Source organism: Streptomyces sp. NPDC029044 (genome assembly GCF_040637495.1).
Taxonomy (GTDB): Bacteria; Actinomycetota; Actinomycetes; order Streptomycetales; family Streptomycetaceae; genus Streptomyces.
This window is the reverse complement of record NZ_JBEZWN010000030.1, coordinates 1-89,557: the sequence shown is the minus strand read 5'-3', so window position 1 is coordinate 89,557 and position 89,557 is coordinate 1. Positions and strand designations below refer to the sequence as shown.

The following is an 89,557-nucleotide window of genomic DNA, read 5'->3' as shown; positions in this document are numbered from 1 at the left end:
TTGGGACAGCGATTGAAAGAACGGATGGGTGCCGAGCGTGCTGTGGGTGATCTGCGGCGCTACTTCGGTGTAGGTCTGCCGACTGGAGTGGCCGGCGAGACGGCCGCGGCCCCGGCCGAGGCCGACGGCCCGGAGCCTGCCGTCGTGGCCGAGGGCACCGCCGAAGGTGCCGAGGCCGCTGAAGAGGCTGCTCCGCGCCGGACTCGCCGGCGTGCCTCGCGGCGGGCGTCCGCGCCCGCCGGGGCGCCTTCCGCCGCGGACGCGGTGGAGGGCAATGCCGAGGAGGCGAAGGCACCCGTGACCGAGAACCCCGCCGCCGAGCCCGCCCGCGCGTCCGAGGCCACCGCCTCCGAGACCGCTGCCGCCGAGCCCGCCCCCGCCGCCGAGGCCCCCGCCGAATCCGTCGCCGACACCGGCGAGTCCGCCGAGGAGACCGGTCCGCGGCGCCGCCGCCGGGTCGTGCGCCGGGCCGCCGGCGGCTTCGCCGAGCCCGCCCAGCCCGCCAGGGGCGCACGAGCCTCGAAGGCCACCCGGGGATCCACGGACGCGGCCGACAGCGAGAACGAGCCGGCCTCGCGCCCGAGGCGGCCCGCCGTCGCGCTGTTCCAGGCGCCCGTCTTCACCGAGCCCCAGTTCCAGACGCCGGAGCGGGCCGCCGCCGCTGCCGCCGCCGAAGCGGCCGGGGCGGCGGAGCCCGAGGAGACCGAGGAGTCCGCGCCGGCCGAGGCCCCGCGCGAGGAGCCGGCCGGCGGTTCGCGCCGCCGGCGCCGGCGCCGGGGTGCCGGCGACGACACCGAGGCCCAGGCCCCCGAGACCACCGCCGTCGACACCACCGCCGACGAGGCGGAGGAGGCCGACGAGTCCGCCGAGGACCAGGCCGACGGTGACGACCAGGAGGAGTCCGAGGGCAGCGGCTCGCGCCGTCGCCGTCGCCGGGGCGGCCGCCGCCGCAGGCGCGGTGAGTCCGCCGACTCCGAGGGCGAGGGCGGCGAGGACACCGAGTCCGAGCAGAGCACCGCGCAGGACACCGAGGACGGCGCCGAGGAGGACGACGAGGACTCCGAGGACGCCACCGACCGCGACGAGTCCGGCTCAGGCGGCTCCAGCAGCAGCCGCCGGCGCCGTCGCCGCCGTCGCCGTGCCGGTGACTCGGGCACCGAGGCCGAGCCCTCCGAGGACGACCCCGAGCGCACGGTCGTCAAGGTCCGTGAGCCCCGCCCCAAGGCCGAGCCGTCCGACGAGGTGCAGTCCATCAAGGGCTCGACCCGTCTGGAGGCCAAGAAGCAGCGCCGCCGCGAAGGCCGTGAGCAGGGCCGTCGCCGGGTGCCGATCATCACCGAGGCCGAGTTCCTGGCCCGCCGCGAGGCCGTCGAGCGCGTGATGGTCGTCCGCCAGCACGGCGACCGCACGCAGATCGGCGTCCTCGAGGACGACGTGCTCGTCGAGCACTACGTCAACAAGGAGCAGTCGACCTCGTACGTCGGCAACGTCTACCTCGGCAAGGTGCAGAACGTGCTGCCGTCGATGGAGGCCGCCTTCATCGACATCGGCAAGGGCCGCAACGCCGTGTTGTACGCCGGTGAGGTCAACTTCGAGGCGCTGGGCATGGCCCACGGGCCGCGGCGCATCGAGTCCGCCCTGAAGTCCGGCCAGTCGGTGCTCGTCCAGGTGACGAAGGACCCCATCGGCCACAAGGGCGCCCGTCTGACCAGCCAGGTCTCCCTCCCGGGCCGCTACCTCGTGTACGTGCCCGAGGGCTCCATGACCGGTATCAGCCGCAAGCTGCCCGACACCGAGCGGTCGCGGCTGAAGACGATCCTCAAGAAGATCGTCCCCGAGGACGCGGGCGTCATCGTGCGCACCGCCGCCGAGGGCGCGAGCGAGGACGAGCTGCGCCGGGACGTCGAGCGTCTCCAGCAGCAGTGGGAGGACATCCAGAAGAAGGCCAAGAACGGCAACGCGCCGACGCTGCTGTACGGCGAGCCGGACATGACCGTCCGGGTCGTGCGCGACATCTTCAACGAGGACTTCTCCAAGGTCGTCGTCAGCGGCGACGAGGCGTGGTCGACCATCCACGGCTACGTCTCGCACGTCGCGCCGGACCTCGCCGAGCGGCTGTCGAAGTGGACCTCCGAGGTCGACGTCTTCGCCACGTACCGGATCGACGAGCAGCTCGCCAAGGCCCTCGACCGCAAGGTCTGGCTGCCCAGCGGTGGTTCGCTGGTGATCGACCGGACCGAGGCGATGGTCGTCGTCGACGTCAACACCGGCAAGTTCACCGGCCAGGGCGGCAACCTGGAAGAGACCGTCACCAGGAACAACCTGGAGGCGGCCGAGGAGATCGTGCGCCAGCTGCGGCTGCGCGACCTCGGCGGCATCATCGTCATCGACTTCATCGACATGGTGCTGGAGTCCAACCGGGATCTGGTGCTGCGGCGGCTGCTGGAGTGCCTGGGCCGGGACCGTACGAAGCACCAGGTCGCGGAAGTGACCTCGCTGGGGCTCGTGCAGATGACCCGCAAGCGGGTCGGGCAGGGCCTGCTGGAGTCCTTCTCCGAGACCTGCGTCCACTGCAACGGCCGCGGTGTCATCGTGCACATGGAGCAGCCGACGGCCCCCGGGGGCGGCGGCAAGCGCAAGAAGCGCGCGCGTGCCGGTGCTGCCGAGCAGCCGCACGTGCACGAGGCCGCCGTCGAGACCGCCGAGCAGGAGGCGGAGACCGAGGCGGAGGTCGTCGCCGAGGTCGCCGAGCCGGTCGCGCTGCCCGAGCCGTCCTTCGAGCCCGACGAGGAGCTGTACAGCAGCGCCGCCGAGGCGGAGGCGGCGGCCGGCCGTGGCCGGTCGCGACGCCGGGCGAGCCGACGGGTGTCGGCTCCGGCGGGCGCCCCGCGGGGCGAGGCGGCGGAGCCGCAGGCCGAGCAGGGCAGGGACAGGACCCGGCGCGGCCGGGGCCGGGCCGAGCAGGCCGAGGCCGAGGTGCCGACGGCGCAGGACGTGACCGCCGAGCAGGAGGTGGCCCGTCCGGTGCAGCCGGAGCCGGCCGCCGAGGCGCAGGCCGAGCCGATGGCCGTCGAGGACCCGGTGGTCGAGGCCGCCCAGGCCGCTCCGGCGGCTCCGGCCGAGGAGGCCGCGCCCAAGGGCCGTACCCGGCGTCGGGCCACCCGCAAGGTGTCCGCTCCTGCCGGTTCTCCGGCGGGGGCCGAGGCGGCCGTGGTGACGGTCGCCGAGACCGCGCCGGCGGTGTCCGAGGCCGAGGTCGCCGAGACCGCCGAGGTGCCCGAGCCGGCCGGACAGCCCGAGGCGCCCGCCGAGAGCGCCGCTCCGGCGCGTCCGCGGCGCCGTGCCGTGCGCAAGCCGACGGTGTCCACGGCGTCCGAGGAGACGGCCGTCGTGGTCGTCCCGTCGGCCGCGTCCGAGGAGGTCGTGTCCGAGGAGCCCCCCTCCGCGGAGGCCCCGCAGGCGCCCGTGTCCGACGGTGCCGTCACGGAGGAGGCCGCCGAGGAGTCGGCCCCCGCCAAGAAGACGGCCCGCAAGACGGCCAAGAAGGCCACGGCGAAGAAGGCCGCGACCACCAAGAAGACGGCCGCGAAGAAGACAGCGGCCAAGAAGACGACGGCCAAGAAGGCGGCGAAGACCACCAAGACGGCCGCCAAGAAGACCGCGTCGAAGAAGACCGTGGCGGCGGAGCAGACGGCGTCGTCCGCGTCCTCCGTCTCGGCCTCCACCGACGAGGGCTGACCCATCCACTGCCTGTGCGACCGGCGTGACCGGTCGCACAGGTGGCGGGCCCGGCTCGGTTTGACCCCTTCGGCCGCGGCCCCGTAACCTTGACCGTCGGCGTGTCGACTGACACGTCACATCCCCGTAAACCTCATCCTCCGGGCGCCGGGCGCCAGGAGAGGCTGCTCGCTGAGTCGGGCGGCTGGCCTGCGGGGGTGCCGTTTCCCGAGCTAGAGAGTGAGTTCCGCGTGTACGCCATCGTGCGCAGCGGTGGTCGCCAGCACAAGGTTGCTGTCGGTGACATCGTTGAGGTTGACAAGATTTCCACTGCCAAGGTTGGCGACTCGGTCGAGCTCTCGACCCTGCTCGTTGTCGACGGCGACGCCGTGACCAGCGACCCGTGGGTGCTGGCCGGCATCAAGGTCCAGGCCGAGGTCGTGGACCACCACAAGGGCCAGAAGATCGACATTCTGCGCTACAAGAACAAGACGGGTTACCGCCGTCGCCAGGGCCACCGCCAGCAGTACACGGCGATCAAGGTCACTGAGATCCCCACGGCTGCGAAGTAAGGGACTGAGGAGAAATGGCACACAAGAAGGGCGCATCGTCCACCCGGAACGGTCGCGACTCCAATGCCCAGCGGCTCGGCGTGAAGCGCTTCGGCGGTCAGGTCGTCAACGCGGGTGAGATCCTGGTCCGTCAGCGTGGCACCCACTTCCACCCGGGCTCCGGCGTCGGCCGTGGTGGCGACGACACGCTGTTCGCCCTCGAGGCCGGTTCGGTGCAGTTCGGCACCCACCGTGGCCGCAAGGTCGTGAACATCGTTCCGGTCGCCTGATCGGAAACTTTCGCGAGGCGGACCTCACTTCCCTCACGGGAAGCGGGTCCGCCTTTCGCGTGTTACCCCGAAGACATTCCCGCAGTAACTGGAGGCACATCCCATGACCACCTTCGTGGACCGCGTCGAGCTGCACGTCGCCGCGGGTAGCGGAGGCCACGGCTGTGCCTCCGTCCACCGTGAGAAGTTCAAGCCGCTCGGCGGACCGGACGGCGGCAACGGCGGCCGCGGCGGGGACGTGATCCTCACCGTCGACCAGTCGATCACCACCCTCCTCGACTACCACCACTCGCCGCACCGCAAGGCCACCAACGGCAAGCCCGGCGAGGGCGGCAACCGCTTCGGCAAGGACGGGCAGGACCTCGTCCTGCCGGTGCCGGACGGCACGGTGGTGCTGGACAAGGCGGGCAACGTCCTCGCCGACCTGGTCGGGCACGGCACGTCGTACGTCGCCGCGCAGGGCGGCCGGGGCGGGCTCGGCAACGCGGCGCTGGCCTCCGCGCGGCGCAAGGCGCCCGGCTTCGCGCTGCTCGGCGAGCCCGGGGACCTGCGGGACGTCGTCCTGGAGCTGAAGACGGTCGCCGACGTGGCGCTCGTCGGGTACCCGAGCGCCGGCAAGTCGTCGCTGATCTCGGTACTGAGCGCGGCCAAGCCGAAGATCGCCGACTACCCCTTCACCACGCTTGTGCCCAACCTCGGTGTCGTCACCGCCGGTTCGACGGTCTACACGATCGCCGACGTGCCCGGGCTGATCCCCGGCGCCAGCCAGGGCAAGGGCCTGGGCCTGGAGTTCCTGCGGCACGTGGAGCGGTGCAGTGTGCTCGTGCACGTCCTGGACACCGCGACGCTGGAGTCGGACCGCGACCCGGTCTCCGACCTCGACATCATCGAGGAGGAGCTGCGGCAGTACGGCGGGCTGGACAGGCGGCCGCGGGTCGTCGTCCTGAACAAGATCGACGTACCGGACGGCAAGGACCTGGCCGAGATGGTGCGGCCCGACCTGGAGGCGCGCGGCTACCGCGTGTTCGAGGTGTCGGCGGTGGCGCACATGGGCCTGAAGGAGCTGTCGTACGCGCTCGCGGACTTCGTGGCGAAGGCGCGGGCCGCGAAGCCGAAGGAGGAGGCCACCCGGATCGTGATCCGGCCCAAGGCCGTGGACGACACCGGTTTCACGGTGACGCGCGAGGCCGACGGCCTGTTCCGGGTGCGCGGCGAGAAGCCCGAACGCTGGGTGCGCCAGACCGACTTCAACAACGACGAGGCCGTCGGCTACCTCGCCGACCGGCTCAACCGGCTCGGTGTCGAGCAGGAGCTGGTGAAGGCGGGTGCCCGGGGTGGTGACGGCGTCGCCATCGGCCCCGAGGACAACGCGGTCGTCTTCGACTGGGAGCCGTCCATGACGGCCGGGGCCGAGATGCTCGGCCGGCGCGGCGAGGACCACCGGTTCGAGGGGGAGCGCCCGGCCGCGCAGCGCCGCAAGGACCGGCAGGCCGAACGGGACGAAGCACAGCAGGAGTTCGACGACTTCGAGCCGTTCTAGCCGACAAGAGAGCCGTTCTGGCCAACAAAAGGCACATGCAGAACGGACTTCGGTGCAACCAAGCCGTTCTCCGGTGAGTCGTACAGGGCGGTGCGGTGCGGATCTTGTTCCTCGCCGCACCACAACTGCCCAGCGGATCAACGGAGTCGACGTGCCACAGTCCATCAGCAAGCGCAGGGTCGGCCGGGCGGTCGCGGTAGCTGTCGCCGTCGTCGCGACCGTGACCACCCCGGTGGCCGCGCACGCCGCCCCCGCCGCTCCGTCCGCCGCCGAGAAGAAGCTCCGGGACGACTTCAACGGCGACGGTTACCAGGACCTGGCCGTCGCCGCGCCGCGCGGCAAGGTCGACGGCCAGGCCCAGGCCGGGTACGTCGCCGTCGTGTACGGCTCGGCCAAGGGCCTCGACCTGACCCACAAACAGGTCATCAGCCAGAACACCCCGGGCATACCCGGTGCCGCGGAGACCAACGACGACTACGGCGACGGTCTCGCCGCCGGCGACCTGGACGGCGACGGCTACGCCGACCTGGTCGTGGGCGCCCCGGGTGAGAGCGTCGGGGACGTCACCCGCGCCGGCACGCTCGCCGTGCTGTGGGGCGGGAAGCAGGGCCTGTCGGGCGGTACGGCCGTGGCCACCGGCACCGAGGAGGACCGGGTCGACCCCGAGACCCCGGCGCTCGGCGACTTCGACGGCGACGGCCGGCTGGATCTCGCCACCGGCAACCGCCTGCTGTCCGGGCCGTTCGACCGCACCACGGGTGCCGCGAAGAGCCGGACCCTGGCCATCGAGCCCGCGTACGTCACGGACGACGTGGCGGCCGGGGACGTCGACCACGACGGCATCACGGACCTGGTCGCGCTCATCCACGACGTCAGCGACGACGACATGCACGACCCCGACTACAGGCACCGGCGCGCGGTCTTCCTGCGGGGCACCCACGACGGCCTGAGCGCTCCCGCCCCGGTGAACAACCCCGACGGCACGCGCATGCGCGGGGGCGAGAGCCTCGGCGTCGGCGACGTGGACAAGGACGGGTACGCCGACCTCGTCATCGGCCGCCCGAACGACGGCTTCGGCGAAGCCGACCTCGACGACCCGCTGCTGAAGGGCGGCCAGATCGGCGTGGTGCACGGCTCGGCCGACGGCCCCGACACCTCCCGTACGACGATCATCACGCAGGAAACCCCGGGTGTGCCCGGAAGCTCGGAGTGGTCCGACGGCTTCGGCGGGGGCATCTCCGTCGGTGACGTCAACGCCGACGGCTACGCGGACGTCTCCACCGGCAGCGCGAGCGAGGACCTCGGCGAGGTGTACGCGGCCGGCCAGGTCACCGTCCTGCGCGGCGGCAGGAAGGGGCTCACCGGGGAGGGCGCCTACAGCATGAACCAGAACACCAAGAACGTCCCGGGCACGGCGGAGCGGAACGACTTCTTCGGTGCCGACACCAACCTGCTCGACGTCAACGGCGACGGCCGGGCCGAGCTGTTCGCCGGCGCCACCGGCGAGAACCGGGACGGCGGAGTCTGGGCGTTCCCCAATCCCGTGAACACGCCCACCGCGACCGGCTCGGTCAGCTTCGGCGCGGGCACCCTCGGCACGGTCGAGAGCGGCTCCTCCCTCGGCAGGGGTTTCGCTCGCTGACCCGTTACTGATTACCTGTCAGACTCGCCCCGGCAACGGCTTGTTCCGATGCTGGCGGCGAGTCTCTCTTTGTCTGCTTAGTTGTCATGTACGTGAACCCCGGCGTTCAGCGGGCGGACCGCCCGCGAGCGTGAAGCTTCCCAGTGTCCAAGTGGCCAGCGAGGTAAGGGAGTCAGCCGATGACAGCAGGATCGCCCGACCGACGCCGCTTTCTGACCGCCGGCGCCGCGGTGCTCGGCGCCGCCGCCTCCGCCCAGCTGTGGCTTCCGGCCGCCGCCCGCGCGGCCGAGACGCCGCTGCCCGACGGTGTGTTCAGCCTCGGCGTCTCCTCGGGTGACCCGCTGCCTGACGGCATCGTGCTGTGGACCAGGCTGGCCCCCGATCCGCTGAACGGCGGCGGGATGCCCGACCGGGTCGTGCCGGTCGAGTGGCAGCTCGCGGAGGACCACCGGTTCAGAAAGCTCGTCCGGCGGGGCACCGCCCAGGCCCGGCCCGAGTACGGGCACAGCGTTCACGTGGACGTACGCGGACTGCGCGCGGACCGTACCTACTGGTACCGCTTCCGCACCAGCGGGCAGCTCTCGCCCGTGGGCCGCACCCGCACCGCGCCCCACCCGTACAGCTCCGGTGGCTCCCTGCGCATGGCCCTCGCCTCCTGCCAGAACTGGCAGCACGGCTACTTCACGCCATACGCGGACATGCTCGACCAGGACCCGGACGTCGTGGTGTTCGTCGGCGACTACATCTACGAGTCCACGCCCTCGGCGACGGCCCTGCGGCGGCACGAGGGCACCGGCGAGCCGTTCAGTCTCGTGCAGTACCGCAACCGGTACGCCCAGTACCGGACGGACCCCGACCTCGCGGCGATGCACGCGAACGCGCCCTTCGTGGTGACCTTCGACGACCACGAGGTGGACAACGACTTCGCCGGCGAGATCCCGCAGGACCCCGACAAGCAGCCGCACGACGCGTTCGTGGCCCGGCTCACCGCCGCCTACCAGGCGTTCTACGAGCACATGCCGGTCCGTGCCACCGCCGTCCCGGACGGCCCGCACATCCGGATGTACCGCCGCCTGGAGTTCGGCCGCCTGGCCCGGCTCAACGTCCTGGACACCCGTCAGTACCGCAGCGACCAGGCCACCAGCCAGGAAGGCGCCCAGGATCCGTCGCTGACCATGCTGGGCGCGCGGCAGAAGGGGTGGCTGCTGAACGGGCTCAAGAACTCGCCCGCCCGCTGGAACCTCATCGCCTCCCAGATCATGATGGCCGAGACGGACCTCAAGGTCGGTGAGGGCAAGCTCTGGTTCTACGACGCCTGGGACGGCTACCAGGCCGAACGCAACCGGTTCCTCCAGGAGTTCAAGCAGGTCCGCAACCCGGTCGTACTCTCCGGCGACCGGCACCTGACGATGATCAGCGACCTCAAGGCGGACTACGCCGACCGGGACCCGGACGTCGTGGGAGCCGAGTTCGTCGGCACCTCCATCTCCAGCAACGGCGACCAGGACCAGGCCGCCTTCCGCAGGGAGTGGGACCCGCGGCGCCCGGACAACCCGCACTGGAAGCTGCTCGACGCGCACCGCGGCTACCACCTCTTCGACGTCCACCGCGACCGGATCGACGCCCAGGTCCGGGTGGTCGACACGGTCCGGCAGGCCACGGCGACCCCGAGCACGCTGGCCCGGCTGCGGGTGCGGGCGGGACGCCCGGGCGTCGAGGTCGTCTGAACCGCACCGCGTGGCGCATGAGCCCGGGACTCCTCGGAGTCCCGGGCTCACGGCGTATCGCTCCGGCCGAGACCGAAATGCTGCGGAATCTTGACCAGGAATTCCGCGGGCGCCGCCGTCGCTGTGGCGCCGGGCACACCCGCAAAGCGCGTACCGTGCACCGGACATCGTCCAAGGAACTCGGACAGGTCCTCGGTCGCCGCCGGCGCAAGCGGCTTCGGCGCCGCTGCGCTCCTGTGGAGTTACTCACAGCAATTCCCGGGGTGCCTGCATCGCCGGCGGAACCGTCTCGCCAATCACCGGCGTCACCAGGTGAATGAGGGGTTGCGCGCACATATGCGGTGGAGGTCGCTCACCTTGCATTGCGGTAACCACAAGTGGGACCATTTCCAAGTTCCCTGTCGCCCCAAGGTAGGTCACCTGTGTCCCAGCACATAGCCAAGCCCCGTACCACCGCAGTGATCCTGGCCGGTGGCACCGGCCAGCGCGTGGGTCTGTCGATCCCCAAGCAGCTGCTGAAGATCGCCGGCAAGGCAGTCATCGAGCACACGCTGACCACCTTCGAGAACGCCGACTCCATCGACGACATCATCGTGCTGATGGCTCCGGGTTATGTGCCCGACATCGAGAAGATCGTCGCGAAGGCCGGATTCAAGAAGGTCTCGAAGGTCATCGAGGGCGGCTCCACACGGAACGAGACCACCGAGCGCGCCATCGCCGCGCTGGGCGAGGGCCTGGCCGAGGGCGAGGACGCCAACGTCCTCTTCCACGACGCCGTGCGCCCCCTGCTCTCGCAGCGCGTCATCGACGACTGCGTCGTCGCCCTGGAGCGCTACCAGGCCGTCGACGTGGCGATCCCGTCCGCGGACACCATCATCGTCACGCGCACGCACGGCGAGGACGGCGAGTTCATCACCGAGATCCCGGACCGCTCCCGGCTGCGCCGCGGCCAGACGCCGCAGGCCTTCAAGCTGTCCACGATCAAGCGGGCCTACGAGGTCGCCGCCGGCGACCCCAACTTCCAGGCGACCGACGACTGCTCCGTCGTGCTCAAGTACCTGCCGGACGTGCCGATCCACGTCGTCGCGGGTGACGAGTACAACATGAAGGTCACCCAGCCCGTCGACGTCTTCATCGCCGACAAGCTCTTCCAGCTCGCCTCCACGGCCGCGCCCGAGCAGGTCTCCGAGGAGGCCTACCGCGAACTGCTGACCGGCAAGACCATGGTCGTCTTCGGCGGCAGCTACGGCATCGGCAAGGACATCGCCGAGCTCGCCGAGTCCTACGGCGCCAAGGTCTACGCGCTGGGCCGCTCCACCACCGGCACCCACGTGGAGAACCCGGAGGAGGTCGACGACGCCCTGTCCAAGGCCTACGCCGAGACGGGCCGCATCGACTACGTGGTCAACACCGCCGGTGTGCTGCGCATAGGCAAGCTCGCCGAGACCGACAACGCCACCATCGAGGAGGCGCTGAAGGTCAACTACCTGGCCCCGGTGCAGATCGCCCGGTCCTCGTACAAGTACCTGTCCGAGACCAAGGGCCAGTTGCTGCTCTACACCTCCAGCAGCTACACCCGCGGCCGCGCCGAGTACAGCCTGTACTCCTCCACCAAGGCCGCCATGGTGAACCTCACCCAGGCGCTGTCCGACGAGTGGGCCGGCGACGGCGTCCGCGTCAACTGCATCAACCCCGAGCGCACCGCCACCCCCATGCGCACCAAGGCGTTCGGCCAGGAGCCCTCGGGCTCCCTGCTGTCCTCCGAGGCCGTGGCCCGCACCTCCCTCGACGTGCTGCTCTCCGAGCTCACCGGCCACGTCATCGACGTCCGCCAGCAGGACCCGACGGCCGGCGCGGCCCGGGCCTCCGGCTTCGAGCAGGCACTGGCCACGGTGCTGGACCGGCAGGACGGCGTGTAATAATTGGCGCCAAATAGACTTCAGTAATTCAGGCCTCTGCGCCCTCCTGTTAACGGGTTTTCGTCGACAGGAGTGTTCGCAGGGGCCTGAATCCATACAGTCTCGCGAATATTCACAGACCAGCCGCATTCTCGAACCAAGACCGGCACACCCCTCCCAAGAGCAGGTTTCTCCGTGATATCCACCGCTATTCGCGTCGCCCGGGTGGGCAGCGCGGCCGAGCTGGCCGCGGCGGTCCTCATGGTGGCGGGCTTCCCCGCCCTCATGCTGGCCGCGCTCGTCCCGAGCGTTCCCGCCTTCGCGGCAGCGGCCGCCGTGACGTACCTGGCGGACCACTATCTGCACCGCAAGGGCAGCTACCTGATCAACCGCCTCGGCAAGGTGCGGGCCGGCCTGTCGATCCGCTTCCTGATAAGGCAGCTGCTGCTCGTCCTGCTGCTGGCCCGGCTGTCCCTCGCGGACAACCTGATCTACTACGGGGCGATCGCCTGCTTCATCGCCTTCTACGGTCTTCAGGCCCCGCACGGCGCGCTGGTCCAGCTGATACGCAACCGCCGCCGCATGCCGGTCGCCACCCGCAACGTCGACCTGGCCTCCCGCATCCGCATCCCGGACGCCCCGCCCCGCAGGCTGCTGCACCGCTCCGCCGAGAAGATGCTGCACCTCGACCTCGCGGCGGTCGTCGGCATCCTGCTCGCCGCCCAGGTGAAGTCGGCCCTGATCGGCTTCATCGGCATCGGCATCACCGTGGCCGTGGCCACCCTGTACGTCCTGGCGCTCGTGCCCTTCGTGCGCGGCCGGAAGATCCCGCCGAACGCCGAGAAGGTCCTGGCCGCCGTCGACGACTGGCTGGGCGAGTACAAGCCGGAGACGGTCCTGTACTTCTCCGGTTCGAAGGACTCCGCCTACCAGGTCAACATGTGGCTCGACACCATGGAGAAGCTGGATTCCAAGCCGCTGATCATCCTGCGTGAGCGGGCCCTCCTGAACAATCTGGCGCCCACCACGGTCCCCGTCATCTGCGTGCCCGGAGGGGTGCACCTGATGAACATGGACCTGTCCACGGTGCGCGTCGCGCTCTACGCGGCCAACGTCGGCAAGAACATCCACATGCTGCGCGTGCCCACCATCAAGCACGTCTTCATCGGCCACGGCGACAGCGACAAGCTCGCCAGCGTCAACCCGTACAGCAAGGTCTACGACGAGGTGTGGACGGCCGGCCGCGCGGGCCGCGACCGCTACGCCATCGCCGACGTCGGTGTCCGCGACGACGACATCGTCGAGGTCGGCCGCCCGCAGCTCGCCCCGATCCAGACCTGGCAGGGCGTGCCCGAGGGTCGTATCCCGACGGTGCTGTACGCCCCCACCTGGGAGGGCTGGGACGGCAACCCGGGCAACACCTCGGTCGTGCTGGCCGGCGAGAACATCGTGAAGCAGCTCGTGCAGGCCGACCCGCCGGTCCGCGTCCTGTACAAGCCGCACCCCTTCACCGGCAACGTCAGCAAGGAAGCGGGCGCCGCGCACCGGCGGATCACCGCCCTGGTGCAGAAGGCCGCCGCGGAGCGGGCCATCAACACGCGGTTCGTCGCCGACACCGCCGCCCAGGCCCGGGCCAAGGCCGAGCTGGACCGCATCGAGGCCCGGCTCGCGCAGCTGTCCGGCTCCGGCGGCGACCGCGGCGACGAGGCCGTGGCCACCCGTGACGGGCTGATCGACGTCGCCCGGCACGAGGAGGCGGCCCGGCTGCGCGCCGAGTGGAACGACGCCTACTGGCGTTCCTTCCCGTCCTGGGAGCACCGCGTCATCACGGGCGCCGAGCCGCGCCTGTACGACTGCTTCAACGTCTCCGACGCGATGGTCTCCGACATCTCCAGCGTGGTCTCCGACTTCATCGCGAGCGGCAAGCCGTACGCGGTCACGGACTCCGCCGCGGTGGGCGTGGAGGAGTTCAAGCGGAACAACACGGCGGTGCGGGCCGCGGTGATCCTGTCCAACAGTGCGTCCGAGCTGGGCGAGCTGCTCGGCGCGGTGCGTGCCCCGGACGCCGACCCGCTGGCCGAGGACCGCAAGGAGCTCAAGCGGTACCTGCTGGGCCCGGACGAGCCGACCTCGCTGGAGCAGTTCAACACCGCCGTCGCGGACCTCGCCCTCAAGGCCGAGACGCGCAACGTCGGCCAGCAGTCACGGGACGCCGCCGCCCTCGCGGAGAGCGAGGCCGAGCTGGCGAACGCCGTGCCCGGGCAGCGGGTGCCCACGGCCGGTGACACGGACGGGGTCGGCACGGCCTGAACTTCCGCCGCTGACTGAAGAGTTCGGCCCCGAGGAGCTTCTCCTCGGGGCCGAACTCTTTCTGTTTCCCGGGTCCTGTCCGCTCAATGTGTGACCTGTCCCACTAACACCCGTGTGCGAGGCAACCGCTTGCCTCGATCACCCGTCTACCAAGTAGCGAATGAGGCGATACGGGGGGAATATCCCATTGACTAGGGGGAAACGTGACCGTGGCGCAGCCTGATGTGAGTGTGATCATCGGGGCGTACGAAGCGATGCCGTATCTGATCGAGTGCCTCTCGTCCGTCGAGGCGCAGACCATCGATCCGACACGCGTCGAGGTCATCGCAGTGGACGACGGTTCGACGGACGGAACGGGGGAGTACCTGGAGGAGTTCGCCGAGCGGGCCCCCATGCACGTCCTGGTGATCCGTCAGGAGAACTCCGGCGGCCCCAGTGGCCCGCGCAACGTCGGCCTGGGCAAGGCCACCGGGCGCTACGTCTTCTTTCTCGACGCGGACGACCGGCTGGGCCCCGAGGCCCTGGAGCGCATGGTCGGCATGGCCGACCGGGCGGGCACGGACGTGGTGCTCGGCAAGGTCGAGGGCGTCAACCGCTCGGCGCCGAAGTCCATGTGGGGCAAGACGGTGGAGCGGACGGACGTCTTCTCCTCCAACATCAAGTTCACGCTCAGCGCGCAGAAGCTGTTCCGCCGCGAACTGCTGGACCGGCACGGCATGCGCTTCGACGAATCGCTGTTCACCGGCGAGGACGCGCTGTTCACCATGGAGGCGTATCTGCGGGCGGACGGCGTCTCCGTGGTCGCCGACCACACCTGCTACTACCTGGTCGGCCGCGACGACGGCAAGCACGTGACGAAGAGCGGCAGTTACACGCTGCGCTTCGATTCCGCGCGGGCCCTGATGGAGCTCATCGCCGAACTCGTCCCCGCGGGCGGCCGGCGCGACCAGCTGATGGTCCGGCCCTTCCTCGTCACGCTGTTGCCGCAGTTCGGGCCCAAGTACCTGACGGACAGCGAGGAGGTACGCCGGCACAAGTTCGAGCTGGCCAAGCCGCTGATGGACGCCCACTGGACCGAGGGCGTCGCCCACCGGCTCAAGGTCCACGAGCGGCTGCGGCTGCACCTGGTCGCCGAGCAGCGCCCCGAACTGCTGCCGGAGGTCGTGAAGTTCGTCAAGGCCAAGAAGCAGGCGGCGGCCCTCCTGGAGAGGAAGGGCCGCCGGGTGTACCTGGCCTACCCGCACTTCCGGGACCGCGCCGCGGGCGTCCCCGACTCCGTCTACCTCGCCGAGCCCCGGGAGGCCCGGGCCTTCCCCGGCTACCGCGAGGGCGGCGTCGACACGTTCATGCGCCGGGCGGTGCGCAAGGCGCGGCGGGTCATCAGCTCACGGGAGGTGAGGCACGCGGCCTGACCGCGCCTGCCGACGCTCAGCGCGGTGCGGTCCTGCCGCGGCTCAGCGCGGCGCGGTCGGCACCTCCGCCGCCGTGCGCTGACCGGGCACCGCGGCCAGCCGCTCCGCCACCCGGGCCCGGTGGTCCCGGGCCTCCCCGCACAACGCCCGGACGGCGTCGTTGAAGCGCTCCTGCGACGACGGCTCCGCCGGGCCCAGCAGGCGCAGCTTCAACTCCGCGCGCGCCTCGGCCAGTTCGTCGTTCTCCGGGTGCCGGACCGTCTCCAGCAGGCCCGGCACCCCGGCGGCGTCGGGGGTCAGCACCGTCGCCGCCACCACCGTCGGGAACGCCGTACGGAAGGCGTCCTCGGGCAGACCGCTGGTGTTGGCCACCGCGTACGGCTTCTCGCTCGCCAGGAAGTCGCTGATCACGCTCGACACATCACTGATCAGCAGGTCGGCCACGTTGAAGCAGGAGTACAGCGTGGGCCGGGCGTCCGTGATGATCTGGTGCTCGCCCTCCGGCAGCGAGGCCCAGTACGCCTCCTCCCACGCTGCCGTCGCGCGCGCCACCGCCGCCGCCCGGCCCGGCTCCGGCGCGGACTGCACCAGCATCCGCTCCACGGTGTCGGCCCCGGCCCGGAAGACCGACGTCGTGAGCCGGTCCAGCTCGGCGGCGCAGCGGGCGAGTCCCGTGGTGTCCGAGGGGCTCGTCGCCACCTGCTCCCGGTTGGCCGCCCGGATCAGCTCCCGGATCCGCAGATCGGCCGCGCCCGCGCGCGGGTCCACCGAGCCCGTCAGCGGATGCGGCTTGTACAGCAGCCGTACGCCCGGGTCCGCGAGCAGCGCCCGCACCAGGTTCTCGCCGGCCGCGATCACCGACGTGTTGCCGGGGTTGCCGTCCCAGCCCTCCCAGGTCGGCGCGTACAGCACGGTCGTGCGCGTCCCGGCCGGCGGCCCCGCGTACGGCAGCACGCCGTCCAGCTGGGGGCGGCCCGTCTCCACCACGTCCTTGTCCTCGACCCCGACCTCGGCCAGGGCGTACCGCTCGCGTGCGGCGGGACCGGCCACCCACACCTCGTCGTACGCCTTCGCGTAGGGGTTGCAGGAGGAGAGCTTGTCGCTCTCGCCGTGGTTGACGAAGGTGTGCTTGATCGTGGGGATGCGCAGTACCTGGGAGGTCTTGCCGGAGTTCGACGGGTGGATGAGGACCTGGAGCGTGGAGTGCTCCAGGCGCATCAGCGTCGACACCTTCGGCAGGCACACGATCGGGATGTCCGTCGCGGCGATCTTCTGCACCATGAACCGCTCGCGCAGCACGATGACCGGCCTGCCTTCAAGACCGGCGAGCGGCTCCAGCCACATGTTCGCCTGGTAGGCCGAGGAGGCACCGCCGGAGAAGTACAGCCCGACGGTCGGCCGGTAGGAGGCCAGCCACCCGTCGAACCAGTCGAGCACCTCCTGCTCGCCGGCCGGACGACGGCCCGGCAGCAGCCGCAGGAGCAGCACGCCGAGGCCCGCCAGCCCGAGGGCGAGGGACAGGGCGATGCCTGCGGCCGCGTACACCGGCCGGTCGCCCGGCGCGCTGGCCAGCAGTCCGGCCGTGGCCGGCAGGCCGAACACCAGCAGCCGGTGCCCGGGGCGGCGCAGCAGCACGGACGGGGCGGGGGACAGCCGCAGCGCCGAGGCGTCGATGTTCCGGGTGACCACCGGCAGGGTGCGGGTGCGGCGCACCAGCACGGAGACGGCCTGGATCGCGCAGTGCAGCACGTAGAAGACGAGCAGCCCGGCCACCAGCGGGGCGTACACCGTCTCCCGGTCCTGCTCGCCCAGCCGCAGCAGGGCCACGACCAGCAGCAGGTCACGCAGGACGTGGCGCACGGTGATGTCCGCGTGTGACTTGGCGAACAGCGACAGCACCCCGCGCTGCCAGCGGTAGAGGACACCCTCGGTGGCCAGGGAGACGACCGTCGCGGCGATCAGCAGCGGAACGTCGGGCAGCAGCGCCGCGACCGCCTGCGCGGCGAACGCGGCGGCCAGGACGACGGTGACCAGCCCCTTGAGAAGGGCCTGCGGGCGGGGGAGAGGTACGGGCACTGCGGTCACTCCAGGAGCGTCGGGTCGGCGCAGGTCGGCCGTCCGGGTTAACGCGCGGCGGCCTCCTGACGACACGCGCGTGTCGTCAGGGTGTGGGGGGCGGCCGCCTTCGCGTGTCGTCGGACCGTAGCGGAAGGCGGCGTTCCTGTCGTGGGTGGGGCCGGGAAAAGAAGATCGGATTTCCGGCGCGCGGCGGGACCGGACGAGGGCGACCGCCGTCCCGTGACACGGGCGGCACCGTCCGTAACGTGGACCGGCGCCACGCCACCCCCGGCCGTCCCGTAGATTTCCTGGTGAGAGTGTCAATCGACGCGAGGGGACGGACGGCGACGTGGCAGGGGCAAGACAGGCCGTGGGCGAGGCCCGCAGGATCGTCGTCAAGGTCGGGTCCTCCTCGCTCACCACCGCCTCGGGCGGCCTGGACGCGGACCGCGTGGACGCGCTCGTCGACGTCCTCGCCAAGGTCCGCAGCGGCGGCGAGCGCGAGATCGTCCTGGTCTCCTCGGGTGCCATCGCCGCCGGCCTCGCCCCGCTGGGCCTGCGCCGCCGCCCCAAGGACCTCGCCCGGCAGCAGGCCGCCGCCAGCGTCGGCCAGGGCCTGCTGGTCGCCCGCTACACCGCCTCCTTCGCCCGCTACGGCGTCCGCGTCGGGCAGGTCCTGCTGACCTCCGACGACATGAGCCGCCGCTCGCACCACCGCAACGCCTCGCGCACCCTGGACAAGCTGCTCGCGATGGGCGCCTTCCCGGTCGTCAACGAGAACGACACCGTCGCCACGGACGAGATCCGCTTCGGCGACAACGACCGCCTCGCCGCCCTCGTCGCCCACCTCGTCCACGCCGACCTGCTGGTCCTGCTGTCCGACGTGGACGGCGTCTACGACGGGGACCCCGCGAGACCCGGCACCTCCCGCATCGGCGAGGTGCGCGACCCCGCCGACCTCGCGCACGTCGAGATCGGCAGCACCGGCAAGGCCGGCGTCGGCACCGGCGGCATGGTCACCAAGGTCGAGGCCGCCCGGATCGCGGCCGCCGCCGGCGTCCCCGTCGTCCTCACCAGCGCCATCCACGCCGCCGACGCCCTGACCGGCCAGGACACCGGCACCTACTTCCACCCCACCGGCAAGCGCTCCGCCGACCGGCTGCTGTGGCTCCAGCACGCCTCCACCCCGCAGGGCGCACTGACCCTGGACGACGGCGCCGTGCAGGCCGTGGTGGACCGCCGCAAGTCGCTGCTGCCGGCCGGCATCGCCGCCGTCGAGGGCGAGTTCAGCGCCGGCGACCCGGTCGAGCTGCGGGACGGCACGGGGCACGCGGTGGCCCGCGGGCTGGTCAATTTCGACGCCAAGGAGATCCCCCGGCTCATCGGCCGCTCGACCCGGGAACTGGCCCGCGAACTCGGACCCGCGTACGAACGCGAGGTCGTACACAGGGACGACCTGGTGGTTCTGCACCCGTAATGTGTCGAAACGTCCGCCCCCGGTGGTGGACGTTCCGCAAAACCGCCACGCGATCCCTTGCGGCCTGCTCAACTTTGTCTCGGGGAACTGTTCCGCAGCAGCGCCACGTGCAGAAGGAGGCCGTCGTGCGACGAGTGCGCCCTGGGACTCAGGCGTCCCGCGGTGGTGCCGGCTCCCGCGCGGCCGGTGAGGAGCGCGCCCTGACGAGCGTGGCGGCCGGGGACCGGTTCCAGGGCGAGGAATCCGGCGACACCCCGCGCCTGTGGCACGTCACCCTCAGCGTCTCCGGCAAGGAGGCCCCGCTCCCGGAGGTCCGGCGCGCCCTGGAACAGCTCGCCCACGACCATCCCTTCTTCCTGACCAGCCGGTACGCCGTCGACCACGCGGAGATCCGCTACTGGGAGGAGGCCCGCGACCTGCACGACGCGGCCGCCGTCGCCCTGCGCCTGTGGGGCGAGCACCGGCAGACCGCCGGGCTGCCGCCCTGGGAGATCGTGGGCCTGGAGGTCATCGATCGCGTGACCTACCACCAGCGCATCGCCGAGGGGTACGGACCGCCACCGGCGTCCCCGGTCGGCGTGCACCCGTTTTGACCCGTTCCACGAAGTGTCTCGCGCTGTGGAACGAACGATGAACCGAGCCGCCCGGCGCACTACCCTTCCTTCATGACCACGCTCTCTCCGTACGACTCCATGTCCCCGGTCACCGAGGCCGCCTACCGCGCCAAGGCCGCGGCGGCGACCCTCGCGCCGCTGCCCCGGGCCGAGAAGGACGACGCGTTGCTCGCCATCGCGGACGCGTTGGAGGTCCGTGCGAGTGAGGTGGTCGAGGCCAACGCCAAGGATGTCGCCAAGGCCCGCGAGGCCGGCATGAGCGAAGGCATGATCGACCGGCTCGCGCTCACCCCCGAGCGGATCCGTGCCATCGCCTCCGACGTGCGCGACGTCGCCGCGCTGCCCGACCCGGTCGGCGAGGTCGTCCGCGGCTCCACGCTGCCCAACGGCATCGACCTGCGCCAGGTCCGCGTGCCGCTCGGCGTCGTCGGCATCATCTACGAGGGCCGGCCGAACGTCACCGTCGACGCCGCCGCCCTGTGCCTGAAGTCCGGCAACGCGGTCCTGCTGCGCGGCTCCTCCTCGGCGTACCAGTCGAACTTCGCCCTCGTGCGCGTCCTGCGCGACGCCGTGGGCGGGGCCGGGCTGCCCGCCGACGCCGTCCAGCTGGTCCCCGGTGAGAGCCGCGACAGCGTGCGCGAGCTGATGCGTGCCCGCGGCCTGGTCGACGTGCTCATCCCGCGCGGCGGCGCCTCCCTGATCAACACGGTCGTCCAGGAGTCCGTCGTCCCGGTCATCGAGACCGGCACCGGCAACTGCCACGTCTACGTCGACGCACAGGCCGACCTCGACATGGCCGTCGAGATCCTGATCAACTCCAAGGCCCACCGGGTCGGCGTCTGCAACGCCGCCGAGACCCTCCTGGTCCACCAGGACATCGCCGCGGAGTTCCTGCCCCGCGCCCTGGACGCCCTCGCGGAGGCCGGGGTCACCGTGCACGCCGACGAGCGTGTGCAGGCCCACGCCAAGGACTCCAAGGCCACCGTGGTCGAGGCGACGGCCGAGGACTGGGAGACCGAGTACCTGTCGTACGACATCGCCGCCGCGGTCGTGGACTCGCTGGACAAGGCCGTCGAGCACATCCGGCTGTGGACCTCCGGCCACACCGAGGCCATCGTGACGACCTCCCAGCAGGCCGCCCGCCGCTTCACCCAGCTGGTCGACTCGACCACGGTCGCCGTGAACGCCTCGACCCGGTTCACCGACGGCGGCCAGTTCGGCTTCGGCGCCGAGATCGGCATCTCGACGCAGAAGCTGCACTCCCGCGGCCCCATGGGCCTGCCGGAGCTGACCAGCACGAAGTACATCGTCACCGGCGACGGGCACATCCGGCGCTGACCCGTTCGGCGTAAGGCGGTATGCGGGCCGGCGCATAGATGTGCCGGCCCGGGCGGGGCAGGCGCGTCGGTGCGAGGCGGGGGTGAACCGGGCCGGCGTGCGCCCTCACGGACCCCGTGGGAGCCGTCTCGACCGGTGGATGAATTTCCATACCGTCTGCCCAAAATGACCCCCCAGGTCTACTCTGGATGCGTGCCGGAGGACGTGGGGGGCACGCCGTTTCCGGACGGCCGGGAGCCCGACGACGACCACGACCGCGGGGTGTCGGACGAAGAGTTCGCCTCCGTGGTCTTCGACGAGGCCTTCGTACGGGCGGCCGTGGTGCACGAGCCGACCGCGGTGGAGCGCCTCCTGGCCGCGGCCCAGGCGAGAGCCGAGGCCTCCGAGGCGGAGGCGCGCCGCGCCCACACCAGAGGCGAGCGGTTCGACGACGGATACGGTTCGGACGACCGCGGCGGTTTCGGCCGTGACCCCGACCTCGACGAGTTCGACGACCCCGACGTCGTCGAGGACCACTACAGCGGCACCGGGCCGTACTCCAAGCAGGTCCGCTGGCACCGCCCCGTCGCCTGGATGCTCGCCCTGGTGATGGGCATCGGCATGGTCGCGCTGGCCTTCACGGCGGTCTACCGGGGAGCGTCCTCCAACCGCGACGAGCCGGCGCCGCCGCCCGCCTCGACCGGGCTGGAACAGGGCGGCGGAGCCTCCCCCTCGGCCTCCGCCGACTACTCCCAGCCCGCCGTCTCGGTGATCCCCCGCAGCCCGTGACCGGAACCCGCCCATCTTGGTGAGAACCTGTCAGAACTTGTGGCGTAGCGGGGCGTTTACCCGAGCTTCCGGCGACCTACCCTGAAGATATGGGCGGGCCTGGAAACCCACCTGAGGGGACTCCCGAGGGCGCCCCCGGAGGTGGCGAGGACGAGTACCGATCCGTCGTCTTCGACGAGTCGTTCGTCCGTGCTGCCCGCCTCCAGGAGTTCTCCGCGCAGGAGCGCATCGCCGACCACGCGCCCGCCGTGCGGCGCCGCCCACCCCTGCGCCGGGGGCTGTCCCGGCAGGCCCTCGTCCTCGTCCTGCTGATCGCCGTCGCCTTCGGCACCGCGATCTACATGGGCGTACGGCACCCCTACCAGACCCCTGCCGCCCGGGAGCCCGTCGAGCCCCTGCGGATGACCGTCATCCCCCTCGCCCCCGAGGGCAAGGTGCCCGGCACGGCCGACCTGGAGTACCTGTACGAGCACAGCCCCGCCGCACAGTTCAGGACCGGCGCGGAGGGCGTGCCGCTGCCCGCCTCGCGGCGCACCGCGCACTTCTCGGACAGCCAGGTCGTGAGCGCCCTGACCACCGCCAAGGACTACATCGTCCGGTCGGCCCTCGACCCGGAGGTGCTCACGGGCGGTGAGGTCCGGGCCGTCCGCGTGCTGCTCGACCCCGACCAGCTGGAACAGTTCGACCAGAGCTTCGCCCGCCCCACCGCCGACGGACGCCACGCCCCCACCGGCTGGCTCGTGCGCTTCGACCCCGCGCGCGCCGAGCTCGCCGACCGCAAGGTCCGGGTCCAGGGCACACTCCAGGCCGCAGAGGCCGACTCGTCCACGCTGGAGGTCACGGCCGATCACACGTTCGTGTACGCGCTGCGGCCGGCCGGGGCCGGAGACAGAGACGAGGTGTCCCTGTTCACCCTCCGGCGCGAGCTGCACTTCCGTTTCGACCGGGACGACCTGCGGCTGCACCAGGCCCAGCTCGTCGTCTCCTACGTCCAGGCCGGCCCGCTCTCCTGCGCGGAGGACTCCACGAACCACCTCCGGCCCCTCCTCGCCGGCCAGACGGCCAAGGAGGGCGGCCCCGCGGGCACCGACCCCTACGCCACGGGCAGCGCGACGGCCCTGTGCGGCTCCCTGGCGACGAGCGCCCAGCCGAAGGTCTGAGGAGGCCCGGAAGGGGTCAGCTCCCGTCGCGCGGCGGCCGGTCGTCCCCCGAGGGGCCGGGCGAGTCCGACTCCGGGCCCTGGGGCGGCTTCGGGGAGGAGTTCGTGAAGCCGCCGAAACCGCGGCGGACCCGGTCGCCCAGGTCACCGGCGCCGCCCGCGAGGTCCGTGACCAGCTTCATCAGCGGGTCCTTGGAGCTCTTCACATGGGTGCTGTAGTGGTTCGCCGAATCCCGCCAGGAGTCCCGGACCGAGGTGTCCTTGTCCTCCTCGCGCCGCGGGTAGTGGCCGTCCATGATCCGCTGGTAGTCCCGCGACTCCGCCCACTTCTTCAGCTCGGCCGCCCGCACGGTGGTGAAGGGGTGGGAGCGGGGCAGCACGTTCAGGATCTTCAGCACGGAGTCCCGCAGGTCGCCCCCGGCCTCGTACTCCTCGGCCTGGGCGAGGAACGCGTCCACGTTCATCTCGTGCAGGTGGTTGCCGCCCGCGATCTTCATCAGACCCCGCATCGAGGCCTGCAGGTCCTGCCCCACCAGCAGCCCCGCGCGGTCCGCGGACAGCTCCGACTTGCGGAACCACTCCCGCAGCCCGGTCACGATCGCCATGATCGCGAGGTTGCCCAGGGGGATCCAGGCGACCCGGACGGCGAGGCTGGTCAGGAACAGCAGGATCGTCCGGTAGACGGAGTGCCCGGACAGCGCGTGCCCCACCTCGTGCCCGACGACCGCCCGCATCTCCTCCTCGTCGAGCAGCTCGACCAGGCCGGTCGTGACGACGATGATCGGCTCGTCCAGGCCGATGCACATCGCGTTCGGCTGCGGATCCTGGTTCACGTACATCGGCGGGACCTTCTCCAGGTCCAGGATGTAGCAGGCGTCCCGCAGCATCACGTTCAGGTGGGCGAACTGCTGGTCCGACACCCGTACGGAGTCGGACAGGAACAGCAGCCGCAGACTGCGCTCGGGCAGCAGACCGCTGAGCGCCTTGAACACCGTGTCGAACCCGCTGAGCTTGCGCAGCGCCACCAGGGCGGAGCGGTCGGCCGGGTGCTCGTACGTACGCGAGGAGATCCCGGGGAAGCGCCTGCGCTGCCTGCTCGGCACGTGCTCGTGCCCGTTGTGCTCGTGGCCGTCGGACATGTCTTCCCCCATGCGTCTCATGTGACCTTTGCGGCCCCTTGTGCGGCCTTTTGCTTCCCCGAGGCAGAGCCCAGCCTAGGCGGAGTTACGGTGGTCGGGCAGTACAGCGAAGGAGACCACCGCCATGGAGCACCACCCCGCATCCGCCTGGCTCGCCGAGGCCGCGAGCGCCGCCGAGCGGCAAGGGGGGCCGGGGATGCTGCGGTACGTACTGCTCGTGATGATCGTGGGCTGTGTGCTGACCGCGTGGTTCCTGCTGCGTGGCTACAGACGGAAGGACGACTGAGGCCACACGAAGGTTCCCCACCGGGCCCCGGGACCGGCCCGGCGGCGGCACGTGTGACCGCCCGCGGGACGAACAGGCGGAGTCGGGGTGATCGCGCGGCGGGCGCCCGCTTACGATGAGCCGACGTCTTTAACCCGCCCACACGCGATAGGTCCTGCCGAAGATGAGCTTCCACAGCACCGCTGCCCAGTTGGTCACCCTCGCCGCCGAGGGCGGAGAGCACGGCGGAAACCACGAGAGCCTCAACCCCTACCTCACCGGCGGTGGCGCGCTCTTCATCCTGCTGCTCCTGCTGTGGATCACCACCCGCTTCAACCGCGACCGCTGAGACCGGCGGGGCATCCCGCCGAGGATGCCCGGGGGACCACGGGGGCGGCCGGAGCCCTCAGACAGGGCCGGTAGGGTCTGCACGCATGGGAGAGCAGGACATGCCTACCGGTCCGGCGAACGAGACGCCGCACGACCCGGCACAGGACACGGCGAGCGGAACCGAGCGACACTCGGAGCCCCGCCGTGCCTCCGCGGCGGCCGGCGGGAGCGACGGTTCCCGCACGAGCACGTCGCGGCCGGGCAAGCGCCGCCTCGGCGTCATGGGCGGCACCTTCGACCCGATCCACCACGGGCACCTGGTGGCGGCCAGCGAGGTCGCCGCCGCGTTCCACCTCGACGAGGTGGTCTTCGTCCCGACCGGCCAGCCCTGGCAGAAGAGCCACCGCAGCGTCTCGCCGGCCGAGGACCGCTACCTGATGACGGTCATCGCGACCGCCGAGAACCCGCAGTTCTCCGTGAGCCGCATCGACATCGACCGCGGCGGCCCCACGTACACCGTGGACACCCTGCGCGACCTGCGCGCGCTCAACCCGGACACGGACCTGTTCTTCATCACCGGCGCCGACGCGCTCGCCCAGATCCTCACCTGGCGGGACAGCGAGGAGCTGTTCTCCCTGGCGCACTTCATCGGAGCCACCCGGCCGGGCCACCACCTGGACGACTCCGGGCTCCCCGAGGGCGGTGTCTCGCTGGTGGAGGTCCCCGCCCTGGCCATCTCCTCCACCGACTGCCGCGCGAGAGTCGCCAAGGGCGATCCGATCTGGTACCTGGTGCCGGACGGAGTCGTGCGCTATATCGACAAGCGCGAGCTGTACCGCGGCGAGTGAGCCGAGAGGGGCACCGGTGAACGACCGATACGACGCGGGGGCCGCGGACCACGGCGCCGACCAGTACGAGCTCGTCGGCTACGACGAGTATGGTCAGCCTGTCTACCGGCAGGTCCGGCCCCAGCAGACCCAGCAGCAGACGTACGACCCGTACGCCCAGCAGACCCAGCCGTACGGCCAGGGCTACGGTTACGACCCGTACGCGCAGCAGGGCACGCAGCCGCCCGCCTACGACTACGGCGCCCACGACCCCTACGCCACCGGCTCGCACCAGGGCGGCGGCCCCGCGCCGGGTACCGCGTACGACCCCTACGGCCAGGCCACCGCAGCCGGAGCCTCCGGCCGGGGCCCCCGCGCCGAACAGACCGCGCAGCAGACCGCCCACATCCCGCAGCAGGCCGGCCCGGCGCACGACCGGGAAGCCCCCGCCGAACCGCAACGGGAGTACCACACCGAGCAGTTCGCCTTCGTCGAGGAACCGGACGCCAACTCCGAAGACGTCATCGACTGGCTGAAGTTCACCGAGAACCGCACCGAGCGCCGCGAGGAGGCCCGGCGCCGGTCCCGCAGCCGGATCGTCGCCCTGGCGGTCGTGCTCGCGCTCGTGGCGGCCGGCGGTGTCGGCTACCTCTGGTACGCGGGGAAGCTGCCCGGGCTGTCCTCCGAGGGCTCCGCGACCGGCTCCGCGACGGCCGCGGGCGCCCAGAAGCGCGACGTGATCGTCGTCCACCTGCACGACATCAAGGGCGACGGCACCGCCACGGCGCTCCTGGTCGACAACACCACCACCCAGCGGGGCACCACCGTCCTGCTGCCCAACTCGCTCGCTCTGACCAGCGACGACGGCACCACGACCACCCTGGCCAAGTCGGTCGAGGACGACGGTTCCGACGGCACCCGCGACGCGCTCGACACGGTCCTCGGCACCGACATCGAGGGCACCTGGCGCCTGGACACCCCCTACCTGCAGAACCTCGTCGACCTCGTCGGCAACATCGACGTCGACACCGACACCGACGTCCCCGACCCCACCGCCGGGAAGAAGGGCACCGCCCCCCTGGTCAACAAGGGCCGGGACCAGACCCTCAGCGGCAAGATGGCCGTCGCCTACGCCACCTACCGCGCCCCCGGCGAGGCCCAGGACGCCCAGCTGGAGCGCTTCGGGCAGGTCCTGCACAGCGTGCTGCGCAAGCTGTCCTCCGACCCGCAGGCCGCGACGACCACGATCCAGACGCTCCAGCAGATCCTCGATCCGTCCCTCACCGACAAGGACCTCGGCACCTTCCTCGCCGGTCTCTCCGACCTCGCCAAGGGCGGCGACTACAAGACCGACCTGCTGCCCGTCCGGAGCGACGGCACGCTCAGCGCCCGGACCGGCGCCGGGATCGTCAGGAACGTCCTCGGCGGCACCGCCAAGAGCCCCGACAAGGACGCCGCCGTCAGTGTCTCCGTCCAGAACGCCACCGGCGTCAAGGACAACACCGAAAAGGCCCGCGTCGTACTCCTCAACGGCGGCTTCACCTTCCTGGAGGGCGGCACCGGCACGGCCCGCACCACCTCCGAGGTCGTCTACGCCGACGCCGCCGACAAGGCGAACGCCACCGAGGTCGCCAAGACCCTGGGGCTGCCCGCGGGCTCCGTGACCAAGGGGAAGATCTCCGGGAGCGCCGACGTCTCCGTCGTCCTCGGCCAGGACTACAAGCCGTCGTCCGACTAGACGGCGGGAGGGCGCCCCCACGTGATCGCCGTTATCGCGTAGGGGGCGCACGGCGGTCCGTGAGACCCTTGGTGGCAAGTGTCCGCCGACCGAAAGCCTTGCAGTGACCGTGACCGACCGCTCTCACGAGCTGATCAACACCGCCGCCCAGGCGGCCGCCGACAAGCTGGCCCACGACATCGTCGCCTACGACGTCAGTGACGTGCTGTCCATCACGGACGCCTTCCTGCTGGCCTCCGCGCCCAACGACCGCCAGGTCAAGGCGATCGTCGACGCGATCGAGGAGCGCCTCTCGAAGGAACTCGACGCCAAGCCGGTGCGCCGCGAGGGCGACCGCGAGGCCCGCTGGGTGCTCCTCGACTACGTCGACATCGTCGTCCACGTGCAGCACAGCGAGGAGCGTGTCTTCTACGCCCTGGAGCGGCTGTGGAAGGACTGCCCCGAGCTCGAACTGCCCGAGGAGGCCAAGGCCACCCGCGGCAAGGCCGAGGAGCACGCCAAGCTCCGCGCGGCCGAGGAGGCGGCGGAGCTGGACGGTGACTGGCGGTGACCTCCTTCAGTGAGGCGTCCGCCGGGAAGGGCCGGGGCCGTCGCATCATCCTGTGGCGGCACGGCCAGACCTCGTGGAACGTGGAGCGCCGCTTCCAGGGCAGCACGGACGTCGAGCTGACCGAGACCGGTCTGGCCCAGGCCCGCCGCGCCGCCCGGCTGCTCGCCTCCCTGAAGCCGGACGCGATGGTCGCCTCCGACCTCCGGCGCGCCGCGGCCACGGCCGCCGAGCTCGCCCTGCTCACCGGCCTCGACGTCACCCACGACGAGGCGCTGCGCGAGACCTACGCGGGCGTCTGGCAGGGCCTGACGCACGAGGAGATCATCGCCCGGTACGGCGACGAGTACGCCGCGTGGAAGCGCGGTGAGCCCGTACGCCGCGGCGGCGGCGAACTGGAGACCGAGGTCGCCGACCGCGCCGCCCCCGTGGTGCTCCGGCACGCGGAGAAGCTCCCCGAGGACGGCACGCTCGTCGTGGTCAGCCACGGCGGCACGATCCGCACCACGATCGGCCGCCTGCTGGGTCTCGATCCCCGCAACTGGGAGAGCCTCGGCGGACTCTCCAACTGCTGCTGGTCCGTGCTCGGCGAAGGCGCCCGCGGCTGGCGCCTGCTGGAGCACAACGCCGGCACCCTGCCGGAACCGGTGCTCGGCGACGACGACTGACCCCGGATTTCACTTTCCGGCAGGTCGCAGGCTAAAGTTCTTCTTGTTCGCCCCGCCCGGCGGGGACGATCCGAGGGGCTATAGCTCAGTTGGTAGAGCGCCTGCATGGCATGCAGGAGGTCAGGAGTTCAATTCTCCTTAGCTCCACGTCAAGATCCCGTTCCCGCGCAGGGGGCGGGATTTTTCGTGCTCCGGCTTGAGTCACTCGGCCTGGCTGAGGCGTATACCTCTACGGCCCCCGCCGGGTGCCGTGTCCGGACTGGTACTGAGGCGTCGCTGACCGTATTGGTCCGGCCGTGGCAGAATCAAACGGCCGGAAGGGGGCGCGGCCCGACGGGAGGAGTAGCGATGCCTGCGAGCATCCGCGAGGAGGTCGACCACCTCCTCGGAGCAGCGGTCACACGGGACATGTCCACCCGCCTCAGCTGCCCTTCCTGCGGTTCCGCGCACGTGGCCCAGATGCTCGGCGACAACGGCGGGGTTTCCTACGTGTGCACGGCCTGCGGCCACAGCTGGAGCTGATCGATGGGTGCACACAGGCGGAAGTGCGACTGGTGCGGCAGTGGGACTCCGATCGTCCGCGACATGGAACCGATCAACCCCGACTACCAGTACTGGTGCGAGGAATGCGCGCGGGCGCTGATCATAAAGGGCGACCCGATCGAGACGTACCGCGAGTTGGAGGGCGAGCCGATCTACGGCCGGCTTCTGGAGGAGCACTGCACGCTCAAGCGGTTCTACTCGTTCGTCACGGCATAACGGGCATTTCGGGCGAAGCGAAACCGATTTGGTGTTGGGGCTGATGGGCCAGTAATGTTGGCTTCGCCGCCGGGGAAACCCGGAGGAGCACTGGCAAGGGGCTATAGCTCAGTTGGTAGAGCGCCTGCATGGCATGCAGGAGGTCAGGAGTTCAATTCTCCTTAGCTCCACAGAAGTTGAGAAGGCGGGACATCCAATCGGATGGCCCGCCTTCTTGTCGTGGGTATGCGAACGGCGGGCCCCCTGGGAGGGAGCCCGCCGTACGTGTGCTCAGCGGCCGAGAGCGCGGCGGCCGCGGCCCTGGGAGAGGACCGGCAGGTTGCGGGACGGCGCGCCCGGCGCGCCCGCCTCCTCGATGCGCAGCGCCAGTGCCGGGCAGCGGCGCACCGCGCGTAGAGCCTTCGCCTCGGCGTACCGCGGCACCTGCGCCTGCGCCACGGTCGGGAAGCCGTCGGCCCCCAGCTGGAACACCTCCGGAAGGATGTCCGCACACAGCCCGTGGCCCCGGCACAGCGTCCAGTCGACGTAGATCTTCTGGCGGCTGGGGCCGTTCTCCTCGGACTCGCCGCCGCCCGGGATGCCCGTCGGGGCCCTGCCGCCCTCGAAGAGCGGCAGAACGCCCTCCACGGGCCGTCCGCAGCCGTTGCCGAGGACGTGGGCGGCCAGGTCGTCGGTGAAGGCCTTGATGGTCGACTCGATGAACATCGCGGAGCCGTCCGGGTGCGAGCACGCGCCGCGCCGCTTCACGTTCTTGGCGACCTGCTTGAGGGCCTCCAGGGCGGCCGGCCCGCCGCCGTTGAGGATGTCCTCCAGGCCGCGCGCCGCGGCCGGCAGGCCGAGGTAGCAGGGGCCGCACTGGCCGGCGCTCTCCTCGGCCAGCCACTGCGCCACCCGCAGCGACTCGCCCAGCGGGCAGGTGTCCTGAGTGATCGGCAGAATCGCGCCGGCGCCGAGCGCGCCGCCCACGGCGTCCAGGGAGTTGCGGGAGACGATCGCCTCGTTGACGGTCGCCGCGTCGATCCACTTGCCGTGGTAGCCGCCGGTGAGCACGCCCTGGGGTACCGGCGGTGCGCCGGCGAGTTGCAGGACGTACCGCAGGGGCACGCCCGTCGGGACCTCGATCACCATGGGGCGGGCGACCGCACCGGAGACCGTGAGCATGACGGTGCCCGGCTCGTCGTACAGGCCGGTGTTGCCGTAGCGCTCCGGGCCGATGCGGGCGGCGATGGCCAGCTGGGCGAAGGTCTCGGCGTTGGACAGCAGGGTGGGCGCGCCGCCGACGCCGTTCTGCGAGGCGCTGACCTTGCGGCCGGGCGGGATGGCCGGCCCGCCGTCGATCGAGCGGATCAGCGACGCGGCCGCACCGGTGACCATGCGGACGGGGTTGCGCTGCACCCGCGCGCGCAGCGCCGAGCGGCGGCCGTTGTTGAGGCCGCGTTCGGCGAGCGCGGCCTCCATGGAGCGCTGGGTCGACTCACGGGTGACCCCCACCACGAGCGTGCGGGCACCCAGGGCCTCGGCGCACAGCAGGGCACCGTCCAGGATGAGATGGGGAGCACGGTTGATCAGCACCGTGTCCTTGCGGCAGGCCGGTTCGTCCTCGCTGCCGTTCACGACGACGACCGGCCGGACGCCGCGCTTGATCGCCGCTTCGGCGACCGAGCGCAGCTTCTTGTGGAAGGGGAAGCCCGCGCCGCCGCGGCCCTTCAGGTTGATGCGTTCGGCGAGTTGAGCGAGCTGCTCGCCGCCCATCGGTTCGAGCGGCCCGTGCACCTTGAGGTGCATGGGCAGATCGAGCCGGTCGACAAGGTCGAAACCCGACGTGAGCTGAGGAAGACCGACGACGCGGACTTCGGGTACGTCGGGCAGGGCCTCGTTCACTTAAAGCCTCCGGAAGGCGTGTTCCAAGGTTCGCCCGATCCCGGAGCGTCGAAGTCATAGGACGCACCGGGGGTTGTTTCAGTGGCGGGACCGCTGTTGTACGTGTCGTTCGGGTAGTACGTGTCGTAGACGGCATTCGTCTCACCCGTGTCGTACACGTCACTCGATCCGTAACCGGCGGCGCCTGGATTGCCATAGGCCGGGATGCTTTGTCCGGTGTCCTGGAGGGGGTCGTAGGGCGGGATGTTGAAGCCCGTGTCCTGGAGCGGGTCGTAGGCGGACGGCGGGGCCTCACCGACCGGCGGCGGGGACGGGATCGGCCAGTTGCCCGAGGTGCTGGAGGGGCCGTCCACGGTCGGGATGGTCTCGGTGGGCTGGAGGTCCAGCGGCAGCTGCATGCTGGTGGCCGGCCCGGGGGCGAAGGCCTGCCGGCCCTGGGGCGGGCCCGAGACGGCTCGGTAGGCGGCGGCGAAGCCGTTCGCCGGTTCCTTGGCCGCGGGGCGTTCCGCCTTCTCGTACAGCGGCCCGGACGGGGACGCCGAGGCGCGCGCGGGTGCCTCCCGGCCGTCGTAGCCGGGCAGCGCGGAGCCGCCGCCGGCCCGGGCCCGGCTCTCCTCGAGGTCCCTGCGACCCAGGCCCTCACCGGGCCCGATCAGCGAGGCGACCTTGTCGGCGACCTGACGCTTGACCTGGCGGGGGGCCGCGCGCAGGGCGAGGGCGCCGCCCACTCCGGCCAGGGCCAGGCAGTACAGGATGAGGAAGACCGGCTTGGCCGCGCGACCCGCGTAGAGCCCGTGGACCAGGGCGGCGCACCAGGCCGGGTAGGCCAGCATGTGCATGGCCCGCCAGCGGGCGGCGACCGGCGCGGGGGACGCGAAGCGGTTGCGCAGCACGCCGGTGATGCCCACGAAGATCATGAGCATGCCTGCCAGGGTGCCCAGGCCGATCAGGAACGACCTGCCCGCGACCAGTTCGTCGTCGGTGAACAGCAGCCCGAAGGGGATCACCGCGGCGACCCACGAGGTGTGGGACAGCGCCAGCTTCACCCCGATGTGGACCAGCAGGAAGGCGATCGAGGCGACGGCCGTGGTCCGGTGCACGGCCTGCGCCAGGATGCGGCGGCGCGCGTCGAGGAGGATCCGGTCCTGGGCCACGAGGCCCCAGATCACGGATGCCGTCAGACACACGAGGGACAACACGCCCGCACCGAAGTTGAGGAACTCGGCGAACGAGTCGTCTGCCGTGGAGTCATGGGGATTCACGACCGGCCTCCCCACGTCCCGGTGGCCGGGGGTGGCGAGCTGATACTGCGATGAGGGTTCATGGGGGCAACTCCGAGCGGTTCGGGAAAGCAGCGGTCCCGCTGCCGAACTCTAAGCGGAGTCATACCGGTGGGTACGAGGTTTGAGTTATTGCGTTGTTATCAAAGGACAATCTGGCTGCTGCGATGTCCTTTAGTGACTGTTACGCGAAGTAACTATTGACCTTGGTTCAGCTTGGTTGGGCACCGAGACGGCCCCCGGAAGCGCGTCGCGACGCGCTGGGGGCCTGCGGTACCCTAGCGCCATGCGTGCCGTACGCCTTCTGCTTAGCGGGCCGCGCTGATCAGTCCCGGCCACCGGACGAACCGAGTGGCCGGCATCGGCGCGGCGTCCCCTCCTGTGCGAGGGGATTTTTCGTTTCTCGAACCAGACAGCCGCAGGCAGAGACGATCGATGGAGCTTTGAGGATCATGAGCGAGACGAACCCCGCCGCCACCTCCGAGGTGGCGGCGCCGCACCGCTACACGGCCGCCATGGCTGCCGAGATCGAGGCACGCTGGCAGGACTTCTGGGACGCCGACGGCACCTACGCCGCACCCAACCCCAAGGGTGACCTGGCCGGCGCCCCGGAGATCGTCGCCCGCCCCAAGAAGTTCATCATGGACATGTTCCCGTACCCCTCCGGTGCGGGCCTGCACGTCGGCCACCCCCTGGGCTACATCGCCACGGACGTCTTCGCGCGCTTCCAGCGGATGACCGGCCACAACGTCCTGCACACCCTGGGCTTCGACGCCTTCGGCCTGCCCGCCGAGCAGTACGCGGTGCAGACCGGCACGCACCCGCGCGTATCCACCGAAGCCAACATGGAAAACATGAAGTCCCAGCTGCGCCGGCTGGGCCTGGGCCACGACAAGCGCCGGTCGTTCGCCACGATCGACCCGGACTACTACAAGTGGACCCAGTGGATCTTCCTGCAGATCTTCAACTCCTGGTACGACCACGACGCCCGCCGGGCCCGCCCGATCGCCGAGCTGGTCGCCGCGTTCGAGTCCGGTGAGCGGCCCGTACCGGGGCACACGCGCGCGTGGAGCGAGCTGAGCGCCGCCGAGAAGGCCGATGTCCTGGGCGAGTTCCGGCTGGCCTACGCCTCCGACGCGCCGGTCAACTGGTGCCCCGGACTGGGCACCGTGCTGGCCAATGAGGAGGTCACCGCCGAGGGCCGCTCCGAGCGCGGCAACTTCCCGGTCTTCAAGGCCAAGCTGCGCCAGTGGAACATGCGCATCACGGCCTACGCCGACCGGCTGCTGGAGGACCTGGAGGAGCTGGACTGGCCCGAGGCCATCAAGCTGCAGCAGCGCAACTGGATCGGCCGCAGCGAGGGTGCCCGCGTCGACTTCCCCATCGACGGCGAGCGCATCACCGTCTTCACCACCCGCCCCGACACCCTGTTCGGCGCCACCTACATGGTGCTGGCGCCCGAGCACCCGCTGGTGGAGAAGTTCACCCCGGCCGCCTGGCCCGAGGGCACGCACGACGTCTGGACCGGCGGTCACGCGACCCCGGGCGAGGCCGTCGCCGCCTACCGCGCCCAGGCCGCCTCGAAGTCCGACGTGGAGCGCCAGGCCGAGGCCAAGGACAAGACCGGCGTCTTCATCGGCGCGTACGCCACCAACCCGGTCAACGGCGAGCAGGTCCCGGTCTTCATCGCCGACTACGTCCTGATGGGCTACGGCACCGGCGCGATCATGGCCGTCCCGGCCGGTGACCAGCGCGACTTCGAGTTCGCGCGCGCCTTCGAGCTGCCGATCACCTGCATCGTCGAGCCGACCGACGGCCGCGGCACGGACACCTCCACCTGGGAGAACGCCTTCGCGTCGTACGACGCGAAGATCATCAACTCCTCGAACGACGAGGTCAGCCTGGACGGCCTGGGCGTCGTCGAGGCCAAGGCACGCATCACCGAGTGGCTGGAGCGGTCCGGCGTCGGCGAGGGCACCGTCAACTTCCGGCTGCGCGACTGGCTGTTCAGCCGCCAGCGCTACTGGGGCGAGCCCTTCCCGATCGTCTACGACGAGGACGGCATCGCCCACGCGCTGCCCGAGTCGATGCTGCCTCTGGAGCTGCCCGAGGTCGAGGACTACTCGCCGCGCACCTTCGACCCGGACGACGCCGACACCCAGCCCGAGACGCCGCTGTCCCGCAACGAGGACTGGGTGAACGTCACGCTGGACCTGGGTGACGGACGGGGCCCGCGCCCGTACCGGCGCGAGACCAACACCATGCCCAACTGGGCCGGTTCCTGCTGGTACGAGCTGCGCTACCTGGACCCGCACAACTCCGAGAAGCTGGTCGACCCCGAGATCGAGCAGTACTGGATGGGCCCGCGCGAGGGCCAGCCGCACGGCGGCGTCGACCTGTACGTCGGCGGCGCCGAGCACGCCGTGCTGCACCTGCTGTACGCGCGCTTCTGGTCCAAGGTCCTGTACGACCTGGGGCACGTCTCGTCCGCCGAGCCGTTCCACAAGCTGTTCAACCAGGGCATGATCCAGGCCTATGTGTACCGCGACAGCCGTGGCATCGCGGTGCCGGCCGCCGAGGTGGAGGAGCGCGACGGCGCCTACTGGTACCAGGGCGAGAAGGTCTCCCGGCTGCTGGGCAAGATGGGCAAGTCCCTGAAGAACGCGGTCACTCCGGACGAGATCTGCGCCGAGTACGGAGCCGACACGCTGCGCCTGTACGAGATGGCCATGGGCCCGCTGGACGTCTCCCGTCCGTGGGACACGCGCGCGGTGGTCGGCCAGTTCCGGCTGCTCCAGCGGCTGTGGCGCAACGTCGTCGACGAGACGACCGGCGACCTGACGGTGGTGGACACCGAGCCCGACGAGGACACGCTGCGCGCCCTGCACAAGGCGATCGACGGGGTCGGCGGCGACCTGGAGGGCATGCGGTTCAACACCGCCATCGCCAAGGTCACCGAGCTGAACAACCACCTGACCAAGGTGGGCGGGGCCGTGTCCCGCCCGGTCGCCGAGGCCCTGGTGCTGATGGTCGCGCCGCTGGCCCCGCACATCGCCGAGGAGCTGTGGCGCCGGCTGGGGCACACCGCCTCGGTGGTGCACCAGGACTTCCCGGTGGCCGACCCGGCGTACGTGGTCGACGAGACCGTGACCTGTGTCGTGCAGATCAAGGGCAAGGTCAAGGCGCGGCTGGAGGTCGCGCCGTCGATCTCCGACGACGAGCTGGAGAAGGCCGCGCTGGCGGACGAGAAGGTCGTCGCCGCGCTGGGCGGTGCGGGGATCCGGAAGGTGATCGTGCGCGCGCCGAAGCTGGTGAACATCGTTCCGGCGTGATCGCCGGGCGGGCGGACCGCTGCCGGGCGTGCGGACTGCTGCCGGGGTGGGCCCTATGGGTAGGACCCCCTCGGTGGGGTCCTCTCGGGCAGGGCCCCTCGGCGGGGTCCTCCATGGGCGGGGCCCCTCTCCGGGTGGTCCCCTACGGGCAGGTTCGGGGTTTTTCTGGAACTCCGGGCCTGCCGGTTGCGTTTACCGTTGAAGAGCGACGCGAAGCGCCGTGACGTCCTGAGGAGGAGCCCTTGTGGAAGCAGTGATCGTTGTCTTCGCCCTGCTCTTCGTGCTCCTGTTCGGGCTCGGGGCGTACGCCACCGTGAAGGCGGTCGGCGCCGCCAAGCGCGGCGTGGACCGCGGCATCGCCCAGGCCCGCCGCACGGTCGAGGACCACACACTGCGCGCCAAGTCCTTCGCCCAGCCCGGCGCCGCGGGCGAACTCGCGCAGCTCCGGCTGAAGCTGCGCACCTCGATGCGTGCCACGCAGGACGCGCTGCAAGCGGCCGTCACCGAGGACGCGTCCCTGAAGGAGTCCCTCGGCCTCTTCGAACGGCTCAGCGCGCACGGCCACGAGCTGGACGGCGAGCTCAAGCGCCTGGAGTCCGAGCCGGACCGCGCCGCGCTCACCGAGCGGCTGCCCGGGCTGCGCGAGCGCACCGAACGCATCACGCACTCGGCCGAGTCACTGCGCTGGGCGGCCCGCGACCGGACCGGCCGCTTCGCGGACGACGACCTGGACTCGCTCAGCGCCCAGATCGACCTGGAGTCCGGGGCACTGCGGCACTGGACGGCTCCGGAGCCGCACCCCGCGTCCTCGTCCTCGCAGCAGCCGGCGTCCTCGGTGAAGCCCGAGCCCGCCCGGCAGCAGGCCTCGCCGTCGCAGTCCGCGCCGCCTCCGTGGCCCGAGGCGCCCGCCACCGATGCCGCCACGGCCGGGCAGACCTGGCCGGACACCGCGCAGTCCGCCTCCGCGCAGGAGCCGGCGCGGCCCGCCATCACGCCGCCGGCAGCGCGCCCGACCTACCCCTGGCAGAAGAAGCCCCGCCCCGAGAGCACCACTTGATCCGGCCATGCGTGCCGCAGGGCGCAGGGGCCGGACTGCCGCACGGGCGCTACGGCAGGTAACCTCCAGCTCATGTCCCGCCATGTCGCGATCGTCACCGATTCAACGGCCTACCTGCCGACCCGGACGATGGAGCGTCACGGCATCACGGCGGTACCTCTGACCGTGGTCCTCGGCGACCGCGCCCTGGAAGAGGGCACCGAGATCTCGACCCGCGCCCTCGCCCAGGCTTTGCAGAAGCGGCGCCCCGTGACGACCTCGCGGCCCGCTCCCGCGGTCTTCGAGGAGACGTACCGCAAGGTCGCCGAGTCCGGCGCCACCGGCATCGTCTCCCTCCACCTCTCCGCCGAACTCTCCGGCACGTACGACGCGGCCGTCGTGGCCGCACGGCAGTCGCCGGTGCCGGTGCGAGTGGTGGACACCGGCATGATCGCCATGGCGCTCGGGTTCTGCGCGCTCGCCGCCGCGGAGGCCGCGGAGTCGGGCGGGACGGTGGACGAGGCCGTCGCGGCCGCGGAGAAGAAGGCCGCGGGCACCTCCGCCTACTTCTACGTCGACACCCTCGACTACCTGCGGCGCGGCGGCCGTATCGGAGCCGCGCAGGCCCTGTTGGGGTCGGCGCTCGCGGTGAAGCCGCTGCTGCAACTGGCCGACGGCCGTATCGAACCGCTGGAGAAGGTGCGAACGGCGTCCAAGGCGATCGCCCGACTGGAGGAGATCGCGGCCGACCGTGCGGGCAGCGCCCAGGTGGATGTCGCCGTGCACCATCTCGCCGCCCCGGACCGGGCGTCGGCCCTCGCCGACCGGCTGCGGAGGCGGGTGTCCGGGCTGGCCGATCTGCATGTCAGCGAGGTCGGGGCGGTGATCGGGGCACACACGGGGCCCGGGCTGCTGGCAGTTGTGGTTTCGCCCCGGTGAACGTTGCTGGGGAGCTCTTGTCGCCCGTGTGAGGGACGGAGTTGTCCACAACCGGGGGATTGTCCCCGGGAATCGAGCAAGATCATCGCGAGTGGGTCGAGGTGGCCGATCCTCGTCGCATGGCACTTCGATCACGTTCACGTACAGCGACCGCTACCAGTGGGCCGGGCCGCGGGCCGGCGTCCGACGGGCGTGTCCGCCATCGCCGGCACGCGCCTGTCGCACGCGGGCGGACTCACCGGGATCATGCGTCGGCGGAGGAACTCCGGCGGCGTGCAGGGGTGTTGTTCGGTGAGTCGGCCGAGCCGGTGGCGCCTGGCGGGGCGGTTGGGGCGGCAGGGGCGACAGGGGCGGCTGAGCTTGCCGGGTCGGCTGGGTCGGCAGGGTCGGCCGAGCTTGCCTGGTCGGACCTGTCGGCCGGGCCTGCCGGACCGGACCGCCCGGCCGGGCCTCCAGGGCGGGCGGAACCGGTTGAACGGGCAGGGGAGCGGCGGGAGTCGGGGCAAGGGCCGCCAGGGTCACCGGGGCCGCCGGGGTCGCCGGGGCAGCCAGGGCCACCGGGGCTATGGGAACCACCGGGGTCACTGGTGTCACCGGCGTCACCGGGTTCCCTGGGTGTCGAAGAGACACGGCGAGGGCCGGCTGGCGTGGGTTCCTTCTCCGAGTCGGAGGGTGCGGACGATGGCGCGGCGGAGGGAGCCTGGCGGGAGCGGGCCGGGCTCGCGCTGCGGGAGCGGATGCCGCTGTGGTTGCAGTCCAGGTGCGGCCTGGAGCGGCGGAATGTGCTGGCCTTGACGGTGGTGCTCGTCGTCGCAGCGGGTTTCGCCGTGCAGCACTTCTGGGCAGGCCGCTCGCAGACCGTACGGCCGCCGGAGGTGGTGCGGGCGGCGGTGCCGTTCGGGGAGCGGCAGGAGAGCGGACAGGCCGCAGGGGAGCGGGGCCCGGGTGCTGCCGGGGCGCCTGCCGGCGCTCCTTCCGGAGCTGCCCCGGGGGCCGGCAAGGTGGGGGCGGCCGCGATCGTCGTGGATGTCAGCGGCAAGGTCCGCGAGCCGGGGATCCACCGGCTTCCGGCCGGATCGCGGGTCGCGGACGCGCTGCACGCGGCGGGCGGGGTGAAGCCGGGCACGAACACCGACGGGCTCAACCGCGCCCGGTTCCTCGTGGACGGCGAGCAGGTGATCGTCGGGGGACCGGCCCCCGTGGCGGGACCCGGGGGACCCGGGGCGGGCGGGGCGGCCCCTGGCGGCCCGGCCGGTGCGGCTGCGGGCGGGGCGGCAGCCCCGGCGGCTCCCGTCCCGCTCAACACGGCCACCGCGGACCAGCTCGACACGTTGCCGGGTGTCGGCCCGGTGCTCGCCCAGCACATCATCGACTACCGCACACAGCACGGCGGTTTCCGTTCCGTGGACGAACTGCGTGAGGTGGACGGCATCGGCGACCGCCGTTTCGCCGACCTGCGGAACCTCGTACGGCCATGAGGAGCCTTCCCGGCCCGCCGTTCCGGCAGGACGACGCCGTATCCGGGCTCCGGCCGCTGTTTCGGCGGGACGTGGCTGTGTCCGGGCTCCGGCCGATGTTCCGGCGAGACGTGGCTGGGTCCGGGCTCCGGCCGCTGTTCCGGCAGGACGGGGCCGTGTCCGGGATTCGGCCGCCGTCTCCGCAGGACCATGCCGCGTCCGGGCTCCGGCCCGCCCGGGCGTCCGTGCACGCTTCCTCCGGCACCCGCCTCGGCGCTGCCCGTCCGCGCCAGGAGGGCCCGACGGACCTTCGGCTCGTGCCACCCGCCCTCGCGGCCTGGGGCACGGCGGCGCTCATGCTCGACGCGGCGCCGGAACGGGTGCTCGGCGTCGTGGTCGGCTGCCTGGTGGCCGTCGGACTGCTGCCGCTGATCCGGCGGCGCCGGACGGCGTCCTGGCCGCGAGCCGCGGCCGCGGCCCTGCTGCTGTGCGTGGCCGCTGCCGCAGCCTCGGCCGGGCTGCACGGGGCGGATCTGCGCCGTGGGCCCGTGCCCGGCCTGGCGCGGGAGTACGCGACGGTGACCGCCGAGGTCGAGCTCACGTCGGACCCGCGGCTCACCCGGCCGAGGGTCCGGGGCGATCACGTGGCTCCCACCGCTGTCTTGATCGACGCCGAGGTGCGGCGCGTCCAGGAGGCAGGAGGCCCGGCGGTGACGACGCGGACGCCGGTGCTGCTGATCGTCGACGTGGACGCGGCGCCTCCCGGCCGGGCGGCCGGCGGGCGGGGGCGGTCACCGTGGCTCGGCCTGCTGCCATCGACGCGGCTGCGGGTCAGTGCGCGGTCGGCGCCCGCGATGACGGGCGGCGACCGGATCGCGGCAGTGCTGAGGGTACGGGGTCAGGGCGAACCGGACGTGGTGGGAGAGCCCTCGGGGCCGCAGCGGCTCGCCGGGCGGCTGCGCGCCGGGCTGCGCGAGGCGACCGACGGACTGCCCGCGGACGCCCGGGCGCTGCTGCCGGGGCTGGTCGTGGGGGACACCTCGCGGATCACTCCGGAGTTGGAGGAGGCGTTCAAGGAGACCGACCTCACGCACACTTTGGCCGTGTCCGGGGCCAACTTCACGATCCTCCTCGCGCTGCTGCTCGGGCCGCCGGGACTGGCGCAGCACGTCGAGCGGCGGGGGCTCGCTCCCCGGCTGGGTATCTCCCTGCGGGGGACGGCGGTGCTCGGGGGTGCCCTCTCGCTCGGGTTCGTCGTCGTGTGCCGGCCGGACCCGAGCGTGGTGCGGGCCGCGGCCTGCGGCGCCGTGGCGCTGCTCGCCCTGGCGACCGGCCGCCGCAGATCGATGATCCCCGCACTGGCGACGGCGGTTCTCCTGCTGGTGCTGTACGACCCCTGGCTCGCGCGGAGTTACGGGTTCCTGCTGTCCGTCGTGGCGACCGGCGCCCTGCTCACGCTCGCGCCGCGCTGGAGCGCCGGGCTGCGGCGGCGCGGGGTGCCCCCGAGGCCGGCTGAGGCGCTGGGCGCCGCCGCAGCCGCGCAGGCCCTGTGTGCGCCGATCGTCGCCGTGCTGTCGGCCCGGGTGAGCCTGGTGGCGGTGCCCTGCAACCTGCTCGCGGAGTTCGTGATCGCGCCGGCGACCGTGCTGGGGTTCGCGGCGCTGGCCACGGCGCCGGTGGCGATGCCGGTGGCCGAGGCGCTGGCCTGGTGCGCGCACTGGCCCGCAGAGTGGATCGCGCAGATCGCCCGGACCGGGGCGGCGCTGCCGGGCGCGGGGGTGGACTGGCCGGGCCGGTGGACGGGCGCTGCGCTGCTCCTGGCCGTGACCTTCCTGGTGGTGCTCGTCGGACGGCGACTGCTCGGGCATCCCTGGTGGTGCGGGGTCTGCGGAGTGCTGCTGATGCTGGCGGTGGTGCAGCCGCCGCCGCTGGCCCGGGTGGTCACGGGCTGGCCGCCGCCGGGCTGGCGGCTGGTGATGTGCGACGTGGGGCAGGGGGACGCCCTGGTGCTCGCGGCGGGCGAGGGGACGGGCGTGGTGGTGGACGCGGGACCCGACCCGCGGCTCGTCGACCACTGCCTGCGCTCGCTGGGCATCAGCAGGATCCCGCTCGTCGTACTCACCCACTTCCACGCCGATCACGTGGCCGGCCTGCCGGGGGTGCTGCGCGGGCGGGCGGTGGGCGCGATCGAGACGACGGGGTTCGAAGAGCCCGCGGACCAGGCCGCGTTCGTGCGGAGGCTGGCGGCGGCACGGCGGATTCCCGTGACGCGGGCAGTGGCCGGGGAGCAGCGGCGTACGGGGGAGTTGGCCTGGCAGGTGGTGTGGCCGCCCCCGAGTCCGCCGCCGGACTCTCCGCCGGTCTCGCCCCCAGGGGTGGCTCCGGGGCTGCTTCCGGCCCACGCGGCGCCGGAGGGGCCGAACGACGCCAGTGTCGCCATGCTGGTCCGCTCGGGCGGGCTGCGCCTGCTGCTCCTCGGGGACCTGGAGCCCCCGGCGCAGCGGGCACTGGCCCGGTCCCGGGCGGCCGAGGCGCTGGAGGGCGTGGACGTACTGAAAGTCGCCCACCACGGCTCCGCCTACCAGGACCCGGGTCTCATGGGCCGGGTCGCCCCGAGGCTGGCCCTCATCTCCTGCGGTGAGGACAACTCGTACGGGCACCCTGCACCCGGCACCGTCGCGGCACTGCGCGACGGGGGTGCGGCGGTGCTGCGGACGGACCGGGACGGTGCGCTCGCGGTCGTGGGAGGGGGCGGAGAGCTGAGCGTGGCGCGAGACTGAGGGCATGAACTCAGCACAGGTTGATGCCTACCTTCGCCGACTGGGAGTCGAGCACCCGGCGTGGCCCACGGTCGACGCGCTGCGCGAGCTGCACCTGCGTCATCTGCAGAGCGTGCCGTTCGAGAACCTCTCGATCCACCTGGGCGAGGAGATCGTGCTGGAGGAGAAGCGGCTGCTGGACAAGGTGGTGGGAGCGCGGCGGGGTGGGTTCTGCTACGAACTCAACGGCTCGTTCGGGGCGTTGCTCGCCGCGCTGGGGTACGACGTGGCGCTGCTGGCGGCGCGGGTGTACGGGGACGAGGGGCGGCTCGGGATCCCCTACGACCATCTCGCGCTGCGGGTGCGGACGGTGGACGGGGGCGCCTGGCTGGCCGATGTGGGCTTCGGTGCGCACAGCCATCTGCCGCTGGCGTTCGGGGACCGGGGAGAACAGGAGGATCCGGGTGGCACGTTCCGGATCGTCGAGGCGGAGCCGGACGCGGCCGGGGTGCGCGGCGGGCACGGCACGGTGGAGGCGGCGGACCTGGATGTGTTCCGGGGCGGCACACCGCAGTACCGGCTGGAGGTGCGGCCGCGGGTGCTGGGCGACTTCGTGGCCGGCGCGTGGTGGCACAGCACGTCGCCGGTGTCGCATTTCACGCGGTCGCTGGTCTGTTCGCGGGTGACGCAGGACGGAGGAAGGATCACCCTCAGCGGACGCAGGCTCACGGCGACGGCGGCCGACGGGACGCGGGAGGTGCGGGAGCTGGAGACGGACGAGGAGGTGCTCGCGGTGTACCGGGAGCGGTTCGGGATCGGGCTCGACCACGTGCCGGCGCTGCGCGATCCCGCGTAGAGGCGCCGAAGTCAATTCCGGCCACACAGGGCCACAAAGGGCGACATGGGGCCACCCCGGACCACACGGGGCTACTCGTGCGTAGTACCAGCACATCTGCTGGATTCCCGTGATGTGGTCCCGTGTTGCCTCGAAAGCCTCACCAGTGGTCGAATGCGTCTTCGGCAATGTGTGATCAACAGTGATCAACAGGCGATTTCGAGCCACTCAGGGAGTCGTGGATGATCGGCCGCTGGCGGGGAAGCCGCACCAGCCGGGTGCAACGGACGAGTCCCCTGGCGGCGGTGCAGACACCGCCGAGCGCGGGCGTGCTGGCCTGCCGGGTGCTGGACCCGGTCAACGAGCCCGTCAGACACGCGGAGTTCGCGGTCACGGACGCCGCGGGGCGGCCGGTGGTCAGCGGGGGAGCGGATCCGTACGGGTCGTTCGTGACGACGGTGCCCGCGGGGGAGTACCGGCTCGCGGTGTCGGCGGAGGGGTACACGCCCTACCGGGCGACCACCCAGGTCGCCGAGAACACACTCGCGTCCCTCGGGGACGTGACGCTCCAGGTGGCCCGGCCGCCGGAGCTTCCCGATGCCGGTGACTGGGAGATCGAGTCGGCGCACTCCTCCATCGGCTTCACCGCGCGGCACATCGGACTGGCCCGCATCCACGGGCGGTTCAAGTCGTTCGCGGGGGTCATACGGCTCACCGACCCGGTGGAGCGCTCGGCGATGCACGTGGTGATCGACGCGGCGTCCATCGACACCAACATGAGGATGCGCGACGACCATCTGCGCTCGGCGGACTTCCTGGACGTCGAGCGGTTCCCGACACTGGAGTTCTACAGCGAACGGTTCCTGCACAAGGGCGGGAACCGCTGGGCCGTGACGGGTGCGCTGTCGCTGCACGGCGTGACGCGGACGGTCACGCTGGACACGGAGTACCTGGGGCTGGGCAACGGTATGGAGGGCGAGGTGCGGGCGGCCTGCCGGGCCACGACCGAACTGCACCGGGACGACTTCACCGTGAGCTGGCAGACCATGCTGGCGCGGGGCATCGCGGTCGTGGGGCCGAGCATCAGGGTCGATCTCGACGTACAGGTCGTCCGCAAGGGCTGAGCGGCCGGGCCGCGACGAGGTGTCGGACAATGTCCGGCGTGAGTGATGTGCGACATGTGCTGGTGCTGCCCGACCGCGACGCCGCGGAAGAGGTGGTGGAGGCGCTGCGGGAGCGGTTCGGGGTCGTCGAGGAGCCGCAGCTGGTGCGGGACGCGCTGGCCGGGGAGGACGACGCCGAGGACGCGCAGTGGCTGGTCGTCCTGCGGGACGAGGACGAGCGGCTGGACGCCGGGGAGCTGGACGGGCTGGCCGGTGAGTGGGAGGGCTGGCGGGAGGAGCCGTAGCGGCTGCCGGCCCTGTGTGCGGGCGGCCGGGCGTCGCCGCACGTCCGGGGTCCGCAGGGGCCCGCTGTCAGTGGTGCGTGGGATGCTTGGCGCGATGGCCAGGAAGACTGCGAATGACGACCCCCTCGCCCCGGTGACGCTCGCCGTGGGCCAGGAGGACCTGCTCCTCGACCGTGCCGTGCAGGAGGTGGTGGCCGCCGCGAAGGCCGCCGACGCCGACACGGACGTACGGGACCTGACCCCGGACCAGTTGCAGCCCGGCACGCTCGCCGAGCTGACGAGCCCGTCCCTCTTCGCGGAGCGCAAGGTCGTCGTCGTACGCAACGCGCAGGACCTGTCGGCCGACACGATCAAGGACGTGAAGGCGTACCTGGGCGCTCCCGCCGAGGAGATCACCCTCGTGCTGCTGCATGCCGGCGGGGCCAAGGGCAAGGGGCTGCTCGACGCGGCGCGCAAGGCGGGGGCACGTGAGGTGGCCTGCCCCAAGATGACGAAGCCGGCGGACCGGCTGGCGTTCGTGCGGGGCGAGTTCCGGACGATGGGGCGCTCCGCCACGCCGGAGGCGTGCCAGGCACTCGTCGACGCCATCGGCAGCGATCTGCGGGAGCTGGCCTCGGCGGCGTCGCAGCTGGTCGCGGACGTCGAGGGGACGATCGACGAGGCGGTCGTCGGGCGGTACTACACCGGGCGGGCCGAGGCGTCGAGCTTCACGGTCGCCGACCGGGCGGTCGAGGGGCGGACGGCGGAGGCCCTGGAGGCGCTGCGCTGGTCCCTGGCGACCGGGGTGGCGCCCGTGCTGATCACGAGTGCGCTCGCGCAGGGCGTCCGCGCGATCGGGAAGCTGTCGTCCGCGCGCGGGGGCCGGCCGGCCGATCTGGCGCGGGAGCTGGGGATGCCGCCGTGGAAGATCGACCGGGTGCGCCAGCAGATGCGGGGCTGGACTCCGGACGGCGTGTCGATCGCCCTGCGGGCCGTGGCCGAGGCGGACGCCGGGGTGAAGGGCGGGGGCGACGACCCCGAGTACGCCCTGGAAAAGGCAGTGGTCACCATCGCCCGAGCGGCCCGCTCCAGAGGACGCGGCTAGCACCTCCGTCCCGAGCGGCCCGTTCCAGAGGGCGCGGTCAGTCGCTCCGTCCCGAGCGGTTCGTTCCAGGGGAAGCGGCTAGCACCTCCGTCCCGAGCGGCCCGCTCCAGAGGACGCGGCTAGCACCTCCGTCCCGAGCGGTCCGTTCCAGAGGGCGCGGCAGTCGCTCCGTCCCGAGCGGTCCGTTCCAGAGGGCGCGGCTAGCTGCTCCGTCCCGAGCGGCCCGTTCCAGGGGACGCGGTCAGTCGCTCCCCGGGCCGGCCGGGTCGGACGGGCCGGCTACACCGACGGCCTCACCCAGGCCCGCACCGGCCCCGGCCGGGACGACCTGTACGGCGAGGCTGCCCGGAGACACCCCCACCTCACATAACCGGCTCCCCCACCCCCAGCAGATTCCCCTCGCTGTCCCTGAACCAGGCGCCGCGTTCGCCCCGGGCGCCCTTGCTCGGGTAGTTCCCCTCGATCTCGGCGATTCCGCCCCGGGTGCGGAAGCCGGGGGCGTCGACCTCCTCGAAGACGACGCCGCGCCGTCGCAGCTCCGAGACCGCCGCGTCGATGTCCTCGACCTCCAGCGCCATCTGCGTGAACGTGCCGGGCGAGGACCCCGTGGAGCGGAACAGGACGAACTCCGCGCCGCCGCACCGGTAGAGCAGCCCGCCGGGCCGCTCGTCGACGGGATCCAGACCGAGTTTCTCCGAGTAGAAGCGTCGCGCCCGCTCCAGGTCCTGGGCGGGGAGTCTGGTCGCCACGCGGACCAGGACAGGAACGCTGGTGTCGTCTGTGTCCATGTTTCCACTGTGCCGTGATCGAGTCGCCCTCCTCCTGTCGAAGAGGAGAATCGGGTGTATCAGCCGTACGTCGCCAAGTGACGGAGAGGTGGCGAAGGCCATGGCTGAACACCCGCACGCAGCGCTGGTACGCAAGGGATTCGAGGCGTTCTCACGCGGTGACATGGACACCCTGCGCGGACTGATCGCGGGGGACGCCACCCACCACGTGCCCGGAGATCACCCGTTGTCGGGCGACTTCAAAGGGGTGGACTCGATCATCGAGATGTATGAACGGCTCGGCGCGGAGACGAACGGGACGATGCGCGCCGAGCTGATCGGCATCTGTGTCGACGGCCGCGGTCACGCGGTCGGCATGACCCGCTTCACGGCCGAGCGCAACGGCAAGACCCTCGACGACACCGGGTGCATCATCTTCCGGATCGTCGGTGACAAGGTCACCGACCTCGACGAATGCGTCGAGGACATCGACAAGAACAACGAGTTCTGGTCCTGAGCAGGCCGAAGGCCCCGCCGGCCGCTCCGGGGAAGAGCGGAAGGCGGGGCCTTCGATTCAAGCTGCTGGATCCGCGCCCGCGTGGCGAACGCAGGCCGCGCGCGGATCCGAGGGGTGCCGGACGGGAGCGGATGAGAGAGGGCCCGCTCGATTCCCTCCGGCGTCACATCAGATGTCAGCCCTTGAGCGCGGCGACCTTCTGAGCCAGCGCCGACTTCTTGTTGGCGGCCTGGTTCTTGTGGATGACGCCCTTGGAGACGGCCTTGTCGAGCTGACGCGCGGCGACGCGCTGGTACTCGGTGGCCTTCTCGACGTCACCCGCGGCAGCAGCCTCACGGGCCTTGCGGATCGCGGTCTTCAGGGAGGACTTGACGGCCTTGTTGCGCAGCCGGGCCTTCTCGTTGGTCTTGATCCGCTTGATCTGGGACTTGATGTTCGCCACGAATGAGCCTTCTCAGGTTCTGGCACGAGGGCGCACGCAACCGCGCGCTTCCCGCACCGGGTGATTTCTTGAGGTAGTGCCTCCTGCGAGAGGGCATGAGGCACAGCCACCCAGGCTACCAGCGGCCCCTTCCGCGGCCCAAACCCGTCCGTGGTCCCCACCCGTGGGACCATGGAGGCTACGTATCGATCCGACCCGAGACCGCAGACACTGCGGACGCCTCAAGAATCAGGACCCTGCGTGCCCGCGATCCCCAGCCACGTGCCCGAGCCGAGCCGTACCGATCCGGCTCTGATCCGCAACTTCTGCATCATCGCGCACATCGACCACGGCAAGTCCACGCTCGCCGACCGGATGCTCCAGCTGACCGGAGTGGTCGAGCAGCGGCAGATGCGCGCCCAGTACCTCGACCGCATGGACATCGAGCGCGAGCGTGGCATCACGATCAAGTCACAGGCGGTGCGTCTGCCGTGGGCCCCCACCCACGACAAGAACGACACGCACATCCTGAACATGATCGACACCCCCGGGCACGTCGACTTCACCTATGAGGTCTCCCGGTCGCTCGCCGCGTGCGAGGGGACCATCCTCCTGGTCGACGCCGCCCAGGGCATCGAGGCGCAGACCCTCGCCAACCTCTACCTGGCGATGGAGAACGACCTCAAGATCATCCCGGTGCTGAACAAGATCGACCTGCCGGCCGCGCAGCCCGAGAAGTTCTCCGAGGAGCTCGCCAACCTGGTGGGGTGCGACCCGGAGGACGTCCTCAAGGTGTCCGCCAAGACGGGCCTGGGCGTCGAGGCGCTGCTCGACAAGGTCGTCGCCGAGATTCCCCCGCCGGTCGGCGTCGCGGACGCGCCCGCCCGCGCGATGATCTTCGACTCGGTCTACGACTCCTACCGCGGTGTCGTGACGTACGTCCGTGTCATCGACGGTCAGCTCAACAAGCGCGAGCGCATCCGGATGATGTCCACCAACGCCACGCACGAGTTGCTGGAGATCGGCACCAACTCGCCGGAGATGCTGTCGGCCGACGGCCTCGGCGTGGGCGAGGTGGGCTACCTCATCACCGGTGTGAAGGACGTCCGCCAGTCCAAGGTCGGTGACACCGTCACCAGCCAGCAGAAGGGGGCCACGGAGGCGCTCGGGGGCTACAAGGACCCCAAGCCCATGGTCTTCTCCGGGCTGTATCCGCTGGACGGCTCGGACTACCCGGAGCTGCGCGAGGCCCTGGACAAGCTCCAGCTCAACGACGCCGCGCTGGTCTACGAGCCGGAGACCTCCGCCGCCCTCGGCTTCGGCTTCCGCGTCGGCTTCCTCGGCCTGCTGCACCTGGACGTGATCCGGGAGCGGCTGGAGCGCGAGTTCGGCCTCGACCTCATCGCCACCGCGCCGAACGTGGTCTACCGCGTCCTCATGGAGGACGGCACCGAGCACACCGTCACCAACCCGAGCGAGTTCCCCGAGGGCAAGATCTCGGAGGTCTACGAGCCGGTCGTGCGGGCCACCATCCTGGCGCCCAGCGAGTTCATCGGCTCGATCATGGAGCTGTGCCAGACCCGGCGCGGCACCCTGCTCGGCATGGACTACCTCTCCGAGGACCGGGTCGAGATCCGCTACACGCTGCCGCTCGCGGAGATCGTCTTCGACTTCTTCGACCAGCTGAAGTCCAAGACCCGCGGTTACGCCTCGCTCGACTACGAGCCCACCGGCGAGCAGACCTCCAGCCTGGTCAAGGTCGACATCCTGCTGCACGGCGACAAGGTGGACGCCTTCTCGGCGATCACCCACAAGGACGCCGCGTACGCCTACGGCGTGCGGCTCGTCGCCAAGCTGCGCGAGCTCATCCCGCGGCAGGCCTTCGAGGTGCCCATCCAGGCGGCCATCGGCTCACGGGTCATCGCCCGCGAGACCATCCGCGCCATCCGCAAGGACGTCCTCGCCAAGTGCTACGGCGGTGACATCTCCCGTAAGCGGAAGCTGCTGGAGAAGCAGAAGGAAGGCAAGAAGCGGATGAAGATGGTGGGTTCCGTAGAGGTTCCGCAGGAGGCCTTCATCGCCGTCCTGTCGAGCGATGACAGTGCGGGGTCGGGCAAGGGCAAGAAGTAATCACGGATTACCGAGGGTTACACCGCAATCCGGGTTGAACAGGGGCCCGCCGTGCGAAAGTGCGGCGGGCCCTGCGCGTACGTGGGGTAGCTCTCTGTACGAAGTGACAGGCCGCGGCCCCTTACGCAGGGGCCGGTCGCCCTTTACTCTGATCCCTGCTCGATAGTTACTCACGAGTTAAACAAGAGCGCGTGAGTGAACCCAGCCGCACCTGAGCCAGCCGCATTGTCGCGGGCCCCGGAGGATGTCGTGAGCGACGCACAGACCCTGATCGAGAACCGTCCGCCGTCCGTGGCGGGCCTCTTCCTGGAGCGCGTGACGGCCACGCCGGACGCCGAGGCCTATCGGTATCCGGTCCCGTCGTCGGGCCAGGGACCGGACGACTGGAAGTCGCTGACCTGGGCGCAGGCAGCCGAGCGGGTCTACGCCATCGCGGCGGGCCTCGTCGAGCTGGGCGTGCAGGCCGAGCAGCGCGTCGCCCTCGCCGCGAGCACCCGGATCGAGTGGATCCTCGCCGACCTCGGCATCATGTGCGCCGGCGCGGCCACCACCACGGTGTATCCGCAGACCAACGCCGACGAATCGGCGTACATCCTGTCGGACTCCCAGAGCCGGGTGCTGATCGCGGAGAACGCGGAGCAACTGGCCAAGGCCAAGGAGAAGCGCGCGGAGCTGCCCGAGCTGACGCACGTCGTGGTGATCGACGCGGCCGGGGTGGAGACCGCCGACTGGATCCTCACCCTGGACGAGCTGGAGAAGCGCGGCGCGGCCCGGCTGGAGAAGGACCCCGACCTCATCAAGGAGCGGGTCGGCGCGATCACCAAGGACCAGCTGGCCACCCTCATCTACACCTCCGGCACCACGGGCCGCCCCAAGGGCGTGCGCCTGCCGCACGACAACTGGTCGTACATGGCCAAGGCGATCGCCGCGACCGGCCTGGTCGGCGCGGAGGACGTGCAGTACCTCTGGCTGCCCCTCGCGCACGTCTTCGGCAAGGTGCTGACCTCCGGACAGATCGAGGTCGGGCACGTCACCGCCGTGGACGGCAGGGTCGACAAGATCATCGAGAACCTGCCGGTGGTGCAGCCGACGTACATGGCGGCCGTGCCGCGCATCTTCGAGAAGGTCTACAACGGCGTGGCGGCGAAGGCCCGGGCGGGCGGCGGCGCCAAGTACAAGATCTTCCAGTGGGCGGCCGAGGTGGCCCGCGAGTACGCCAAGGTCTCGCAGGACAACTTCCGCCGGACCGGGACGGCGTCCGTGCCGTTCGGTCTCGGCGCGAAGCACAAGGTCGCCGACGCGCTGGTGTTCGCCAAGATCCGCGAGGCCTTCGGCGGGAACCTGCGGGCGTGCGTCTCCGGCTCCGCCGCCCTCGCGCCGGAGATCGGCTACTTCTTCTCGGGCGCCGGCATCCACATCCTGGAGGGCTACGGCCTGACCGAGTCCTCGGCGGCGTCCTTCGTGAACCCGGGCGAGGCCTACCGCACCGGCACGGTCGGCAAGCCGCTGCCCGGCACGGAGGTGCGGATCGCCGACGACGGCGAGATCCTGCTGCGGGGCCCCGGGATCATGGAGGGCTACCACAACCTGCCCGAGAAGACCGCGGAGGTGCTGGAGCCGGACGGCTGGTTCCACACCGGCGACATCGGGGAGCTGTCGGCCGACGGGTACCTGCGGATCACCGACCGCAAGAAGGACCTCATCAAGACGTCGGGCGGCAAGTACATCGCCCCGGCGGAGGTCGAGGGCCAGTTCAAGGCCGTGTGCCCGTACGTGTCCAACATCCTGGTGCACGGGGCCGACCGGAACTTCTGCACGGCGCTCATCGCGCTCGACGAGGTCGCCATCACGGACTGGGCCAAGGACAACGGGCTGGAGGGCAAGTCGTACGCGGAGATCGTCGCCGCGCCGGTGACCGTCGAGATGGTCGACGGGTATGTGAAGCAGCTCAACGAGGGGCTTCAGCGGTGGCAGACGATCAAGAAGTTCCGGCTGCTGCCGCGTGACCTCGATGTCGAGCACGGGGAGATCACGCCGAGTCTGAAGCTGAAGCGGCCCGTGGTGGAGCGGGAGTACAAGCATCTGATCGAGGAGATGTACGACGGCTCTCGCGAGGCGTAGGGGGCGCTGGGGCTGATCGAGCGGCTGCGGGTTCGTTGTGGTCGCTCGCGCAGTTCCCCGCGCCCCTAGGTGCCTTCCTCCACACGGCGTTTCAGGTCCTGGATCTCCGTCCTGAGGCGTTCCACCTCTCTGCCTTTTCGGTAGAGGTCCAGGAAGACGCTGACCTTGGCCCTGAGCACCCACGGGTCGAAGGGCTTGGTGACGTAGTCCGCGGCGCCGGTCGCGTAGCCGCGGAAGGCGTAGCCCGAGTCGTCGTCCGCGCCGGTCAGGAAGATGATCGGGACGTCCCGGGTCTGATCGAGGCGTTTGATGTGGGCGGCCGTCTCGAAGCCGTCCATGCCGGGCATGCGGATGTCGAGCAGGACCAGGGCGATCGGCTGCCGCAGCAGGGCCTTCATCGCCTCCTCGCCGGAACGGGCGCGTACCAGCGGCTCGTTGAGGGAGGCGAGGACGGCCTCCAGGGCGGTCAGGTTGTCCTCCATGTCGTCGACGAGGAGGATTCCGGCGCGTTCGGGACGAGTGGCTGTGCTGCTCATGCCTCTTCTTCCGTGCCCTCGGGGTCCAGCAGTTCGCACACGACTGTCAGCAGGCCGTCGATGTCCACCGGCTTGGGCACGTAGTCGTTGGCCCCCCGGGCGATGGACTTCTCCCGGTCGCCGGGCATCGCCTTCGCGGTCAGGGCGACGATCGGCAGGCCTGCCCAGCGTGGTGTGCGGCGGATCGCGGAGATGGTCTCGTAGCCGTCCATCTCCGGCATCATGATGTCCATCAGGACCAGTTCCACGTCCCCGCTGCGCTCCAGCGTCTCGATGCCCTCGCGGCCGTTCTCCGCGTACAGGACGGTCATGCCGACCCGGCCCAGGACGTGGGTGAGGGCGAAGACGTTGCGGATGTCGTCGTCGACGATCAGCACCCGCCGCCCGGCCAGGATCCGGCCCGGCCTGCCGGACGTCCACGCCTCCAGCTTGGTCGGGGACGGCCAGGCGTCATCCGTGTCGTGCGCCGCCGGGAACGGCTCGGCGGCCGGCCGGAGGGGCAACGGCAGGTCGGTGCGGTCCTCGGGGACCGGTACCGGTACCGGCGCCGTGTGACCGGGGCTGACGACCGGGACGTAGAGGGTGAAGGTGGAACCCTTGCCGGGTTCGCTCTCGGCGACGATCCGGCCGCCGAGCAGGCCCGCGATCTCCCGGCTGATGGACAGGCCGAGGCCGGTCCCGCCGTACTTGCGGTTGGTGGTGCCGTCGGCCTGCTGGAACGCCTCGAAGATCACCGGGAGTTTCTCCGGCGCGATCCCGATGCCGGTGTCGGACACCGAGAACGCGATGACGTCGTCCGTATCCCGGACGTAGCGGTGCTCGGCGTCCTGCACCCGGTCCACCCGCAGCTCCACCTTGCCGGACGCCGTGAACTTGATCGCGTTGGAGAGGAGATTGCGCAGGATCTGCTGGAGCCGCTGCTCGTCCGAGTACATCTCGCGCGGTACGTCCTCGCCGACCGCCACCTCGAAGGCCAGCCCCCGGTCGAGGGTGAGCGGGCGGAAGGTGGCGTGGACGTAGTCGAGCAGCTTGATCAGGGGGAGCCGCTTGGGGCGTACGTCCATCCGGCCGGCCTCGATCTTCGACAGGTCGAGGATGTCGTTGATCAGCTGGAGGAGGTCCGAGCCCGAGCGGTGGATGGTCGTCGCGAACTGCACCTCCTGGTCGGACAGATGGCCGTCGGGGTTGTCGGAGAGCAGCCGGGCCAGGATCAGCAGGGAGTTCAGCGGCGTGCGCAGCTCGTGCGACATGTTGGCCAGGAACTCCGACTTGTACTGGGAGGACGTGGCCAGCAGGGCGGCCTTCTCCTCCAGCTCGGCGTTGGAGCGCTGGAGTTCGCCCTGCTGCTTCTGGAGTTCGTCCGAGCGCTCCTGGAGCTGCATGGCCAGCCGCTGGGACTCGCCGAGCAGGGACTCCGTGCGGGAGTTGGCGATGATCGTGTTGATGGCGACGCCGATGGTGTTGACGAACTGGTCGAAGAACGCCAGGTGCACGTCGGAGAAGCGGGAGAAGGAGGCGAGTTCGATGACGCCGAGGAGCTTGTCCTCGAAGAGGATCGGGATGATGACGATGGTCGTGGGCGCCGCCTCACCCAGCCCGCTGTTGATCTTGATGTAGTCGGGCGGAGCGCCTTCGACCAGGATCCGCTTCTTCTCCCGGGCCGCCTGCGCGACCAGACCGTGCACCGGCAGGCCGCCGGTCTCGACGGTCGCGTCCTGGGCGGCGCCGTACCCGGCGATGAAGGCGAGGCCCTTGGTCGGGACCGTCGCTCCGTCCTCCTCGGGGTCGGCCAGGTAGAACGCGCCGTACTGGGCGTTCACCAGCGGGGTCAGCTCGCGGAGTATCAGGTCGGCGACCTCCATCAGGTCCCGGTGGCCCTGCATCAGGGCGGCGAGCCGGGCCAGGTTGGACTCCAGCCAGTCCTTCGCGCGGGTCGTCTCGCGCAGGTTGGCCACCATCAGGTTGATGTTGTCCTTCAGCTCGGCGACCTCGCCCTGCGTCTCCACCGTGATCGAGCGGGACATGTCGCCCTGGGCCACGGCGGAGGCGACCTCGGCGATGGCGCGGACCTGGGTGGTGAGGTTGGAGGCGAGCTCGTTGACGTTCGTCGTCAGGCGCTTCCAGGTGCCGTAGACGCCCTCCACCCGGGCCTGGCCGCCCAGTTGGCCCTCGGATCCGACCTCGCGGGCCACGCGCGTGACCTCCGAGGAGAAGGAGGACAGCGTGTCGACCATCGTGTTGATGGTGGTCTTCAGCTCCAGGATCTCGCCGCGCGCGTCCACGTCGATCTTCCGGGACAGGTCGCCCTGCGCCACGGCCGTCGCGACCTGGGCGATGTTCCGCACCTGGGAGGTGAGGTTGTCGGCCATGTAGTTGACGTTGTCCGTGAGGTCGCGCCAGACGCCGGAGACGCCCAACACCTGGGCCCGGCCGCCGAGCCGCCCGTCGGTGCCCACCTCACGGGCCACGCGAGTCACCTCGTCGGCGAAGGCGCGCAGCTGCTCCACCATTGTGTTGACGGTGTCCTTCAGTTCGAGGATCTCGCCGCGCGCGTCGACCGTGATCTTCTTCGACAGGTCGCCGTTGGCGACGGCGGTGGTGACCTGGGCGATGTTGCGGACCTGGGACGTCAGGTTCAGCGCCATGAAGTTGACGTTGTCGGTGAGGTCCTTCCAGACGCCGGAGACGCCGCGGACCTGCGCCTGACCGCCGAGGTTGCCTTCCGTGCCGACCTCGCGGGCGACGCGGGTGACCTCGTCGGCGAACGCGGACAGCTGGTCGACCATCGTGTTGATCGTGGACTTCAGCTCCAGGATCTCGCCCTTGGCCTCGACCGTGATCTTCTTGCCGAGGTCGCCCTGGGCGACGGCGGTGGACACGAGCGCGATGTTGCGCACCTGCGAGGTGAGGTTGTCCGCCATGAAGTTGACGTTGTCGGTGAGGTCCTTCCACACCCCGGACACGCCCCGGACCTGGGCCCGGCCACCGAGGTTGCCTTCCGTGCCGACCTCGCGGGCGACGCGGGTGACCTCGTCGGCGAACGCGGACAGCTGGTCCACCATCGTGTTGATGGTCGACTTGAGCTCCAGGATCTCGCCCTGCGCGTCGACCGTGATCTTCTGGGACAGGTCGCCGTTGGCCACGGCCGTCGTCACCTGGGCGATGTTGCGGACCTGCGAGGTCAGGTTGGACGCCATGAAGTTGACGTTGTCGGTGAGGTCCTTCCACACCCCGGACACGCCCCGCACCTGCGCCCGGCCGCCCAGCTGCCCCTCGGTGCCGACCTCGCGGGCCACCCGGGTCACCTCGTCGGCGAAGGCGGACAGCTGGTCCACCATCGTGTTGACGGTCAGCTTCAGCTCCAGCAGCTCGCCGGTCGCCTCGACCGTGACCGTGCGGGTCAGGTCGCCGCGGGCCACCGCCGTCGTCACCGCCGCGATGTCCCGCACCTGGGCCGTCAGCCGGGACGCCATCGTGTTGACGGCCTCCGTCACGTCCCGCCAACTGCCCGACAGACCCTGGACCTTGGCCCGGCCGCCGAGCCGCCCCTCGGTGCCGACCTCACGGGCGACCCGTGTCACCTCGCCGGTGAACAGGGAGAGCTGGTCCACCATCTTGTTGACGGCCCGCCCCAGACGCCGCAGGTCGCCGCGCAACTGCCGCGTCCCGTCGTGCAGATCGACCCGCTGGGTCAGATCGCCGCCGGCCACCGCGTCCAGCACCCGGGTGGCGTTCGCGGCCGGGGCGACCAGGGCGTCGAGCAGCTGGTTCACGTCGTTGACCCGGGACGTCCACAGACCCTGGCCCGGGCTGGCCGAGAGCCGCTCGTCGAGCCGGCCGTGGCGGACCAGCTCCCGTCTGACGCGCTGCACCTCGGTGGTGAAGTGGACGCTGCGGTCCATGATCTGGTTGAAGACCGCGGTGAGTTCGGCCACCATCCCGTGGCCGGATTCCGGCACCTTGGTGAAGTCGCCGTCGCGGGCGGCTGTCATGGCGGCGAGCAGGGGACGCAGATCGGATGCACGAATCTGACCGTCTTCGTACCGGTCTTCGACCACAGGAGTAGCACGGTTCTCACTCATGGCGGCCCACTTCGGTAACTCGGCGCTTATGGGCGTGGTCAGTCTGTCACTCTGTCGGCATCGACTGTGGCGTATTCGTACGAACTGCCCGGGGAGCTGTCCATGGGGGCCATTCCGACGCAACGGGAGACCGCTTCCCGTGCCTCAGAGGCGCCTGCACACGCTGGGGAGACGCCCGTGCCCGTCCAGGAGGGGCCCGTTTCCGAGGAGCCCGCACCGCGCGCGGAGGCACACGCGCCGGGGGATGCGCGGGCGTGCGCGACCCTGCCCGGCAGTTCGCTCGCGCCGGGCGCCGCCCGCGCCCTGGTGCGCGCGGCGCTCACCGAGTGGACCGGGCTCGGCCTGCCCGCCGCCGAGTACCTCACCGACCGCCTCGCCGACGATGCCGCGCTCGTGGTCAGCGAACTCGTCACCAACGCCGTCGTGCACGCGGGCACCGACGTCGAGATGGAGTGCCGGCTGGAGGGCGACGCCCCGGACACGGCCGCGCTCGTCGTCGAGGTCTCCGACCACCACCCCTCCCGGGCGCCGCGCGGCAGCGAGCCGGAGACGCCGCACGACACCCCCGAGCACGGGCGCGGCCTGCGGCTCGTCGGCGCGCTCTCCGAGGCGTGGGGGATCACGTACCGCACCGGACGCAAGACCGTCTGGGCCCGGCTGCCCGCCGGGGGGTGCACGGCGGGCGAGCAGATCGAGGCCTACGCCGGGGAGCACGCCCTGGCGCGCGGACTGCGGGTCGCGGAGATCCTGGCACCCGAGCCGCACCCGGGCGAGGAGGCGGGGGAGGCCCTGGGGACCCGGCGTGGCGGGGGAGAGGCGTGGGACCTGCGTGAGGCGGGAGAGACCTGGGGCTCGCGTCAGGGCGGAGAGGCCCGGGACTGGCCGGACCTACGGGAAGTCGACGGCCTGCGCGCCTGGAACGACCTGCGGGACTGGCGCGACCGGCACGAGAACCGCGACGGACGCGACGGGCCCGACGGCGCCTGGCTCGGCCGCGGCGCCCTCTCCTTCCTCGCCGAAGCCTCCGACCTGCTGGCCGGGCAGCTCGACGAGGACCTGGTCGCGGCCCTCGCCGGGCAGCTGATCGTGCCGCGGCTGGCCGACTGGTGCGCGGTGTGGCTGGAGGACGAGGCCACCGGCGGCGGCTGGAGCGGCGGAGCCGGTGTGGGCGGACCGCGTCTCGCCCGGGTCTGGCACGGCAGCGAGAACCGCATCGAGGAACTGCGCCGCGTCCTGGAGAAGGACCCGCCGCAGTCGTTCGACCCGGTGGGGGCCTCCCCGTTCGAGCGCAGCCGGGAGGGCGGCAGGTCCGGCCCCGCCGACTACCCCTGGCCCGGCGAGGCGCTCGGTGACGGCGAGCCCGGCGCGGCCCTCGCGTACCGGCTGGTCGCCGGGGGCCGCCCGCTGGGCACCCTCGTCATCGGACGCTCGGGGAAGGCCGGCTTCCCCGACGAGATCACCGGCCTCGTCGAGGACCTCAGCCGCCGGGTGGCCCTCGCCATCGGCGCTGCCCGTCAGTACGCGCGCCAGGCCACCATCAGCGCCGTCCTCCAGCGGGGCCTGCTGCCCGGCGCCGTGGCCGAGATCCCCGGCATGCGCAGCGCCCTCGTCTACGAGCCGTGCGACAAGGGCGGGCCGAGCGGCGACTTCTACGACCTGTTCCCGGCCGGCGACGGCCGCTGGTGCTTCGCGGTCGGCGACGTCCAGGGCAAGGGGCCCGAGGCGGCCGTCGTGATCGGCCTGGCCCGGCCCTGGCTGCGGCTGCTCGCCCGCGAGGGCTACCGCGTCGCGGACGTCCTCGACCGCCTCAACCAGCTGCTGCTCGACGACGCCACGGAGGCCGCGGACGCCGCGGCCCGGGCCCTGGTGGCGGCGGGCGCGCGGCCGACCCCGCCCGGCGACGGCCCGCAGACGCGTTTCCTGTCCCTGCTCTACGGCGAGCTGGTCCCGTTCGACGGCGGGGTCCGCTGCACCGTCGCCTCCGCCGGGCACCCGCTGCCCCTGCGGCTCGGGGCGGGCGGCGAGGTCCACCCGTGCGCACAGCCGCAGACCCTGCTGGGCGTCGTCGAGGACGCCACCTACACCAGCGAGACCTTCGAGCTGCGCTCCGGCGACACGCTGCTGTGCGTCACCGACGGCGTGACCGAGCGCCGCTCCGGCTCCCGCCAGTTCGACGACGGGGACGGGCTCGCGGCGGCACTGGCCGGATGCGCCGGGCTGGACGCGGAGCTGATAGCCGAGCGGATCAAGCGGCTGGTGCACGAGTTCGGGGCGCGGCCCCCGGCCGACGATCTCGCCCTGCTGGTGCTCCAGGCGGACTGACCGTGCGCGTGCTGGACAATGGAGGGCATGCCTTCCGCACTCCCCGACGGCGAGCCCGTCCCCGACGACGGCACGCTGCCCGCGTCCGCGCTCGCCGGGGCCGCCGACCGCCCGCTCGGGTTCTACCTGCACGTCCCGTACTGCGCGACCCGCTGCGGCTACTGCGACTTCAACACGTACACCGCGACCGAGCTGCGCGGCACCGGCGGCGTCCTCGCCTCCCGCGACAACTACGCCGAGACGCTGGCCGACGAGATCCGGCTGGCGCGCAAGGTGCTGGGCGACGACCCGCGGCCGGTCCGGACGGTGTTCGTAGGCGGGGGCACGCCCACCCTGCTGGACGCCGGCGATCTCGTCCGGATGCTGAAGGCCGTCCGCGACGAGTTCGGGCTCGCCCAGGACGCCGAGATCACGACGGAGGCCAACCCGGAGTCGGTCGACCCGGCGTATCTGGCGGCGCTGCGCGAGGGCGGCTTCAACCGGATCTCCTTCGGGATGCAGAGCGCCCGGCAGCATGTGCTGAAGGTGCTGGACCGCACGCACACGCCGGGACGGCCCGAGCGTTGCGTCGCGGAGGCCCGGGACGCCGGGTTCGAGCACGTGAACCTCGACCTGATCTACGGCACGCCGGGGGAGTCCGACGACGACTGGCGGGCCTCGCTGGACGCGGTGCTGGGGGCCGGTCCGGACCACGTCAGCGCCTACGCCCTGATCGTCGAGGAGGGGACGCAGCTGGCACGCCGGATCCGCCGGGGCGAGGTGCCGATGACCGACGACGACGTGCACGCCGACCGGTACCTGATCGCGGACGAGGTGCTCTCGGGCGCGGGATTCCAGTGGTACGAGGTGTCGAACTGGGCGACCTCGCGGGCCGGGCGGTGCCTGCACAACGAGCTGTACTGGCGGGGGGCCGACTGGTGGGGGGCCGGGCCCGGCGCGCACAGCCACGTGGGCGGGGTGCGGTGGTGGAACGTCAAGCACCCGGGGGCGTATGCGGGTGCCCTGGCTTCGGGGAGGTCGCCGGGGGCCGGGCGTGAGGTGCTGTCGGAGGAGGACCGGCGGGTCGAGCGGATCCTGCTGGAGCTGCGGCTTCGGGAGGGGGTGCCGTTGTCGCTGCTGCGGGAGGAGGGGCTGGCTGCTTCGCGCAGGGCGCTGTCGGACGGGTTGCTGGAGGCAGGGCCGTACGAAGCGGGGCGGGCTGTGCTCACCATGCGGGGCAGGTTGCTGGCTGACGGCGTGGTGCGCGATCTCGTGGACTGAGGTTCTCGGCGTCGGTGCCAGGGGCAGGGGGTTTCGCAGCCCGGCGTAGCGGGGTGCCGCTGCGCCCACCCGTGCCGCCCTCGGCGGCACGATTGCCCGCCGCTACGCGGTTACGAAGTCGATCAACTCTTCCACCCGGCCCAGCAGCTCCGGCTCCAGGTCCTTGTACGAGTGGACTCCGGACAGGATCCGCTGCCAGGCCGCGCCCGTGTTCTCCGGCCAGCCCAGGGCCCGGCACACGCCCGTCTTCCAGTCCTGGCCGCGCGGGATCCGGGGCCAGCCGTCGATGCCCAGGGACGACGGTTTCACCGCCTCCCAGATGTCGATGTAGGGGTGGCCCACGACCAGGGCGTGCTCGCTCGTCACCGACTGCGCGATGCGCCACTCCTTCGAGCCGGGCACGAGGTGGTCCACCAGGACGCCCAGGCGTGCGTCCGGCCCGGGGGCGAACTCGGAGACGATCGACGGCAGGTCGTCGACGCCCTCCAGGTACTCCACGACCACGCCCTCGATGCGCAGGTCGTCACCCCACACCTTCTCGACCAGCTCGGCGTCGTGCCGGCCCTCGACGTAGATGCGGCCGGCGCGGGCGACACGGGCGCGTGCGCCGGGTACTGCCACCGAACCGGAGGCGGTGCGGGTGGGACGCGCGGGGCCGCCCGGCGCGGGGCGGACGAGCGTCACCACCCTGCCTTCCAGCAGGAAGCCGCCCGGCTCCATCGGGAACACCCGGTGCTTGCCGAAGCGGTCCTCCAGCGTCACCGTGCCCGCCTCGCAGCGGATCACCGCGCCGCAGAAGCCGGTCCCCGGCTCCTCCACCACCAGGCCCGGCTCCGCAGCGACCTCGGGCACCGGCTTCGGCTTCTTCCACGGCGGGGTCAGATCGGCGGAGTACTGGCGCATTCGAATGACGATAGGGAAAGGCGGACGGCGATCATCGCGACACGCCGAAACGCGCCGCCAGCGCGTCCCGTTGGGCCCGCACGAACGCCGCGTCCACCACCGCTCCGTGACCGGGCACGTACACCGCGTCCTCACCGCCCAGGCCGAGCAGCCGGTCCAGGGCGGCAGGCCAGTGCGACGGCACCGCGTCGGGGCCCGCCTGGGGCTCGCCGGACTCCTCGACCAGGTCCCCGCAGAACACCACCTCCGGATCACCGGGCACCAGCACCGCCAGGTCGTGCGCGGTGTGCCCCGGGCCGACGTTGGCCAGCAGCACCTGCCGGCCGCCTCCCAGGTCGAGCGTCCACTCGCCGGAGACCAGGTGGCCGGGCGCGACCAGCCGCTCCGCCGCCTCCTCGGCCGTGGACGCCGCCAGGCCCTGGCGCACCGCGTCCTCGCGCAGCTCCTCCCGGTCCCGCACGCGCGTCAGCACCGCGTCCACGCCCACCGCACCGAACACCTGCGCGTCCGGAAGTGCCGCGGCGCCGAAGACATGATCGAAGTGCGGATGGGTCAGCGCGAGATGTGTCACACGGTTGCCCGTGAGCGCCCGTGCCTGCGCGGCCAGTTTCGCTCCCTCGGCGAGGCTCGACCCCGCGTCGATCAAGAGGGCCGCGCCCTCACCGGCGACCAGCCCCGCCGTGCAGTCCCACACCGGCAGCCGGCACCGCCCCACCCCGGCGGCCACGCGCTCCCATCCGAGGTCTTCCCAAGTCACCGTCATACGGCGACGCTAGCGGTGCGCCCCGCTCGGGGCACGGCGCCGCACGACCAGCCTTGCCGGGGGTGTACCCCACCGCCGTACACTGGGCCGGGGAATGCTGGCACTCGCACGCGCAGAGTGCCAGGCTCGACGGGCAGGACACGGGCGGACGACTTCTGGAGGTGTGCGCGATGCTCAGTGAACGCAGGCTTCAGGTGCTGCGCGCCATCGTCCAGGACTACGTCGGCACCGAGGAGCCGGTGGGCTCCAAGGCCCTCACCGAGCGGCACAGCCTCGGCGTCTCCCCGGCCACCGTCCGCAACGACATGGCGGCCCTGGAGGACGAGGGGTACATCGCCCAGCCGCACACCAGTGCCGGGCGCATCCCCACCGACAAGGGCTACCGGCTGTTCGTCGACAAGCTCGCCGGCGTCAAGCCGATGACCGCGCCCGAGCGGCGCGCGATCCAGAACTTCCTCGAAGGCGCCGTCGACCTCGACGACGTCGTGGCGCGCACGGTACGGCTGCTCGCGCAGCTCACGCGTCAGGTCGCCGTCGTGCAGTACCCGTCGCTGACGCGCTCGACCGTGCGGCACGTGGAGTTGCTCTCCCTGGCGCCCGCGCGGGTGATGCTCGTGCTGATCACGGACACCGGGCGGGTCGAGCAGCGCGTGGTCGACTGCCCGGCGCCCTTCGGCGACGCCTCGCTCGCGGATCTGCGCGCGCGGCTCAACAGCCGTGTGGCGAACCGCCGTTTCGCGGATGTGCCCAGTCTGGTGGAGGATCTCCCGGAGGCGTTCGAGCACGAGGACCGGGGTACGGTCTCTACGGTGCTCTCCACACTCCTGGAGACGCTCGTCGAGGAGAACGAGGAGCGGCTGATGATCGGCGGCACCGCCAATCTGACCCGCTTCGGGCATGACTTCCCTCTCACGATCCGGCCGGTGCTGGAGGCGCTGGAGGAGCAGGTCGTGCTCCTCAAGCTGCTCGGCGAGGCGAAGGATCCGGGCGTGACCGTACGGATCGGTCATGAGAACGCCCACGAAGGACTCAACTCCACGTCCGTCGTGTCGGTCGGCTACGGTTCGGGCGGCGAGGCAGTCGCCAAGCTCGGCGTGGTCGGACCGACCCGCATGGACTACCCGGGAACGATGGGAGCGGTACGCGCAGTGGCACGGTACGTCGGACAGATCCTGGCGGAGTCGTAGTGGCCACGGACTACTACGCCGTACTCGGCGTGCGCCGCGACGCGTCGCAGGAAGAGATCAAGAAGGCCTTCCGGCGGCTCGCCCGCGAGCTGCACCCGGACGTCAACCCCGATCCGAAGACCCAGGAGCGGTTCAAGGAGATCAACGCCGCTTACGAGGTGCTGTCGGACCCGCAGAAGAAGCAGGTCTACGACCTCGGCGGCGATCCGCTCTCGCAGGCCGGTGGCGGTGGCGCGGGCGGCTTCGGAGCCGGTGGTTTCGGGAACTTCTCGGACATCATGGACGCGTTCTTCGGCACGGCGTCGCAGCGCGGACCGCGCTCGCGCACCCGCCGCGGCCAGGACGCGATGATCCGTATCGAGGTCGAGCTCGACGAGGCGGCCTTCGGTACGACCAAGGACATCCAGGTCGACACGGCCGTCGTCTGCAACACCTGTAGCGGTGAGGGCGCGGCCCCGGGCACCTCCGCCCAGACGTGTGACATGTGCCGCGGCCGCGGTGAGGTCTCGCAGGTCACCCGGTCCTTCCTGGGCCAGGTCATGACGTCCCGCCCGTGCCCGCAGTGCCAGGGCTTCGGCACGGTCGTGCCGACCCCGTGCCCGGAGTGCGCCGGTGACGGCCGCGTCCGGTCCCGCCGTACCCTCACGGTCAAGATCCCGGCCGGTGTCGACAACGGCACGCGGATCCAGCTCGCCGGCGAGGGCGAGGTCGGCCCCGGCGGTGGTCCGGCCGGTGACCTCTACGTCGAGATCCACGAGCTGCCGCACAGCACGTTCCAGCGGCGCGGCGACGACCTGCACTGCACGGTGACGATCCCCATGACGGCGGCGGCCCTCGGCACGAAGGTGCCGCTGGAGACGCTCGACGGCATGGAGGAGGTCGACATCCGCCCGGGCACCCAGTCCGGCCAGTCGATCCCGCTGCACGGCCGGGGCGTCACGCACCTGCGCGGCGGCGGACGCGGCGACCTCATCGTCCACGTCGAGGTCCAGACCCCGACCAAGCTCGACCCCGAGCAGGAACGCCTGCTGCGCGAGCTCTCCAAACTCCGCGGCGAGGAACGCCCCACGGGGCAGTTCCAGCCGGGGCAGCAGGGGCTGTTCTCGCGGCTGAAGGACGCCTTCAACGGGCGCTGACGCGAGTGGTCCGGCCGCTGCCGGGGGTCCGGGGGTTGTCCCCCGGGCGGGCACAGTCAGCCGGGGCGGCAGGGGTTGTTCTCGCGGCTGAAGGACGCCTTCAACGGGCGCTGACACCGGGCGTGCTTCTGGTCTATGCCAGTCGGCAGGCCGGTTTCGGAGTGGTGCGGAGGACGTGACAACATGCGGTCATGTCCTCCGCACTGACCGATCTCTTCCCCCTCCCGATCGTGCAGGCCCCCATGGCGGGCGGCGTCTCCGTACCGCAGCTCGCCGCGGCCGTGTGCGAGGCGGGAGGGCTCGGATTCCTCGCCGCCGGGTACAAGACCGCCGACGGGATGTACCAGGAGATCAAGCAGCTCCGGAGCCTCACCGGCAGGCCCTTCGGCGTCAACGTCTTCATGCCGCAGCCGGAGTACGCCGACCCCGCCGCCGTCGACGTCTACGCCCACCAGCTGGCCGGCGAGGCCACCTGGTACGAGGCCGAGCTCGGCGACCCCGACAGCGGACGCGACGACGGCTTCGAGGCCAAGCTCGTGGTGCTGCGCGACACCCCCGTGCCGGTGGTGTCGTTCCACTTCGGCGTCCCGAGCCGGGAGGTCGTCGACGCCCTGCACCGCGTCGGCACGTTCGTCCTGGCCGCCGCGACCACGCCCGACGAGGCCCGGGCCGTCGAACGGGCGGGCGCGGACGCGGTCATCGCCCAGGGCATCGAGGCCGGCGGTCACCAGGGCACCCACCGGGACGTCCCCGAGACGGACGGTTCCGGCCTCGGGCTGCTGTCACTGATCGCCCAGGTCCGCGAGGCCGTCGGCATCCCGGTCGTCGCCGCCGGCGGCATCATGCGCGGAAGTCAGATCGCCGGTGTGCTCGCGGCGGGCGCGAGCGCCGCCCAGCTGGGCACCGCCTTCCTCGCCACGCACGAGTCGGGCGCGAACGCCCTGCACAAGCGGGCCCTGACCAACCCCCTGTTCGTCCGCACGGAGCTGACCCGGGCGTTCTCCGGCCGCCCCGCGCGCGGTCTCGTCAACCGGTTCCTGCGCGAGCACGGCCCGTACGCGCCCGCCGCCTACCCCGAGATCCACCACCTCACCGCGCCGCTGCGCAAGGCCGCCGCCAAGGCCGGTGACGCCCAGGGCATGGCGCTGTGGGCCGGGCAGGGGCACCGGATGGCGCGGGAGCTGCCCGCCGGGCAGCTGGTCGAGGTGCTGGCCGGTGAACTGGCCACCGCCCGGGCCTCGTTGGCGGGCGGGGGCGTGCTGTGACCGCGCCGGTGTTCGTCGTCGAGCACTTCGACGCGGGCGGTGGCGGCCGGTACGTCCTGGACGGGCCGGAGGGGCGGCACGCCGTCTCCGTGAAGCGGCTGCGGGCCGGCGAGGACGTCGTGCTCACGGACGGGGCGGGCCGCTGGGCGGACTGCGTCGTACTCGACACGGAGGGCAAGGACCGGCTGATCCTCCAGCTGGACTCGGTGTCCGAGGAGCCCGCGGAGCAGCCGCGGGTCACCGTCGTCCAGGCCCTGCCCAAGGGCGACCGGGGCGAGCTCGCCGTAGAGACGATGACCGAGGTCGGCGTCGACGCGATCGTGCCGTGGGCGGCGGCGCGCTGCATCACGCAGTGGAAGGGCGACCGCGGGGTCAAGGCACTGGGCAAGTGGCGGGCCACGGCCCGGGAGGCCGGCAAGCAGTCCCGCCGGGTGCGTTTCCCGGAGGTCGCTCAGGCGGCGACGACCAAACAGGTCGCCGCCCTGCTGGCCGGGGCGGACTTCGCCGCCGTGCTGCACGAGAGCGGGGACGCGCCGCTGGCCACGGCCGAACTGCCGGCCACCGGCGAGATCGTGCTGGTCGTGGGGCCCGAGGGGGGCGTCGCGCCGGAGGAGCTGGCGCTGTTCGAGGAGGCGGGGGCGCGGGCGTACCGCCTCGGGCGCAGTGTGCTGCGCACATCGACTGCCGGGACGGCCGCCGCGGCCGTGCTCCTGGCACGCACCGGACGCTGGTCCTGACCGTTCCTAGGGACTGAGCGGGAGTGAGTCCTGTTGCCAGAACTCATGCTCAGCCGAACGCCCCGGACGGTGTTGGACGTTCTGGTTGCCCGCGTTCGCTCCGCGTCCGGCGCCGACGGATCGTGTCCGTGGTCCGGGGACGAGGGGGCGGGTTCCCTCACGTCCAGGAACACGCCGATCGGCCTGGACGGTCCGATGCCCCACCGCATCACTCCGGTGCGGTGGGGGCGGTGCCGTCCGTCGCCGGATCGGGCGTTGCTGGGCGCGCCTTCCGATCGCCACGGCGGCAGCATCGTGGCGAGTGGGTGTACGAGTCATGCTGGTGAGGGGATTCTGCCAGTGCTGGGCACCCCAGCGGCTGGTGTAGGCGGGGTCGACGGCGATGACCGCGATACCCGTCTGATCCGCCATCGAAGCCAGCCGGGCGCGCAGGCGGCCCGTTGGCATGCCGGAGATCAGCTGCCGGAAGCGCTTCTTACGGCCGTGTTTCTCGCGGGTCTTCTCCGCGGTGAAGTCCAGATCCTCTACCGCGATCGCCTTCACGCCACATGCTTGGGCCCAGTGCAGGAGGCGGGTGAGGGCGTGGCGTACCTGGGCATCACGGTGGTGGGCACTGCCGGTCAGGTCGTAGAAGAAGCGGCGTGGGCTGCCGGTTGGGTTGCCATAGACATCCAGGCGCCAGGTGGCCAAGTGGTCGGCGTTCATGTCGACACCGATCACCCCGTGGGCGAGGGCGGTCTCGATCGGGAGGGTGGGGGTGGGCGGGATCTGCCAGGCGGCGGTCACGTACCAGCGGTCGCGTTCCAAATCCCGGTGGATGCGGTAGGCGACTGCCCTGTTGGCCGCCACACGGTCGGCCCACTCGCGGCCCCGGTGCGCGAAGACAATCCGACAGGCCAGCACGTACCGGCCGTGCGGGGCGTTGGCCAGATGCGTGAGCGGAGCGGGGAGTTTGATGCTCACCTCACCGTCGGGGGTGATGCGGATCGTCTCGTTGCCGTAGCGTTTGCCGGACTCGCCGTCGGCCTGACAGAACCAGCGCTCCGCCTCCCAACGCCCGCGCCACATGCACTCTGTGAGCCCGGCCTTGTCCAAGTGGTGACGGGTGCGGGCCAGCTGCTTGCCGCCGCGTACGACGTGCACGATGCCGGCCTCGCAATCCGCTTGCGCGGTACTCAGCCGATGTGCCAGGGCACGCAGCCGCCGCGACTTCGCATGCCTCTCCCGCTGGGACCGGTAACCCCCGGGCGCCTTCTTCGTGCCCTTCTGCCCGACCGGCAGCGACAAGCGGTGCTCGATAGTGCGGACGCCCGTTTTGAGGTTCTCGATGTGCGCCAACTGGCAGCGGCGGGCCAGTGCCCACTGGTCATGAGTGGCCTTGGTGATACTGCCCGCCCACCGCGACGACGAGAGCGGGGTCAGCTCCCGCTTGCGCACTGCCCACGCCTCAGCCGAGTGTTCGAGACCGTCCCGGCAGCGCGCTTTGAGATCCTTCGACGCCAGCGACCCCAAATGTCCGCCCACCAGGCGCAGTACCTCCTCTTCGCCGGGTGTCAGGTGCTTGAGGCGGGCACGGACGGCCACACCACAGGGACCGGACGCGACGAACGGCGCGGCGACACTCCTCAGCCTGCCCATCCCTGTCACCCCTTGCCCGGTCGCACCCCCGCAGTTCTCTCGCCATGGCAAACGAGTGTCACCCGCGAAGGTCACGCATTCGATGCAAGGACATCAGTTCGCGCCGGAAACAACTCCAGGACCAAGGCCGGCGACAACGACATGGAACAGCAGCACTCACCCCCTTGGAGGCACTGTGGAGCTCGCACAGGTTCGTCTGCTCGTGACCGACTTCGCCGCTTGTTACCGCTTCTACGGGGAGGTCCTCGGCCTCAAACCGCAGTCGGGGGCGGCGGACGGTCCCTACGAGAAGTTCAGCCCCGCCGTGGGCTCCGCGGGAATCGCGTTGCAGGACCGGTCGATGATGGCCCGGGTGCTCGACGAACTGGGCGACGCGGCCGCGGGCCACCGCTCCCTGGTCGTGCTGCGGGTGGACGGACTGGACGCGTACTGCGAGGAGATCACGATGCGCGGCGCCACGGTGCTGCACGGCCCGGTGCCCATGACGGACCGCATGCGGGTGGCCCATCTCAAGGACCCCGAGGGCAACTTGGTGGAGCTCCAGGAGTGGCTGCTGCTGCGCGGCTGACGCCTTTGCGCCCTACCGCGCGGCCTCCGTCAGTGGCAGGCTCCCCTCCATGGGGGCTTCGACGAGGTATCGACTGGGGCCGCGCGGTCGGCGGGTGGCGGTCGCGGCGGCCTTCGCCGCGGTGGCGGTGGGCGGCGCCGTCGCCTGCGAGCCGGGCAGCATCAGCTCCGCGTCCGTCGCGTACACCACCGACGAGACCGTGACCAAGGAGCTCAACCGGCAGAAGGCGGACGTGCGTTGGCTCACCTGCACCGCCTCCTACGGGGAGAGCGGCGGGAAGTCGTCACCCTCGGCGCGGGAGCGGACCGTCGCGACCGTCGACTGCGAGGGCGAGACCGACGACGGCAAGGAGATCACCGTCGACGGCAAGGTCACCCACGCGGTGGACGGGGCGTGCGTGCGCGGGAAGATCACGGCAAAGGTGGACGGCAAGGTGTGGTTCGAGGTCGACGGACTCGGCGACTGCGACTCCACCAGTCCGCCCCCCGTCGGCGGGCCGCCTGCCGGGCAGCCCGGGCCGACCGCCACGGTGACCGTCACCCAGACCATCTGGTGCGAGCAGTACCCGGACTGCCGCCCCGTCGAGGGCAAGTGATCCGAACCCTGTCCGCGCGGCGTCGTCCCTGCATAGGGTGATCAGGTGACATCGTCTGCTTACCTCCGGTTCCCCCATGTGCACGGTGACCTGGTCGCCTTCACCGCCGAGGACGACGTGTGGCTCGCCCCGCTCGACGGCGGCCGGGCCTGGCGGGTCAGCGCCGACAACATGCCGGTGACCCACCCCCGCATCTCGCCCGACGGCACCACGGTCGCCTGGACCTCCACCAGAGACGGCGCCCCCGAGGTGCTCGTCGCCCCGGTCGACGGCGGCCCGGCCAAGCGGCTGACGTACTGGGGGAGTCTCAAGACGCAGGTGCGCGGCTGGACCCCGGACGGCGAGGTCCTGGCCATCAGCACCGAGGGGCAGGCGAGCCTGCGCCGCACCTGGGCGCGTGCCGTCCCGCTGGACGGCGGCCCGGCCACCACCCTGCCGTACGGGCCCGTCGGCGACATCGCCCACGGCCCGCACACGGTGCTGCTGTCCGCGCCGATGGGCCGCGAGGCGGCCTGGTGGAAGCGGTACCGGGGCGGTACGGCGGGCAAGCTGTGGATCGACCGTGAGGGCGACGGCGAGTTCGTGCGGCTGCACGAGGACGTCGACGGGAACATCGAGTACCCGCTGTGGGCGGGCGACAGGATCGCCTTCCTCTCCGACCACGAGGGCACCGGAGCGCTCTACTCCTCCCTCGCCGACGGCTCCGACCTGCGTCGCCACACCCCTCTCGACGGTTTCTACGCCCGGCACGCCGCGACCGACGGCACCCGGGTCGTCTACTCCAGCGCCGGTGAACTGTGGGTGCTGGACGACCTGGAGGGGGCCGAGCCGCGTCGGCTGGACGTGCGGCTGGGCGGGCAGCGCGTCGATCTCCAGCCGTTCCCGGTGAACGCCTCCCGCTGGTTCGGCTCGGCGTCCCCGGACCACACCGCGCGCGGCAGCGCGGTCGCCGTGCGCGGCTCCGTGCACTGGGTCACCCACCGCGCAGGACCGGCCCGCGCCCTGGCCGCCACGCCCGGGGTGCGGGCCCGGCTGCCGCGGACGTTCCGCGCGGACGGCGAGGAGTGGGTGGTGTGGGTGACGGACGCCGAGGGCGACGACGCCCTGGAGTTCGCGCCCGCCACCGGCCTCGCCCCCGGGGCGACACCCCGCCGGATCGCCGCCGGGCAGCTCGGCCGGGTGCTGGACCTCGCCATGGCGCCCGACGGCAGCCGGGCCGCGGTCGCCTGCCACGACGGCCGGCTGCTGCTCGTGGAGCGGGAGACGGGCGAGGTGCGCGAGGTGGACCGCAGCGAGGACGGCGATGTGTCCGGGCCCGTCTTCTCGCCCGACTCGTCCTGGCTGGCCTGGTCCCACCCCGGCCCCCGGCCCCTGTGCCAGCTGAAGCTCGCCAACACCACCGACCTGTCGGTCACCGAGGCCACTCCGCTGCGCTTCCAGGACTACGCGCCCGCGTTCACGATGGACGGCAAGCACCTGGCGTTCCTGTCGACCCGCTCCTTCGACCCGGTCTACGACGAGCACGTCTTCGACCTGGCCTTCGTCGTGGGCGCCCGGCCGCATCTGATCACCCTCGCGGCCACCACGCCCTCCCCGTTCGGGCCGCAGCGGCACGGCCGGTCCTTCGAGACGCCCGACCGGGAGGAGACCCCCGACAGCGAGGGCACCCCCACCACCCGCATCGACCTCGACGGCCTCGCCGACCGCATCGTGCCCTTCCCGGTCGAGGCCGCCCGCTACACCAACCTGCGCGCCGCCAAGGACGGCGTCCTGTGGCTGCGCCACCCGGTCACCGGTGTGCTCGGCGCGTCCCGGGCCACCCCCGACGACCCCGACCCCAAGTCCGAGCTGGAGCGCTACGACCTCGCGCAGCAGCGCGTCGAGCATCTCGCCGTCGACGCCGACCACTTCGCGGTCAGCGGTGACGGCAAGCGGGTGCTGCTGTGGACCGACGGGCGGCTGAAGGTCGTGCCCAGCGACCGGCGCGCCTCCGGTGACGACGACAGCGACTCCAACATCACCGTCGACCTGGGCCGGGTACGCCAGTTCGTCGACCCGGCGGCCGAGTGGCGCCAGATGTTCGACGAGAACGGCCGCATCATGCGGGACCACTTCTGGCGGCCCGACATGAGCGGCGTCGACTGGGACGGCGTCCTCGACCGCTACCGCCCGGTCGTGGAGCGGCTCGCCACCCACGACGACCTGGTCGACCTGCTGTGGGAGGTCCAGGGCGAGCTCGGCACCTCGCACGCCTACGTCACCCCGCGCGGCGGCCACGGCCACGGCCCCCGGCAGGGCCTGCTCGGCGCCGACATCTCCCGCCACGAGGACGGCAGTTGGCGGGTCGACCGCATCCTGCCCTCCGAGACCTCCGACCCGGACGCCCGCAGCCCGCTGGCCGCCCCCGGCGTCGCGGTACGCCCCGGTGACGCCGTCGTCGCGATCGCGGGACAGCCGGTCGATCCCGTTCTCGGCCCCGGCCCGCTGCTGATCGGCACGGCGAACAAGCCGGTGGAGCTGACGATCTCCCCGTCCGGTGGCGGCGACCCCCGGCACGCCGTCGTCGTCCCGGTCGCCGACGAGGAACCCCTGCGTTACCACGCCTGGGTCGCCGACCGCCGCGCCTACGTCCACGAGAAGTCCGGCGGCCGCCTCGGCTACCTCCACGTCCCCGACATGCAGGCCCCCGGCTGGGCCCAGATCCACCGCGACCTGCGCGTCGAGGTCGCCCGCGAGGGCCTGGTCGTCGACGTCCGCGAGAACCGGGGCGGCCACACCTCCCAGCTGGTCGTCGAGAAACTGGCCCGACGCATCGTCGGCTGGGCCGTCCCGCGCGGCATGCGCCCCTACAGCTACCCGGAGGACGCCCCCCGCGGCCCCGTCGTGGCCGTCGCCAACGAGTTCTCCGGCTCTGACGGCGACATCGTCAACGCGGCCATCAAGGCCCTGGGCCTCGGCCCGGTCGTCGGCACCCGCACCTGGGGCGGCGTCATCGGCATCGACAGCCGCTACCGCCTGGTCGACGGCACCCTGGTCACCCAGCCCAAGTACGCCTTCTGGCTGGAGGGCTACGAGTGGGGCGTGGAGAACCACGGGGTCGACCCGGACGTGGAGGTGGTCCAGCGTCCCCAGGACTACGCGGCGGACAGGGACACCCAACTGGACGAAGCCATCCGACTGGCACTGGAGAGCCTGGAGACAGCACCCGCAAAAACGCCCCCGGGCCTGCCAACTTAAGGGGCGCGGGGAACGACGCGACCAGCCACGAACCACCCGCACCCGACGACGATACGATGCCGTCGGCACCGCAACGCCAGAACTTCGGAGGTAACCGAATGGCCGGGGAACCCCAGGAAGACTGCCTGTTCTGCAAGATCGTCGCCGGCACCATCCCGGCGACGATCGTCCGGCAGACAGACACCACCGTCGCGTTCCGCGACATCAACCCCCAGGCCCCCACCCACGTCCTGATCATCCCCAAGGCGCACTACGAGAACGCCGCGGCGCTCGCCGCCGCCGACCCGGCCCTCACCGCCGACGTGGTCCGCGAGGCCCAGGCCGTCGCCGACGAGGAGAAGCTCGACAGCTACCGCCTCGTCTTCAACACCGGCAGCGGCGCCGGCCAGACGGTCTGGCACGTGCACGGCCACGTGCTCGGCGGCCGCGGCCTCGAATGGCCCCCGGGGTAGTGCGCCTTGTCCGTACGTGAACTCGTGGTGCTCGGCACCGCCAGCCAGGTCCCGACCCGGCACCGCAACCACAACGGCTACCTGCTGCGCTGGGACGGCGAGGGCATCCTCTTCGACCCCGGCGAGGGCACGCAGCGCCAGATGCTGCGTGCCGGAGTCGCCGCGCACGACCTGAACCGGATCTGCGTCACGCACTTCCACGGCGACCACTCCCTCGGCCTCGCCGGTGTGATCCAGCGCATCAACCTCGACAGGGTCCCGCACGAGATCACCGCCCACTACCCCCGCTCCGGGCAGCGCTTCTTCGACCGGCTCCGGTACGCCACCGCCTACCGCGAGACCGTCGGCATCACCGAGGCCCCGGTCGCCGCCGACGGGTCCCTGGCCCGCGCGCACAGCTACACGCTCCAGGCCCGGAAGCTCTCGCACCCGGTGGAGTCGTACGGGTACCGGATCGCCGAGCCCGACGGCCGCCGCATGCTGCCCGAGCGGCTCGCCGCGCACGGCATCAAGGGGCCGGACGTCGGCCGCATCCAGCGCGAGGGGGCGCTCGGCGGGGTCTCGCTGGAGGACGTCAGCGAGGTGCGCTGCGGGCAGCGGTTCGCGTTCGTCATGGACACCCGCCTGTGCGACGGCGTGCACGCGCTGGCCGAGGGCTGCGACCTGCTCGTCATCGAGTCGACGTTCCTCGACGAGGACGAGGAACTCGCCGTGGAGCACGGACACCTGACGGCAGGTCAGGCCGCCCGGGTGGCCCGGGACGCCGGCGTGCGGCACCTCGTGCTGACCCACTTCAGCCAGCGCTATACGGAACCCGACGAGTTCGAGCGCCAGGCCCGGGCCGCCGGGTACGACGGCGAGCTGACCGTGGCCCACGATCTCCTGAGGGTGCCGGTTCCGAAGCGTCGGTGAAACGGCCGTACGATGAATTGATGTTCCTCCCCAAAGCCGAACTGCACCTTCACATCGAAGGCACCCTGGAACCGGAACTCGCCTTCGAGCTCGCCGCGCGCAACGGTGTCACGCTGCCGTACGCCGACACGGACGCGCTGCGCGAGGCCTACCGGTTCGAGGACCTCCAGTCCTTCCTGAACCTGTACTACGAGCTCATGGCCGTCCTGCGCACCGAGCGGGACTTCGAGGACCTGGCGAACGCCTACCTCGCCCGGGCGGCCGCGCAGGGGGTGCGGCACGCGGAGATCTTCTTCGACCCGCAGGCCCACACCAGCCGCGGGCTGGACATCGGCACGGTCGTCGAGGGGCTGTGGCGGGCGCTGGGGAACAGCGAGGCGAACCACGGCGTCTCCACCCGGCTGATCCTGTGCTTCCTGCGCGACGAGTCCGCCGAGTCGGCCCTCGCCACGCTGGACGCCGCCAAGCCCTACCTGGACCGGATCACCGGGGTCGGCCTCGACTCCGCCGAGGTCGGGCACCCGCCGGTGAAGTTCCGGGAGGTCTACGAGGCCGCCGCCGCCCTCGGACTGCGGCGGGTCGCCCACGCCGGTGAGGAGGGCCCGCCGGAGTACATCACCGAGGCGCTGGACGTCCTCGGTGTCGAACGCGTCGACCACGGACTGCGCTGCGTGGAGGACCCGGCACTGGTGGAGCGGCTGGTGCGCGACCGGGTGCCGCTGACGCTGTGCCCGCTGTCCAACGTCCGGCTGCGCACGGTCGACACCCTCGCCGACCACCCCCTGCCCGCCATGCTGGACGCCGGCCTGATGTGCACGGTCAACTCCGACGACCCGGCCTACTTCGGCGGCTACGCCGGCGACAACTTCGACGCCGTGCGCACCACCCTCGGCCTCACCGACGAGCGCCTGCGCGAGCTCGCCCGCAACTCCTTCCTCGCCTCGTTCCTGGAGGACGACGAGGAGCTGCGGGCGCGGTATCTCGCCGAGGTGGAGGCGTACACCTTCCGGTAGGGGCCCGTAGAGGCCTCAGAAGACCTCGGACCCCGCCTTGTCGTAGGCACGCTGGGCGGGGACGGCCGGGGTCTCCACCGGGATCTGGACCACCGGCTGCTCCGGGGCCCCGATCTCGGGGATCGCGCCGGTGGGCGTGCCCGTCGCGGCGGCGACCAGCGCGGCCGGGTGGCCGCCGCGGCGGCGGATCGCGCCGGGCAGCAGCGGACGTCCGCCGGTGTGCAGGGCGACGGCGGTCATCGGCAGGGCGATCACCAGCAGTCCCGCGCCGAGGACAGCGCCCATGATGGGGAACCCGGCCTGCGCCGACAGCACGCTGCCGGTCAGCGGCCCGGCGGCGGTGCCCAGCGAGGAAGCCGAGCCCACCAGCACCGCCCAGCGGCCGCGCGGGTCGAGCGAGGCCGCGAGCCCGATGAGGTACGACAGCACCACCGGGTAGAGCGTGTTCCAGGCGATCTCGCCGGCGGCGAAGCTCCCCAGGTCGGTCGCGGAGGCGCTGAGCGCGATGCAGGCGGCGATGAGGACCGTGCCGCCGCCGATCGGTATCGCGCGGCCGAGGCGGGCCCCGAGGGCGCCCGCGGCGAGGACCCCGGCCAGCCCGGCGCCGAGGCCGAGGGCGAAGACCACGCCGACGGTGGCCTCGCCCAGGTGCACCTGCTCCAGGCCGATCCGGCCGCTCACCCCCCACAGGGAGTTCTGGGCGAGCGACCAGCACACCATGGCGGCGGCGAGCACCAGCCCGGAACGGGCGTGCGGCAGCCGGGCCTTGTCGTGCCGGGCGGGCGTGACGGGCGCGCCGACGGGCAGGCGGCCGGTGAGCGGCCAGACCGCCAGGGCGGTGAGGGCGATCGCGGCCAGCGGCAGCCCGTGCCCCGGCCCGAGGTGCGGCACGGTCAGATACACGGCGCCCGCGAGGGCGGAGACGCTGAGCAGCCCGGCCGTGGAGGCCCGGTGCGGGTCGCGCTGGGCGGCGATGAGCGTGGCGGCGACGGTGGTGGCCGTGCCGGAGCCGAACCCGCCGACGACCGCACCGGCGACGACCGCGGGGACGGCGGTGCTCAGGGCCGCGCCGCCGTAGCCGAGCAGGGCCAGGGCGAGACCGAGCCGGGCGAGGGTGCGGGCTCCGGCCCGTTCGACCCGGGAGGCCAGGACGAAGCCGGCGGCGGCCGAACTCAGCAGCAGGGCACTGCCGACGGCGCCGGCCTGCGTGGCGGAGAGCGGAAGGTCCGAGTCGAGCCTGCCGACGGTGGTGGGCAGCAGATACGGAGCGAGGTACCCGGCCGTGAACAGGGCGACGAGGGGCCAGGGGGTGGTGCGGGGGGCGAACACGGGCGTTCCCAGGGCATGCGAAAGGAGCGGGGGGAAAGGGGGGTTGGGCGACGACCGTCGACGGACAGGAACGCGCGAGCAATTTGTATCAAGCACGTAGTCGCCCACGGGAGCTGGGGGCGTGTGATCTGGAGCACGTTGTGTTTGGGGTGGTGAAGCCCGGGTAAACGAGCGCCTTTCTGTCGGCGTCGAGCGGACTTTCGCCGGTGCTCGCGGGCGCCTTCGCCAACGCCAGTGCACCCGCATTCGCCGGTGCTCGCGGGCGCCTTCGCCAGCGCCAGTGCACCCGCATTCGCCGGTGCTCGCGGGCGCCCTCGCTAACGCCAGTGCACCGATCCGGGCCCCGCCGGAACGGTCGCCTCGGCCTTCGCCCGGATCTCCCGCATCACGGCCACGATCCGCTCCTCGTGCGCGGGCGTCAGCCGGGCGACCGGCACCGAGCAGCTGATCGCGTCCTGCGCGGGGCTGTCGTAGCGCAGCGCGAAGCCGAAGCCGACGATGCCGGTCACGCCCTCCTCGCGGTCCACGGACCAGCCGCGGGACCGGATCCGGGCGAGGTCGGCCGTCAGGGACTCCTTGCTCGTGTGCGAGTTCGGGGTCAGCGCCACGTACGGCCCCTCGGGCAACTCCCCGTCCGGGCGTTCCGCCAGCAGGGCCTTGCCCAGGGCCCCGGCGTGCGCGGGCAGCCGCCGTCCCACCCGGCTGATCGTGCGCAGGTATTCGTGCGATTCCCGGGTCGCCAGATACGCCACGTCGCGGCCGTCCAGCCGGCCCATGTGAATGGTCTCGCCGAGCGCTTCGGACGCCTCGTCGAGGTAGGGGCGTACGGCCCGGACGCGCGGGTCGGAGTCGAGGTAGCTCGTGCCGGTCAGCAGGGCGTGGATGCCGATGCCGTACAGGGATCCGGTGACGTCGGTGCGGACCCAGCCGCGTGAGATCAGGGTCTGGAGCAGGGCGTACATCGAGCTGCGCGGTACGCCGAGTTCGTCGGCCAGCTCCTGGAGCCGGGCCGGGCGGTCGCCGCGCGCGGCGAGGAGTTCCAGCAGCTCGACCGTGCGCGCCGCGGACTTCACCTCACGGACGCCCCCTGTGTCTGACATGCACCGATGGTAATCGGGCCGCCCCGGGCGGTTGACGTTCGCATACACAACCCTCATTCTCATACTTAGATGCCATCTACATGAGGAGATGACTGGGAGATGACGACCGTGAGCGCCGCACCGGAGGCGGTCGCACGGCGGCTGCGGGAGGGGATGGCGGGCGGCGTGCTGTCCTTCCCGCTGACGGCCTTCCGCGACGACGGCACCCTCGACCCGGACGGCTTCCGCGCCTACGTGGCCGAGCGGCTCGCCGCCGCGCCCGGCGCGGTGTTCCCCGCCTGCGGCACCGGCGAGTTCTTCTCGCTCGACGAGGACGAGTACCGGCAGGTCGTCACCATCACCGTCGAGGAGGCCGCCGGCCGCGTCCCCGTCGTCGCGGGCACCGGCTACGGCTGGGCCCAGGCCGTCCGGTTCGCGCGCATCGCCGAGGACGCCGGCGCCGACGCACTGCTGGTGCTGCCGCACTACCTGGTCGCCGCCCCGCAGGACGGCCTGGTCGCCCAGCTGGAGCAGATCGCCGCCCGCACCCCGCTGCCCCTGATCGCCTACCAGCGCGGCCAGGTCGCCTTCACCGCCGGCTCGCTCCGGCGCATCGCCGCCCTGCCGAACGTCATCGGCCTCAAGGACGGCCACAGCGACCTCGACCGGCTCCAGCGCCTCACGCTGGCCGCGCCCGAGGACTTCCTGTTCTTCAACGGGGCCTCCACCGCCGAGATCCAGTCCCGCGCCTACGCCACCGTAGGCGTCCCCGCCTACTCCTCCGCCGTCCACGCCTTCGCTCCCGAGATCGCCGGAGCCTTCTTCGCCGCCCTGCGCGACGGCGACCACGGCACCGTCGACAAGCTGCTGCGCGCGTTCTACGTCCCGCTCGTCGAACTGCGCGACCGCGTCCCCGGGTACGCCGTGTCGCTGGTGAAAGCGGCGGCCCGGCTCCGCGGCCACCCCGTGGGCCCCGTCCGTGCCCCGCTCACCGACCCGTCACCGGCCGACCTGGCCGCCCTCACCGCCGTCCTCACCGCCGGACTCGACCTCGTGGGAGCCTCCCTGTGAACCTCACCATCACCGACGTGACGCTCACACCGATCCTGGTCGCGGACCCGCCGCTGCTGAACACCCAGGGCGTGCACCAGCCGTACACCCCCCGGCTGATCGTCGAGGTCGTCACCGCGGACGGGGTCACCGGCGTGGGGGAGACCTACGGCGACGCCAAGTACCTGGAGCTGGCCCGGCCCTTCGCCGAGCGGCTGAAAGGACGCCAGGTCAGCGATCTGAACGGCCTGTTCACGGTCGCCGACCAGGTCGCGGTGGACGCGTCCCGCGTCGAGAACGCCGTAGACGTCGGCGGGCTGCGCGGCGTCCAGACCGCCGACAAGCTGCGGCTGTCCGTCGTCTCCGGCTTCGAGGTCGCCTGCCTCGACGCCCTCGGCAAGGCGCTCGGACTGCCCGTGCACACGCTGCTCGGCGGGAAGGTCCGCGACGCCGTCGAGTACAGCGCGTACCTGTTCTACAAGTGGGCCCACCACCCCGAGGGCGTGCCGGCCGAGAAGGACGACTGGGGCGCCGCCGTCGACCCGGCGGGCGTGGTGGAGCAGGCCCGCCGCTTCACCGAGCGGTACGGCTTCACCTCCTTCAAGCTCAAGGGCGGCGTCTTCCCGCCCGCCGAGGAGATCGCGGCCGTCCGGGCACTCGCCGAAGCCTTCCCGGGACACCCGCTGCGGCTCGACCCGAACGGCGCCTGGTCCGTAGAGACGTCCGTGGAGGTCGCCCGGGAACTCGGGGACGTCCTGGAGTACCTGGAGGACCCGGCCCTCGGCACGCCCGCCATGGCCGAGGTCGCCGCACGGACCGGGGTGCCGCTCGCCACCAACATGTGCGTGACGACCTTCGCCGAGATCAAGGAGGCGTTCACGAAGGGCGCCGTCCAGGTCGTGCTCTCCGACCACCACTACTGGGGCGGGCTGCGCAACACCCAGCAGCTCGCCGCCGTCTGCCGCACCTTCGGCGTCGGCGTGTCGATGCACTCCAACACCCACCTGGGCATCTCGCTCGCCGCGATGACCCACGTGGCCGCCACCGTCCCGGACCTCCACCACGCCTGCGACTCCCACTACCCCTGGCAGTCCGAGGACGTCCTCACCGAGCGGCTCGCGTTCGAGGGCGGCCGGGTCACCGTGTCCGACGCCCCCGGCCTCGGCGTGGAACTCGACCGCGAGCGCCTGGCGGTGCTGCACCAGCGGTGGCTGGACGACGACGGCGCCCTGCGGGACCGCGACGACGCGGCGGCGATGCGGATCGCCGACCCCTCGTGGGTGACACCCGCGATGCCCCGCTGGTAGCGCCCGCTCATGCCCGCGGCGGGGGCGCGCGAGGGCCAGGCGCGAGCTGACGGGACAGGTGGGTCCGGCGTGATCGGCGTCACGTCGTCGGTGATGTGGTGCAGACTGGCCTGATCCGCACCACGTCAGGGAGCGCATCGTGACCGCGTCCACCGCCCCGGCCGGAAAGGGCCTCACCGGAAAGGGATCGCCCCGCCAGAGCCAGGTCGATCCCCTCGCCCCGCTGCGCACACCGGACGACCCGCCCTGGGACGTCTACCTCACCGGGACCGTCTTCCTGGACATCATCTTCACCGGCCTCGACTCCGCCCCGGTGCGCGGGACGGAGTCCTGGGCGCGCGGGATGGGGTCGAGTCCCGGCGGCGTCGCCAACATGGCGACCGCGCTGGCCCGCCTCGGCCTGCGCACCTCCCTCGCCGCGGCCTTCGGCGACGACCACTACGGCGACTACTGCTGGGACGCCCTGGAGCACGGCGAGGGCATCGACCTCTCCCCGTCGCGCACGGTCCCCGGCTGGCACTCCCCGGTGACGGTCTCCATGGCCTACGAGGGGGAGCGCACGATGGTCTCGCACGGCCACGAGCCGCCCCCCGAGGAACCGGCCCCCGAGTGCCCGCCCCGCGCCCGTGCCGCCGTCGCCTCCCTCGCGCCCGGCGTGAGCGCGCCCTGGATCGCCCAGGCCGCCGGCAAGGGCACCCGGGTGTTCGGTGACGTCGGCTGGGACGACACCGGGGCGTGGGATCTGGCGGGGCTGCCCGACCTGCGGCACTGCGAGGCGTTCCTGCCGAACGCGGAGGAGGCCATGCGCTACACCGGCGCGGACTGCCCCCGGGCCGCCGCGCACGCCCTGACCGAGTACGTGCCGCTCGCGGTGGTCACCCTCGGGGCGGACGGGGCGTACGCGGTGGACCGTCGTACGGGGGAGACGGCGGAGGTGCCGGCCATCGCGGTCGAGGCGCTCGATCCGACCGGGGCCGGTGACGTGTTCGTCGCCGGGTTCGTGACCGGGACCCTGGCGGACTGGCCGCTGGCGGACCGGCTGGCCTTCGCCGGGCTGACCGCGGCGCTGTCGGTGCAGGAGTTCGGCGGCTCGCTGTCGGCGCCCGGCTGGTCGGAGATCGCCGCGTGGTGGCGGAAGGTGCAGTCGGTCGAGGGCCAGTCGGCGGTGGCCCTGGAGAGGTACGGCTTCCTGGCCGACCTGGTGTCGGAGGAACTGGTCAGGCCCTGGCCGCTGCGGCGCGCCGTCCCCACGATCGGTTTCCGCCGCTCGGCGTGAGGCGCCCGGACGGAACCCCGACTCCAAAACCCCTACGGCCTTGTCACTCCCCCGTCGTACCCTGGGAATCGCGAGGCCGCCCTCAGCTGCGCGGCCGTGACGAGGAGGAACCGCAGGCCTTCAGCGCCGGCCCATGACTCAATCATCGACAGCTCACACCCCCGCGCAGGAGCAGGCGAGAGCACAGCTCACCGTCCCCGCCCAGCACCCCATGGTCACCGTCCTGGGGTCCGGCGACTCCCTCCTGCGCGTGATCGAGAAGGCCTTCCCGGCGGCCGACATCCACGTCCGGGGCAATGAGATCAGCGCGGTCGGCGACCAGAAGGACGTCGCCCTCATTTCGCGCGTGTTCGACGAGATGATGCTGGTGCTCCGCACCGGGCAGCCGATGACGGAGGACGCAGTGGAACGCTCGATCGCCATGCTGAAGGCGAGCGACAACGGCGAGAGCGACGACCAGGAGACCCCGGCCGAGGTGCTCACGCAGAACATCCTGTCCTCGCGCGGCCGCACGATCCGTCCCAAGACGCTCAACCAGAAGCGCTACGTCGACGCGATCGACAAGCACACGATCGTCTTCGGTATCGGCCCGGCGGGCACCGGCAAGACGTACCTGGCGATGGCCAAGGCCGTGCAGGCCCTTCAGTCCAAGCAGGTCAACCGCATCATCCTGACCCGTCCCGCGGTCGAGGCCGGAGAGCGGCTCGGCTTCCTCCCGGGCACGCTCTACGAGAAGATCGACCCCTACCTGCGCCCGCTGTACGACGCGCTGCACGACATGCTCGACCCGGACTCGATCCCCCGGCTGATGGCGGCGGGCACCATCGAGGTCGCGCCGCTCGCCTACATGCGAGGCCGCACGCTCAACGACGCCTTCATCATCCTGGACGAGGCCCAGAACACGAGCCCCGAGCAGATGAAGATGTTCCTCACCCGCCTCGGCTTCGACTCGAAGATCGTGATCACGGGTGACGTCACCCAGGTCGACCTGCCGGACGGGACGAAGAGCGGGCTGCGGCAGGTGCAGGACATCCTGGACGGCCTGGAGGACGTGCACTTCTCCCGGCTCTCGTCCCAGGACGTCGTCCGCCACAAGCTGGTGGGCCGTATCGTCGACGCGTACGAGAAGTACGACACCACGCACGGCACCCAGAACGGCGCGCACAAGAGCCGCGGCAAGTCCGGGCACAAGGGGAAGTAGACACACACAGCACCATGTCGATCGACGTCAACAACGAGTCCGGCACCGAGGTCGACGAGCAGGCGATCCTCGACATCGCCCGCTACGCGCTCGCTCGGATGCGCATCCACCCGCTGTCCGAGCTCTCGGTGATCGTCGTGGACGCCGACGCCATGGAGCAGCTCCACATCCAGTGGATGGACCTCCCGGGTCCGACGGACGTCATGTCCTTCCCGATGGACGAGCTGCGCCCGCCCTCCAAGGACGACGACGAGCCGCCGCAGGGGCTGCTCGGCGACATCGTGCTGTGCCCCGAGGTCGCGCTGAAGCAGGGCAAGGAAGCGGAGACGCAGCACTCCATGGACGAGGAGCTCCAGCTCCTCACCGTCCATGGCGTGCTGCACCTGCTGGGCTACGACCACGAGGAACCCGACGAGAAGGCCGAGATGTTCGGCCTCCAGGCGGCCATCGTGGACGGCTGGCGCGCGGAGCGGGGCCTGACCGGTCCGTCCCCGGCGCCGACGGTCTCGTAACGCCCGCCGATGAGTCCGCAACTCGCCCTGGGCGCCATCGCCCTGGTCGTCGTGGCCTGGCTCGCCGCCTGCGCGGAGGCGGGCCTCGCGCGCGTCTCCAGCTTCCGCGCCGAGGAGGCCGTGCGCTCCGGCCGCCGAGGCAGCGCCAAGCTCTCCCAGGTCGCCGCCGACCCCACCCGCTACCTGAACGTGGCCCTGCTGGTCCGCGTCGCCTGCGAGATGGCCGCCGCCGCGCTGATCACGTACGGCTGCCTGAAGGAGTTCGACGGCACCACCGAGGCCCTCCTGGTCGCCATCGCGGTCATGGTCCTCGTGTCGTACGTCGCCGTCGGGGTCTCCCCGCGCACCATCGGCCGCCAGCATCCGCTGAGCACGGCGACGGTCTCGGCGTACGTCCTGGTGCCGCTGGCCCGGATCATGGGCCCGATCCCGTCGCTGCTGATCCTCATCGGCAACGCGCTCACCCCCGGCAAGGGCTTCCGGCGCGGCCCCTTCGCCTCCGAGGCGGAGCTGCGCGCCCTGGTCGACCTCGCCGAGAAGGAGTCCCTCATCGAGGACGAGGAGCGCCGCATGGTGCACTCCGTCTTCGAGCTGGGCGACACCCTCGTCCGCGAGGTCATGGTCCCGCGCACGGACCTCGTGGTCATCGAGCGCTTCAAGACCATCCGCCAGGCCCTCACCCTCGCCCTGCGCTCCGGCTTCTCGCGCATACCGGTCACCGGCGAGAGTGAGGACGACATCGTCGGGATCGTGTACCTGAAGGACCTGGTCCGCAAGACGCACATCAGCCGCGAGGCCGAGTCCGAGCAGGTGTCCACGGCCATGCGCCCGGCGTTCTTCGTGCCCGACACCAAGAACGCCGGCGACCTGCTGCGCGAGATGCAGAAGGAACGCAACCACGTCGCGGTCGTCATCGACGAGTACGGCGGCACGGCCGGCATCGTCACCATCGAGGACATCCTCGAAGAGATCGTCGGCGAGATCACCGACGAGTACGACCGTGAACTGCCGCCCGTCGAGGAGCTCGGCGAGGACCGCTTCCGCGTCACGGCCCGCCTCGACATCAGCGACCTGGGTGAGCTGTACGGCCTGGAGGAGTACGACGACGAGGACGTCGAGACGGTCGGCGGCCTGCTGGCCAAGGCGCTGGGCCGCGTGCCCATCGCGGGAGCCTCCTCCGTCGTGGACCTGCCCGACGGCCGGGAGCTGCGCCTGACCGCGGAGGCCGCCGCCGGCCGCCGGAACAAGATCGTGACGGTGCTGGCGGAGCCGGTCGGTCCGGCGGACCCGCCCAAGGAGGAGAAGCCGGAGTGACCCCGCAGGAGTTGCGCGCGTTCTGCCTGTCGTTCAACGCGGCGGTCGAGGACTTCCCGTTCAGCCCGGAGATCTCGGTCTTCAAGGTCCGGGGCAAGCTCTTCGCCCTGTCGTACCTGGACGCGCGCCCCCTGAAGGTGAACCTCAAGTGCGACCCGGAGGAGGCGATCCGGCTGCGCCGCGAGCACGAGGGCCTCGTCGTCCCCGGCTGGCACATGAACAAGCGCCACTGGAACACGGTCACGGTCGACGGCGACCTCCCGGACCGGGTGGTCCGGGAGCTCATCGAGGACTCCTACGACCTGGTCGTGGCGGGCCTGCCCCGAGCGGACCGCCTGCGCCTCGACCGCCCGTGATGCTTCCGTATGCTCGGATCATGACCGACAGCAGCGCGCTCGATCCCGAGGACCGCAAGATCGTCACCCTGGCCCGTTCCGCGCGGGCCCGCAACGGCGTGCCCGAGGGCGCGGCCGTACGGGACGAGACCGGACGCACCTATGTCGCGGGCACGGTGGCCCTCGACTCCCTGAAGCTCAGTGCCCTCCAGACGGCGGTGGCGATGGCGGTCGCCTCGGGTGCCACGTCGCTGGAGGCGGCGGCGGTCGTGACGGAGGCGGAGACCGCGTCCGACGCGGACCGGGCGGCGGTACGGGATCTCGGTGGCGCGGGGACGCCGGTGTTGGTGGCGGGGCCCGACGGAACGGTCCGCACCACCGTCACGGCTGGCTGAACTTCGCTGTAACCGGCGGTAATTAGGCCAGTTTTCAACCTTGCCGCCGTCTGCCTCACACGCATCAATGGAACCGTCAGTTCCGACGGACCGTCAGGTTCGACTCTCGGCGGTGTGCCCGCATCCATGCGCCGAGCGGTCCGCCCCCCACGGAAACGGAGCCGGAATCCCATGAGATGCAAGCGAATCGGAACAGGTGCGGCACTGGCGGCCGGGGCCCTCGCGGTCACCGGGCTCGCCTTCGCCCCCGCGGCCCTCGCCGTCACCCCGCAGACGGCGACGATCAACGCCGACTGCGGAGCCTTCGGCAGCGGCGAGGCCACCCTCACGGCCACGCAGGACGGCACCGCCGCCACCCTCACCGTCAAGTCCTCCGCCATCACCGCGCCCATCGGGCTCGGTGAGGACTCGATCTCGTCCACCCTCACCCTGGTGAAGAGCGGCGGCGGCACCGTCGACTTCACCGGCACGGAGAACCCGGCGATGGCCGCCGGGGCTCCCGTCGAGGTCGGTCCGCTCAGCGGCACCGTGGCCTCCGGCGACAGCCTGGAGGCCTTCGGCGGCTCGCTGAAGATGACCGTCTTCGGCATCACCATCACGTGCACGGCGAGCGGGCCGCAGTCACCGGGCCCGTTCGTGTTCGACTGAGCCACCGCGCACGGGTGCGGGCCGGGTGCCTACAGGGCGTCCGGCCCGCGCTCGCCCGTCCGCACCCGCACGACCGTGTCGACGGGCAGCGCCCACACCTTGCCGTCCCCGATCTTGCCGGTGTGCGCGGCCTTCACGACCGCGTCGATGACGGCGTCGGCGTCCGCCTCCTCCACGACGACCTCGATCCGCACCTTGGGCACCAGGTCGACCTGGTACTCGGCGCCGCGGTACACCTCGGTGTGACCGCGCTGCCGGCCGTAGCCGCTGGCCTCGCTGACGGTCAGGCCGTGCACGCCGAGTTCCTGAAGGGCGTTCTTGACCTCGTCGAGGCGGTACGGCTTGACGATCGCGGTGATGAGCTTCATGCCTGGGGGGTGACCTTCTGGGCGTGGGGGACGACGGAGGAGGAGACCGGGGCGCCGTGGCCCAGGACCCCGTGATCGTAGGCCGTCTCGGCGTGCACCGTAAGGTCCAGGCCCGTCCGCTCCTGCTCCTCGCTCGCGCGCAGGCCCATCGTGACGTCGATCAGCCTGGCGATCCCGTACGTCACACCGAACGCGTACACCGCCACCACGACCACGGCCACCCGCTGCTTGCCGAGCGCGCCGAGCAGCGAGACGGACCCGTCCCAGGGCGTGAGGAGCCCCGCCCCCGCGTTCCCGGACCACGGACCCCGGCCCACAGACCCCGGACACGATCCGTGCGCGCCGGACGCGAAGCGAAAGCGGGAGACCAGGACGCCCACCACCGTTCGGGGCGTCCGGCTGGCGTGAGTCCTGGCGACAGGACTCGCTCCCGCTCGGTCGTAAGGAACGGTTTCGGGAAGCTCTCCGAGGGCGTCCGGTGCGGGGCGGCTTCGAGGATCAGGGACAATGGGCGCCATGAGCGTTCGTACCCCGTCATCCGAAGAGCCGGCCGGAGCTGTGCACAGGGCCGGCTTCGCCTGCTTCGTGGGCCGCCCCAACGCGGGCAAGTCCACCCTCACGAATGCTCTGGTCGGCCAGAAGGTGGCGATCACGGCGAATCAGCCGCAGACGACGCGGCACACCGTGCGGGGCATCGTGCACCGCCCGGACGCCCAGCTGATCCTGGTCGACACCCCGGGCCTGCACAAACCGCGCACGCTGCTGGGCGAGCGGCTCAACGACGTCGTGCGCACGACGTGGGCCGAGGTCGACGTGATCGGCTTCTGTCTTCCGGCGAACGAGAAGCTCGGCCCCGGTGACCGCTTCATCGCGAAGGAACTGGCGTCCATCAAGAAGACGCCCAAGATCGCGATCGTCACCAAGACCGACCTGGTGGACGGCAAGACGCTCGCCGAGCAGCTCATCGCGATCGACCAGCTCGGCAAGGAACTCGGCTTCGAGTGGGCGGAGATCGTCCCGGTGTCGGCGGTCGGCGACAAGCAGGTGGGCCTGCTGGCCGACCTGATCGTCCCGCTCCTGCCCGAGGGTCCCGCCCTGTACCCCGAGGGCGACCTGACGGACGAGCCCGAGCAGGTCATGATCGCGGAGCTGATCCGCGAGGCCGCGCTGGAAGGCGTCCGCGACGAGCTGCCGCACTCCATCGCGGTCGTCGTCGAGGAGATGCTCCCCCGCGAGGACCGCCCCGCCGACAAGCCCCTCCTCGACATCCACGCCTTCGTCTACATCGAGCGCCCCAGCCAGAAGGGCATCATCATCGGCCCCAAGGGCAAGCGCCTGAAAGAGGTCGGCATCAAGTCCCGCAAGCAGATCGAGGCGCTGCTCGGCACCCCGGTCTTCCTCGATCTCCATGTGAAGGTCGCGAAGGACTGGCAGCGCGATCCCCGGCAGCTGCGCAAGCTGGGGTTCTGAGGCCCCGCGGGGCGGTCGCGCCGGCCCCGGCCGCGTCAGGCCCCCCGCACCGCGCTCATGAAGCCGTCCGCAGGCTCGCCCACACCGCGTTGCCGCCCGTGAGGGTCGAGTGGGTGATGCCCCAGGCGTCTGCTATCTCCCGTACGAGCAGCAGGCCGCGCCCGTTCTCGTCGTCGGGGCGGGGGCGGCGGTCGGGGATGCCGCGGCCCGTGAGGTCGCCGTCGTGCACCTCCAGCCGGAAGCGGGCGTCCGTCATCAGCTGGACGCCGCACAGGATCCGCTCGCTGAGCGTGTGCAGCACGGCGTTGGTCACCAGCTCGGACACGAGCAGCACGGCGTTCGCGCACGCCTCTTCGGGCACCTGCCACGCGGCCAGCCGCGCGCGCATGGCATGACGGGCGACTCTGACGCTGGTCCGCTGCGGCGGCAGCTCCAGCCAGTCGGTGCGGTCGGGGCGCACCGCGTCCAGGAACCGGGGAGTGGAGGTCGTGTGGGGGGACACGGCGATCGCCTTCCGTGGGGGTGGGCGAAGTCGAGGAAGGGGCGAGCGGACAACGGACCGGCCGGAGGTGGGGGTTGGGGCTTCCGGAACCCTGGTCACACAAGTAACTATGCTGGGAGAGCAGTTCATGCTGCAACCATCTCCCTGAGGATGTCCCCGGCCTGCGGACCGGGATGGGCATCAAGCCGTAGGCACCTGCGCCCTCAGCAGCTCCCGGTACCAGCGGTACGACGCCTTCGGGGTCCGCTCCAGGCTGCCGAAGTCGACGTGGACCAGGCCGAAGCGGCGTGCGTAGCCCTCCGCCCACTCGAAGTTGTCGAGCAGGGACCACACGAAGTAGCCGCGCACGTCGACGCCCGCCTCCATCGCCCGGTGCAGGGCCCGGACGTGGCCGTCCAGGTAGGCGATGCGGTCCTGGTCGTCGACGCCCGGGTACGAGCAGCCGTTCTCGGTGATGACGACGGGCGGGAGCCGGTCGCCGTAGCGGTCGCGGAAGGTGGTGAGGAGCTCGGTGAGGCCCTCGGGGACGACCGGCCAGCCGAAGTCCGTGACCGGCCGGCCCTCGATCTCCCGCACGGAGAAGGGCAGTTCGGCGGGCATGGTGACCCCGCCGAACTCGATCTCCGCGCCCTGCGGGGCGCCCACCCGGGTCGGGGCGTAGTAGTTGATCCCGTACCAGTCGAGCGGTTCGGAGATCACCTTCAGGTCGGCCTCGACGTCCCCGGGCATCAGCTCGCCGATGCCGTCCGGGTACCGGCCCAGCAGCAGCGGGTCCGCGAACAGCCGGTTCAGCAGCAGGTCGTAGAAGTCCGCCGCCTCCAGGTCCGCCGCCTCGGTCGACGCCGCCCAGGTCGGGCCGTGCGAGTTGGCGACGCCGATGTCCGCGGCGCCCGCGGCGCGCAGCGCCCGGACGGCCAGGCCGTGGGCCAGGAGCTGGTGGTGGGCGACCGGGAGTGCGTCGAACAGCAGCTTCTTGCCCGGCGCGTGCACGCCCAGGGCGTGGCCCAGCAGGGTGTGCTCGGCGGGCTCGTTCAGGGTGATCCACTTCGTCACGCGGTCGCCGAGTCGGCCCGCGACCGTCGACACGTACTCGGCGAAGCGCTCGGCGGTGTCCCGCTCCAGCCAGTCCAGGTCCGCGGGCAGGTCCCAGTGGAACAGTGTGGGCACCGGGCGGACGCCCGCCGCGCACAGGTCGTCCACCAGCCGGTCGTAGAAGTCCAGGCCCTTCTCGGACCGCACCCGCGGCCAGGAGACGGAGAAGCGGTAGGCGTTCACGCCCAGCTCGGCCAGGAGCGCCACGTCCTCGCGGTGCCGGTGGACGTGGTCGCAGGCCACCGCCGCCGTCGAGCCGTCCTTCACCCGTCCCGGCTCGGCCGTGAAGGCGTCCCACACGGACGGTTCGCGCTCGTCCGCGGAGCCCTCGATCTGGTGCGCCGAGGTGGACACGCCCCAGAGGAAGCCGGCCGGGAAGCGGGGGATCGGGTTGCCTGCGTCAGTCGCCATGCGCTGGATCATCCGTACCGGCGGTAACGGAAGTCAACGGCCGGGCGGGAAGGAGCTGTTGCCCGGCCGGTGACGTGGAGCCGTCACGCCCCTTCCTTCAGCACGCGCGAGATCAGCTTCCGCTGCTCGTCCGTCAGCCGGGGATCCGCGCAGTACACCGTCTTCCCGTCCACGGTGAGCTGGTAGCTGAACCCGTCCGGGACCCCGACCGGCGGCGTGCCGCGGCCGGCGGCCAGGGCCTCCTCGGCCAGCGCGTGCCACTCGGAGGCATCGGGCCGGCCCGAGGTGTCCACCTCGGCGTACCGCTCGATGCCCGCGAACCCGCCCGTGCGCCTCACCTGAATCCGCATGGCACCTGTCTAGTACGGAACTACAGGGTCCGCACCCCGACCTGCTCCCAGCCCTTCGCCACGGCGTCCAGCTCCTCCCCGTCGCCGAAGCGCTCCCGGGCGGCCTTGACGGTGAGCGTGGCGAAGTCGACGAACATCGCGTCCTGCCGCAGCTCGCCGCCGGTCAGCACGTCGTACCAGACCTGCCCGGCCCGCTCCCAGGCGTGCCCGCCGAGGGCCGTGGCCGCGAGGTAGAAGGCGTGGTTCGGGATGCCCGAGTTGATGTGGACACCGCCGTTGTCCCGGCCGGTGCGCACGAAGTCGTCCATCGTCGCGGGCTGCGGGTCCTTGCCGAGGACGTCGTCGTCGTACGCCGTGCCCGGCGCCTTCATGGAGCGCAGCGCCGTACCCGTCACCCGCGGGGCGAGCAGGCCCGCGCCGATCAGCCAGTCGGCCTCGGCGGCGGTCTGGCCGAGCGTGTACTGCTTGATCAGGGCGCCGAAGACATCCGACAGGGACTCGTTGAGCGCGCCGGGCTGGCCGAAGTAGGTGAGGTTGGCCGTGTACTGCGTGACGCCGTGTGCGAGTTCGTGGCCGATGACGTCGATCGGGATGGTGAAGTCGAGGAAGATCTCCCCGTCCCCGTCGCCGAAGACCATCTGCTCGCCGTTCCAGAACGCGTTGTTGTAGTCGCGGTCGTAGTGCACCGTCGCGTTCAGCGGAAGGCCGTTGCCGTCGATCGAGTCGCGCCGGAAGGCCTGGAGGAACAGCTCGAAGGTGGCACCGAGACCGGCATAGGCGCGGTTGACGGTGGCGTCCTTGCCGGGCTTGTCGCCCTCGCCACGCACCTTGTGGCCGGGCAGCTCGGTGCCGTGCCGCGCGTCGTGGATCGTGCGCCGCGGCCGGCCGTCGGCGACCGCGGCGACGGCGGTCGCGCCGATGACCGTCGTGAGACGGCGCTGGGTGCGCTCGAAGGCGTCGCGCTGGAGGGTGCGGCGGGCGGGACGGGCGAGTGCGGGGTCCTCGGCCTGGGCGAGCTTGTCGAGGACATGAGGCGGAACGATGGTGCAGAAGACGGGCTCGTGGCCCCCGTGAGTCGTCATGCCCGGCACCCTTGCACTGCGTGACGAAACTGTCACTAGTCGCCACCATGATTGGTGAAATACCAGGACAACCATCCTCACGCTCCGTGGTGAGTGCTATGGCGAAGTGGGATAGCGCACTTTTTGTCCCGTTTGCGTGCCGGGTCCCGCATACTGATACGACCCCACGCGCCGGGGAGAGGCTCGGCTAGCATGCTGCGCATCATGCGTTTCGGGCTGCTTCTCCTTAGCTGCCGCGGCGAGGGCCTGTAGTCGAGGCCGACTCCCTCCCCGCGGAGCTTGGTGCTGCGTCGTCGGCCGTCCTTCCGGACACCCTCTGAGGAGCCCCCGCATCATGGCGAACCGTCAGCAGCCCAGTTCCATGCCGATCCACAAGTACGGCCGCTACGAGCAGGTCGACATCCCGGACCGCACCTGGCCGCAGAACCGTGTCACCACCGCCCCCCGCTGGCTCTCCACCGACCTGCGTGACGGCAACCAGGCCCTGAT

At 71.6% G+C, this 89,557-nt stretch carries 74 protein-coding genes, 2 tRNA genes and 2 pseudogenes; 59 read left to right on the top strand and 19 right to left on the bottom strand.

Annotation, left to right across the window (positions count from 1 at the left end; genetic code table 11):
• Positions 1-24 precede the first annotated feature (24 nt).
• The 9 genes from AB0E85_RS23485 (at position 25) to AB0E85_RS23445 (ending at position 15,087) form a co-directional block, all read left to right on the top strand.
• Positions 25-3,738 carry an Rne/Rng family ribonuclease gene (locus AB0E85_RS23485; RefSeq protein ID WP_361930358.1) on the top strand — a complete coding sequence of 1,238 codons (3,714 nt, stop codon included), beginning with the start codon at positions 25-27 and terminating at the stop codon, positions 3,736-3,738.
• Between the two features lie 230 nt (positions 3,739-3,968).
• On the top strand, positions 3,969-4,289 hold the full coding sequence (gene rplU / locus AB0E85_RS23480) for a 50S ribosomal protein L21 (RefSeq protein WP_030836278.1): 321 nt from the start codon (positions 3,969-3,971) through the stop codon (positions 4,287-4,289).
• 14 nt (positions 4,290-4,303) lie between these two features.
• On the top strand, positions 4,304-4,558 hold the full coding sequence (gene rpmA, locus AB0E85_RS23475; RefSeq protein ID WP_031107501.1) for a 50S ribosomal protein L27: 255 nt from the start codon (positions 4,304-4,306) through the stop codon (positions 4,556-4,558).
• Positions 4,559-4,661: 103 nt separating this feature from the next.
• Positions 4,662-6,098 (top strand): GTPase ObgE, encoded by a 1,437-nt coding sequence (gene obgE / locus AB0E85_RS23470; protein WP_361930355.1) that lies wholly within the window; start codon positions 4,662-4,664, stop codon positions 6,096-6,098.
• A 151-nt stretch (positions 6,099-6,249) separates the two neighbouring features.
• Entirely contained in the window at positions 6,250-7,740 is a 1,491-nt protein-coding gene (locus AB0E85_RS23465; protein ID WP_361930352.1) for a VCBS repeat-containing protein, read from the top strand.
• 179 nt (positions 7,741-7,919) lie between these two features.
• The gene (locus AB0E85_RS23460; RefSeq protein ID WP_361930350.1) at positions 7,920-9,467 is read left to right on the top strand and encodes an alkaline phosphatase D family protein; all 1,548 of its coding nucleotides are present in this window, start codon (positions 7,920-7,922) and stop codon (positions 9,465-9,467) included.
• Between the two features lie 422 nt (positions 9,468-9,889).
• Positions 9,890-11,386 carry a bifunctional cytidylyltransferase/SDR family oxidoreductase gene (locus AB0E85_RS23455; RefSeq protein ID WP_344453487.1) on the top strand — a complete coding sequence of 499 codons (1,497 nt, stop codon included), beginning with the start codon at positions 9,890-9,892 and terminating at the stop codon, positions 11,384-11,386.
• A 174-nt stretch (positions 11,387-11,560) separates the two neighbouring features.
• The gene (locus tag AB0E85_RS23450; protein WP_361930347.1) at positions 11,561-13,675 is read left to right on the top strand and encodes a hypothetical protein; all 2,115 of its coding nucleotides are present in this window, start codon (positions 11,561-11,563) and stop codon (positions 13,673-13,675) included.
• Positions 13,676-13,878: 203 nt separating this feature from the next.
• Positions 13,879-15,087 carry a glycosyltransferase family 2 protein gene (locus AB0E85_RS23445; RefSeq protein WP_361930344.1) on the top strand — a complete coding sequence of 403 codons (1,209 nt, stop codon included), beginning with the start codon at positions 13,879-13,881 and terminating at the stop codon, positions 15,085-15,087.
• A 42-nt stretch (positions 15,088-15,129) separates the two neighbouring features.
• On the opposite strand, the gene AB0E85_RS23440 is transcribed toward AB0E85_RS23445, so the two are convergent.
• Positions 15,130-17,163 carry a hypothetical protein gene (locus tag AB0E85_RS23440; protein WP_361930373.1) on the bottom strand — a complete coding sequence of 678 codons (2,034 nt, stop codon included), beginning with the start codon at positions 17,161-17,163 and terminating at the stop codon, positions 15,130-15,132.
• 352 nt (positions 17,164-17,515) lie between these two features.
• Here AB0E85_RS23440 and proB point away from each other — a divergent pair, with 352 nt between their 5' ends.
• The 5 genes from proB to AB0E85_RS23415 all read left to right on the top strand — a co-directional run bounded on the left by proB (position 17,516) and on the right by AB0E85_RS23415 (position 22,502).
• The gene (proB, locus tag AB0E85_RS23435; protein WP_361930371.1) at positions 17,516-18,622 is read left to right on the top strand and encodes a glutamate 5-kinase; all 1,107 of its coding nucleotides are present in this window, start codon (positions 17,516-17,518) and stop codon (positions 18,620-18,622) included.
• Positions 18,623-18,756: 134 nt separating this feature from the next.
• A complete protein-coding gene (locus tag AB0E85_RS23430; RefSeq protein ID WP_361930369.1) occupies positions 18,757-19,215 on the top strand; it encodes a hypothetical protein in 459 nt (152 codons plus the stop codon).
• Between the two features lie 72 nt (positions 19,216-19,287).
• A complete protein-coding gene (locus tag AB0E85_RS23425; protein ID WP_361930342.1) occupies positions 19,288-20,574 on the top strand; it encodes a glutamate-5-semialdehyde dehydrogenase in 1,287 nt (428 codons plus the stop codon).
• Between the two features lie 165 nt (positions 20,575-20,739).
• Positions 20,740-21,342, top strand: a complete 603-nt coding sequence (locus AB0E85_RS23420; RefSeq protein ID WP_361930340.1) for a hypothetical protein — start codon at positions 20,740-20,742, stop codon at positions 21,340-21,342.
• 89 nt (positions 21,343-21,431) lie between these two features.
• Positions 21,432-22,502: a hypothetical protein gene (locus AB0E85_RS23415; protein ID WP_361930337.1), complete on the top strand. Its 1,071-nt coding sequence runs from the start codon at positions 21,432-21,434 to the stop codon at positions 22,500-22,502.
• 16 nt (positions 22,503-22,518) lie between these two features.
• On the opposite strand, the gene AB0E85_RS23410 is transcribed toward AB0E85_RS23415, so the two are convergent.
• A complete protein-coding gene (locus AB0E85_RS23410) occupies positions 22,519-23,640 on the bottom strand; it encodes a M48 family metallopeptidase (RefSeq protein WP_361930367.1) in 1,122 nt (373 codons plus the stop codon).
• Between the two features lie 124 nt (positions 23,641-23,764).
• Here AB0E85_RS23410 and AB0E85_RS23405 point away from each other — a divergent pair, with 124 nt between their 5' ends.
• The 10 genes from AB0E85_RS23405 (at position 23,765) to AB0E85_RS23360 (ending at position 28,944) form a co-directional block, all read left to right on the top strand.
• Positions 23,765-23,926, top strand: a complete 162-nt coding sequence (locus tag AB0E85_RS23405; protein WP_033306370.1) for a hypothetical protein — start codon at positions 23,765-23,767, stop codon at positions 23,924-23,926.
• A gap of 163 nt (positions 23,927-24,089) precedes the next feature.
• Positions 24,090-24,254, top strand: a complete 165-nt coding sequence (locus tag AB0E85_RS23400) for a hypothetical protein (RefSeq protein ID WP_202510651.1) — start codon at positions 24,090-24,092, stop codon at positions 24,252-24,254.
• An 85-nt stretch (positions 24,255-24,339) separates the two neighbouring features.
• Positions 24,340-25,083: a nicotinate-nucleotide adenylyltransferase gene (nadD, locus tag AB0E85_RS23395; RefSeq protein ID WP_361930333.1), complete on the top strand. Its 744-nt coding sequence runs from the start codon at positions 24,340-24,342 to the stop codon at positions 25,081-25,083.
• Positions 25,084-25,099: 16 nt separating this feature from the next.
• On the top strand, positions 25,100-26,800 hold the full coding sequence (locus AB0E85_RS23390) for an LCP family protein (protein WP_361930330.1): 1,701 nt from the start codon (positions 25,100-25,102) through the stop codon (positions 26,798-26,800).
• Positions 26,801-26,903: 103 nt separating this feature from the next.
• Entirely contained in the window at positions 26,904-27,350 is a 447-nt protein-coding gene (gene rsfS / locus AB0E85_RS23385; protein WP_361930327.1) for a ribosome silencing factor, read from the top strand.
• A complete protein-coding gene (locus tag AB0E85_RS23380) occupies positions 27,347-28,015 on the top strand; it encodes a histidine phosphatase family protein (RefSeq protein ID WP_361930325.1) in 669 nt (222 codons plus the stop codon). The genes rsfS and AB0E85_RS23380 overlap by 4 nt, the downstream gene beginning before the upstream one ends.
• 74 nt (positions 28,016-28,089) lie before the next feature.
• Positions 28,090-28,162 (top strand) — tRNA-Ala (locus AB0E85_RS23375).
• 201 nt (positions 28,163-28,363) lie between these two features.
• A complete protein-coding gene (locus tag AB0E85_RS23370; protein WP_361930322.1) occupies positions 28,364-28,537 on the top strand; it encodes a hypothetical protein in 174 nt (57 codons plus the stop codon).
• 3 nt (positions 28,538-28,540) lie between these two features.
• The gene (locus AB0E85_RS23365; RefSeq protein WP_006136074.1) at positions 28,541-28,774 is read left to right on the top strand and encodes a hypothetical protein; all 234 of its coding nucleotides are present in this window, start codon (positions 28,541-28,543) and stop codon (positions 28,772-28,774) included.
• 97 nt (positions 28,775-28,871) lie between these two features.
• Positions 28,872-28,944: transfer RNA gene (locus AB0E85_RS23360), tRNA-Ala, on the top strand.
• A gap of 100 nt (positions 28,945-29,044) precedes the next feature.
• Here AB0E85_RS23360 and AB0E85_RS23355 read toward each other — a convergent pair.
• Entirely contained in the window at positions 29,045-30,655 is a 1,611-nt protein-coding gene (locus tag AB0E85_RS23355; RefSeq protein WP_361930320.1) for an NADH-ubiquinone oxidoreductase-F iron-sulfur binding region domain-containing protein, read from the bottom strand.
• On the bottom strand, positions 30,652-31,917 hold the full coding sequence (locus AB0E85_RS23350) for a cytochrome b/b6 domain-containing protein (RefSeq protein WP_361930317.1): 1,266 nt from the start codon (positions 31,915-31,917) through the stop codon (positions 30,652-30,654). The genes AB0E85_RS23355 and AB0E85_RS23350 overlap by 4 nt, the downstream gene beginning before the upstream one ends.
• Before the next feature lie 470 nt (positions 31,918-32,387).
• On the opposite strand from AB0E85_RS23350, the gene leuS reads away from it, so the two are divergent.
• From leuS to holA, 9 genes are all read left to right on the top strand, one after another.
• Positions 32,388-35,267, top strand: coding sequence for a leucine--tRNA ligase (leuS, locus tag AB0E85_RS23345; RefSeq protein WP_361930314.1), 2,880 nt, complete (start codon positions 32,388-32,390; stop codon positions 35,265-35,267).
• A 244-nt stretch (positions 35,268-35,511) separates the two neighbouring features.
• On the top strand, positions 35,512-36,324 hold the full coding sequence (locus AB0E85_RS23340) for a hypothetical protein (protein ID WP_361930312.1): 813 nt from the start codon (positions 35,512-35,514) through the stop codon (positions 36,322-36,324).
• Positions 36,325-36,396: 72 nt separating this feature from the next.
• The gene (locus AB0E85_RS23335; protein WP_361930309.1) at positions 36,397-37,242 is read left to right on the top strand and encodes a DegV family protein; all 846 of its coding nucleotides are present in this window, start codon (positions 36,397-36,399) and stop codon (positions 37,240-37,242) included.
• 611 nt (positions 37,243-37,853) lie between these two features.
• Positions 37,854-38,720: a ComEA family DNA-binding protein gene (locus tag AB0E85_RS23330; RefSeq protein WP_361930364.1), complete on the top strand. Its 867-nt coding sequence runs from the start codon at positions 37,854-37,856 to the stop codon at positions 38,718-38,720.
• 224 nt (positions 38,721-38,944) lie between these two features.
• A complete protein-coding gene (locus AB0E85_RS23325) occupies positions 38,945-41,479 on the top strand; it encodes a ComEC/Rec2 family competence protein (RefSeq protein ID WP_361930361.1) in 2,535 nt (844 codons plus the stop codon).
• A 4-nt stretch (positions 41,480-41,483) separates the two neighbouring features.
• A complete protein-coding gene (locus tag AB0E85_RS23320; protein ID WP_361930306.1) occupies positions 41,484-42,314 on the top strand; it encodes an arylamine N-acetyltransferase in 831 nt (276 codons plus the stop codon).
• Between the two features lie 221 nt (positions 42,315-42,535).
• A complete protein-coding gene (locus tag AB0E85_RS23315) occupies positions 42,536-43,417 on the top strand; it encodes a YceI family protein (protein WP_361930304.1) in 882 nt (293 codons plus the stop codon).
• Positions 43,418-43,455: 38 nt separating this feature from the next.
• Positions 43,456-43,701, top strand: a complete 246-nt coding sequence (locus tag AB0E85_RS23310; RefSeq protein ID WP_107455352.1) for a hypothetical protein — start codon at positions 43,456-43,458, stop codon at positions 43,699-43,701.
• Positions 43,702-43,795: 94 nt separating this feature from the next.
• Positions 43,796-44,785, top strand: coding sequence for a DNA polymerase III subunit delta (holA, locus tag AB0E85_RS23305; protein ID WP_361930301.1), 990 nt, complete (start codon positions 43,796-43,798; stop codon positions 44,783-44,785).
• A gap of 362 nt (positions 44,786-45,147) precedes the next feature.
• Here the strand turns inward: holA and AB0E85_RS23300 are convergent, their stop codons facing one another.
• Positions 45,148-45,573 carry a VOC family protein gene (locus tag AB0E85_RS23300; protein ID WP_361930299.1) on the bottom strand — a complete coding sequence of 142 codons (426 nt, stop codon included), beginning with the start codon at positions 45,571-45,573 and terminating at the stop codon, positions 45,148-45,150.
• 100 nt (positions 45,574-45,673) lie between these two features.
• On the opposite strand from AB0E85_RS23300, the gene AB0E85_RS23295 reads away from it, so the two are divergent.
• Positions 45,674-46,069, top strand: a complete 396-nt coding sequence (locus AB0E85_RS23295; RefSeq protein WP_361930296.1) for a nuclear transport factor 2 family protein — start codon at positions 45,674-45,676, stop codon at positions 46,067-46,069.
• A 175-nt stretch (positions 46,070-46,244) separates the two neighbouring features.
• Here AB0E85_RS23295 and rpsT read toward each other — a convergent pair whose 3' ends face one another.
• Positions 46,245-46,511 carry a 30S ribosomal protein S20 gene (gene rpsT, locus AB0E85_RS23290; RefSeq protein WP_033306356.1) on the bottom strand — a complete coding sequence of 89 codons (267 nt, stop codon included), beginning with the start codon at positions 46,509-46,511 and terminating at the stop codon, positions 46,245-46,247.
• Between the two features lie 240 nt (positions 46,512-46,751).
• Here rpsT and lepA point away from each other — a divergent pair, with 240 nt between their 5' ends.
• Positions 46,752-48,620, top strand: coding sequence for a translation elongation factor 4 (gene lepA / locus AB0E85_RS23285; protein WP_361930293.1), 1,869 nt, complete (start codon positions 46,752-46,754; stop codon positions 48,618-48,620).
• A 249-nt stretch (positions 48,621-48,869) separates the two neighbouring features.
• Positions 48,870-50,741 (top strand): AMP-dependent synthetase/ligase, encoded by a 1,872-nt coding sequence (locus tag AB0E85_RS23280; RefSeq protein WP_361930291.1) that lies wholly within the window; start codon positions 48,870-48,872, stop codon positions 50,739-50,741.
• Between the two features lie 65 nt (positions 50,742-50,806).
• On the opposite strand, the gene AB0E85_RS23275 is transcribed toward AB0E85_RS23280, so the two are convergent.
• Both AB0E85_RS23275 and AB0E85_RS23270 read right to left on the bottom strand, forming a co-directional pair.
• Positions 50,807-51,277: a response regulator gene (locus AB0E85_RS23275; protein WP_361930288.1), complete on the bottom strand. Its 471-nt coding sequence runs from the start codon at positions 51,275-51,277 to the stop codon at positions 50,807-50,809.
• Entirely contained in the window at positions 51,274-55,359 is a 4,086-nt protein-coding gene (locus AB0E85_RS23270) for a HAMP domain-containing protein (protein WP_361930286.1), read from the bottom strand. The genes AB0E85_RS23275 and AB0E85_RS23270 overlap by 4 nt, the downstream gene beginning before the upstream one ends.
• A gap of 102 nt (positions 55,360-55,461) precedes the next feature.
• Between AB0E85_RS23270 and AB0E85_RS23265 the strand changes: the two genes are divergently transcribed.
• On the top strand, positions 55,462-57,681 hold the full coding sequence (locus AB0E85_RS23265) for a SpoIIE family protein phosphatase (protein WP_361930284.1): 2,220 nt from the start codon (positions 55,462-55,464) through the stop codon (positions 57,679-57,681).
• 27 nt (positions 57,682-57,708) lie between these two features.
• Positions 57,709-58,941, top strand: coding sequence for a radical SAM family heme chaperone HemW (hemW, locus tag AB0E85_RS23260; RefSeq protein WP_361930282.1), 1,233 nt, complete (start codon positions 57,709-57,711; stop codon positions 58,939-58,941).
• Positions 58,942-59,043: 102 nt separating this feature from the next.
• Here hemW and AB0E85_RS23255 read toward each other — a convergent pair whose 3' ends face one another.
• Together AB0E85_RS23255 and AB0E85_RS23250 are read right to left on the bottom strand one after the other, a co-directional pair.
• Positions 59,044-59,844 carry a DUF3097 domain-containing protein gene (locus AB0E85_RS23255; protein WP_361930278.1) on the bottom strand — a complete coding sequence of 267 codons (801 nt, stop codon included), beginning with the start codon at positions 59,842-59,844 and terminating at the stop codon, positions 59,044-59,046.
• Between the two features lie 31 nt (positions 59,845-59,875).
• Entirely contained in the window at positions 59,876-60,607 is a 732-nt protein-coding gene (locus AB0E85_RS23250; protein WP_361930275.1) for an MBL fold metallo-hydrolase, read from the bottom strand.
• Between the two features lie 170 nt (positions 60,608-60,777).
• On the opposite strand from AB0E85_RS23250, the gene hrcA reads away from it, so the two are divergent.
• The 4 genes from hrcA (at position 60,778) to AB0E85_RS23230 (ending at position 64,932) form a co-directional block, all read left to right on the top strand.
• Positions 60,778-61,794, top strand: a complete 1,017-nt coding sequence (gene hrcA / locus AB0E85_RS23245; RefSeq protein WP_033306349.1) for a heat-inducible transcriptional repressor HrcA — start codon at positions 60,778-60,780, stop codon at positions 61,792-61,794.
• Positions 61,794-62,930, top strand: a complete 1,137-nt coding sequence (gene dnaJ, locus AB0E85_RS23240) for a molecular chaperone DnaJ (protein ID WP_033306348.1) — start codon at positions 61,794-61,796, stop codon at positions 62,928-62,930. The genes hrcA and dnaJ overlap by 1 nt, the downstream gene beginning before the upstream one ends.
• A 191-nt stretch (positions 62,931-63,121) precedes the next feature.
• Positions 63,122-64,195 carry a nitronate monooxygenase gene (locus tag AB0E85_RS23235; RefSeq protein ID WP_361930271.1) on the top strand — a complete coding sequence of 358 codons (1,074 nt, stop codon included), beginning with the start codon at positions 63,122-63,124 and terminating at the stop codon, positions 64,193-64,195.
• The gene (locus AB0E85_RS23230; RefSeq protein ID WP_361930269.1) at positions 64,192-64,932 is read left to right on the top strand and encodes a 16S rRNA (uracil(1498)-N(3))-methyltransferase; all 741 of its coding nucleotides are present in this window, start codon (positions 64,192-64,194) and stop codon (positions 64,930-64,932) included. The genes AB0E85_RS23235 and AB0E85_RS23230 overlap by 4 nt, the downstream gene beginning before the upstream one ends.
• Before the next feature lie 6 nt (positions 64,933-64,938).
• On the opposite strand, the gene AB0E85_RS23225 is transcribed toward AB0E85_RS23230, so the two are convergent.
• Positions 64,939-66,570 (bottom strand): IS200/IS605 family accessory protein TnpB-related protein, encoded by a 1,632-nt coding sequence (locus tag AB0E85_RS23225; protein ID WP_361930266.1) that lies wholly within the window; start codon positions 66,568-66,570, stop codon positions 64,939-64,941.
• A 175-nt stretch (positions 66,571-66,745) separates the two neighbouring features.
• Between AB0E85_RS23225 and AB0E85_RS23220 the strand changes: the two genes are divergently transcribed.
• The 6 genes from AB0E85_RS23220 (at position 66,746) to AB0E85_RS23195 (ending at position 73,347) form a co-directional block, all read left to right on the top strand.
• Positions 66,746-67,138 (top strand): VOC family protein, encoded by a 393-nt coding sequence (locus AB0E85_RS23220; RefSeq protein ID WP_361930263.1) that lies wholly within the window; start codon positions 66,746-66,748, stop codon positions 67,136-67,138.
• Positions 67,139-67,187: 49 nt separating this feature from the next.
• Positions 67,188-67,733, top strand: a complete 546-nt coding sequence (locus AB0E85_RS23215) for a hypothetical protein (RefSeq protein ID WP_361930260.1) — start codon at positions 67,188-67,190, stop codon at positions 67,731-67,733.
• A 45-nt stretch (positions 67,734-67,778) separates the two neighbouring features.
• The gene (locus tag AB0E85_RS23210) at positions 67,779-70,970 is read left to right on the top strand and encodes a S41 family peptidase (protein ID WP_361930258.1); all 3,192 of its coding nucleotides are present in this window, start codon (positions 67,779-67,781) and stop codon (positions 70,968-70,970) included.
• A 98-nt stretch (positions 70,971-71,068) separates the two neighbouring features.
• Positions 71,069-71,422 carry a histidine triad nucleotide-binding protein gene (locus tag AB0E85_RS23205; RefSeq protein WP_361930256.1) on the top strand — a complete coding sequence of 118 codons (354 nt, stop codon included), beginning with the start codon at positions 71,069-71,071 and terminating at the stop codon, positions 71,420-71,422.
• Between the two features lie 6 nt (positions 71,423-71,428).
• Positions 71,429-72,334, top strand: a complete 906-nt coding sequence (locus tag AB0E85_RS23200) for a ribonuclease Z (RefSeq protein WP_361930253.1) — start codon at positions 71,429-71,431, stop codon at positions 72,332-72,334.
• 20 nt (positions 72,335-72,354) lie between these two features.
• A complete protein-coding gene (locus AB0E85_RS23195) occupies positions 72,355-73,347 on the top strand; it encodes an adenosine deaminase (RefSeq protein ID WP_361930251.1) in 993 nt (330 codons plus the stop codon).
• Between the two features lie 15 nt (positions 73,348-73,362).
• Here the strand turns inward: AB0E85_RS23195 and AB0E85_RS23190 are convergent, their stop codons facing one another.
• Both AB0E85_RS23190 and AB0E85_RS23185 read right to left on the bottom strand, forming a co-directional pair.
• Entirely contained in the window at positions 73,363-74,676 is a 1,314-nt protein-coding gene (locus AB0E85_RS23190) for an MFS transporter (protein ID WP_361930248.1), read from the bottom strand.
• Positions 74,677-74,993: 317 nt separating this feature from the next.
• Positions 74,994-75,776, bottom strand: a complete 783-nt coding sequence (locus tag AB0E85_RS23185) for an IclR family transcriptional regulator (RefSeq protein WP_361930246.1) — start codon at positions 75,774-75,776, stop codon at positions 74,994-74,996.
• 99 nt (positions 75,777-75,875) lie between these two features.
• Between AB0E85_RS23185 and AB0E85_RS23180 the strand changes: the two genes are divergently transcribed.
• From AB0E85_RS23180 to AB0E85_RS23140, 9 genes are all read left to right on the top strand, one after another.
• Positions 75,876-76,826: a 5-dehydro-4-deoxyglucarate dehydratase gene (locus AB0E85_RS23180; protein WP_361930243.1), complete on the top strand. Its 951-nt coding sequence runs from the start codon at positions 75,876-75,878 to the stop codon at positions 76,824-76,826.
• Positions 76,823-78,112 (top strand): glucarate dehydratase family protein, encoded by a 1,290-nt coding sequence (locus AB0E85_RS23175; RefSeq protein WP_361930241.1) that lies wholly within the window; start codon positions 76,823-76,825, stop codon positions 78,110-78,112. Before AB0E85_RS23180 ends, AB0E85_RS23175 begins: the two co-directional genes overlap by 4 nt.
• A gap of 139 nt (positions 78,113-78,251) precedes the next feature.
• Positions 78,252-79,388: a PfkB family carbohydrate kinase gene (locus AB0E85_RS23170; protein ID WP_361930238.1), complete on the top strand. Its 1,137-nt coding sequence runs from the start codon at positions 78,252-78,254 to the stop codon at positions 79,386-79,388.
• 133 nt (positions 79,389-79,521) lie between these two features.
• Positions 79,522-80,589 (top strand): PhoH family protein, encoded by a 1,068-nt coding sequence (locus tag AB0E85_RS23165; protein WP_361930236.1) that lies wholly within the window; start codon positions 79,522-79,524, stop codon positions 80,587-80,589.
• 14 nt (positions 80,590-80,603) lie between these two features.
• A complete protein-coding gene (gene ybeY, locus AB0E85_RS23160) occupies positions 80,604-81,101 on the top strand; it encodes an rRNA maturation RNase YbeY (RefSeq protein WP_033306334.1) in 498 nt (165 codons plus the stop codon).
• A 9-nt stretch (positions 81,102-81,110) separates the two neighbouring features.
• Complete coding sequence (locus tag AB0E85_RS23155; RefSeq protein WP_361930233.1) at positions 81,111-82,415, top strand: hemolysin family protein; 1,305 nt, start codon at positions 81,111-81,113, stop codon at positions 82,413-82,415.
• On the top strand, positions 82,412-82,771 hold the full coding sequence (locus tag AB0E85_RS23150) for an MmcQ/YjbR family DNA-binding protein (RefSeq protein ID WP_361930230.1): 360 nt from the start codon (positions 82,412-82,414) through the stop codon (positions 82,769-82,771). Before AB0E85_RS23155 ends, AB0E85_RS23150 begins: the two co-directional genes overlap by 4 nt.
• Before the next feature lie 20 nt (positions 82,772-82,791).
• A complete protein-coding gene (locus tag AB0E85_RS23145; protein ID WP_030836448.1) occupies positions 82,792-83,145 on the top strand; it encodes a cytidine deaminase in 354 nt (117 codons plus the stop codon).
• Between the two features lie 171 nt (positions 83,146-83,316).
• Positions 83,317-83,793 (top strand): hypothetical protein, encoded by a 477-nt coding sequence (locus AB0E85_RS23140; RefSeq protein ID WP_361930228.1) that lies wholly within the window; start codon positions 83,317-83,319, stop codon positions 83,791-83,793.
• 29 nt (positions 83,794-83,822) lie between these two features.
• Here the strand turns inward: AB0E85_RS23140 and AB0E85_RS23135 are convergent, their stop codons facing one another.
• On the bottom strand, positions 83,823-84,161 hold the full coding sequence (locus AB0E85_RS23135; RefSeq protein ID WP_361930225.1) for a P-II family nitrogen regulator: 339 nt from the start codon (positions 84,159-84,161) through the stop codon (positions 83,823-83,825).
• Positions 84,158-84,397 (bottom strand): annotated as a pseudogene (locus AB0E85_RS23130) (ammonia channel protein); the annotation flags it as partial. The gene AB0E85_RS23135 and the pseudogene AB0E85_RS23130, both read right to left, overlap by 4 nt.
• Before the next feature lie 27 nt (positions 84,398-84,424).
• On the opposite strand from AB0E85_RS23130, the pseudogene AB0E85_RS23125 reads away from it, so the two are divergent.
• Both AB0E85_RS23125 and era read left to right on the top strand, forming a co-directional pair.
• Positions 84,425-84,681 (top strand): annotated as a pseudogene (locus tag AB0E85_RS23125) (hypothetical protein); the annotation flags it as partial.
• Positions 84,678-85,631 carry a GTPase Era gene (gene era / locus AB0E85_RS23120; protein WP_361930223.1) on the top strand — a complete coding sequence of 318 codons (954 nt, stop codon included), beginning with the start codon at positions 84,678-84,680 and terminating at the stop codon, positions 85,629-85,631. The pseudogene AB0E85_RS23125 and the gene era, both read left to right, overlap by 4 nt.
• Before the next feature lie 55 nt (positions 85,632-85,686).
• On the opposite strand, the gene AB0E85_RS23115 is transcribed toward era, so the two are convergent.
• The 4 genes from AB0E85_RS23115 to AB0E85_RS23100 all read right to left on the bottom strand — a co-directional run bounded on the left by AB0E85_RS23115 (position 85,687) and on the right by AB0E85_RS23100 (position 89,068).
• Positions 85,687-86,133, bottom strand: a complete 447-nt coding sequence (locus tag AB0E85_RS23115; protein ID WP_361930221.1) for an ATP-binding protein — start codon at positions 86,131-86,133, stop codon at positions 85,687-85,689.
• Positions 86,134-86,313: 180 nt separating this feature from the next.
• A complete protein-coding gene (locus AB0E85_RS23110) occupies positions 86,314-87,636 on the bottom strand; it encodes a GH1 family beta-glucosidase (protein WP_361930218.1) in 1,323 nt (440 codons plus the stop codon).
• 83 nt (positions 87,637-87,719) lie between these two features.
• Positions 87,720-87,986, bottom strand: a complete 267-nt coding sequence (locus AB0E85_RS23105) for a protealysin inhibitor emfourin (RefSeq protein WP_361930216.1) — start codon at positions 87,984-87,986, stop codon at positions 87,720-87,722.
• A 20-nt stretch (positions 87,987-88,006) separates the two neighbouring features.
• Positions 88,007-89,068 (bottom strand): M4 family metallopeptidase, encoded by a 1,062-nt coding sequence (locus AB0E85_RS23100; protein ID WP_361930213.1) that lies wholly within the window; start codon positions 89,066-89,068, stop codon positions 88,007-88,009.
• Between the last annotated feature and the right edge of the window lie 489 nt (positions 89,069-89,557).

Coding starts and splice junctions, on each gene's coding strand:
- nadD (WP_361930333.1), top strand. CDS start 24,340: ATGGGAGAGCAGGACATGCCTACCGGTCCGGCGAACGAGACGCCGCAC.
- AB0E85_RS23460 (WP_361930350.1), top strand. CDS start 7,920: ATGACAGCAGGATCGCCCGACCGACGCCGCTTTCTGACCGCCGGCGCC.
- holA (WP_361930301.1), top strand. CDS start 43,796: ATGGCCAGGAAGACTGCGAATGACGACCCCCTCGCCCCGGTGACGCTC.
- AB0E85_RS23335 (WP_361930309.1), top strand. CDS start 36,397: ATGTCCCGCCATGTCGCGATCGTCACCGATTCAACGGCCTACCTGCCG.
- AB0E85_RS23110 (WP_361930218.1), bottom strand. CDS start 87,636: ATGGCGACTGACGCAGGCAACCCGATCCCCCGCTTCCCGGCCGGCTTC.
- AB0E85_RS23105 (WP_361930216.1), bottom strand. CDS start 87,986: ATGCGGATTCAGGTGAGGCGCACGGGCGGGTTCGCGGGCATCGAGCGG.
- rpmA (WP_031107501.1), top strand. CDS start 4,304: ATGGCACACAAGAAGGGCGCATCGTCCACCCGGAACGGTCGCGACTCC.
- AB0E85_RS23145 (WP_030836448.1), top strand. CDS start 82,792: ATGACCGACAGCAGCGCGCTCGATCCCGAGGACCGCAAGATCGTCACC.
- AB0E85_RS23420 (WP_361930340.1), top strand. CDS start 20,740: ATGACCCCCCAGGTCTACTCTGGATGCGTGCCGGAGGACGTGGGGGGC.
- AB0E85_RS23365 (WP_006136074.1), top strand. CDS start 28,541: ATGGGTGCACACAGGCGGAAGTGCGACTGGTGCGGCAGTGGGACTCCG.
- AB0E85_RS23485 (WP_361930358.1), top strand. CDS start 25: ATGGGTGCCGAGCGTGCTGTGGGTGATCTGCGGCGCTACTTCGGTGTA.
- AB0E85_RS23410 (WP_361930367.1), bottom strand. CDS start 23,640: ATGTCCGACGGCCACGAGCACAACGGGCACGAGCACGTGCCGAGCAGG.
- AB0E85_RS23100 (WP_361930213.1), bottom strand. CDS start 89,068: ATGACGACTCACGGGGGCCACGAGCCCGTCTTCTGCACCATCGTTCCG.
- AB0E85_RS23205 (WP_361930256.1), top strand. CDS start 71,069: ATGGCCGGGGAACCCCAGGAAGACTGCCTGTTCTGCAAGATCGTCGCC.
- era (WP_361930223.1), top strand. CDS start 84,678: ATGAGCGTTCGTACCCCGTCATCCGAAGAGCCGGCCGGAGCTGTGCAC.
- leuS (WP_361930314.1), top strand. CDS start 32,388: ATGAGCGAGACGAACCCCGCCGCCACCTCCGAGGTGGCGGCGCCGCAC.
- AB0E85_RS23315 (WP_361930304.1), top strand. CDS start 42,536: ATGATCGGCCGCTGGCGGGGAAGCCGCACCAGCCGGGTGCAACGGACG.
- AB0E85_RS23195 (WP_361930251.1), top strand. CDS start 72,355: ATGTTCCTCCCCAAAGCCGAACTGCACCTTCACATCGAAGGCACCCTG.
- AB0E85_RS23180 (WP_361930243.1), top strand. CDS start 75,876: ATGACGACCGTGAGCGCCGCACCGGAGGCGGTCGCACGGCGGCTGCGG.
- AB0E85_RS23250 (WP_361930275.1), bottom strand. CDS start 60,607: ATGACGGTGACTTGGGAAGACCTCGGATGGGAGCGCGTGGCCGCCGGG.
- AB0E85_RS23405 (WP_033306370.1), top strand. CDS start 23,765: ATGGAGCACCACCCCGCATCCGCCTGGCTCGCCGAGGCCGCGAGCGCC.
- AB0E85_RS23215 (WP_361930260.1), top strand. CDS start 67,188: ATGGGGGCTTCGACGAGGTATCGACTGGGGCCGCGCGGTCGGCGGGTG.
- AB0E85_RS23270 (WP_361930286.1), bottom strand. CDS start 55,359: ATGAGTGAGAACCGTGCTACTCCTGTGGTCGAAGACCGGTACGAAGAC.
- AB0E85_RS23185 (WP_361930246.1), bottom strand. CDS start 75,776: ATGTCAGACACAGGGGGCGTCCGTGAGGTGAAGTCCGCGGCGCGCACG.
- ybeY (WP_033306334.1), top strand. CDS start 80,604: ATGTCGATCGACGTCAACAACGAGTCCGGCACCGAGGTCGACGAGCAG.
- AB0E85_RS23370 (WP_361930322.1), top strand. CDS start 28,364: ATGCCTGCGAGCATCCGCGAGGAGGTCGACCACCTCCTCGGAGCAGCG.
- AB0E85_RS23265 (WP_361930284.1), top strand. CDS start 55,462: ATGGGGGCCATTCCGACGCAACGGGAGACCGCTTCCCGTGCCTCAGAG.
- AB0E85_RS23300 (WP_361930299.1), bottom strand. CDS start 45,573: ATGGACACAGACGACACCAGCGTTCCTGTCCTGGTCCGCGTGGCGACC.
- AB0E85_RS23135 (WP_361930225.1), bottom strand. CDS start 84,161: ATGAAGCTCATCACCGCGATCGTCAAGCCGTACCGCCTCGACGAGGTC.
- AB0E85_RS23255 (WP_361930278.1), bottom strand. CDS start 59,844: ATGCGCCAGTACTCCGCCGATCTGACCCCGCCGTGGAAGAAGCCGAAG.
- AB0E85_RS23225 (WP_361930266.1), bottom strand. CDS start 66,570: ATGGGCAGGCTGAGGAGTGTCGCCGCGCCGTTCGTCGCGTCCGGTCCC.
- AB0E85_RS23165 (WP_361930236.1), top strand. CDS start 79,522: ATGACTCAATCATCGACAGCTCACACCCCCGCGCAGGAGCAGGCGAGA.
- AB0E85_RS23295 (WP_361930296.1), top strand. CDS start 45,674: ATGGCTGAACACCCGCACGCAGCGCTGGTACGCAAGGGATTCGAGGCG.
- AB0E85_RS23140 (WP_361930228.1), top strand. CDS start 83,317: ATGAGATGCAAGCGAATCGGAACAGGTGCGGCACTGGCGGCCGGGGCC.
- AB0E85_RS23425 (WP_361930342.1), top strand. CDS start 19,288: ATGACCACGCTCTCTCCGTACGACTCCATGTCCCCGGTCACCGAGGCC.
- hrcA (WP_033306349.1), top strand. CDS start 60,778: ATGCTCAGTGAACGCAGGCTTCAGGTGCTGCGCGCCATCGTCCAGGAC.
- AB0E85_RS23320 (WP_361930306.1), top strand. CDS start 41,484: ATGAACTCAGCACAGGTTGATGCCTACCTTCGCCGACTGGGAGTCGAG.
- AB0E85_RS23275 (WP_361930288.1), bottom strand. CDS start 51,277: ATGAGCAGCACAGCCACTCGTCCCGAACGCGCCGGAATCCTCCTCGTC.
- AB0E85_RS23415 (WP_361930337.1), top strand. CDS start 21,432: ATGGGCGGGCCTGGAAACCCACCTGAGGGGACTCCCGAGGGCGCCCCC.
- obgE (WP_361930355.1), top strand. CDS start 4,662: ATGACCACCTTCGTGGACCGCGTCGAGCTGCACGTCGCCGCGGGTAGC.
- hemW (WP_361930282.1), top strand. CDS start 57,709: ATGCCTTCCGCACTCCCCGACGGCGAGCCCGTCCCCGACGACGGCACG.
- AB0E85_RS23155 (WP_361930233.1), top strand. CDS start 81,111: ATGAGTCCGCAACTCGCCCTGGGCGCCATCGCCCTGGTCGTCGTGGCC.
- AB0E85_RS23235 (WP_361930271.1), top strand. CDS start 63,122: ATGTCCTCCGCACTGACCGATCTCTTCCCCCTCCCGATCGTGCAGGCC.
- AB0E85_RS23400 (WP_202510651.1), top strand. CDS start 24,090: ATGAGCTTCCACAGCACCGCTGCCCAGTTGGTCACCCTCGCCGCCGAG.